Origin of the sequence: Burkholderia sp. MSMB1498, assembly GCF_001526245.1 — a bacterium.
In the GTDB taxonomy this organism is placed as follows: domain Bacteria; phylum Pseudomonadota; class Gammaproteobacteria; order Burkholderiales; family Burkholderiaceae; genus Burkholderia; species Burkholderia savannae.
This window is the reverse complement of the sequence record NZ_LOYJ01000056.1, coordinates 1-115,343: the sequence shown is the minus strand read 5'-3', so window position 1 is coordinate 115,343 and position 115,343 is coordinate 1. Positions and strand designations below refer to the sequence as shown.

General features: G+C 70.0%; 77 protein-coding genes and 2 pseudogenes (1 of these 79 running past the window's edge). 42 read left to right on the top strand and 37 right to left on the bottom strand.

From position 1 onward, the window contains the following. The 3 genes in view from phnU to phnS are tightly spaced (at most 56 nt apart) and all read right to left on the bottom strand, a layout consistent with a single transcriptional unit that may run on beyond the window. A protein-coding gene (gene phnU, locus WS91_RS10825) for a 2-aminoethylphosphonate ABC transporter permease subunit (protein WP_038754955.1) crosses the window boundary here: on the bottom strand, positions 1 to 323 show its start. The gene continues 625 nt to the left of window position 1, outside the view; 323 of the gene's 948 nt are visible here — the first part of the coding sequence; its start codon is at positions 321 to 323; the stop codon falls past the left edge of the window. Then, positions 301 to 1,398 carry a 2-aminoethylphosphonate ABC transport system ATP-binding subunit PhnT gene (gene phnT / locus WS91_RS10820; RefSeq protein ID WP_038754952.1) on the bottom strand — a complete coding sequence of 366 codons (1,098 nt, stop codon included), beginning with the start codon at positions 1,396 to 1,398 and terminating at the stop codon, positions 301 to 303. Before phnT ends, phnU begins: the two co-directional genes overlap by 23 nt. A gap of 56 nt (positions 1,399 to 1,454) precedes the next feature. Continuing rightward, positions 1,455 to 2,537, bottom strand: a complete 1,083-nt coding sequence (gene phnS / locus WS91_RS10815; RefSeq protein ID WP_038754949.1) for a 2-aminoethylphosphonate ABC transporter substrate-binding protein — start codon at positions 2,535 to 2,537, stop codon at positions 1,455 to 1,457. Between the two features lie 238 nt (positions 2,538 to 2,775). Between phnS and WS91_RS10810 the strand changes: the two genes are divergently transcribed. Then, on the top strand, positions 2,776 to 3,885 hold the full coding sequence (locus WS91_RS10810) for a 2-aminoethylphosphonate--pyruvate transaminase (protein ID WP_059670258.1): 1,110 nt from the start codon (positions 2,776 to 2,778) through the stop codon (positions 3,883 to 3,885). Positions 3,886 to 4,207: 322 nt separating this feature from the next. On the opposite strand, the gene WS91_RS10805 is transcribed toward WS91_RS10810, so the two are convergent. From WS91_RS10805 to aroQ, 3 genes are read right to left on the bottom strand one after another with little or no spacing between them, the layout of a single operon-like run. After that, positions 4,208 to 5,551: an MFS transporter gene (locus WS91_RS10805; RefSeq protein WP_059579933.1), complete on the bottom strand. Its 1,344-nt coding sequence runs from the start codon at positions 5,549 to 5,551 to the stop codon at positions 4,208 to 4,210. A 43-nt stretch (positions 5,552 to 5,594) separates the two neighbouring features. Next, positions 5,595 to 6,449, bottom strand: a complete 855-nt coding sequence (locus tag WS91_RS10800; RefSeq protein ID WP_038754941.1) for a shikimate dehydrogenase — start codon at positions 6,447 to 6,449, stop codon at positions 5,595 to 5,597. Then, a complete protein-coding gene (gene aroQ / locus WS91_RS10795; protein ID WP_038754938.1) occupies positions 6,446 to 6,901 on the bottom strand; it encodes a type II 3-dehydroquinate dehydratase in 456 nt (151 codons plus the stop codon). Before aroQ ends, WS91_RS10800 begins: the two co-directional genes overlap by 4 nt. Before the next feature lie 254 nt (positions 6,902 to 7,155). On the opposite strand from aroQ, the pseudogene WS91_RS38155 reads away from it, so the two are divergent. Then, positions 7,156 to 7,992 (top strand): annotated as a pseudogene (locus WS91_RS38155) (sugar phosphate isomerase/epimerase family protein); the annotation flags it as partial. Between the two features lie 87 nt (positions 7,993 to 8,079). Next, positions 8,080 to 9,150: pseudogene (locus tag WS91_RS38150) on the top strand (4-hydroxyphenylpyruvate dioxygenase family protein); the annotation flags it as partial. Between the two features lie 665 nt (positions 9,151 to 9,815). Here WS91_RS38150 and WS91_RS10785 read toward each other — a convergent pair. Continuing rightward, a complete protein-coding gene (locus tag WS91_RS10785) occupies positions 9,816 to 11,465 on the bottom strand; it encodes an L-lactate permease (protein WP_038754932.1) in 1,650 nt (549 codons plus the stop codon). Between WS91_RS10785 and WS91_RS35750 the strand changes: the two genes are divergently transcribed. Beyond that, positions 11,464 to 11,979, top strand: a complete 516-nt coding sequence (locus WS91_RS35750; RefSeq protein ID WP_156432351.1) for a hypothetical protein — start codon at positions 11,464 to 11,466, stop codon at positions 11,977 to 11,979. The two genes, WS91_RS10785 and WS91_RS35750, sit on opposite strands and share 2 nt — an antisense overlap. Here WS91_RS35750 and WS91_RS10775 read toward each other — a convergent pair. Together WS91_RS10775 and WS91_RS37920 are read right to left on the bottom strand one after the other, a co-directional pair. Next, positions 11,954 to 14,128, bottom strand: a complete 2,175-nt coding sequence (locus WS91_RS10775; RefSeq protein ID WP_059579941.1) for a malate synthase G — start codon at positions 14,126 to 14,128, stop codon at positions 11,954 to 11,956. The genes WS91_RS35750 and WS91_RS10775 overlap by 26 nt on opposite strands. Positions 14,129 to 15,091: 963 nt before the next feature. Next, entirely contained in the window at positions 15,092 to 15,184 is a 93-nt protein-coding gene (locus WS91_RS37920) for a malate synthase (protein WP_317135477.1), read from the bottom strand. Here WS91_RS37920 and WS91_RS10770 point away from each other — a divergent pair. After that, positions 15,183 to 15,389 (top strand): hypothetical protein, encoded by a 207-nt coding sequence (locus tag WS91_RS10770; RefSeq protein WP_317135476.1) that lies wholly within the window; start codon positions 15,183 to 15,185, stop codon positions 15,387 to 15,389. The two genes, WS91_RS37920 and WS91_RS10770, sit on opposite strands and share 2 nt — an antisense overlap. Before the next feature lie 203 nt (positions 15,390 to 15,592). On the opposite strand, the gene WS91_RS36770 is transcribed toward WS91_RS10770, so the two are convergent. From WS91_RS36770 to WS91_RS10740, 6 genes are all read right to left on the bottom strand, one after another. Then, positions 15,593 to 15,889 (bottom strand): hypothetical protein, encoded by a 297-nt coding sequence (locus WS91_RS36770; protein ID WP_059670256.1) that lies wholly within the window; start codon positions 15,887 to 15,889, stop codon positions 15,593 to 15,595. Between the two features lie 125 nt (positions 15,890 to 16,014). Further along, a complete protein-coding gene (locus WS91_RS10760) occupies positions 16,015 to 16,908 on the bottom strand; it encodes an AraC family transcriptional regulator (RefSeq protein ID WP_059579946.1) in 894 nt (297 codons plus the stop codon). A gap of 35 nt (positions 16,909 to 16,943) precedes the next feature. Further along, positions 16,944 to 18,236: an NAD(P)/FAD-dependent oxidoreductase gene (locus WS91_RS10755; protein ID WP_059670255.1), complete on the bottom strand. Its 1,293-nt coding sequence runs from the start codon at positions 18,234 to 18,236 to the stop codon at positions 16,944 to 16,946. Continuing rightward, a complete protein-coding gene (locus WS91_RS10750) occupies positions 18,233 to 18,466 on the bottom strand; it encodes a (2Fe-2S)-binding protein (protein ID WP_038750928.1) in 234 nt (77 codons plus the stop codon). The genes WS91_RS10755 and WS91_RS10750 overlap by 4 nt, the downstream gene beginning before the upstream one ends. Beyond that, a complete protein-coding gene (locus WS91_RS10745) occupies positions 18,463 to 19,596 on the bottom strand; it encodes an NAD(P)/FAD-dependent oxidoreductase (RefSeq protein ID WP_038750927.1) in 1,134 nt (377 codons plus the stop codon). Before WS91_RS10745 ends, WS91_RS10750 begins: the two co-directional genes overlap by 4 nt. Further along, positions 19,593 to 20,525 (bottom strand): 4-hydroxyproline epimerase, encoded by a 933-nt coding sequence (locus WS91_RS10740; RefSeq protein WP_038750926.1) that lies wholly within the window; start codon positions 20,523 to 20,525, stop codon positions 19,593 to 19,595. Before WS91_RS10740 ends, WS91_RS10745 begins: the two co-directional genes overlap by 4 nt. Positions 20,526 to 20,774: 249 nt before the next feature. On the opposite strand from WS91_RS10740, the gene WS91_RS10735 reads away from it, so the two are divergent. The 10 genes from WS91_RS10735 (at position 20,775) to WS91_RS35745 (ending at position 34,829) form a co-directional block, all read left to right on the top strand. Then, the gene (locus WS91_RS10735; RefSeq protein WP_038750925.1) at positions 20,775 to 21,695 is read left to right on the top strand and encodes a dihydrodipicolinate synthase family protein; all 921 of its coding nucleotides are present in this window, start codon (positions 20,775 to 20,777) and stop codon (positions 21,693 to 21,695) included. A gap of 539 nt (positions 21,696 to 22,234) precedes the next feature. Then, the gene (locus WS91_RS10730; protein WP_059670254.1) at positions 22,235 to 23,860 is read left to right on the top strand and encodes an APC family permease; all 1,626 of its coding nucleotides are present in this window, start codon (positions 22,235 to 22,237) and stop codon (positions 23,858 to 23,860) included. A 76-nt stretch (positions 23,861 to 23,936) separates the two neighbouring features. Beyond that, the gene (locus WS91_RS10725) at positions 23,937 to 25,529 is read left to right on the top strand and encodes an aldehyde dehydrogenase (NADP(+)) (protein ID WP_059642538.1); all 1,593 of its coding nucleotides are present in this window, start codon (positions 23,937 to 23,939) and stop codon (positions 25,527 to 25,529) included. After that, complete coding sequence (locus WS91_RS10720) at positions 25,522 to 26,553, top strand: Ldh family oxidoreductase (protein WP_059670253.1); 1,032 nt, start codon at positions 25,522 to 25,524, stop codon at positions 26,551 to 26,553. The genes WS91_RS10725 and WS91_RS10720 overlap by 8 nt, the downstream gene beginning before the upstream one ends. Before the next feature lie 314 nt (positions 26,554 to 26,867). Next, positions 26,868 to 28,160 carry an MFS transporter gene (locus tag WS91_RS10715; protein WP_038750921.1) on the top strand — a complete coding sequence of 431 codons (1,293 nt, stop codon included), beginning with the start codon at positions 26,868 to 26,870 and terminating at the stop codon, positions 28,158 to 28,160. A gap of 392 nt (positions 28,161 to 28,552) precedes the next feature. Then, positions 28,553 to 30,070 carry an MFS transporter gene (locus WS91_RS10710; protein WP_059670252.1) on the top strand — a complete coding sequence of 506 codons (1,518 nt, stop codon included), beginning with the start codon at positions 28,553 to 28,555 and terminating at the stop codon, positions 30,068 to 30,070. A gap of 578 nt (positions 30,071 to 30,648) precedes the next feature. Further along, on the top strand, positions 30,649 to 32,112 hold the full coding sequence (locus WS91_RS10705) for a carbohydrate porin (RefSeq protein ID WP_059646984.1): 1,464 nt from the start codon (positions 30,649 to 30,651) through the stop codon (positions 32,110 to 32,112). Between the two features lie 76 nt (positions 32,113 to 32,188). Further along, positions 32,189 to 33,334 carry a hypothetical protein gene (locus WS91_RS10700; RefSeq protein WP_059670251.1) on the top strand — a complete coding sequence of 382 codons (1,146 nt, stop codon included), beginning with the start codon at positions 32,189 to 32,191 and terminating at the stop codon, positions 33,332 to 33,334. A gap of 11 nt (positions 33,335 to 33,345) precedes the next feature. Beyond that, positions 33,346 to 34,638, top strand: coding sequence for an iron uptake transporter deferrochelatase/peroxidase subunit (gene efeB, locus WS91_RS10695; protein ID WP_059580312.1), 1,293 nt, complete (start codon positions 33,346 to 33,348; stop codon positions 34,636 to 34,638). Positions 34,639 to 34,676: 38 nt separating this feature from the next. Beyond that, positions 34,677 to 34,829, top strand: a complete 153-nt coding sequence (locus tag WS91_RS35745; protein ID WP_226377247.1) for a hypothetical protein — start codon at positions 34,677 to 34,679, stop codon at positions 34,827 to 34,829. A 146-nt stretch (positions 34,830 to 34,975) separates the two neighbouring features. On the opposite strand, the gene WS91_RS10690 is transcribed toward WS91_RS35745, so the two are convergent. The 5 genes from WS91_RS10690 to WS91_RS10670 form a co-directional block, all read right to left on the bottom strand. Next, entirely contained in the window at positions 34,976 to 35,413 is a 438-nt protein-coding gene (locus WS91_RS10690; RefSeq protein WP_038750916.1) for a DoxX family protein, read from the bottom strand. A gap of 264 nt (positions 35,414 to 35,677) precedes the next feature. After that, entirely contained in the window at positions 35,678 to 37,396 is a 1,719-nt protein-coding gene (locus tag WS91_RS10685; RefSeq protein WP_059580182.1) for a lactate permease LctP family transporter, read from the bottom strand. Positions 37,397 to 37,892: 496 nt separating this feature from the next. Beyond that, positions 37,893 to 38,621 (bottom strand): LutC/YkgG family protein, encoded by a 729-nt coding sequence (locus WS91_RS10680; protein WP_059646986.1) that lies wholly within the window; start codon positions 38,619 to 38,621, stop codon positions 37,893 to 37,895. Further along, complete coding sequence (locus tag WS91_RS10675; RefSeq protein ID WP_038750911.1) at positions 38,618 to 40,066, bottom strand: LutB/LldF family L-lactate oxidation iron-sulfur protein; 1,449 nt, start codon at positions 40,064 to 40,066, stop codon at positions 38,618 to 38,620. The genes WS91_RS10680 and WS91_RS10675 overlap by 4 nt, the downstream gene beginning before the upstream one ends. Continuing rightward, entirely contained in the window at positions 40,063 to 40,869 is an 807-nt protein-coding gene (locus WS91_RS10670) for a (Fe-S)-binding protein (RefSeq protein ID WP_038750909.1), read from the bottom strand. Before WS91_RS10670 ends, WS91_RS10675 begins: the two co-directional genes overlap by 4 nt. A gap of 367 nt (positions 40,870 to 41,236) precedes the next feature. On the opposite strand from WS91_RS10670, the gene WS91_RS10665 reads away from it, so the two are divergent. The 3 genes from WS91_RS10665 to WS91_RS10655 all read left to right on the top strand — a co-directional run bounded on the left by WS91_RS10665 (position 41,237) and on the right by WS91_RS10655 (position 43,639). Next, complete coding sequence (locus WS91_RS10665) at positions 41,237 to 41,956, top strand: FadR/GntR family transcriptional regulator (RefSeq protein ID WP_038750906.1); 720 nt, start codon at positions 41,237 to 41,239, stop codon at positions 41,954 to 41,956. Positions 41,957 to 42,029: 73 nt separating this feature from the next. Then, positions 42,030 to 42,599: a hypothetical protein gene (locus WS91_RS10660; protein WP_059646988.1), complete on the top strand. Its 570-nt coding sequence runs from the start codon at positions 42,030 to 42,032 to the stop codon at positions 42,597 to 42,599. A gap of 296 nt (positions 42,600 to 42,895) precedes the next feature. Next, positions 42,896 to 43,639 carry a hypothetical protein gene (locus WS91_RS10655; protein ID WP_038750934.1) on the top strand — a complete coding sequence of 248 codons (744 nt, stop codon included), beginning with the start codon at positions 42,896 to 42,898 and terminating at the stop codon, positions 43,637 to 43,639. Positions 43,640 to 43,691: 52 nt separating this feature from the next. Here the strand turns inward: WS91_RS10655 and WS91_RS10650 are convergent, their stop codons facing one another. From WS91_RS10650 to WS91_RS10620, 6 genes are all read right to left on the bottom strand, one after another. Continuing rightward, positions 43,692 to 44,894, bottom strand: coding sequence for an acyl-CoA dehydrogenase family protein (locus tag WS91_RS10650; protein ID WP_052145122.1), 1,203 nt, complete (start codon positions 44,892 to 44,894; stop codon positions 43,692 to 43,694). 832 nt (positions 44,895 to 45,726) lie between these two features. Continuing rightward, positions 45,727 to 46,383 carry a methionine ABC transporter permease gene (locus WS91_RS10645; RefSeq protein WP_038750903.1) on the bottom strand — a complete coding sequence of 219 codons (657 nt, stop codon included), beginning with the start codon at positions 46,381 to 46,383 and terminating at the stop codon, positions 45,727 to 45,729. Then, entirely contained in the window at positions 46,376 to 47,563 is a 1,188-nt protein-coding gene (locus WS91_RS10640; protein WP_059670250.1) for a methionine ABC transporter ATP-binding protein, read from the bottom strand. Before WS91_RS10640 ends, WS91_RS10645 begins: the two co-directional genes overlap by 8 nt. Continuing rightward, positions 47,560 to 48,954 carry an LLM class flavin-dependent oxidoreductase gene (locus WS91_RS10635; protein ID WP_059670249.1) on the bottom strand — a complete coding sequence of 465 codons (1,395 nt, stop codon included), beginning with the start codon at positions 48,952 to 48,954 and terminating at the stop codon, positions 47,560 to 47,562. Before WS91_RS10635 ends, WS91_RS10640 begins: the two co-directional genes overlap by 4 nt. Positions 48,955 to 48,970: 16 nt before the next feature. Further along, positions 48,971 to 49,801 (bottom strand): MetQ/NlpA family ABC transporter substrate-binding protein, encoded by an 831-nt coding sequence (locus WS91_RS10630; protein WP_059646994.1) that lies wholly within the window; start codon positions 49,799 to 49,801, stop codon positions 48,971 to 48,973. Positions 49,802 to 50,164: 363 nt separating this feature from the next. Then, the gene (locus WS91_RS10620; RefSeq protein WP_197419400.1) at positions 50,165 to 50,869 is read right to left on the bottom strand and encodes a LuxR family transcriptional regulator; all 705 of its coding nucleotides are present in this window, start codon (positions 50,867 to 50,869) and stop codon (positions 50,165 to 50,167) included. Positions 50,870 to 52,093: 1,224 nt separating this feature from the next. Here WS91_RS10620 and WS91_RS10615 point away from each other — a divergent pair. From WS91_RS10615 to WS91_RS10550, 15 genes are all read left to right on the top strand, one after another. Beyond that, positions 52,094 to 60,655, top strand: a complete 8,562-nt coding sequence (locus WS91_RS10615) for a type I polyketide synthase (protein ID WP_059670247.1) — start codon at positions 52,094 to 52,096, stop codon at positions 60,653 to 60,655. Positions 60,656 to 60,754: 99 nt separating this feature from the next. Then, complete coding sequence (locus WS91_RS10610; protein WP_059580223.1) at positions 60,755 to 61,273, top strand: SET domain-containing protein-lysine N-methyltransferase; 519 nt, start codon at positions 60,755 to 60,757, stop codon at positions 61,271 to 61,273. A gap of 273 nt (positions 61,274 to 61,546) precedes the next feature. After that, positions 61,547 to 62,047: a hypothetical protein gene (locus WS91_RS35740; protein ID WP_156432349.1), complete on the top strand. Its 501-nt coding sequence runs from the start codon at positions 61,547 to 61,549 to the stop codon at positions 62,045 to 62,047. Positions 62,048 to 62,065: 18 nt separating this feature from the next. Continuing rightward, positions 62,066 to 63,091 (top strand): TauD/TfdA family dioxygenase, encoded by a 1,026-nt coding sequence (locus WS91_RS10605; RefSeq protein ID WP_059646999.1) that lies wholly within the window; start codon positions 62,066 to 62,068, stop codon positions 63,089 to 63,091. An 8-nt stretch (positions 63,092 to 63,099) separates the two neighbouring features. Next, positions 63,100 to 64,521: an aminotransferase gene (locus WS91_RS10600; RefSeq protein WP_059670246.1), complete on the top strand. Its 1,422-nt coding sequence runs from the start codon at positions 63,100 to 63,102 to the stop codon at positions 64,519 to 64,521. Next, positions 64,515 to 65,927, top strand: coding sequence for a gamma-aminobutyraldehyde dehydrogenase (locus tag WS91_RS10595; protein WP_059670245.1), 1,413 nt, complete (start codon positions 64,515 to 64,517; stop codon positions 65,925 to 65,927). The genes WS91_RS10600 and WS91_RS10595 overlap by 7 nt, the downstream gene beginning before the upstream one ends. A gap of 69 nt (positions 65,928 to 65,996) precedes the next feature. Then, positions 65,997 to 78,479: a thioester reductase domain-containing protein gene (locus WS91_RS10590; protein ID WP_059670244.1), complete on the top strand. Its 12,483-nt coding sequence runs from the start codon at positions 65,997 to 65,999 to the stop codon at positions 78,477 to 78,479. A gap of 10 nt (positions 78,480 to 78,489) precedes the next feature. Further along, positions 78,490 to 79,554, top strand: coding sequence for an NAD(P)-binding domain-containing protein (locus WS91_RS10585; RefSeq protein WP_059670262.1), 1,065 nt, complete (start codon positions 78,490 to 78,492; stop codon positions 79,552 to 79,554). Beyond that, positions 79,551 to 81,032, top strand: coding sequence for a hypothetical protein (locus WS91_RS10580; protein WP_059670243.1), 1,482 nt, complete (start codon positions 79,551 to 79,553; stop codon positions 81,030 to 81,032). The genes WS91_RS10585 and WS91_RS10580 overlap by 4 nt, the downstream gene beginning before the upstream one ends. Then, positions 81,029 to 82,285 (top strand): diaminopimelate decarboxylase, encoded by a 1,257-nt coding sequence (locus WS91_RS10575; RefSeq protein WP_059670242.1) that lies wholly within the window; start codon positions 81,029 to 81,031, stop codon positions 82,283 to 82,285. Before WS91_RS10580 ends, WS91_RS10575 begins: the two co-directional genes overlap by 4 nt. A 29-nt stretch (positions 82,286 to 82,314) precedes the next feature. After that, positions 82,315 to 84,174: an AMP-binding protein gene (locus WS91_RS10570; RefSeq protein WP_059670241.1), complete on the top strand. Its 1,860-nt coding sequence runs from the start codon at positions 82,315 to 82,317 to the stop codon at positions 84,172 to 84,174. Between the two features lie 64 nt (positions 84,175 to 84,238). Beyond that, positions 84,239 to 84,670, top strand: a complete 432-nt coding sequence (locus WS91_RS10565) for a hypothetical protein (protein ID WP_059580258.1) — start codon at positions 84,239 to 84,241, stop codon at positions 84,668 to 84,670. Beyond that, on the top strand, positions 84,671 to 85,573 hold the full coding sequence (fabD, locus tag WS91_RS10560) for an ACP S-malonyltransferase (protein WP_059670240.1): 903 nt from the start codon (positions 84,671 to 84,673) through the stop codon (positions 85,571 to 85,573). A gap of 16 nt (positions 85,574 to 85,589) precedes the next feature. Then, a complete protein-coding gene (locus WS91_RS10555) occupies positions 85,590 to 87,458 on the top strand; it encodes a fatty acyl-AMP ligase (protein WP_059670239.1) in 1,869 nt (622 codons plus the stop codon). A gap of 477 nt (positions 87,459 to 87,935) precedes the next feature. Further along, positions 87,936 to 88,835 (top strand): AEC family transporter, encoded by a 900-nt coding sequence (locus WS91_RS10550; protein WP_059670238.1) that lies wholly within the window; start codon positions 87,936 to 87,938, stop codon positions 88,833 to 88,835. 185 nt (positions 88,836 to 89,020) lie between these two features. On the opposite strand, the gene WS91_RS10545 is transcribed toward WS91_RS10550, so the two are convergent. Beyond that, the gene (locus WS91_RS10545; RefSeq protein ID WP_059670237.1) at positions 89,021 to 89,491 is read right to left on the bottom strand and encodes a GNAT family N-acetyltransferase; all 471 of its coding nucleotides are present in this window, start codon (positions 89,489 to 89,491) and stop codon (positions 89,021 to 89,023) included. Between the two features lie 155 nt (positions 89,492 to 89,646). On the opposite strand from WS91_RS10545, the gene WS91_RS10540 reads away from it, so the two are divergent. Both WS91_RS10540 and WS91_RS10535 read left to right on the top strand, forming a co-directional pair. After that, the gene (locus WS91_RS10540) at positions 89,647 to 90,306 is read left to right on the top strand and encodes a GntR family transcriptional regulator (protein WP_038749588.1); all 660 of its coding nucleotides are present in this window, start codon (positions 89,647 to 89,649) and stop codon (positions 90,304 to 90,306) included. Next, complete coding sequence (locus WS91_RS10535) at positions 90,290 to 91,528, top strand: dicarboxylate/amino acid:cation symporter (RefSeq protein ID WP_038749590.1); 1,239 nt, start codon at positions 90,290 to 90,292, stop codon at positions 91,526 to 91,528. Before WS91_RS10540 ends, WS91_RS10535 begins: the two co-directional genes overlap by 17 nt. A gap of 908 nt (positions 91,529 to 92,436) precedes the next feature. Here WS91_RS10535 and WS91_RS10525 read toward each other — a convergent pair. The 4 genes from WS91_RS10525 to WS91_RS10510 all read right to left on the bottom strand — a co-directional run bounded on the left by WS91_RS10525 (position 92,437) and on the right by WS91_RS10510 (position 99,360). Next, complete coding sequence (locus tag WS91_RS10525) at positions 92,437 to 93,969, bottom strand: efflux transporter outer membrane subunit (RefSeq protein WP_059647014.1); 1,533 nt, start codon at positions 93,967 to 93,969, stop codon at positions 92,437 to 92,439. A gap of 10 nt (positions 93,970 to 93,979) precedes the next feature. Further along, a complete protein-coding gene (gene ceoB, locus WS91_RS10520; RefSeq protein ID WP_059580280.1) occupies positions 93,980 to 97,165 on the bottom strand; it encodes a multidrug efflux RND transporter permease subunit CeoB in 3,186 nt (1,061 codons plus the stop codon). 61 nt (positions 97,166 to 97,226) lie between these two features. After that, positions 97,227 to 98,456, bottom strand: coding sequence for an efflux RND transporter periplasmic adaptor subunit (locus tag WS91_RS10515; protein WP_038749598.1), 1,230 nt, complete (start codon positions 98,454 to 98,456; stop codon positions 97,227 to 97,229). A gap of 49 nt (positions 98,457 to 98,505) precedes the next feature. Then, positions 98,506 to 99,360, bottom strand: a complete 855-nt coding sequence (locus tag WS91_RS10510) for an alpha/beta hydrolase (RefSeq protein WP_038749623.1) — start codon at positions 99,358 to 99,360, stop codon at positions 98,506 to 98,508. Between the two features lie 188 nt (positions 99,361 to 99,548). Between WS91_RS10510 and ceoR the strand changes: the two genes are divergently transcribed. Both ceoR and WS91_RS10500 read left to right on the top strand, forming a co-directional pair. Next, a complete protein-coding gene (gene ceoR / locus WS91_RS10505) occupies positions 99,549 to 100,553 on the top strand; it encodes a putative multidrug efflux transcriptional regulator CeoR (protein WP_038749600.1) in 1,005 nt (334 codons plus the stop codon). Between the two features lie 1,134 nt (positions 100,554 to 101,687). After that, on the top strand, positions 101,688 to 101,981 hold the full coding sequence (locus WS91_RS10500) for a DUF4148 domain-containing protein (protein WP_038749602.1): 294 nt from the start codon (positions 101,688 to 101,690) through the stop codon (positions 101,979 to 101,981). A 193-nt stretch (positions 101,982 to 102,174) separates the two neighbouring features. On the opposite strand, the gene WS91_RS10495 is transcribed toward WS91_RS10500, so the two are convergent. The 3 genes from WS91_RS10495 to WS91_RS10485 form a co-directional block, all read right to left on the bottom strand. Then, complete coding sequence (locus WS91_RS10495; RefSeq protein ID WP_038749603.1) at positions 102,175 to 103,236, bottom strand: purine-nucleoside phosphorylase; 1,062 nt, start codon at positions 103,234 to 103,236, stop codon at positions 102,175 to 102,177. A 77-nt stretch (positions 103,237 to 103,313) separates the two neighbouring features. Continuing rightward, positions 103,314 to 103,814, bottom strand: coding sequence for a hypothetical protein (locus tag WS91_RS10490; RefSeq protein ID WP_059670236.1), 501 nt, complete (start codon positions 103,812 to 103,814; stop codon positions 103,314 to 103,316). A gap of 2 nt (positions 103,815 to 103,816) precedes the next feature. Beyond that, positions 103,817 to 104,002, bottom strand: coding sequence for a 4-oxalocrotonate tautomerase (locus WS91_RS10485; RefSeq protein ID WP_038749606.1), 186 nt, complete (start codon positions 104,000 to 104,002; stop codon positions 103,817 to 103,819). A gap of 46 nt (positions 104,003 to 104,048) precedes the next feature. On the opposite strand from WS91_RS10485, the gene WS91_RS37280 reads away from it, so the two are divergent. Both WS91_RS37280 and WS91_RS10480 read left to right on the top strand, forming a co-directional pair. Continuing rightward, positions 104,049 to 104,492 (top strand): LysR family transcriptional regulator, encoded by a 444-nt coding sequence (locus tag WS91_RS37280; RefSeq protein WP_226377249.1) that lies wholly within the window; start codon positions 104,049 to 104,051, stop codon positions 104,490 to 104,492. Continuing rightward, positions 104,393 to 105,016, top strand: a complete 624-nt coding sequence (locus tag WS91_RS10480; RefSeq protein ID WP_226377250.1) for a LysR substrate-binding domain-containing protein — start codon at positions 104,393 to 104,395, stop codon at positions 105,014 to 105,016. The genes WS91_RS37280 and WS91_RS10480 overlap by 100 nt, the downstream gene beginning before the upstream one ends. A 214-nt stretch (positions 105,017 to 105,230) precedes the next feature. Here the strand turns inward: WS91_RS10480 and selD are convergent, their stop codons facing one another. Continuing rightward, positions 105,231 to 106,295: a selenide, water dikinase SelD gene (gene selD / locus WS91_RS10475; protein WP_059580291.1), complete on the bottom strand. Its 1,065-nt coding sequence runs from the start codon at positions 106,293 to 106,295 to the stop codon at positions 105,231 to 105,233. A gap of 236 nt (positions 106,296 to 106,531) precedes the next feature. Between selD and WS91_RS10470 the strand changes: the two genes are divergently transcribed. Beyond that, positions 106,532 to 107,365, top strand: a complete 834-nt coding sequence (locus WS91_RS10470) for a DMT family transporter (protein WP_059670235.1) — start codon at positions 106,532 to 106,534, stop codon at positions 107,363 to 107,365. A gap of 278 nt (positions 107,366 to 107,643) precedes the next feature. Here WS91_RS10470 and pdxR read toward each other — a convergent pair whose 3' ends face one another. Beyond that, positions 107,644 to 109,395, bottom strand: coding sequence for a MocR-like pyridoxine biosynthesis transcription factor PdxR (pdxR, locus tag WS91_RS10465; protein WP_059670234.1), 1,752 nt, complete (start codon positions 109,393 to 109,395; stop codon positions 107,644 to 107,646). Between the two features lie 142 nt (positions 109,396 to 109,537). Here pdxR and WS91_RS10460 point away from each other — a divergent pair, with 142 nt between their 5' ends. Further along, positions 109,538 to 110,821 carry a 4-aminobutyrate--2-oxoglutarate transaminase gene (locus WS91_RS10460; protein WP_059670233.1) on the top strand — a complete coding sequence of 428 codons (1,284 nt, stop codon included), beginning with the start codon at positions 109,538 to 109,540 and terminating at the stop codon, positions 110,819 to 110,821. An 86-nt stretch (positions 110,822 to 110,907) separates the two neighbouring features. Continuing rightward, entirely contained in the window at positions 110,908 to 112,377 is a 1,470-nt protein-coding gene (gabD, locus tag WS91_RS10455) for an NADP-dependent succinate-semialdehyde dehydrogenase (protein ID WP_038749616.1), read from the top strand. 656 nt (positions 112,378 to 113,033) lie between these two features. Here the strand turns inward: gabD and WS91_RS10445 are convergent. Then, the gene (locus WS91_RS10445; RefSeq protein WP_038749620.1) at positions 113,034 to 114,578 is read right to left on the bottom strand and encodes a methyl-accepting chemotaxis protein; all 1,545 of its coding nucleotides are present in this window, start codon (positions 114,576 to 114,578) and stop codon (positions 113,034 to 113,036) included. Positions 114,579 to 115,343 lie beyond the last annotated feature (765 nt).

Here is a 115,343-nt window from a genome sequence, read left to right as displayed (position 1 = left end):
GACGCGGTGCCCGCGCTCGCGACGAGCACCCAGAGCGTCGTGCCGAGCACGTCGCGCACGTCGTGACTCGCGAAGAAGGCCCGGTACGCGGCGAGCGTCGGGCCGTGGTCGCCGAGCACGCTCAGCAGCACGAGCCGCGCGAGCGGATACAGCACGAGCGGGCCGAGCACGATGGCCGCGAGCGCGACGACGCGCGCGTTCGCGCCGCGCTCGCGCCGGCGCGCGGCGGCGTCGTGCGCGTCGGCCGATGCGCGGATGCGGGCGTGCGCAGCCGGATCGTCGGCGAGCGCCGCGCGCGGCTCAAGGCGAGATAAGAGCGACATCGTCCGCCTCGCAATCGAGCGACACGCGCGCGCCGCGCTCGGGCGCCGGGCCCCGGCCGCGCTGCATCGAGACGAGCACCGGCTCGTCGCACGCCGCATCGAGCGTCACGGTCAGCGACAGCGCCGCGCCGTGCCATTCGACCGACGCGATCGTGCCGTGCAGCCGCCCGACGCCGAGCGGGCACACCGTCAGGCGCTCCGGCCGCACGCATGCGACCTTGTCGCGCACGTCGTGGCGCGGATCGCCGAACGGGAACACGACGTTCGGCGGCAGCAGGTTCGCCGCGCCCAGATAGCGCGCGACGAAGCCGTCGGCGGGCGCGTCGTACAGTTGCTGCGGCGTGCCGAGCTGCGCGACGCGGCCGTCGCGCATCAGCAGCGCGCGGTCGGCGAGCACGAGCGCATCGTCGCGATCGTGCGTCACGCAGACGACGGTCAGGTTCGGCAGCCGCTCGTGCAGCGCCTTCAGCTCGCTGCGCACCGACGCGCGCAGGTTCGCGTCGAGCGCGGACAGCGGCTCGTCGAGCAGCAGCACGTCCGGCTCGATCACGAGCGCGCGCGCGAGCGCGACGCGCTGCTGCATGCCGCCCGACAACTGCGCGGGCAGATGATGTCCGGCGTCGCCGAGCTGCACGAGCTTGAGCGCATCGGCCACGCGCCGCGCGATTTCCGACGACGACATGCGCCGCGCGCGCAGCCCGAACGCGACGTTCTCGAACACCGTCAAATGCGGGAACAGCGCGTAGTTCTGAAACAGCAATCCGAGATTGCGCTTGTGCGGCGGCGCATGCGTCAGGTCGCGGCCGGCGACGGCGAGCGTGCCCGTCAGGCCGTCCGCCTTCACGAAGCCGGCGATGAAGCGCAGCAACGTCGTCTTGCCGCAGCCGCTCTTGCCGAGCACGGCGAGCAGCTCGCCCGCGCCGATGTCGAGCGACAGGTCGTCGAGCACCGTGCGCGCGCCGTAACGCACGCTCAAGTGCTCGATGCGCACGCCGCCCGGCGAGCCCGCGTGCGGGCTCGCGTGCGGGCGCGCCGCATCGAACGCGCCGTGGTGGGTGAGACTAGCGGTATCCAACAGGTTTCGTCCTTCGACGCGTCATCGCGTCGGCTTGTCGCGGCCGCGGCGTCCGCTCATTTCGGCTTGACGACTTCGGTCTGCTTGCCCGAATCGCCGATCACTTCCTTCTTCCAGCGCTCGGTCCAGACGGGCTTCTTCGCCATCACCGCGTTCCAGTCGACCGGAATCAGCTTCACGCCGGCGATCGCGCGCTTCACCGCCTCGCCGTTCTTGCCCGCGAGCGGCACGTCGGTGCGGCCCGGGATGCCGAACATGTCGGGCACCTTCGCCTGCACGTCGGTCGACATCAGGTAGTCGATCAGCTTCTTGCCCGCGTCCTGGTTCGGGCCGCTCTTGACGAGGCCGATCGCGTACGGCAGCTGGAACGTCGTCGGCGGCTCGCCGTCCTTCGCGGAAACGAAGATCGGCTTGATCGACAGGCCGCCGTGCTCGGCGTCGTCGAGATCCATCTGCAGATCGCCGTTCGCGACCGCGATCTCGTTGCGCGACAGCAGCACGTTCAGGTAGCCCGTGCCCTTCGTGTGGAACTTCACGCCGCGCTCGAGCTTCGCGAGATAGTCGAACGCCTTGTCCTCGCCCATCAGCGCGCTCGTCAGGATGATCACGGCCATCCCGTCGCCCGCCGTCGCCGGGTTCGAGTACGCGAGCTTGCCGCTGTAATCCGGATGCAGCAGATCGGCGAACGTCTTCGGCTGGCTCTTCACGACCGACGGGTTGATCGCGAACGAGAAGTAGTTGTTGACGAAGGTGGCCCACGAGCCGTCGTCCGCCTTCGCGATCGCCGGCACGTTCTTGTAGTTGACGCTGCGGTACGGCTGCAGGAGGCCGAGCTGGCCCGCCTGCTGGATGAACGGCGGCAGCGTGACGATCACGTCGGCCTTCGGAGAGCCCTTCTCGACGTTCGCGCGGTTCACCACTTCGCCGCTGCCCGCCGTCACGATGTTGACCTTCACGCCTTCCTGCTTCTCGAACGCGGGCAGCACGTCGCGGTACAGGTTCTCGAGGCCGTCCGCCGTGTACAGCACGACCGCCGCCGCTTGCGCGTGCGTCGCAACGCCTTGCAACAGCGCGGCCGCGCCGGCGGCGAGCGCGAAGCGGCGCCAGGCGCCGCCGCGCGGGAACTTCGAATCCGTCATGTCGCTTCTCCGTAGGGTGGAACCACGAACGGCCGAACGGCGCAAATCGCCGTCCGCGCGGGCCGCGCCGCCGTCCCGCCGCGGCCGGACGCTCCGGTCTTTCGCGGCACCCGAAGCATCACAGCGTTCGATGACAGCGCCGTGACGATTGACTCGATTTCCAAAAAACGACACATTTCGCCAATATCCTCCACATCATCGAACCACCCGATTCGACCTTTCCTGGAGTGACGACGCCATGCACGCACGTGATCCGATCCTGTTGACGCCGGGCCCGCTGACGACGTCGCGCAAGACGCGCGACGCGATGCTGCGCGACTGGGGCTCGTGGGACGCCGCTTTCAACCAGCTGACGCTGAGCGTCTGCGCGGACCTCGTGCGGATCGCGGGCGGCGGCGACGCCTTCGTCTGCGTGCCGCTGCAGGGAAGCGGCACGTTCGCGGTCGAGGCGGCGCTCGGCTCGCTCGTGCCGCGCGACGGCCGCGTGCTCGTGCCGAACAACGGCGCGTACTGCGCGCGGATCGCGACGATCCTGAGCCGGCTCGGCATCGCGCACGTCGAGCTGCCGTTCGCCGAAGACGAACCGGCGAGCGCGCAGGCGATCGACGATGCGCTCGCGTGCGATCCGCGCATCACGCACGTCGCGCTCGTGCATCTGGAAACCAGCGCCGGGCTGCTCAATCCGCTCGACGGCATCGCGGCCGTCTGCCGCGCGCGCCGAAAGGCGCTGATCGTCGATGCGATGAGCTCGTTCGGCGCGCTGCCGATCGCGCTCGCCGACAGCGGCGTCGACGCGTTGATCTCGGCGAGCGGCAAGTGTCTCGAAGGCGTGCCCGGCATGGGCTTCGTGATCGTTCGGCGCGCGCTGCTCGAAGCGTCCGAAGGGCGCTCCGCGTCGGTCGCGCTCGATCTTCACGACCAATACGCATACATGCAGCGCACGTCGCAATGGCGCTTCACGCCGCCGACGCACGTGCTCGCCGCGCTGCGCGCCGCGCTCGACCAGTTCTTCGACGAAGGCGGGCAGCCGGCGCGCGGCGCGCGCTATGCGAACAACTGCGCGACGCTGATCGACGGAATGCGCGCGCTCGGCTTCGAGCCGTTTCTCGATGCGCGCGCGCAGGCGAGCGTGATCGTCACGTTCCACGCGCCCGCCGATCCCGCGTATGCGTTCCCGGCGTTCTACGCGGCCGTGCGCGACGCCGGCTACGTGCTGTATCCGGGCAAGCTGACGACGGCCGACACGTTTCGCGTCGGCTGCATCGGCGCGATCGGCGCGGACGAGATGCGGGGGGCGGTGGCGGCGATCGGCGGCGCGCTGAAGTCGCTCGGGATTGCGATGCGGTGATGTGGAAGCGGTGATGCAGAGGTGGTAATTCGGAGGTGGTAATTCGGAGGTGGTAATTCGGAGGTGGTGATGCAGAGGTGGTAATCGGAGGTGGTGATGCGGACGCGGCAATACAGAGGCGGCGAAGTCGCCCCGGACGCGGCGGGGCAACGGACGGCACGTGTCGAGCGCGCCGGCGCATCGCGCAAACGCGACGGCGGCCGAGCGCGCGCGCCGTCGTCGATCCGGCCGCGAGCTGCCCACCGCGATCCGCCCCGACGCGGAAAAAACGGCGCGCGCGATCCAATCGGGCCGCGCGCGCGGTTCATTCGGCGCGCGCCGCTTACAGTTCGATCCGCTTGATGTCGCCGACGATGAAGATGTACGACAGCGCGCCGATCAGCGCGACGACGCCGATGAACGCGAGCGCGCCGACGAACGACCCGGTCGCCGCGACGATGAAGCCGACGACGAGCGGCGTGACGATGCCCGCGAGGTTCGCGGCGAGATTGAAGATGCCGCCCGTCGCGCCGAGAAGCCCTTCGGGCGCGATGTCGGACACGAGCGTCCAGCCGAGCGCGGCCATCCCCTGCGCGAAGAACGCGACCGACATGATCGCGATCACCGCCTCGTTGCTCTGCACGTAGTTCGCGAGCACGATCGTCGATGCGAGCAGCAGGCCCGCGATGATCGGCAGCTTGCGCGCGACGTTCGCCGACTTTCCGCGGCGCAGCAGCCAGTCGGAGAAGATCCCGCCGAACATCACGCCGACGGACGCGGCGATGAACGGCATCACCGCGAAGAAGCCGATCTTGAGCCAGCCCATGTGGCGCTCGGTCGCGAGATAGGTCGGGAACCACGTGAGAAAGAACACGAGCGTCGAGTTGCCGGCGAACTGGCCGAGGCAGATGCCCGCGAGCTGGCGCTTCTTCAGCAACCGGCCGGCGATGCGCCAGCTGAACTTCGCGCGCCGGCCGTCGCGCGACGATTGCACGAGGCCGCCGCCGCCCTCGATGTACGCGAGTTCGGCCGCGTTCGCGCGCGGATGGTCCTGCGGCTCGTGATAGAACTTCCACCAGACGAAGCCGAACACGATGCCGACGCCGCCCACGACCCAGAAGAGCGAGCGCCAGCCGAACGCGCCCATCAGAGCGAACAGCACGGGGCTCAGGAACGCGAGGCCGATGTATTCGCCGACGGTGTAGGTGCCCGTCGCCATCGCGCGCTCCTTCTGCGGGAACCAGGTCGCGACGACGCGGCTGTTGGTCGGAAAGCACGGCGCTTCGGAGAAGCCGAGCCCGAGCCGGCACGCGAGGAGCGGCGCGACGCCGTGAACGAAGCCTTGCAGCAGCGTGAACGCGGACCACAGCGTCATCGACCAGTAATAGGTGATCTTGCTGCCGAAGCGGTCGAGCAGCAGGCCGCCCGGCACCTGCGCGAGCACGTAGGTCCACGAGAACGCGGAGAACATCACGCCCATCGCCGCCGCGCCGATGCCGAGCTCTTTCGTCAGGCCGGGCGCCGCGACGCCGAGCACCGTGCGATCGAGATAATTGATCATCGTCCCGATCGCGAGCAGCGCGAGAATCCGGTAGCGCGCATTCGAGCGCGGCTGCGCGGCGCCCGGCGCGCGGGCGGTCGCGACGGCCGCGCTCGCCGCGGCGTCGGTGTTGATCGGCTGGGGCATCGATGTCTCCTGTTGTATCCGTCGTTCTGTCTGGTTGGGAAATTCAGCGCGCGACGAGCGCCTGGAAGTGCTCGAACATGCGCTCGGCGTCCGGCGCGCGGCCGGTGAAGATCTCGAACGCGTCGACCGCCTGGTACACCGCCATGCCGCCCCCCGGCAGCGTGCGGCAGCCGAGCGCGCGCGCCGTGCGGATCAGCTCGGTTTCGAGCGGGAAATAGACGATGTCCGCGACCCACAGGTCGGGGCGCAGCAACTCGGCCGGCAGCGGCAGGCCCGGATGCTTGAGCATGCCGGTCGGCGTCGCGTGAATGAGGCCGTTCGCGCTCGCGAGCGCTTCGGCGAGCGAGCCGCCCGCGCTCAGGCGCGCTTGCGGGAAGCGCGCCTGCAACTGATCGGCGAGCGCGCGTGCGCGCGCCGGATCGACGTCGAAGAGCGCGAGCTCCGCCGCGCCCATCGTCAGCGCCGCATGCGCGACGGCCGCGCCCGCGCCGCCCGCGCCCAGCTGCGCGACGCGCGTGAGCGGCGCGCCCGGCAGCCCGCGCGCGAACGCCTTCGCGAAGCCCGACCAGTCGGTGTTGTGGCCGATCCGCCGGCCGCCGAGAAAGCGCACCGTGTTGACCGCGCCGAGCGCGGCCGCGTCCGGCGACAACTCGTCGAGCAGCTCGATCACGCGCTGCTTGCACGGATGCGTGATGTTCAGCCCGTCGAAGCCCATCCGCTCGGCCGCCGCGAGCAGCTCGGGCAGCGCGTCGGCCGTCAGCCGCAGCGCGTCCAGATCGATGCGCCGGTACACGTAGTTCAAGCCTTGGCGGCGGCCTTCCTCCTCGTGCATCGCGGGAGACAGCGAACCGCCGATCCCGGAGCCGATCAGGCCGATCAGAAACGAACGTCCACTCATCGCGCGCCCTCCCGCCCGATCAGCGTCGCGATCCGCTGCAGCGCGAGCACGTAGCCTTCGGTGCCGCAGCCGCAGATCACGCCGTCGGCGACCGCCGACACGAACGAATGGTGGCGAAACGCCTCGCGCCGGTGGATGTTCGAGATGTGCACTTCGATGATCGGCTTGCCGAGCGCGGCGAGCGCGTCGGCGATCGCGACCGACGTGTGCGTGTACGCGGCCGGATTGATCACCACGCCCGCAACGCGCTCGCGCGCTTCGTGCAGCCAGTCGATCAGCTGATGCTCGGCGTTCGACTGGCGAAACTCGAGCGCGAGGCCGAGCGCGTGCGCGGCGTCCGCGCAGCGGCGCTCGACGTCCTGCAACGTTTCCGAGCCGTAGATGTGCGGCTCGCGCTTGCCCAGCAGGTTCAGGTTCGGCCCGTTCAGGACCAGCACCTTCGGCTTGCTCATGTATGACACTCCGGTAAAAAACGGGTACGCATCCGTAGACGAACGCGCCTGCGTCGTCAAGATCCGGCGTCAGTGTGCGCTTGCGCTTGCGCAAAGTCTTTCCGGGTTTTCTATAATTTGTACCATCTAGTTAGTTCGTATACTCTGCGACTCGCGCCTTTCCGACCTTCGACGGCGCGCGGCCGGCAACGTGCCTCCTCCAGCGGCGCGGCGCAACCGGCCGCGCGCCGTCCCTCACCAGCAGGAAACTCACCATGCAGCGTTCGATCGCCACCGTGTCGCTGTCCGGCACGCTCGTCGAGAAGCTCAACGCGATCCGCGCGGCCGGCTTCGACGGCGTCGAGATCTTCGAGAACGACTTGCTGTACTTCGACGGCTCGCCCGCCGACGTGCGCCGCATCGCCGCCGATCTCGGCCTCGACATCGTGCTGTTCCAGCCGTTTCGCGACTTCGAGGGCGTGCCGCCCGAGCGCCTCGCGCGCAATCTCGAACGCGCGAAGCGAAAGTTCGAGCTGATGCACGAACTGGGCGCGGAGCGCATTCTCGTGTGCAGCAACGTGTCGCCGGACGCGCTCGGCGACGACGCGCTGCTCGTCGACCAGTTGGGCGCGCTCGCGCGCGCCGCGCAAGAGGCGGGCGTCGTCGTCGCGTACGAGGCGCTTGCATGGGGTCGGAACGTGAAGACCTACGGCCACGCGTGGCGGCTCGTCGACGCGGTCGGCCATCCGAACCTCGGGCTCGCGCTCGACAGCTTCCACACGCTGTCGCTCGACGATTCGCCCGACGGCATCGCGCGCATTCCGGGCAGCCGGATCGCGTTCGTGCAGATCGCCGACGCGCCGAAGCTCGCGATGGACGTGCTCGAATGGAGCCGTCATTACCGGTCGTTTCCGGGCCAGGGCGACTTCGACCTCGCGGAATTCACCGCGCGCGTGATCGAATCGGGCTACGAAGGGCCGCTGTCGCTCGAAATCTTCAACGACGGCCTGCGCGCCGCGCCGACCGCGCTGACGGCGGCCGACGGCTACCGGTCGCTGCTCTATCTCGAAGAAACGACGCGCGCGCGGCTCGCCCGCGAAGCAAGGCGGGCGCCGGCGGGGCAAGTGGGGCAGGCGGGACAAGCGGAACAAACGGGACACGCCGCACAAGCCGGGCAGGAAGCCGCGCGCGGCGCGGGCTCGCGCATCGCCCCGAGGCCGTCGCAGCCGCTCTTCGCGCCGCCGCCCGCGCCCACGCACGTCGGCTTCCAGTTCATCGAATTCGCGGTGGACGCGGCCGCCGCCGAGAACGTCGCCGGCTGGCTCGGCAAGCTGCGCTTCAGGCGCGCGGGCCGCCACCGGTCGAAGGACGTGACGCTCTATCAGCACGGCGCGGCGTCGATCGTGCTGAACGCCGAGCGCGACTCGTTCGCCGACGCGTTCTTTCAGGAGCACGGCCTGTCGCTGTGCGCGTCGGCGTTTCGCGTCGACGACGCGCGGCTCGCGTTCGAGCGCGCGGCGGGCTACGGCTACGCGCCGTTCTCGGGCCGCGTCGGCCCGAACGAGCGCGTGCTGCCAAGCGTGCGCGCGCCGGACGGCAGCCTCGAATATTTCGTCGACGAGGCGCCCGGCGCGCCGACGCTGTACGAATCGGACTTCGTGCTCACCGACATCGACGGGCCGAGCGAGGTCGGCCCGCTCGCCGGCATCGATCACGTGTGCCTCGCGCTGCCCGCAGACGCGCTCGACACGTGGGTGCTGTTCTTCAAGACCGCGTTCGGCTTCGAGGCCGAGCGCAACTGGCTCGTGCCCGATCCGTACGGGCTCGTGCGCAGCCGCGCGGTGCGCAGCCCGGACGGCTCGGTGCGGATCGCGCTGAACGCGTCGGTGGACCGGCATACGGCCGTCGTCCAGTCGCTCGAGCGCTATCGCGGCACGGGGCTCAATCACGTCGCGTTCCGCACCGACGACATCGTCGCGGCGATCGCCGAATTCGCGGCGGACGGCGTGCCGTTCCTGCGGATTCCACGCAATTACTACGACGATCTCGCCGCGCGCTACGCGCTGCCCGACGAGACGATCGATACGCTCAGCCGCCATCATCTGCTCTACGACCGCGACGAAGCGGGCGGCGAGTTCCTGCACGCGTACACCGAGCTCGTCGACAACCGCTTTTCGTTCGAGCTCGTCGAGCGGCGCGGTGGCTACGACGGGTACGGCGCGGCGAACGCGGCCGTGCGGCTCGCCGCGCAGGCGCAGCGGCGCAAGTGAGCGCGGCGCGGCAGCCGGCGCGGGCGGCGTTCAGGCCGGCGCGCGCATGGCCGGCGGGCGACGCGCACGGCTGTCGCGCGCCGAAAAGACGTGACGATTGGCCCGGCGGCGGCTCGCGACGTCACGCCATGCCGTGCGTCGCGGCCCGCGCGTCGCGCATCGCACATCGCACGCCGCACATCGCACGCCGCACGCCGCACGTAGCACGTAGCACGTAGCACGTAGCACGTAGCACGTAGCACGTAGCACGTAGCACATAGCACATAGCACATAGCACTTGGCACTTGGCACTTGGCACTTGGCACTTGGCACTTGGCACTCGACAATTAGCACGTCCCGCATCGCATTCGATCGCGGCGCGAAATGCCACTTCGCCCGCGTTCCGGCATGCGCCGAAGCGCGCCACACCGCCTTGTCGTACCGCCACGGCGAACGCGAGCCGGATCGCCCCGCCGTTCGCGTCCGGCGACGCCGTCGAGTGAATTCGAACGCACCATTGCGCCCGACCGGCCGCGTTTCGTGATCGCCTGGCGCGCACCGCGCGCGGAAAATCGCGGGAAAAAAGCGCGCCGTCCCGCGCTGTCCCGCGCCGTCCCGCGACGCGCCGCGACGCGCCGCGCGCCGCCGCGATCCGCCCGCCGACGCGCGCGCCGCCCCCTGCGCCGTCAATGCGGCAGCGCCGGAATCATCCAGCTCAGCACGTGCTGCTGGAGAAACACGAGCACGCCGAGCAGCAGCGTGAGGATCACGCTGTGCCAGAAGGTCCGCGCGAACACGACGCCTTCCTGCCCTTTCAGATCGGTCGTCGACACGCCGGTCGCGATGTTCTGCGGCGAGATCATCTTGCCCATCACGCCGCCCGACGAGTTCGTCGCGGCCATCAGCACCGGATCGAAGCCGAGCTGCTTCGCGGCGACGACCTGCAGGTTGCCGAAGAGTGCGTTGCCCGACGTGTCGCTGCCCGACAGGAACACCGCGATCCAGCCGAGCGTGGCCGACACGAGCGGGAACAGCGCGCCCGTCGACGCGACGCCCATCCCGAGCGTGTAGCTCATCCCCGAATAGTTGAGCAGGTACGCAAGCCCGACGATCATCATCACGGTGACGATCGCGATGCGCGTCTGCCGCCACGTCTGCGCGACGCAGCCGAAGAAGCTCGCGACGCCGGTGCGCGTCCACACGGCCGTGACGATCGCCGACAGCAGGATCGCGGTGCCGGTGCCGAGCGGCTGGAAATCCCAGATCGCCACGTACGGCTTGTGATAGAGCGTCATGTAGACCGCGTCGTGCAAGCCGGGCCACTTGATCTTCATGTCGCCGATCGCGGCGACGCCCGCGTGCACCCAGAAGATCACGATCACCGACACGACGAGCCACGGCAGCCAGCCGCCGTAACCGACGCGCCCGTGCGCGGCGCCCGCGCCGACGGCCGCGTCGCCGCGCGGGATCGCGAACTGCGGATCGGGCCGCGGCTTCCAGATTTTCAGGAATCCGATCGTCACGATCAGCGACGTGAGCGACGACAGCACGTCGGTCAGCTGATAGCTGATGAAGTTCGACGTGACGAACTGCGCGAGCGCGAAGCTGCCGCCGGACACGAAAAGCGCCGGCCACAGCCGGCCGATCGAGCGCAGGCCGCCGTAGATCCCGACAACGTAGAACGGCAGCAGCAGCGCGAAGAACGGCAGCTGGCGGCCGACCATCGCGCCGAGCGTGTCCGGATGCAGCGACGTCACCGCGCCGAGCACGGTGATCGGCACGCCGAGCGCGCCGAACGCGACGGGCGCAGTGTTGAAGATCAGCGCGAAGGTGAGCGCCTCGATCGCCGGAAAGCCGAGCGCGATCAGGAGCGCGCTCGTGATCGCGACGGGCGTGCCGAAGCCGGAAATGCCTTCGAGCAGGCAGCCGAACGAGAACGCGACGACGAGCAGCACGAGGCGGCGATCGTCGGGCAGATGATCGAGCATCCATTGGCGGAACTGGTCGAAGCGGCCCGATTTCACCGCGATGTTGTACAGCAGCAGCGCGTTGAACACGATCCACATCACGGGGATCAGCGCGAGCGCCATGCCCGCGCCGACCGCGTCCAGCGCGAGCCCGACCGGCATCCCCCAGACGGCGACCGCGACGACGATGCCGGTCGCGAGGCCCGCGAGCGACGCCTGCCACGCCGGACGGCGGAACAGCCCGAGCATCGCGAGCGCGACCGCGATCGGCAGCACGGCGACGAGAAACGACAGCGCGAGCGAATGGGCGACGGGGGTCAGCGGCTGGGCGAACGCGATCCCCGCCGGCAGTGCGATTGAAGGGTTCATGTTGTCTCCTGTCTCCCCTCGGAACGGTTCCTGTCTCGGTCTTGTCGTCGATCTTGTTGTCGATCTTGTTGTCGATCTTGTTGTCGATCTTGTTGTCGATCTTGTTGTCGATCTTGTTGTCGATCTTGTTGTCGGTCTTGTTGTCGGTCTTGTCGTCGGTCTTGTTGTCGGTCTTGTCGTCGGTCTTGTCGTCGATCTTGTCGTCGGTCTTGTCGTCGGCCTTGTCGTCGGCCTTGTCGTCGGCCTTGTCGTCGGCCTTGTCGTCGGCCTTGTCGTCGGCCTTGTCGTCGGCCTTGTCGTCGGCCTTGTCGTCGGCCTTGTCGTCGGCCTTGTCGTCGGCCTTGTCGTCGGCCTTGTCGTCGGCCTTGTCGTCGGCCTTGTCGTCGGCGGCGCTTCGCGCGCCGCCCGCGTGCGCTCGCATCCTTGCACGCGCGTCTTCGCCGGACGCGCGGCGATGGCGGCGGGCGGCGGAGCGCCCCGCCGCCGCGTCAGCCCGCCTGCAGGTGCCGCTTGAACGCGAGCCGGTAACGGTGCAGCAGCGGCTCGGTATAGCCGCTCGGCTGGTCGCGCCCCTCCAGCACGAGCGCGCGTGCGGCGCGCAACGCGTACGAATTCGCGCCGTCGGGCGCCATCGGGCGATAGTGCGCGTCGCCCGCGTTCTGCGCATCGACGACGCGCGCCATCCGCTCGAACACCGCATCGACGAACGCGCGCGTCACGACGCCGTGATGCAGCCAATTCGCGATGTGCTGGCTTGAGATGCGCAGCGTCGCGCGGTCTTCCATCAGGCCGACGTCGTGGATGTCGGGCACCTTCGAGCAGCCGACGCCCTGCTCGACCCAGCGCACGACGTAGCCGAGAATCCCCTGCGCGTTGTTCTCGACTTCGGCGCGGATCTCGTCCTCGCTCCACGCGGCGCGCTCGACGACGGGAATCGTCAACAGGCCGTCGAGCAGCGCGTCGCGCTCGCGCGCGTAGTCGATCGTTTCGAGTTCCTGCTGGACCGCCTGCACGTCGACCTCGTGATAATGCAGCGCGTGCAGCGTCGCCGCGGTCGGCGAGGGCACCCACGCGGTGTTCGCGCCCGCGCGCGGATGCGCGATCTTCTGCTCGAGCATCGCGCGCATCAGGTCCGGCATCGCCCACATGCCCTTGCCGATCTGCGCGCGGCCGCGCAGCCCGGCCGCGAGCCCGGCGAGCACGTTGTTGCGCTCGTACGCGGCGATCCACGCGGACGACTTCATGTCGCCCTTGCGGCACATCGGCCCGGCTTCCATCGCGCTGTGCATCTCGTCGCCCGTGCGGTCGAGAAAGCCCGTGTTGATGAACGCGACGCGCGCCGGCGCCGCCGCGATGCACGCGGACAGGTTCACGCTCGTGCGGCGCTCCTCGTCCATGATCCCCATCTTGATCGTGTCGCGCGGCAAGCCGAGCAGATCCTCGACGCGCGCGAACAGCGCGTCCGCGAACGCGACTTCCGCCGGCCCGTGCATCTTCGGCTTCACGATGTAGATCGAGCCCGTGCGCGAGTTGCGCTTCGACTGCAGATCGTGCATCGCGCAAAGCGTCGTCACGACGCCGTCGAGGACACCTTCCGGAATCTCGTTGCCGTCGCGCCCGAGCACCGCGTTCGTCGTCATCAGATGGCCGACGTTACGCACGAAGAGGAGCGAGCGGCCGTGCAGCGTCAGCGTCGAGCCGTCGGGCGCGCGGTACTCGCGGTCCGCGTTCAGGCGGCGCGTGAACGTGCGCCCGCCCTTGTCGACCGCCTCGGTCAGCGTGCCCTGAATCAGCCCGAGCCAGTTGCGGTAGAGCTGAACTTTGTCGTCCGCGTCGACGGCCGCGACCGAATCCTCGCAATCGATGATCGTGCTCACCGCCGCCTCGAGCACCACGTCGTTCACGTGCGCCGGATCGTTCCGGCCGATCGGCGCCGACGCGTCGATCCGGATCTCGATGTGCAGCCCGTGGTGCGTGAGCAGCACGACGCCCGGCGCGTCGGCCTCGCCCTGGTGGCCGGCGAACTGCCCGGGGCGCGCGAGCGTTTTCGTGCCGTCGCGGGTGTCGACGGCGAGCCTGCCGCCCTCGACGCGATAGCGGAGCGCGTCGCGATGCGAGCCGTGCAGGAGCGGCGCCGCGCGATCGAGGAAATCGCGCGCGTAGTCGATCACGCGCTGGCCGCGCACCGGGTTGTAGGGGCCCGCGCGCGTCGCGCCGCCGTCCTCGGGCAGCGCATCGGTGCCGTACAGCGCGTCGTACAGGCTGCCCCAGCGCGCGTTCGCCGCGTTCAGCGCGTAGCGCGCGTTCGACAGCGGCACGACGAGCTGCGGCCCCGCCTGCGACGCGATTTCGGCGTCGACGTTCGCCGTCGTCACCGCGACACGCTCGGGCGGCGGCACCAGATAGCCGATCCGCTCGAGGAACGCGCGGTAGGCGCGCGGATCGCGCACCGGTCCAGGGTGCGCGCGGTGCCAGCCGTCGAGCTCGCGCTGCAGCCGGTCGCGCTCGGCGAGCAGCGCGCGGTTGCGCGGCGCGAGGTCGTGCACGAGCGCGGCGAAGCCCCGCCAGAACGCGCTCGCGTCGACGCCCGTGCCGGGCAGCGCCTCCTGCTCGATGAACCGGGCAAGACCTTCGTCGACCTGGAGTCCGTGTAGCTCGATCATGCTGCTTTCTCCGTCGGTTACGTCGCTCGCCGCCGTGCTCGTGCGGCGATACTGCTTGCGTTTGCGCTCGCGCCTGCGTTCGCGATCCGCACGTTTCGATCGGGCCTTACGCCCGATACAGAGGCGAGCGCGGCCACGACTTGCCCGCGGCCTGCCCGTGGCCTGCCCGCGAATTGCCCGCGGCCTGCCCGCCAACGATCGCCGGCGCACCGCCTTCGGGCGTCGCCGCGAGCGGCGTGGCCGGGAACGCGGCGCGTCCGGCGGCGGGCGCTGGCCGCGCGGCTGGAATCGCCGCGCGGCAGGCTGCGCCGAAGATGTGCGCAATCGCTGCACGCAGCGGGAGCAGCGCGGGCGGCGTGAGCGGAACCGGTAGCGGCCGGCGTCGATCACGCCTGCATAGAGCTTAGTCCCCCGGTGGCCATACGGAAGTCAGTGCTTCTTCGAGTACGACGGATGCCGAGTGCGACGGATGCGCCGCCCGCGACGCGGCGTCGACGCGCGCGAGCCCGGGCGCACGGCCGCCGTCGCCTGCGACCGCAATCGTCGCGGGCCGGGCGCTGCGTTTCGCTTCGGCCCGTGTCACATCGCCGCGGGCCGCTTCGGCACGAGCGGCTTCGAGGCTTCGACATGAGGGCCAATGCCGGCGATGCCGAGTCCGGATTGGGTCGGTACGTCGGGCATGCGTCGGGCATGCTTTTGATCGGAGGCAAGCACGAAATCGACTTGCCCGGCCTTGTCGCGTACGCGCACGGCCAATGCGCCGGAACGCGTGCGCTACGCGACTTCCGGGCAACCCGAAGGTGCGGCGACGCAACATCGCAAAAACGCCCGCGCGCGTTGCATTCAGACTGTTCCGACCACACTGCCACCCTTGTCCAGCAAGGCTGTTACATGCGGTAAATCTTCCGTTCGGCCGAACGCGGCCGCTTTAAGAATCGTTTAAGACTCGGACGGCACCATCCGTCACCAGTATCGTTTCAGGAGGTTCCCGATGAGCGCCGTCGACACGTCCGCCGCGGTTCGCCCGGCCGCCCCCTCGGCCAAACCGAAAACCATGCTGCGCCGCCTGCTCAGCCATCACGAGATCGCGACGCTGCTGATCCTGCTGCACGCGCCGATCGGCGCGAACGCGAAGCCGGAACTGCCAGCATTGCAGGAAGCCGGCCTCGTCGAAATGGTCCGCACCGACATGGATGCGGCGCCGTCCTTTCGTCTGACGGAAAACGGCAGCGCCGTGCTGAAGGGCCTCGGCTACCGATAATCGTCCGATCGATTCGGCGACGGCCGGCCGATGCCGGTCGCGCCCGCCGACGCTTCGTCTTCGTCATGGCCGGCCCGATGGGCCGGTTCGTTTTTTTGGCGAACGCAATTGAGGCGTGCGGTTGGGCTGTGGAGTCTTTTGTCCGACTTTTGGCTTCTTCGCTTCTTCGCTTCTTCGCTTCTTCGCTTCTTCGCTTCAAGCCTTCAAGCCTTCAAGCCTTCGAGGCTTTCCACTTCGGCTCCGGCTCCGGCTCCGGCGTTGGCGTTGGCGTTGGCGTTGGCGTTGGCTTCGGCTTCGGCTTCGGCTTCGGCTTCGGCTTCGGCTTCGGCTTCGGCTTCGGCTTCGGCTTCGGCTTCGGCTTCGGCTTCGGCTTCGGCTTCGGCTTCGGCTTCGGCTTCGGCTTCCAGGATTATCGGTTTCGCGAGGCTTCGAACGCTCGGCATCCGGGCCGGCTTGCCGTCGATCTCGCGATACGCCCGGCCGACCGGCGCTTCGATCAAGCCGCGCGCGTTCTCCGAACCCCGCCGCCCGCTCGCCCGCCCAGCCGCGACGCGCGATCGCCCGCGCGCCGCCGCCCGAGCAAGTCCCGAGCAAGTCCCGAGCGAACCCCGAGCAAGCCCCGATCTCAGCCCCCCCGCCCCTCCTGCAACATCAGCCGATATTCGGTCGGCGTCACGCCGACCGTCGCCTTGAACTGCCGCGTGAATGCGCTGTGATCGGTATAGCCGCACAGCGCGGCGACGTCCGTCACCTTGTCGTGCGTGACGAGGAGCGCGGTCGCCGCGTCGAGCCGCGCCTTCAGCAGCATCTGCCGCGGCGTCAGATGAAACACCTTGTGGAAATAGCGCTCGAGCTGCGCGACCGACATCCCCGCCATCCCGGCGAGATGCTTCAGGTTCAGCGGCTGCACATAGTGCGCGTGGATGTAGCGGACGACGTCCGCGATGCGGCTGTACGCCGGGTGCGAGCTCTCGTGCGCGCGCAGGTCGCGCGACAGCCCCGCGATCCCGACGATCCTCCCCTGCGCGTTGCGCAGCGGCTCCTTGCACGTCAGGCACCAGCCGGGCTGGCGGCCCGAGTACAGATGCAGCTCGAGCTGATCGGTCAGTTGCCGGCCGCCCGCGATGATCGCCAGATCCTGCTCGACATAGCTGCGGCCGAAGCGGCGCGGAAAGACTTCGTCCGCGGCCTTGCCGTACAGGCCGCGCTTGTCCTTGTAGCCGCAGCGCTGCGCGAGCGTGCGGTTCACGAGCGCGTAGCGCGCATGCACGTCCTTCACGAAGAACGCGACGTCGGGCAGCGCGTCGAACACCGGCTCCAGCTGCGCGAAATGCGCGAGCATCGCGGCGAAGCCGTCGTCGTCCGGGGGGGCGGGCTGAGCGGCGGAAGCGGAGACGGAAGCAGAAGCGGAAGCGGCCGACATCGCCCCGGCCGAGGCGGACGCGGCCGTCGTGGGCGCGGCCGATGCGGCGGACGCGGCGGACAGCTTCTCGGGCGGTACGGCAAGCAAAGTCATCATACGGATCTCGCGCGTCGAAACACGGGTGGCGTCGATTATAGGAGCGCGTCGTCGGGCGCGACGAGCAGCGTGTCGATTCGCGCGGGCGAAAACGGCGGGCGCGGCGGCGCGTCGTCCCAGCCGAAATACGCGTGCGCGGCCGCGCCGCAGACGCGCCCCTGGCACGCGCCCATCCCGCAGCGCGTTTGCAGCTTCGCGTCGCGCGCCGACGCGTGCGCGCGCACCGCGCCGATCGTCACGTCCTCGCAGCGGCACAGCAGCGTGTCGTCGGGCGGCAGCGCGCGCGCCGCGTCGCGCAGCGCGAACGTCTCGGCCACCCGCGACGCGAAGCGCCGCCACGTCGCACGCGCGCGCAGCAATGCGGCAACGCGCGCGCGGCCGTCCGGCGCCGCGTCCGCGCCAGCCGCCGCGAGCCCGGCCAGCTCGCCTTCGATCCGCGCGAGCTCGACGCCGCCGACGCCCGTGCATTCGCCCGCCGCGTACACGTGTTCGACCGACGTGCGCTGCGCATCGTCGATCGCGATCGCGCGGTCGCGCACCGCGCAGCCGAGCGCCAGCGCGAGCGTCACGTTCGGCACGAGGCCGAAGCCGCACGCGAGGCGATCGCATTCGAGCATCGCGCGCGCGCCGCCCCGCTCGATCGTGACCGCACGCACGCGCGCGTCGCCGTGCGCTTCGCGCACGACCGCGCCCGTCAGATAACGCGTGCCGGCAAAGCCGCGCGTGAGCCGCGCCGCCTGCGCGAGCTTCGACGGCGTCGCCGCGAGCGACAGCGCGAAACGCGCGAGCGCGTCGAGCGGCGCCTGCTCGACGACCGCGACGACGCGCGCGCCCGCCGCGCGCGCGGTCGCGAGCGACGCGATCAGAAGCGGCCCACTGCCCGCGATCACGACGCGCTCGCCGCGCACCGGCAGGCCGCCCTTGATCAGCGCCTGCAGCCCGCCCGCGCCCGTCACGCCGGGCAGCGTCCAGCCGGCAAACGGCAGCAGCAGCTCGCGCGCGCCGCAGCACAGGATCAGCTTCCGGTAACCGAGCGAAAGCGCCCGCTCCGCGTCCTCGACGAGCAGCGCGCCGGGCCGCGGCGCGGCGACGACGCGCGTCGCCGCCAGGTGGCGCACGCCCGGCTGCCGCAGCACGTCGAAGCTCGCGCGCGCCGGCGCGCTCGGCGCGGCGCCCGGCCCCTGCCGCCAGACCTGTCCGCCCGCGCGCGGGTTGTCGTCGACGATCGCGACCGTGCGGCCGCTCCGCGCGGCCGCGCGCGCGGCCGCGAGGCCCGCCGGCCCCGCGCCGACGATCGCGACGTCGACCATCAGATGCTCGTTCGTCATCGCGTGCGCTCCACCTGCATGCCTTCGCGGCAGAGCGTCTGGCATGCGAGCCTGCGCCGTCCGTCGATCGTCACCCTGCACTCCTGGCAAATGCCCATCCCGCAAAACGGCGCGCGCGCGGCGCCCGTGCACGACGTGCGCGCCGTGTCGTCGCCGCTGCGCGCGAGCGCGGCCGCGACGGTCGTGCCGTCGGCCACGTCGAGCGGACGGCGATCCAGATAAATGATCATTGAAGCTCTCCGGCCACGGCCGATTTCGACGTCGACAAGAAACGCCCCGGCAGATACGGCTCGACGTCGATCGCCGCGCGCTCGCCGAACATCCGCGCGGCGAGCACGCGCGCGCTGCCGGGCGCGGTCGTCACGCCGAGCCCCTCGTGCCCGACCGCGAGCCACAGCCCGCGCTGCGACGGATGCTCGCCGACAAGCGGCAGGCCATCCGGGCTCGCGCAGCGAAAGCCCGTCCACGCGCGAATGCCGTTCAGGCCGGCGAGCGCGGGCAGATAGCCGACCGCGCGACGCAGCATCCGCGCGAGCACGGGCGCCTCGACGCGCGGGTCCTCGGTGTCGAACTGCCGCGACGAGCCGATCAGCAACTGCCCGGTCGGCCGCGGCTGCACGTTGAACGCGACCGACGTGCCGTCGCTCGCATGCGCGCTCGCCGCGTAGCCGAGCTCGACGAGCTGGTGCGACACCTGCGCCGGATAGCGGTCGGTGATCAGCAGATGGCCCTTCTTCGGCCGCAGCGGCAGCTCCGGCAGGAGCGCGCGCGCCGCGACGCCGTTCGCGACGACGACGGCCTCCGCGCGCAGCGTGTCGCCGCCGTCGAGCGCGACGCTCGCGCCCTCGACGGCGACGGCCTTCGCGCGCCGCTGCGTGACGCCCGGCAGCCGGCCGAGCAGCCAGCTCGCGGCGACGGGCGCGTACAGGATGCCGTCGCCCGGAATCCTCAGCGCGCCGCCCAGGCCTGCGCGCAGCATCGGCTCGAGCGCGGCGAGCGCCGCGCGATCGATCAGCTCGCCCGCGACGCCGCGCTCGGCGAGCGCCGCTTGCTTCGCGCGCGCGAGGTCCATCTCGTGCGCGTCGGCGGCGAGCCACAGCGTGCCGCAGTTGCGATACGCGCAGCCGTCGGGCATCGCGTCGCGCAGCGCGTTCCACAGCTCGATCGAATAGTGGGTGAGCGCAAGCTCGGCCGCGTTGTCGTCCATCGCGACCAAGTGGCCCATGCCCGCGCCCGTCGCGCCGCCGCTGCCGTCGTCGACGACCACGACGCGCAGCCCGCGCCGCGCGAACTCGTGCGCGCACGCGGCGCCGACGATGCCCGCGCCGATCACGACGACGTCGGTCCGCGATTCGCTCACGACACGATGCCCCAGCCGAACGGATCGTCGTCCTCGATCATGAGCGTCGCCTCGGCGCTCAAGTGCGCGCTGCCGCGAATCGTCGGCACGATGCCGCCTTCGGCGGGTTCGTAACTCGCCGAGAACACGCTGCCGATCACGCTCGCCTGGCGCCACGTCGCGCCGGGCGCGAGCTTGCCGTCCGCAGCAAGGCACGCGAGCTTCGCGCTCGTGCCGGTGCCGCACGGCGAGCGGTCGTACGCGTGGCCCGGGCACAGCACGAAGCTGCGGCTGTCGTGCTCGGGATCGTCGGCGAACAGCTCGATGTGATCGATCGGCGCGCCGTCGCGGCCCGTCACGCCCGCGCGCTCCAGCCCCTCGCGCACCGCCGACGCGTACGCGCTCAGCGCCGCGACGTTCTCGCCCGCGACGCGCTGGCCGTGATCGCTCGCGAGAAAGAACCAGTTGCCGCCCCACGCGACGTCGCCCGTCACCGCGCCGTGCCCCGGCACGTCGACGACGACACCCTTCGCGTGCCGGTACGCGAGCACGTTGCGCACGCTGACGGACAGATCGCCGTGCAGCGTCGCCTCGACGTCGCCCACCGGCGTCTCGATCCGGTGCACGCCGGGCGCGATGCGGCCCATGTGATGCAACGTGCGCACGAGCCCGATCGTGCCGTGCCCGCACATGCCGAGGTAGCCCGCGTTGTTGAAGAAGATCACGCCCGCGGCCGCGTCGGCCGAGACGGGCTCGCACAGCAGCGCGCCGACGAGCACGTCGCTGCCGCGCGGCTCGAGGATGCACGCTGTGCGGAAACGGTCGTGCTCGCGCGCGAGCACCGCGAGGCGCTCGGCCATCGACGCGCCGCCGAGCGCCGGAAAGCCGGACACGACGACGCGCGTGGGTTCGCCGCCCGTATGCGAATCGATGATGTGGATGTGCTTCATGTCGCGTCGATCGAAGGTGGAAATGCGCACAGCTTCCCTTGTCGCGCATCGCGCCGCTTGTGCGTTTTCGATGATGCGCGCGACGAAATCGGCACAGCCCGGCGGGCGCGCCGGCGATCGCGCCCCGATTGTGCCGATTTCATCTTTTCACGGTTGGAAAAGGCTCAAGCCTCGCGGCTTTTCGGCGGCGATACTGGTTCACGCACCGACGACGCCCGTCGGCCCCCATTCGAACGTAGGAGATATTCAGTGAGCCGTAACGCCATTCAATGGAGCGGGGTCTTCCCCGCCGTCAGCACCCAGTTCAAGCCGGACTTCTCTCTCGACGTCGACGCGACGCACCGCGTCGTGAAGAACCTGGTGAACGACGGCGTGTCGGGCCTCGTCGTCTGCGGCACGGTCGGCGAGAACACGTCGTTGTCCACGTCGGAAAAGCTCCAGGTGATCGAGGCCGCGCGCGATGCGGCGGGCGGCAAGGTGCCGGTGATCGCCGGCATCGCCGAGTTCACGACCGAGTTCGCGCGCAACACGGTGCGCGAGGCGCAGCGCGTCGGCGTCGACGGCGTGATGGTGATGCCCGCGCTCGTCTATTCGGCCAAGCCGCACGAGACGGCTGCGCACTTTCGCGCGGTCGCGAAGGGCACCGACCTGCCGGTGATGGTCTACAACAATCCGCCGATCTACAAGAACGACGTGACGCCCGACGTGCTGATCGCGCTGCAGGACTGCGAGAACATCGTCTGCTTCAAGGATTCGTCGGGCGACACGCGCCGCTTCATCGACCTGCGCAACGCCGTCGGCGAGCGCTTCGTGCTGTTCGCGGGGCTCGACGACGTGGTGGTCGAGAGCATCGCCGTGGGCGCCGAAGGCTGGGTGTCGGGCATGTCGAACGCGTTCCCGAAGGAAGGCGAGACGCTGTTCCGCCTCGCGAAGCAGAAGCGCTTCGACGAAGCGCTCGCGCTGTACCGCTGGTTCATGCCGCTGTTGCACCTCGACGCGCGGCCGGACCTCGTGCAGTGCATCAAGCTGTGCGAAGAGCTGGTCGGCCGAGGCAGCGCGCTCACGCGTGCGCCGCGCCTCCCGCTGCAAGGCGACGCGCTCGCGCAGGTGAAGGCGATCGTCGCGAAGGCGCTCGAAACGCGTCCGACGCTGCCGGACGTCGGCCTCTGATCGACGCGCGCGTCGCACGCCCGCGGCGGCCGGAGCGGGACGCGTCGGTGCGCGGTCGCGGTCGCGGTCGCGCCGCCGCGCGCCCTCCGCCGTTCGCGCGGCGCGGCGCGCGGCCCGCGCGCCGGCTTTCCGTTACGCGCGGCGGCCGCACCGCGCGCGAAACCGCGACGGTACGGCGCCCGCGCGATCCGGCACGCCGCAGCCGTGCCGGACGACCGAACCGGCACAAACGACGCAAACGACCCGGTCGACGCGAACGGCATCGCCGCGCGGGCCGCCCCGCTCACCGCAACGGCACCCTCAGTCGCAGTCGTAGTCGTAGTCGCAACCGCAACCGCAACCGCAGTCGCAGTCGCAGTCGTAGTCGTAGTCGTAGTCGTAGTCGCAACCGCAACCGCAACCGCAGCCGCAGCCGCAGCCGCAGCTGCAACTGCAAGTAACTGCAACCGCAGCAACGACCGCGGCCGCCGCCGCACACGAGCCGCCACGCCCCGGCCGCCGCTCGAAGCAAGCCCATCAAAAATCAAGGAGACAAGCCCATGCCCGCTCAAGGCAACGCCCAACGATCCGTGCCGCTCGCACGGCCCGCCGCTCCCGATGCCGGCCACGGCAAGTTCAAGAAACAGTTGTCGCTCACCGACCTGACGTTCATCGGCCTCGGCGCGATCTTCGGCTCGGGGTGGCTGTTCGCCGCGAGCCACGTGTCGACGATCGCGGGCCCGGCCGGCATCCTCTCGTGGCTGCTCGGCGGCTTCGCGGTGCTGCTGCTCGGCATCGTCTACTGCGAGCTCGGCGCCGCGCTGCCGCGCGCGGGCGGCGTCGTCCGCTATCCGGTGTTCTCGCACGGCCCGCTGCTCGGCTATCTGATGGGCGCGATCACGCTGATCGCGTTCTCGAGCCTGATCGCGATCGAAGTCGTGGCCGCGCGGCAGTATGCGGCCGCGTGGTTTCCGGGCCTGACGGCCGCGGGCTCGGGCGAGCCGACGACGCTCGGCTGGCTCGTGCAGGCGGGCCTCCTCTGTTTCTTCTTCTACCTGAACTATTCGAGCGTGAAGACGTTCGCGAAGGCGAACAACGTGATCAGCGTGTTCAAGTTCGTCGTGCCGCTGTCGGTGATCGGCGTGCTGTTCGCGTTCTTCAAGCCCGCGAACCTGACGATCCACGGTTTCGCGCCGTTCGGCATGCCCGGCATCGAGATGGCCGTGTCGGCGGGCGGCATCATCTTCGCGTATCTCGGCCTCACGCCGATCGTGTCGGTCGCGAGCGAGGTGCGCAATCCGCAGCGCACGATCCCGATCGCGCTGATCCTGTCGATCGTGCTGTCGACGCTGATCTACGTGCTGCTGCAGCTCGCGTTTCTGGGCAGCATCCCGACCGCGATGCTCGCGCTCGGCTGGCACGACGTGAGCCGCGCGTTCTCGCTGCCGTATCGCGACATCGCGCTCGCGCTGGGCGTCGGCTGGCTCGCGTACATGGTCGTGGCCGACGCGATGATCTCGCCCTCCGGCTGCGGCAACATCTACATGAACGCGACGCCGCGCGTCGTCTACGGCTGGGCGAAGACGGGCACCTTCTTCAAGGTGTTCACGCGCGTCGACGAGGCCTCCGGCATTCCGCGCGCCGGGCTGTGGCTCACGTTCGCGCTCGCGATCTTCTGGACGCTGCCGTTCCCGTCGTGGGAGGCGCTCATCAACACCGTGTCGGCCGCGCTCGTGCTGAGCTACGCGGTCGCGCCCGTGTCGGTCGCCGCGCTGCGCCGCACCGCGCCCGAGCTGCCGCGGCCGTTCCGCGCGAGCGCGTTCGCGATCACCGGGCCCGCGTCGTTCGTGATCGCCGCGCTGATCGTCTACTGGTCGGGCTGGAGCACCGTGTCCTGGCTGCTCGGGCTGCAGATCGCGATGTTCGTCATCTATCTCGCGTGCCGCCGCTGGGTGCCGACCGCGCACCTGAGCCTCGCCGAGCAGGTTCGCTCGTCGCTGTGGCTGATCGCGTTCTACGCGCTGATGATCGTCGCGTCGTATTTCGGCGGCTTCGGCGGCACCGGGCAGCTCGCGCATCCGTACGACACCGTCGTCGTCGCCGCCGCCGCGCTCGTCATCTATTACTGGGGCGCGCATACCGGCGTGCCGGCCGCGAAGCTGCAGCTCGACGACGACGAGAACTGACGCGCGGCCCCGGCCGCATCCGCTTTTTCATCGGCCGGGCAGGCAACGCCCGGCCTGCACTTTTTCGAGGAGAACCATGCGACTCACAGGCCAGCTTTTGATCGGTCAATCCGAGGCGTTCGGGCAGAACGGCTCGTTTCTCGCGATCGACGCCGCGAGCGGCGCGCCGCTCGAACCCGCGTTCGGCGGCGCGAGCCTGCGCGATCTGGAAACCGCGTGCGCGCTCGCGGACGATGCGTTCGACGCGTATCGCGAGACCCCGCTCGACGCGCGCGCCGCGTTTCTCGACGCGATCGGCCGCCACATCGGCGCGCTCGGCGACGCGCTGATCGAGCGCTGCGTCGCCGAATCGGGATTGCCGCGCGCGCGCATCGAGGGCGAGCGCGCGCGCACCATCGGCCAGCTCGGGCTGTTCGCCGCGCTCGTGCGCGACGGCGGTTTTCTCGATGCGCGCATCGACCCCGCGCGCCCGGACCGCTTGCCGCTGCCGCGCGTCGACCTGCGGCTGCGCAACGTCGCAATCGGGCCCGTCGCCGTGTTCGGCGCGTCGAACTTTCCGCTCGCGTTCTCGGTCGCGGGCGGCGACACCGCATCCGCGCTCGCGGCCGGGTGCCCGGTGATCGTCAAGGCGCATTCCGCGCATCCGGGCACGTCCGAGCTCGTCGGCCGCGCGATCCAGGCGGCCGCGCGCGAGTGCGCGCTGCCGGCCGGCGTGTTCTCGCTGCTGTTCGACGCGTCGCGCGAGATCGGCCAGGCGCTCGTCGCCGATCCGCGCGTCAAGGCGGTCGGCTTCACCGGCTCGCGGCGCGGCGGCGTCGCGCTGATGCACATCGCGGCCGCGCGGCACGAGCCGATTCCGGTCTACGCGGAGATGAGCTCGATCAATCCGGTGCTGCTGCTGCCCGATGCGCTCGCCGCGCGGCATGACGCGATCGCGCGGCAGTTCGTCGCGTCGCTCACGCTCGGCGCGGGGCAGTTCTGCACGAATCCGGGGCTGATCCTCGCGCTCGACGGCCCGGCGCTGCGCGCGTTCGAGGCCGCGGCCGCGGCCGCCGTCGACGCGGCCGCGGCCGCGACGATGCTCACGCCGCACATCCATGCGAGCTATGGCGAAGGCGTCGCGCGGCTCGCGTCGCACGACGCGGTCGAGCGGCTCGGCGAAGGCCCCGCGGGCGATCGCCATCAGGCGCGCGCCGCGCTGTTCGCGACGACGGCGCACGCGTTCATGACGCACGCCGAGCTGCGCGACGAAGTGTTCGGCCCCGCGTCGCTGATCGTGCGTTGCGCGGACGTCGACACGCTGCATCGGGTGCTGAAGTCGCTCGAAGGCCAGTTGACGATCGCCGCGCATCTCGCCGACGGCGACGCGCCGCTGTTCGCGAAGCTGCTGCCGACGCTCGAGCGCCGCGCCGGCCGCATCCTCGTGAACGGCTTCGGCACGGGCGTCGAGGTCGGCCATGCGATGGTGCACGGCGGGCCGTTCCCGGCGACGTCGGACACGCGCACGACGTCGGTCGGCGCGCGCGCGATCGAGCGCTTTCTGCGGCCGGTGTCGTACCAGGACGTGCCCGCCGCGCTGCTGCCCGACGCGCTGCGCGACGACAATCCGCTGCGCATCGCGCGGCGCATCGACGGCGTGATCGCGCAGCGGGAGCCGCGCGATGACTGATCCTCGGCGCCTCGCGCAAGACGTCGTGCTGTCGCTCGACGAAGTGCACGCGCTCGCGCGGCGCGTGCTCGCGCGCCACGGGCTGTCCGACGCGCACGCCCGCGCGATCGCGAACGTCGTCACGCAGGGCCAGCGCGACGTATGCCATTCGCACGGCGTCTACCGGCTGCTCGTCTGCGTGCGCTCGCTGCGCCACGGCAAGGTCGATCCGCAGGCGGTGCCGACGCTGCGCCGGCTTTCGTCGTCGATCGTGTCCGTCGACGCGCATCGCGGCTTCTCGCTGCTCGCGTTCGAGACCGGCCTGCCCGTGCTCGTCGAGATGGCGCGGCGGCGCGGCATCGCCGCGATGGCGATCAACCGCTGCTACCACTTCTCCGCGCTGTGGCCCGAAGTGGAGGCGATCGCCGCGCACGGCCTCGCCGGCATCGCGATGAACCCGAGCCACAGCTGGGTCGCGCCGGAAGGCGGCGCGAAGCCGGTGTTCGGCACGAACCCGCTCGCGTTCGCGTGGCCGCGCCCGGGCGGCCTGCCGTTCGTGTTCGATTTCGCGACGAGCGCGATCGCGCGCGGCGACATCGAGCTGCACGCGAAAGAAGACAAGCCGATTCCGCCGCACTGGGCGATCGACGCGAACGGCGCGCCGACCACCGATCCGCGAGCCGCGCTGCAAGGCGCGATGCGCACGTTCGGCGGGCACAAGGGCTCGGCGCTCGCGGCGATGATCGAGCTGCTCGGCGGCGCGCTGATCGGCGACATGACGAGCGCCGAATCGATGGCGTTCGACGAGGGCGTCGGCGCGACGCCGTGCCATGGCGAGCTCGTGATCGCGCTCGATCCGAAGGTGTTTCTCGGCGACGATCTCGAAGCCGGCCTCGCGCGCGGCGAGCGGATGCTCGACGCGATCGTCGCGCAGGGCGCGCGGCTGCCGTCGCAGCGGCGCTTCGACGCCCGCGCGCGCAGCGTCGCGAACGGCGTGCGGATTTCCGCCCGGCTCCACGACGAGATCCTCGCGCTGCTCGATTGACCTATCGGCGGCGAAGCCGAACGCCGCCCGCATGCGCGGCCGCGCAAGCGGGCGGCGCGCCCCCACGCATCGTTGCCCGCCCGTCGGCAATTGACGATTTCCACGATGCCGGCCGCGCCGTCGGGCATTCGTCAGTCCTGTAGAATCGCCGGCACTGCGTCACGTTCGTCTCCGCGCGGCCCCTACCGGCCGCCGCGCGGTTCGTGTCCCGTGCGCCAACCCGCGCGTTGCACCGTCAGTCCGACGACGAGGCCCGCCGCCCGGCTCGGTTTGCCGCGCGGTACACAACCATTCGAACCAAGATCGCCCCGACCATGCCCGCATCCGAACTGAGCGCCGCGCCGAGCGCCGCGCCGCGCGCCCTCACGCGCCGCGACTACAAGACCCTGAGCCTCGCCGCGTTGGGCGGCGCGCTGGAGTTCTACGATTTCATCATCTTCGTGTTCTTCGCGCCCGCGATCGGCCAGTTGTTCTTTCCGCACGACATCCCCGACTGGCTGCGCCAGTTGCAGACGTTCGGCATCTTCGCGGCCGGCTATCTCGCGCGGCCGCTCGGCGGCATCGTGATGGCGCACTTCGGCGACCTCGTCGGCCGCAAGCGGATGTTCACGCTGAGCGTGCTGCTGATGTCGGTGCCGACGCTGCTGATGGGCCTGCTGCCGACTTACGACAGCGTCGGCCTGCTCGCGCCGATCGCGCTGCTGCTGTTCCGTGTGCTGCAAGGCGCGGCGGTCGGCGGCGAAGTGCCGGGCGCATGGGTGTTCGTGTCCGAGCACGTGCCGCCGCAGCGCATCGGCTACGCGTGCGGCACGCTCACGTCGGGCCTCACGGTCGGCATCCTGCTCGGCTCGCTCGTCGCGACGGCGGTCAACAGCCGCTTCTCGGCGGCCGAAGTCGGCGCGTTCGCGTGGCGCATTCCGTTCCTGCTCGGCGGCGTGTTCGGCCTTTTCTCCGTCTATCTGCGCCGCTGGCTGCACGAGACGCCCGTGTTCGCCGAGATGAAGGCGCGCAAGACGCTCGCGGCCGAGATCCCGCTGAAGGCGGTGATCCGCGACCACGGCCGCGCGGTGATCGTGTCGATGCTGCTCACGTGGATGCTGTCGGCCGCGATCGTCGTCGTGATCCTGATGACGCCGACGCTGTTGCAAAAGCAGTTCCACGTCGCGCCCGCGACCGCGCTGTTCGCGACCAGCGTCGCGACGCTGTGCCTGACGGCCGGCTGCATCACCGCCGGCACGCTCGCGGACCGCTTCGGCGCGAAGGCGGTGCTGTCGATCGGCGGCATCGCGATCGCGGCGTGCTTCTACGCGATGTTCTCGCAGCTCGCCGTCGACGCGACGCGCCTCGTGCCGCTCTACGCGCTCGCGGGCTTCGCCGTCGGCACGATCGGCGCGGTGCCGACCGTGATGGTCAAGAGCTTTCCGGCCGTCGTGCGCTTCTCGGGCATCTCGTTCTCGTACAACGTCGCGTACGCGGTGTTCGGCGGGCTTACGCCGGTGATCGTGTCGCTGATGATGAAATCGAATCCGCTCGCGCCGGCGCTTTATGTCGCGGCGGTCTGCGCGCTCGGCGCGGTCGCGGTGATGTTCGCGAAGGACGCCGAGTAACGCATGAACGCGTGCGGGCGGCGAAGGGCCGCACGCACGCTTGCCGGACTGCGCGATTCGCTGTCGCGCCGGCGGGCGGACCGGCCGGCGTCGTCGAATCCGGCGAATCCGTCGCATCGATGGTGCCGCGACGCCCCGCGCCTCGCACCTTCCGACCCTGCTTCTTCGGTTCTGCTTCTTCGGTTCCCGCCTTTCAGTTTCCGCGTCGCCCGGCCTGCGCTCCGCCGCCGCTCGACGTTCGCCGCTCGCGCCGCCGCGCGCAGCGAATCGCCGCAATCCTCCGCGCGTGCGCGCGAACGCCGCCGCACGCGCCCGGCTCGCCGCCCGCACCGCATTCGACATTTCAGAAGAGCCCGCAACGTCGCCCCATCGCACGGCACTACGATGCACGCATGGACACGCACATTCCCCACCCCGCCCTTTCCCGCGCCGCGCTCGTGCGCATCGTCTCTACCGTGAGCGCGGGCTTCGTCATCACGCAGCTCGACGTCACGATCGTCAACGTCGCGCTCGCGCGCATCGGCGCCGATCTGCGCACGAGCGTCGCGGGCCTGCAATGGATCGTCGACGCGTACACGCTCGCGGTCGCCGGGCTGATGTTGTCCGCCGGCGCGCTCGGCGACCGCTTCGGCGCGCGCCGGCTGTTCGCGGCCGGGCTCGCGCTCTTCGCGCTCGCGTCGTTCGTCTGCGGCGTCGCCGCGAACGCGGGCACGCTGATCGCCGCACGCGCGCTGCAAGGGCTCGCGGCGGCCGCGATGCTGCCGAACTCGCTTGCGCTCCTCAACCATGCGTGCGCGCACGATCCGCGGCTGCGGGCGCGCGCGGTCGGCTGGTGGACCGCGTCGGGCGCGATCTCGATCGCGGCGGGCCCCGTGATCGGCGGCCTGCTGATCGCGCAGTTCGGCTGGCGCAGCATCTTTTTCGTCAATCTGCCGCTGTGCGCCGCGGGGCTCGTTGCAACGCTCCTGTGGATCGGCGAGGACGGCGCGCGGGCGGCGGCAGCCGGCCGCGACGATTCAGGCGCGGGCCGTCCGGCCGAGGCGACGACGACCGACGCGACGGCAAGCGCGAACGCGTCCCGCGCGAATGCCGCAGTGCGCGCCGCCGCCGCCCGCCCGCGCGGCGTCGATCTTCCCGGCCAATGTCTCGCCGTCTTCGCGCTGACGCTCTTCACCGGCGCGGTGATCGACTGGCGTCCGGCGCTCGTCGCCGTCGCGCTCGCGGCCGCCGCCGCGTTCGTGTTCGTCGAGTCGCGCAGCGCGCATCCGATGATGCCGCTCGCGCTGTTCAAGCAGCGCACGTTCAGCGTCGCCGTGCTGTTCGGCGTCTGCATGAATCTGTCGTACTACGGCATCATCTTCGTGCTGAGCCTGTATCTGCAGCGCGTGCGGCACGACTCGCCGCTCGAGGCGGGGCTCGCGTTCCTGCCGCTCACGGGCGGCTTCCTGCTGTCGAACGTCGCGAGCGGCTGGGCGACCGCGCATTACGGCGCGCGCCGGCCGATGATCGTCGGCGCGCTGATCGGCGCGACCGGGTTCGCGCTGCTGAGCCTCGTGCGCGCCGACACGCCGACCGTGGCGCTCGTCGTGCCGTTCCTGCTGATTCCGGGCGGCATGGGGCTCGCGGTGCCCGCGATGACGACGACGGTGCTCGCGTCGGTCGAGCGCTCGCGCGCCGCGACCGCGTCGGCGGTGCTCAACGCCGCGCGGCAGGCGGGCGGCGCGATCGGCGTCGCCGCGTTCGGCGCGCTCGCGAGCGGCGCGCTGCCGGCGCAGATCGTGCCGGGACTGCACGCGTCGGCGTGCGTGTCGGCCGCCCTCTTCGTCGCCGCCGCGGCGATGGCGAGCGCCGTGCGCGGCGCGCCGCATCCGGCGGCGTCGGCGAAGCCCGCGAGCGCGAACGCGCGTTGACGACGTTCGGGCGGCAAGGGGTTCGGGGTTCGGGGTTCGGGGTTCGGGGTTCGGGGTTCGAGGTTCGAGGTTCGAGGTTCGAGGTTCGAGGTTCGAGGTTCGAGGTTCGAGGTTCGAGGTTCGAGGCCGGGGCCGGGGCCGGGGCTCGGTCGCCGTTAGCCGTTAGCCACTAGTCCTTAGTCCTTAGCCGGTCGCGTTCCGACCGCGCCCGCCGCGCCGTCGTTCGCGCGCCCCGGCCAGCCGCCCGCCGGTTTCCATTCGTTCGCGACCGATCAGACCGTTTCCGCCCGCGCCGCGCGATCCCGCGGCCAACCCTCGCAGCATCGCTCGCCCCGGCTCGCGCCGACGATTTCATTACGCCAATCATTGCGTTTTCCCTTCTCACGCGACGCGAAATCCAATCGTTCGTAATCCTCGAGATTACGAACGGTAATATATATGCGAATCATTCTCATTTGTATTGACAGCCTATTCCGGCCTGCATACGATGCGCCCGCATCGCGCCGTTTGCGCGTTTCGCCAACGATCAACGCGCGCATCCGGACACCGCGATCGCGCGACAAGAGGAAGAGACTTCAATGCAATTCGCGCCGCTCCCCGAACGATCGCCCCGTGATCGTCACCTTGCCTTCGGCCGCGCGGCGCTCGCCTGCGCATGGCTGTTCAGTTCGGCCGCTTTCGCCGCCGCGTCGCCCGACGCGCAGCCGGAAGCGCCCGAAGCAGACCTCGCGATCCACGCGCAACCGGCAACGCAATGGACGGGCGTCTGGACGCGCCAGAACCTGCTCGGCGACATCGGCGGCCTGCGGCCGTGGCTCGGCAAGTACGGCGTCACGTTCAGCCTGCAGGAGACGAGCGAATATCTGGCGAACCTGCGCGGCGGCCTGAAGCGCGGCGGCACCTACGACGGCCTCACGACCGCGGCCGTCACCGTCGACACGCAAAAGGCGTTCGGCCTGCCGGGCGGCACGTTCAACGCGAGCGCGCTGCAGATTCACGGCCGCAACCTGAGCCAGTACAACCTCGGCACGCTGAACACCGCGAGCGGCATCGAGGCGCAGGACACGACGCGGCTCTGGGAGCTGTGGTACCAGCAATCGTTCCTCGATCAGCGCGTCGACGTGAAAATCGGCCAGCAGAGCCTCGATCAGGAATTCATCGTCAGCCAGTACGCCGCGACGTTCGTCAACACGATGTTCGGCTGGCCCGCGTTGCCGTCGTACGATCTGCCCAACGGCGGCCCCGCGTATCCGCTCTCGTCGCTCGGCGTGCGCGTGCGCGGGCGCATCACGCCTTCGCTGACGGCGCTCGCCGGCGTGTTCGACGGCGATCCGCTCGGCAACAATCCGAGCAACCTGAGCGGCACCAATTTCAACCTGCACAACGGCACGCTCTTCATCGGCGAGCTGCAGTACGCACTCAACCAGCCGGCCGACGGCCAGATGGACACGGGGCCGTCGAACGCGCTGCCCGGCACCTACAAGATCGGCCTCTGGTATCACAACGGCCGCTTCGCCGATCAGCAGACCGACAACACCGGCCTGTCGCTCGCGAATCCGGCGACAAGCGGCGTCGCGCGCGCGCATCACGGCGACTACAGCTTCTACGCGGTCGCCGACCAGATGGTCTGGCGGCCCGACCCGACGGGCGCGAAGAGCCTCGGCGTGTTCGCGCGCGTGATGGCCGCGCCCGGCGACCGCAATCTCGTCAGCGTCGCGGCCAACGCGGGCGTCGTGCTGAAGGCGCCGTTCGAGGGCCGCGACAACGACAGCGTCGGGCTCGCGCTCACCTACGTCAAGGTCGGCTCGCACGCGCGCGCGCTCGACGAAAACTTCGCGAACTTCACGGGCGGGCCGTACGGCGTGCGCACGAGCGAGACGACGCTCGAGGCGACGTACCAGTACCAGGTCACGCCGTGGTGGCAACTGCAAGCGGACGCGCAATACACGTTCAACGCCGGCGCGGGCCAAAACCCGAGCGATCCGACGCAGCCGCTGCACAACACGTTCGTCGTCGGGCTGCGCACCAACGTCACGTTCTGAGCACGCCGAAAGATTCCGGTTTCGTTCGTATCCGCGACGGCCACGCCGCCGCCTCATCAGCAAGGAGAATCGCCCCATGCCCACCGCCCTGTCCTCGCCGCGCGCGCGCCGCGCCGCGCAGGCGTTCGCCGCGGCGCTCGTCGCGCTCACGGCGGCCGCGGCCGCGCACGCGCAGCCGCAAGGCTTCCTCGAGACGCTGCATCGCCACACGACGCTCGTCAACACCGTGCCCGAGAACGGCGACCAGAACCCGTACGCGATCGCCGTCGCGCCGGTGTCGGCCGGCGCGATCCAGCAAGGCGACGTGCTCGTCGACAACTTCAACAACGCGGCGAACCTGCAGGGCACGGGCTCGACGATCGTCGACTATCGCCCGTCGACGAAGCAGATGAGCGTGTTCGCCGCGATTGCGCGCGACCTGAAGGAATGCCCCGGCGGCGTCGGCCTGTCGGCCGCGATGACGATGCTGAAATCCGGCTGGGTGATCGTCGGCAGCACGCCGAGCAACGACGGCACCTCCAACACGAAAGGCGCCGGCTGCCTGATCGTGCTCGATCCGCACGGCAAGGTCGCGTCGGCGTGGTCGAGCCCGAACATCAACGACCCGTGGGGCAACATGGCCGTCGTCGACCGCGGCGACAGCGCGACGCTGTTTGTCAGCATGGCGGGCTTCGGCGTCGGCGGCGCCGACGGCAGCCCGCCCGTCTACAAGCAGGCGACCGTGCTGCGCCTCGATCTCGCGATCGCCGACGGCAAGCCGCCCGTGATCAAGCAGGAAACGGTGGTCGCGAGCGGCCTCGGCGCGCAGGCCGACAAGGGCGTGTTCCTCGTCGGCCCGACCGGGCTCGCGCTGTCCGGCGACCAAACGAAGCTGTACGTATCCGACGCGATCGGCAACCGGATCGTCGAGATCGACGATCCATTGACGCGCGACACGAGCGCGGGCGTCGGCCGCCAGGTGACGGCGGACGGCTTCCTGCGCCGCCCGCTCGCGCTCGCGACCGCGCCGAACGGCCACCTGCTCGCGACCAACGCGCTGAACGGCCAAGTCGTCGAGATCGATCCGGCGGCGGGCAAGCAGCTTTACGCGCGCTGGATCGACACCGACAAGGCGCAATCGCCGCCCGGCAACGGCGACCTGTTCGGGATCGCGATGACCCCGGCGGGCGACGGCTTCTATTACGTCGAGGACGACGTGAACACCCTGATGCTCGCAAAGTGACGAAGGCGATCATGGCAGACGATCTCAAAGCGCCGCCGCGCCCCGCGCGACGCGGCTTCCTCAAGGCCGGCGGCGCGGCGGTGGCCGCGGGTCTCGCCGCGTCGACGATGCCCGCGGCGAAGGCGGCGGATGCGCCCGCGGCGGCGGCCGCGCAAGACGGCGTCGAGCCGTTCTACGGCACGCACCAGGCCGGCATCGCGACGCCGCAGCAGCGCCATGCGTATTTCGCGGCGCTCGACCTGAGCGCGACCACGCGCGCGGACGTGATCGCGCTCCTGAAGGCCTGGACCGACGCCGCCGCGCGCCTGACGCGCGGCGACACCGCGCAGCCGCTCGTGACGTCGGGCGGGGAAGACGCGGCGCCCGTCGACGGCGGCGACGCGCTCGGCCTGGGCCCCGCGCGGCTGACGATCACGTTCGGCTTCGGGCCCGGCATGTTCACGCTCGCCGGCAAGGATCGCTACGGGCTCGCGAAGCACCGCCCCGCCGCGCTCGTCGACCTGCCGCGCTTCAACGGCGACCAGTTGCTGCCGGAGAAAACGGGCGGCGACCTGTTCATCCAGGCGTGCGCGGACGACGCGCAGGTGGCGTTCCACGCGGTGCGCCAGCTCGCGCGCATCGGCGCGAGGGCCGCGCAAATGCGCTGGGGGCAGGCCGGCTTCACGTCCGGCAAGCCCGGCGAGACGCCGCGCAACCTGATGGGCTTCAAGGACGGCACGATGAACCCGCCGATGTCCGATCCGGCCGCGATGAACGAATTCGTTTGGGCCGGCGGCGAAGGCCCCGCGTGGATGAACGGCGGCACCTACACGGTCGTGCGCCGCATCCGCATCACGCTCGAGCACTGGGACAACACCGAGCTCGGCTTCCAGGAACAGGTGGTGGGCCGCCACAAGTACAGCGGCGCGCCGCTCGGCCGGAAGAGCGAGTTCGAGCCGCTCGATCTCGACGCGGTCGACAAGGACGGCAATTCGGTCATTCCCGACAACTCGCACGCGCGCCTCGCGTCGCCGCAGTTGAACGACGGCGCGCAGATCCTGCGCCGCGCGTACTCGTACAACGACAGCACGAACTTCTACATCGAGCGTTGGCCGCCGTGGCGCCAGCAGACCGAATACGACGCGGGGCTGATGTTCGTCGCGCACCAGCGCGACCCGCGCCGCGGCTTCATCCCGATCAACGAGAAGCTCGCGAAGCTGGACATCATGAACCAGTTCACGACGCACGTCGGCAGCGCGATCTTCGCTTGCCCGCCGGGCGCACGACCCGGCTCGTACATCGGCGCCGCGCTGTTCGAAGCGTAAGCGCCGACGATCAAGATTCCGAACCATTGCAGGAGGCATTGCGCCATGAACAGGATGCCTATCTGGACGCGCGGCTCGTCGACGCCCCCGATGCGCGCGTGCGCGCTCGCGTGCCGGGCTATCGATGCGCGCCGGCGGGCGAGCGCATCGCGATCGCGGTCGACGACGACGTGATCGCGTATCCGCGCTGAGCGTGAGCGCGCGCCGCGCGCCGGCGAAGCGCACGCGGCGCCGCATCATTCATCGGGCAGGAAAATAAGCGCGTCGCGGGTTCGCTCGTCGAATCGGATTCGAACGCGCCACGATGATCGCGAGCGTTGCACGGCACGCAACGCGCTCAGCGCAGCGAGCCATACGACGACGACGGCCGCCGCGCGCCGTCGATGCTCGCACCGCCCGCGCCCGTCACGTACAGCAGCAGGAAGCCGCCCGCGATCGCGACGTTCTTCCAGAAGTGCACGGCCATGTCGCGCTGCAAGGCCGAATTGGTTGCGTCCCAGAAGTTGTGTCCGATCAGCGCGGTCGCAATCGTGTAGAGCGCGAGCACGAGCGCAAGCGGCTTCACCTTGTAGCCGACGACGAGCAGCAGGCCGCCCAGCGCTTCGAGCGCGACGATCGCGGGCGCCGCGACCTGCGTGAACGGCACGCCGAGCCCCTTCAGATAACCGACGAATTCGCCGTAGCCCAGAAGCTTCATCGCGCCGCCCCAGAGGAACAGCACGGCGAGCAGGAGCCGTGCGAAGAATATGACGCCGGAATCGACGGAACGCGCCATGCATGACCTCCTGATGATCGATCGACGAGGGCCGCGCCGCGCGCGGCGTATCTCGTAAATCCGCCAGAATAGGAGGTCTCGTCCGTCGTTCCAAGCAAAAGGTTGTAGCAAATCTTTACACGGCTGTCCGCGCGAATCGGTGCAAACAGGGACACAGCGGATGAACGCGAGCCCGCTTGCGCGACGTATCGACCGATGCCGACGAGACAGTCCGCACTGTCACGATCGGCGGCGAACGCGCACGCACGTTCGCCCCCGCCACGCTCAATGCACGACCATTCCCGTGAGCCAGTATGCCTGCACGCAGGTCATCACGCCGACGATCAGCACGAAGAACAGGCTATGCCGCAGCGTGAAGCGAAACAGATCCGCCTCGTGCCCGACGAGGCCGACCGCCGCGCACGCAACCGCGATCGACTGCGGCGAAATCATCTTGCCCGCGACGCCGCCCGTCGTGTTCGCCGCGACGAGCAGCGTGCTCGACACGCCGATCTGCTGTGCGGTCGTCGCCTGCAGCGAGCAGAACAACGCGTTCGACGACGTGTCGGAGCCCGTCAGGAACACGCCGATCCAGCCGAGCAGCGGCGAGAAGAACGGGAACGCCGCGCCCGTGCCCGCGAGCAGCAATGCGAGCGTCGTCGACATTCCCGAAAAGTTCTCGACGAACGCGAATGCGAGCACGAGGCCGATCGACAGCACCGGGCGCTTCAGGTCCTTCAACGTCTCGAAGAACGTGCGCATGCCTGTGCGCGCGGAAACGTTCAGGATTGCCATCGATACGATCGCCGACAGCAGGATCGCGGTGCCCGTGGCCGCGAGCAGATCCCAGTTGAACACGGCGGGCACGGGCGTCGGGTGCGCGACGACAGGCGCCATCTTCTGCGTGAGCTTGTCGAGATGCGGGATGTGGAATTGCAGCGTCGTGAACGCGAGCGCGCCGCCCTTCGCGAACAGCGCCTTGAACGGCTTCATGCTCCAGATCGTCACCATCACGGTCAGCACGACGAACGGCGACCACGCGCGCGCGATCTGCGCGAACGAATACGGCGAAGGCTGCCGGCCGCCCGTCGCGCGCGCGCCGCCCATGCCGCCCGGCATCGCGCCCAGCGCGAGCGCGCCGCCGCCCGCCGACACGATCGAGGCCGCGCGTGCGGCCTCACGCGCGCGCTTCGGCTGCCACACCTTCAGGAACGACGCGAGCGCGACGAGGCTCGCGAGCGCCGACGTCACGTCGGGCAGCTCGGGCCCGATGTAGTTCGACGTGAAGAACTGCACGACCGCGAAGCTGCCGCCCGCGACGAGCGCGGCGGGCCACGTCTCGCGCACGCCCTTCACGCCGTCCATCACGAACACGAGCCAAAACGGCAGGAAAAACGACATGAGCGGCAACTGGCGTCCCGCCATCGCGCCGACCGCCATCGGATCGAGGCCCGACACCTGGCCCGCGACGATCACCGGAATCCCGAGCGCGCCGAACGCGACGGGCGCGGTGTCCGCGATCAGGCAAAGTCCCGCCGCATAGAGCGGATTGAAGCCGAGGCCGACGAGCAGCGCGGCCGTGATCGCCACCGGCGCGCCGAAGCCCGCCGCGCCTTCGAGAAACGCGCCGAACGAGAAGCCGATCAACAGCATCTGCAGGCGCTGATCGTCGGTGAGCGACACGATCGAGCTGCGGATGATGTCGAACTGGCCGCTCGTCACGACGATCTTGTAGAGGAACACCGCGGTGACGATGATCCATGCGATCGGCCACAAGCCGTACGCGAAGCCATAGGCCGCCGATGCGAACGCGCGCTCGGCGGGCATGCCGTAGACGGCGATCGCGATGGCGAGCGAAAGCGCGAGGGTAAGCGCGCCCGCGACGTGTCCCTTGAGCCGCAACACCGCGAGCGACACGAAGAACAGAATGATCGGCGCGCCGGCTGCGAGCGCCGACCAGCCGACGCCGCCGAGCGGCAGATAGACCTGGTTCCAAACCTGCACGTGTGTCTCCTTCCATGAGTGAATCTGAATCGGGCGACGGCCTCGCGGCCGTCCGAATCGGCGCGCCGGTCCGTGCCGGCGCTTTGGTCTGTGCGCGACGTGAGCGACGTGCGTGGAGAACGCGCGTCGCATGGCGTCTGACTGATGCTGCTTGTCGGGGAATGTCTACGTCTTCGAATCGCCGGCGTGCCGCGTCCGGTTTTCGCTTCGGTGCGCTCGGCATCGCCGCGCGCCGTCTTGCGCCGTCTTGCGTCGTTTGTTGTCGCCTCTTACTTCTTGCGTCGCATGTCTTGCTGCCGCGCCTCGCGTGTTGAATGGTGCGTTCGCGGCATCGCGGCGCCGCCGCGAAATGATCTGCATACCGTAATTTCTCGTCCGGCCGTCTCGCGCGCCGTCGCGGGTTTCGACTAGCCGCGCGCGATGCCGCGCCGCGCGATTCGCCGGGCGCGCCACGCCGAAACGCAGCGCGCCGCCGCCGTCATTTCCGCGCGGGCTTTCACGCGTCGTCGCAAATCAGCAAGAGCACGCGCTTCGGGCCGTGCACGCCGACCTGCACCGTCTGCTCGACGTCGGCGGTGCGCGACGGCCCGGTGATCACGTTGACCGCGCGCGGCAGCGTCGCGATCGTCGCGCGCACGCGCGCCAATGCGTCCTCCATCGTCGCGACGATCGCGCTGCGATCGACGAGCACGACGTGCGTGGCGGCGACGAAGTTGAGCGACGTCGGCGTCGCGCTCGACGACAGGCACACGACGCTGCCCGTCTCCGCGATCGCCGCGAACGACGGCGTCACGCTGACGAGCCCGTCGCGCCGCAGGTCGGCGCCCGGCAGCGCGCCGTGCGCGCGCCACGGCAGCGCCTCGAGCGCCGCCGCGACGACGAGCGGCGCATCGGCGAGGCCCACTTCGCGCAAATACGCGTCGACGGCCGCGGGCGCATCGGCGGCGGTCGCGATGTGCGCGCACGTCGCCGACACCTGCTGCGCCTTCGCGACGAAGCGCGCGACGAGGTCGACGCCGCCGAGCGAGATCGCCGGCCCGCACGCGGCGGCCGAGGCGGCCGGGCCGGCGAAAGACGCCGCGCCCGCACCGGATGCGGCATGCGCATTCGGCGCGGCGGACGCGCCCGCGCCCATCGTCTGCGCCGGAAACTGCGCGGCAAGCCGCGCGCGGTCGCTGCCGAGCGCCGCGCGGATACGGCCGAGAATGTCGTCGCGCCCGCTCATCGCTGCCCCCTCTGTTCGTTCGCGCGCGTCGCGTCCCACGTCTCGAAGAACGTGCGCGGCGGCGGCTTCGGCAATTCGCGCGAATCGGTCCAGCCGGACGCGAACGGCACGCGCGCGATGCTGCCGCGCGTGCCGCCGAGTGCGCGCAGCACGCGCGCACCGACGCGCGTCAGCCAGTGATAGAGCGCCGGCCGCCGCGCGATCGCGCCGAACGCGCGCAGCAGGAAGCGCGTGCCGGGCGCGGTGAGCCGCGCGTCGAACTGCATCCCGCGCAGCTTCTTGAGCAGCGTCGGCAGCGGAATCTTCACCGGACACACCTCCGCGCAGCGCCCGTTCAGCGTGCACGCGTTCGGCAGATCGGTGTCGTGCTCGATGCCTTGCAGAAGCGGCGTGAGAACGGCGCCCATCGGCCCCGGATAGACCCAACCGTACGCATGCCCGCCGACCGCGCCGTACACCGGGCAGTGGTTCATGCACGCGCCGCAGCGAATGCAGCGGAGCATGTCGCGGAACTCGCCCGCGAGCATCCGCGTGCGGCCGTTGTCGACGAGCACGACGTGATACTCGCGCGGCCCGTCCAGATCGTCGTCGCGCTTCGGGCCCGTGCTGAACGTGGTGTACGACGTGATCTCCTGCCCCGTCGCGCTGCGGCCGAGCAGCCGCACGAACAGCGCGACGTCGTCGAGCGTCGGCACGACGCGCTCGATGCCCGCCGTCACGATGTGCACGCGCGCGAGCGTCGACGTGAGATCGCCGTTGCCCTCGTTCGTGCAGATCACGTTCGAGCCCGTCTCGGCGACGAGATAGTTCGCGCCGGTAATGCCGACGTCCGCGACGAAGAATTTGTCGCGCAGCACCTGGCGCGCTTCGCCGACGACGTCCGCGACGGTCTCGCGCGGCCCGTCGTACTGCGCGGCCGAATGATGCCCGGCGAACAGTTCGGTAACCTGACCGATCGTCTTGTGCAGCGCCGGGAACACGATGTGGCTCGGCCCTTCGTGCGCGAGCTGCACGATGTATTCGCCGAGATCGGTTTCGACGACTTCCATCCCCGCGCCCTCGAGCGCGGCGGGCAAGCCGATCTCCTCGCCGACCATCGATTTGCCGCGCGTCACGGTTTTCGCGTTCGCGTCGCGGCAGATCTTCAGCACGATCTCGCGCGCTTCGGCCGCGTCGCTCGCCCAGTGAACGACGCCGCCCGCGCACGTGACGGCCGCTTCGTAGCGTTCGAGATACGTGTCGAGATTCGCTAGCACGTGATCCTTCACCACCTTCGCGCGCTCGCGCAGCATTTCGAACTCGGGCAGCAGCGACACGACGCGCCGCCGCTTCTCGATCCAGCCCTCGCCGAGCATCCCGAGCGCTTCCTGAAGCTGTGCGTCGTGCAGCGCGGCGCTCGCGCGCGCCTTGAAGTTCGTCGTCGCGGCCGATGGTTGCGCGCTCATTCGCCCTCCCCGCAGATCGGCTCGACGTTCATCCCGGTCAGCACCTCGGCGACGTGATAGACGCGCACCGGGCTGCCTTCGCGCTTCAGTCGCCCGCCGATGTTCATCAGGCAGCCGAGATCGCCGCCCGCGAGCACGGTCGCGCCGCTCGCGGCGACGTTCGCGGTCTTGTCGGACACGATCTTCGTCGAGATTTCCGGGTACTTCACGCAAAACGTGCCGCCGAAGCCGCAGCATACTTCGGCATCCTTCATTTCCTTCAATTCGACGCCGCCGACGCGCGACAGCAGCGCGCGCGGCTGCGCCTTGATGCCGAGGCCGCGCAGGCCCGAGCAGGTGTCGTGGTAGGCGAGCGTGCAGTCGGGCACCGCGGCGCGCTCCGGGCCCGCCCAGCCGAGCACGTCGACGAGAAAGCTCGTCAGCTCGTGCGCGCGCGCGGCGAGCCGCTCGGCGCGCGGCTTCCACGCGGGATCGTTCGCGAGCAGGTCCGGGTAGTCGTGACGCAGCGTGCGGATGCACGAGCCGGAGGGTGCCACGACGTAGTCGTAGCCTTCGAACACGTCGATCGTGCGGCGCGCGATGCCGCGCACGCCGTCGAAGTCGCCGCTGTTCAGCGCCGGCTGGCCGCAGCAGGTCTGCGCGCGCGGCGCGTCGACCGTGCAGCCGGCCGCTTCGAGCAACTGCACGGCGGCGAGCGCGGCGCTCGGCCGAAAGAGATTCGCGAGGCACGTGACGAACAGGCCGACGCGCGGCGTCTCGCGGGCGCCGCCGGACGAGCCGGCGGCCTGCGGGGATTGGTCCATGTGTTTCATCCCGGCCGCTCGTCGCGGCCGTTTCTTCGCTTCAACGGTTTGCTTCAACGAATCGCCGCGCGTTCGCGCGCGGCCGGTTTCGATGACCTATACTTGGTCATGTTGGTCTGACCACGCTGGCCAAGATAGTGAGATGGCGACCGGCTGTCAATGTCGCGGCCATCAGGGAAAACGCCGATCCGAACCCGGCCGATCGCGCCGAAACCCGCTCCGGCATTGGCTCGAACGGCCGCCTGCGCCCCGCCGGGTATAATTCCGCGCGGCCGCCGCACGCTCCGGCGCGAGCCGGCCGACGCGCGCGAACGCTCGGCCGCGAAAGCCGGTGCCCGCGCCACCCAACCGTCCAGAAGGCCCGTGCATGACGTTTCAGCCAGTCGAGTCCTACACCCGCGTGCGCCTGTCCGACGTGGTGTCCGACCAGATCAAGTCGCTCATCTCGGCGGGCAAGCTGCTGCCCGGCCAGAAGCTGCCGACCGAGCGCGAGCTCGCCGCGCAGCTGAGCGTGTCGCGCCCCTCGCTGCGCGAGGCGCTCGTGCGGCTCGAGGCAGACGGCTTCATCGGCTCGGTCGGGCGCGGCGGCTTCGTCGTCTCGGACATCACGGCGCCCGTCGTGTCGAATCCGCTCGCCGATCTGCTGCTGCAGAACCCCGAGACGAGCCACGACGTGCTCGAGCTGCGCCACGGCCTCGAAACGATCTCGACCGCATACGCGGCCGAACGCGCGACGCCAGCCGATCTCGTGAGGATCAAGGACGCATTCGACGCGCTCGCGGGCCTGTCGCTCAAGCACGAGCCCGGCCGGCTCGCCGAAGTCGACGCGAACTTTCACCTCGCGATCGCCGACGCGACGCACAACGTCGCGCTGATCCACGTGATGCACGGCATCCACGGATTGCTGCAGGAATCGATGCACAAGTCGCACCGGCTCGTGAACCATGCGGACGCGTTGGAGCGCGCGCTCCTCGAGCAGCACACCGAAATCTACGAAGCGATCGCCGCGAAAGACCCGGAACGCGCGCGCGCGGCGGCCGAGCGACATCTGCAATACGTGCGCACGCTGTACGAGCAGGCCGCGTAGCGCGCCGGCGCGCCGCGGCCGCCTCGAGCGCCGCGGCCGATGCTAAATTGGGGCTTTTCGACGAGGAGCCCGCATGCCGACGCCGGACCATCCATGGAATTCGCTGGAGATCGTCAAGCTCGTCGCGGACGTCCTCACGCCGCTTTCCGTCGCTGCGTTCGGCTGGCTCGTCAGCCACCGGCTCAAGCAGCTCGAGCTCGTCCAGTGGACGAACCAGAAGCTGATCGAAAAGCGGCTCGCCGTCTACGACACGGTCGCGCCGCTCCTCAACCGCCTGCTGTGCTTCTACACGTGGGTCGGCCCGTGGAAGGACATCTCGCCCGACGACGTGATCCGCACGAAGCGCGAGCTCGACCAGACGATCCACATCTACCGCCACCTGTTCGACGACGACGTGTACCGCGCGTACCAGTCGTACCTCGACGCGCTGTTCGACACGCATTCCGGCGCGGGCCACGACGCGCGCATCAAGTCAACGATCGCGAGCCCCGACGGCGACCGCATCGGTCACGGCACGTATCGCTGGAATCCCGCGTGGTCGGAGCGCTTCTCGAGCGCGAACGTCGTGCCGCGCGACGACGTGACGGCGCGCTATCAACGGATCATGGACGGGCTGCGCGTGTCGCTGGGCGCTGCGCGATGAGCGCTCGGTCGTCGCGTAATCAATCGCGCAATCAATCGCGCGGGCGATGCGCATCGGCGAGCGGCGGTGAGCCGCCGCCCGATCGCACGCCGCGCCGTCCGTCGACAACGAGACAGCGAGACAACGAATCGTCACGGACTTCACATCAACGTGTCACATGTCGCGTGTCTGATTTGGGATACCGATTCTTGGCTGATCCTGGTTGACTTCGTTGATCTCACGGCCCGCATGCGGCGCCGGCGCGCAAGCGCCGCGTCGCCCGGGACCGGACCGGCACCGACATGAAAGCACGGCCGATGCTCGAATACGCGTTGCACCCGGTCGACGATCGACTGGTCCACGTCGACGAACTCTTTCGCGCGGACCCCGTCCCGCGCGGGTGGGCGCGCTGTCCGCTCTGTCTGGAGGCGCTGTACGTCGTGCAGTTGCGCGACCGCTCGCACGCGCGCCGATTCGTTCATCTCGCGGGCGAGTTCGCGCGCTGCCCGCTCGTGAACGACGCGCTGCCAAACCCGCTCGCCGTCCACGTCGGCCCGCCGCTCGACGAGCGTGGCCACCGGCAGCGCGCGACCTTTTTCCAGCACTGGCAGCGGCATCTGCACACGATCCGGCAGACGGTGTCCGCGTTCGGGATCGCGCGTTTCATACGCGTGATCGAGCTCGCGGACGTGCTGAAGCTGTGGGCATGGCCAACACTCGCGCAACACGACATCCCGTACATCCTGCTCGTGCTGACGGAATTCATCGCCGCGCCGCGCGGCGAAAAAAAGCAGGCCGCGTGGTCGCGCTTCTGGTTCGACGCGTCGGTGCAGCAAATAGACGATCTGCACAAGCCGCGCGGCGTGCTGCCGCGCCTCTTCCGGCTGCGCTACCGATTGCCTAGGATGTCGAAATTTCCGAGCGCGCGGCATCTGATCGACTGCCAGCCGGTGCAGATGAACGACGACGCCCCGGCCGACGCGCCCATCGGCATGCCGCGCGCCGACGTCGCCGCATTCGAGGCTTTCGCCGCGCGCTTCGCGAGCCGGCCGGTCGAATGAAGATGAGAAAGACGATCGCGCGCGCCGTGAACGGGCGACGCGCGCGGCCGCGTCACGTGTAGAGCGACGCGTCGGGCAGCGCGCCCGTCAGCGCATGGCGGCCGACGTCGCGCAGCCGGTAGTCCAGCGGATCGTGCAGCGTGTGCGTGCGCGCGTTGCGCCAGAAGCGGTCGAGCGCGAGCGGCGCGGCCGTCGCGCGCGCGCCGCACGCATCGAACAGCGCCTCGCTGACGTCGAGCGCCGCGCGCTGCGCGACGATCTTCGCCTCCGAAATCGCGAGCGCGACTTCCGCGCGCGCATCGGCGGTGAGCGCCTCCTTCCTCTCCCACGCGCCCTGCAGCGCGCGCGCCGCGCGATCCGCAAGCGCCTCGGCGCTCACCGTCTGCACGCGCATGTCGCCGAAGCGCTGCAGCGTGTACGGATCGTCCGCCGCGCGTTCGACGCCCGAATGCACCCACGGCCGCCCCGCCCGCTGCACGTAGTCGCGCGCCTCGGCGAGCGCGCCTTCCGCGATACCGACGAACAGGTTCGTCAGCACGAGTTGCGACACGAGCGTGCGCAGCGTCGCGCGCGGCGTCGGCGGCGTTTCCGAGCGATGCAGCACCTCGTCGGGTTCGACGCGCACGCCGTCGAACGACACGCTGCCGCTATCGGTCTGCCGCTGGCCGATCGGGTCCCAGTCGTCGCGCACGGCAATGCCGGCGCGCTCGGTCGGCACGACCGCGAACACCGGCTTGCCCGTGTCCGGATCGTGCGCGGAGACCGTCATCCGCTGCGAGCCGCGCGTGCCCGAGCAGAAGCCCTTGACGCCTTCGAGCCGATAGCCGCCGTCGCCCGTCGCATGCGCGACGAGCCGCGCATCGAGCGGGTTCACCGCATTGCCCCACCACCAATTGTGCTCGACCGTGCCGCGCAGATAACGCTCGCGCTGCTCGGCGCTGCCCCACACGTCGACGCTGACGATCTGCAGGCACTGAAAGCCGAGCAGATGCGCGAGCGCGCTGTCGACGCGCGCGAGCGCGCGGATCGTGTGATAGATCACCGGCCAGCCGGCTTCCTGACCGCCGAACTCACGCGGCACCGCAAGCGTCAGCAGGCCGGCGTCGGCGATCCACCGCTTCTCGTGCGCGGCGTGGCCGCCCGCTCGGTCGCGCTCCGGCGCGCTCGCGCGCAGCGCCGCGATCAGCTCGGCGAGCGTGTACGGCGCCCGGTTCGCTTCGGCAATCAGTTCAACCAGGACTCGTGGATCGTTCATGCGAAAGCTTCCCAGATGGTGGGCTTGTCGGTCGATGCGGCGGCGGGCCGCGATGACACGCGCCCGCGCACGCCGCGCCGCCGGTTATCGTCGATCGCCCGATTAGCGGTGTGGTGTGCGTCGAATACTAGCGCTGCGCAACTGTAATCAATGTACAGATATGTGTCTGAACATGATCGCGTCACATGGCCCGGCCGACGCGAATCGAAACGCGCGGCAGGCGGCCGGACGTCACATCGGCGTCGATCGGCGGCGCGCGCGCCGGCCGATTGACAAGGATTGCTTACATTACTTACGAGAACGCGGCCATCCGGATGCGCGCGAATCGACACGCCAGGCTGGTGCGCCCGGCTTGCGCGCGTCGCACACCGTGCCGCGTTCGGCCGGTTCCGGCCGGGTCGGAACGCGCGGTGTCGACAGCCGAAGGCGATCGTGACGGCCGTCGGCGCGCGATCGTCACGATGCGGCAGCGGCGTGCGGGTTGGCGTCGGCGCCGCATGTGGGAAGCCGCCATCGTCACGCACGAGCATGTCAGTTCGATGTGCGAGCGTTTCCGCAGTCAATGTCGCGGCGCTCGCGATTCGCGGCGCGCCTGCCGCGCTCGTCGTCCGCCCTCCTTCGCCGCGCACCGGGAACGGCGCGAGCGCGCCACATCGACGCGGCCGCTCGAAGGTGAGACTCTTCGGGAGCCGACGTGAAGCCCGCCGCCGCGCATGCGCGGCCTTCCGCACGCGCTCGCGCAATGCGCGCCGCCGATTCCCGCACGCCACCGCGTGCCTTCGTTCGCGCGATCCGCTCGACATCAGACGAGCCCTCTGTTGCGCCGCCACGCTCACACGCGCTTCGCGAGCCGCCGCACGATGCGATCGCCGGTGAATTGCACGACGGTGACGAGCGCGATCAGGATCACGATCACCGTCGCCATCACGGCCGTGTCGAAGCGCTGATAGCCGTAGCGGATCGCAAGATCGCCGAGCCCGCCCGCGCCGACCGCGCCCGCCATCGCGGTCGAGCCGATCAGCGCGACGATCGTGATCGTGAAGCCGCCGACGATTCCCGGCAACGCCTCCGGCAGCAGCACGTGCCAGACGATGTGGCGCCGCTCGGCGCCCATCGCCTGCGCGGCTTCGACAAGCCCCTTGTCGACCTCGCGCAGGCTCACTTCGGCGATGCGCGCGAAGAACGGAATCGCCGCGATCGACAGCGGCACGATCGCGGCCCACACGCCGATCGTCGTGCCGATCACCAAGCGCGTGAACGGCAGCAGCGCGACGAGCAGAATGATGAACGGCGTCGAGCGAAACGCGTTGACGGCCGCGCCGAGCGCCGCGTTCAGGCCGCGCCGCTCGTAGATGCCGCCTCGCGCGGACGTGACGAGCACGAGCGCGAGCGGCACGCCGGCAAGCGCCGCGACGAACGCCGATGCGCCGACCATCCACAGCGTGTCGCGGATCGCATCCGCGAGCTCGGGAAACCACAGTTCAGACATAGCCCAGCACCTCCACGCGATTCGCATGCCGGCGCGCGGCGGCGAGCGCGGCCGCGATCCTTTCCGGACCGGCCGCGCCGCGCGCGGCAAGCGACGCGGCGATCACGAGCCGCCCTTGCGCGCGCCCCTGAATCCGATCGAGCCCGCCATGCACGAAACGCACCGTGTCGCCCACGTTGCGCGCAAGCGCGCTCGCGAGCGCGCCGAGATCCGGCTCGCCGCTGTCCGCGCCCGTGTAGCGAACGTCGAGCAGCAGTTGCGCGCCGCACGGCAGCGGTGCGCGGCCGTCGAGCGGCCGCACGCGCGTCGCGAGATCGGCCGGCAGATCGTGGACGAGCGTGCGCAGCAGCGCGCGCGTCGCGCCGTGCTGCGGATCGCCGAATACGCGCCACACGGGCCCCGTCTCGACCACCTCGCCATGCTCGACGACGGCCACGGTGTCGCACACCGCGCGAATCACTTCCATCTCGTGCGTGATCAGCACGATCGTGAGCCCGAGCCGCCGATTGACATCGGCGAGCAGCGCGAGAATCGACTGCGACGTTTGCGGATCGAGCGCCGAGGTCGCTTCGTCGCACAGCAGCAGATCAGGATCGTGGACGAGCGCGCGCGCGATGCCCACACGCTGCTTCTGGCCGCCCGACAGGCTCGCCGGATACGCATCGCGTTTCGCGGCGAGCCCGACGAGATCGAGCAGCGCATCGACTTTACGCGCACGCTCGGCCTTCCGCACGCCGGCGATCTTCAGCGGCAGTCCTATGTTTTCGGCGACGGTCTTCGCCGATAGCAGGTTGAAATGCTGGAACACCATGCCGATCCGGCGTCGCAGCGCGACGAGCCCGCGCTCGTCGAGCGCGCCGACGTCGACGCCGTTCACGCGCACCGCGCCCGAGGTCGGCCGTTCGAGCCCGTTGATCAGCCGCAGAAGCGTCGATTTGCCCGCGCCACTGCGCCCGATCACGCCGAACACGCCGCCGCGCGCGACGTCGAGCGTCACTTCGCGCAACGCCGCCGACGGGCCTCGCGGACCGTCGAACACCTTGCTCGTGAGCTCGAACGACACCGCCGCGCCGGCTGCGGATGCGGCAGCCGCGGCCCCGCGCCGCGCGGCGGCCGAGCTTTCGATGAAACCCAGGGAGTCGAGCAGTTGCACCATCGGATCGCCTCGTCGCGTCGTCATGCTTTCTCGGTTTCGCGCGCGCGGCCGAACCGGTGTTGCGCGCCCGCATGCCAGCCGGGCAGCCGAGCGCTTCCGCCGAACAGCTTCGCGCGCAGCGTCGGCTCCGAATCGTAGTCCTCCTTATAAAGGCCGCGATTCTGCAGCTCGGGCACGACCCGGTCGACGAAATCCTCGAACGACTCGGGCATCACCGTGCGCGTGACGTTGAAACCGTCGACACCCGTTTCGTCGACCCACGCCGCGAGCTCGTCCGCGACCTGCGACGGCGAGCCGACGACCGGGTGATAGCGCCCGCCGATCGGCATCTGATCGAGGATGCGTCGTACGGTCCACGCGCCGGTCGTGCTCTTCTTCGAGATCGCGTCGACCGCCGACTGGATCGAATCGGTCTTCACGTGCGCGATCGGCTCGTCGAGGCCGAAGCGCGAGAAATCGATGCCGGTCGAGCTCGCGAAATGCGCGAGCCCCGCTTCCGGATTCGCGTGGCGCCGATATTCGTCGAACTTCTCGCGCGCGGCCCGCTCGTTCTCGTCCGTCACGACCGTGATGCCCGCGAAGATCTTGATCGACTCCGGATCGCGCCCGATCCGCGCGGCGGCCGCGCGAATGTCCGCCACCGCCGAGCGCGCGGCCGCCTTGCTCTGGCCGTTCACGAACACGCATTCGGCGTGCTTGGCGGCGAACTCGACGCCGCGCGCCGACGATCCCGCTTGATACAGCACCGGCGTACGCTGCGGCGACGGCTCGCTCAGATGAATCGCGTCGACCGAGTAATACGGCCCGTCGTGGCGCACGCGACGCACCTTGTCCGGGCGCGCGAACACGCGGGCATCGCGATCGCGAATCACCGCGTCGTCGTCCCAGCTGCGCTCCCACAGCTGATAGACGACGTCCATGTAATCGTCGGCGCGCGCATAGCGGTCGTCGTGCTCGATCTGCTTCGCGAGCCCCATTCCGCGCGCGGCGCTGTCGAGGTAGCCCGTGACGATGTTCCAGCCGATGCGGCCCTTCGTCAGATGATCGAGCGTCGACATCCGCCGCGCGAACAGATAAGGCGGCTCGTACGTGAGGTTCGCGGTCACGCCGAAGCCGAGATGCTTCGTCACCTGCGCCATCGCCGGCACGAGCAGCAGCGGATCGTTGACGGGCACCTGCACCGATTCGCGCAGCGCGACATCGGCGCTGCCGCCGTACACGTCGTAGACGCCAACGATATCGGCCAGAAAGATCCCGTCGAACTTGCCGCGCTCGAGCGTGCGCGCGAGATCGGCCCAGTAGTCGAGATCGATGTAATGCGCGGAGCGGTCGCGCGGATGCGTCCACAGGCCGTGATTGATATGGCCGACGCAATTCATGTTGAACGCGTTCAGCAGGATCTTCTTCTTCGCCATCGCATGGGCTCCGGCGTCACCAAGCGACCGCGTACAGCGAGCCGAACGCGTTGTCGAGCGCCTTCCTGACCGCCGGCGAATGCTGGTAGATCGCAATGAACTTGCGGATGCGCGGATCGCCGACGCTCTCCGGCCGCACGACCCATTGCAGCGCGAACAGCTTGTTCTCGAGCCCGTCGAACAGCAGCGCGCTGTTCGGATCGGCCGTGCCCGCGAGCTTGATGAAGCTCGGATAACCTTGTGCGAGATCGACGTCGTCGAGCGATCGCGCGAGCTGCGACGCCTCGAGCTGCACGATCTTCAGATGCTTCGGATTCGCGACGATGTCGCGCGTCGTCGCACGGTAATCGGTGCCCGGCTTCAGCTTGATCAACCCCGCGCGCTGCAGCAGCAACAGGCCGCGCCCGCCGTTGACGGGATCGTTCGCGATCGCGACCGTCGCGCCGTCCTTCAGTTGGTCGAAGCGTTTGATCTTTTTCGAATAGAGGCCGATCTTCATGATCGTGCCCGGCGCGATCGTGACGAAATCGTAGCCGCCCTGCTTCTTCGCGTTCTCGAGGAATGGAATGTGCTGGAAGTAGTTGACGTCGATATCCTTGTTCGCGAGCGCGGCGTTCGGCGTGTTCCAGTCGGTGAATTCGACGATCTTCACGTCGAGCCCCTGCGCCTTCGCCTCCTTCGCGGCGATCTTCAGCGCGTCGATCTGCGGGCTCGTCGCGATGCCGACCTTCAGCGGCGCGGATTCGGCATGCACGAGCGGCGCGGCGAGCGCCGCGCTCGCGAGCGCGGCGGCAACGACGCGCGAAGCGCGCCGGGCAATGCGCGCAAGAACGAGGCGAGACTGCATAGGAGATTCTCTCTTCAGAATGCTGGACCGGGCGAAGTCGGCGGGCGTGCGAGGCCGCCCGCGCTCATGCGACGGTGCGGCTGCCTCATTTGGGAAATGAACTGCGATCGATGATAGGGCCGCGCGGCGGGACGGGTCTACGAAGCGATTTCGCAAAGTAAATCGCGACGGGCGATATAGCGCGGCGTGCGCCGGGACGGGATCGCGCGTTCGCGCGATGTCGTGGCGTCGCACGCGTCGGCGGGCATGCGCGCCGCGATGCCCATTGTGTGCGCCCGATCGGCCGAGCGCACGCACGATGCGCGCCGCCGTCGCTCGGTCCGCTCGGCCCGCTCGTCCGGGAACGGCCGCATGCGCGCGCCGTCAGATCATTCCGCGCGCCGATGCGATGACGACCGCCTGCGCGCGATTGTTCGCGCCGATCTTGCGTGCGGCGTTCGACAAATGAAACACGACTGTCCGCTCCGAAATGCCGAGGATCTTCGAGATTTCCCAAGCCGTCTTGCCGCGCCCCGCCCATTGCAGCGATTCGCGCTCGCGCGCCGTCAGATCGCACGAGCCCTGCCGCCTCAGCCGGCAGTCGAGCAGCTCCTGCATCGCCGCATGCACGAAGCTCGCGAGCAGTTGCGACAGGCTCAGCAGCCGCAGTACGTCGATCGTGTCGCGCTCGAACGGATCGTCGGTCGCCATGCTGAGCATGCTGATCGCACCGCTTCGATCGTGAACGGGGCAACTGAGCCCATAGACAAGGCCGTACGACTTCGCTTCGTCGCGCATCGTCTTCGCACGGCCCGTCGTGTAAAGCTCGTCGTTCCAGATCAGCGGCACGGTCCGGCACCGGCAGTGCTGAACGACGGGATCGATCGAGAGATAGTCGGCGGCGTCGTATCGCAGGCGCCATTCGGCGGGAAATCCGTCGAGCATGCAGCGGCTCGACGACATCCCGGCGATCTGATGCCGATACGCAAAGTTCTTGAAGCCCAGTTGACGCACGTGGTACGCCGTCTGCTCAAAGAGGCTCTTCTTGCAAGTCGCGCTCAGAATTTCGTTAAACGAACAAATTGACAAGCCTTCGAACATAGAACCGCCCAGCTCAAGTAAGAATATTAGATTAGCGAAGCAATGAAGAAAGCGTGCTCGAAATGGCAAGGTGGCAAGGGCCGCGCTTTGGCGGCGGCTTCGCCGCGCGTGTCGCGCGAGCGTGTCTCCCGAAGCGTGCGCGGCCGTTGCGCGGACGCGCGGCGCGCAACCGCGCCGCCCGATCCATCGGGCGGGGCACGGCGATTCGTTCCCGGCACCGGATAACCGATCGATCATGCATCGTTCGAATTCCTATGTTTTCCGACAGCGTTCGCCCCAGGACAGGCTGCTCCACACGCTGCCGCTCGACGACGCGCGCCCCCGCCCGCCGCGGCCCGGCTGCGGCATGCGCCCTCGTACGCACGGTGATCGAGCGCCGCGAGCTGAAGATCGATTTTCAGCAGGCTCGATGCACGCAAGACAAACGTCGATCGACTATCGAACTAGACATCCCCGGAATGCCGCCGGCGAACGCGACGATCGCATGCCGCGCCTGCGACAAAGACGTCCGGGGCGAGCGATAAGAGCGTCGACGACAAGCGCGCTGCGCGCCCCCTCGACGATGGCCCTTCGTCACGGCGGCTCGGCAACGGCATTTCCGACCATTTCAGGAAGAACGAAGTTCAGTTTATTTTTAAACTGCCTCCAACTATTTCGTATCTCGGATCAAAATCTCGCTTCATGCGTCCATTCATTGACGATGAAAAAATAATGACAGCGGATTTCCTGATTTATTTTTCGGTAGCTACATAATTAATTGCGCGATGCTATCGGAAGTCACCGCATCGATGATATCCACAACGAACAATGCCGATGTTCCGTTTTGCGGATGTCATGACCTGGATTCGGAATCGTTGCCTCGTATTGAATATACCAACCCGGCATTTCGAAAGATAAAAATTTCCCGAGCGTGCAGGTCCAGTATGCTGGCGATCAAACGCGCCGCGACGGCGTTGAACGTGCATTTCATTCGCACTTTTATAGATGATTTCGTCGAATTCCCGATGTTTTGCTCGCCGCTTTTTCTCACACTTTAGGATCAGTCCGAGTCAGGGTTTATCACAATTCGAATTTTTCACGATACGGACATTTCCGGTGTTCGATTTACGCGAAATACACTGCAACCCGATTACATAGCGACTGTAAGAAGTTGCAGTATCGACCGTTTCGTAGCCTCTGATAATTTACCGCCGGACATTCGGAGTGGTTCTCATGAGGCAAATAGTTTCAACGAGCAACGGATCTCTCGTCAGCCGGGCCCGGATCGCCGCGTTCCCGTTCGCGGGCGGCAGCGATGCCAGTTACGCGGACATCGTGCGCGAACTCGGCGACGCGTTCGCGTTCACGACGCTCAGCCTGCCCGGCCGCGGCGCCGCCCAGCACATCCCGTTCTACGACGACTGGCCGTCTCTCGTCGACGATCTCGCGACCGAAGTCGCGCAGCTCGACGACGGGACGCCGCTCTTTCTGTTCGGTCACAGCCTGGGCGCGCTGCTCGCCTACGAAGTGGCGCGCGCGCTCGAGCAGCGCGGCGGCGTGCAGCCCGCCGGCCTGTTCCTGTCGGGCCATCCCGCCCCGTCGCGCGAACGCGCGGCTGACGCATGGCGTCAGCAGACACACGCGCTGCCCGACGCACGCTTCATCGAAGCCGTGCGGCGCTGGGGCTTCTTCCCCGACGGTACGCTCGACGATCCGGACATCGCCCGCTACGTGCTTCCGCCGCTGCGCGCGGACCTTCGGCTCGCGCAGACCTACCGGCACGCGTCCGGCGACGCGCTGCGCGCGCCTTGCGTGATCTACGGCGGCGCCGCCGATCCGAGCACGACCATCGACGATCTGCACGCGTGGCGCGCGCATGTTTCGCCGCGACACGCGTGCCCGGTCGAAACGTTCGACGGCAATCACTTCTATTTTCTCGGCGCGCCGTCGCGCGCGGCGCTGTGCGCGAGCATCGCCGGCCACGTCGAGCGGCTGCTCGCGCAGCGTCCCGCATCGATCGTCGCGGCGACGCCCGATGCGAACTCGCGCGTCGCGGCCTGCCTGCGCGCCGCCGACGATTGGGGCGACGCGCATTCGGTGCTCGCCGCGATTCGCGAGCACGTCGCGCGCACGCCCGATGCGCTCGCGCTGAAGGACGGCGAGCGCACGTGGACCTACCGCGAGCTCGCGTCGCACGCGGCCGAGCTCGCCGACGCGCTGCGCGAGGCGGGCGTCGCGCGGCAGGACGTCGTCGGCGTCTTTTTGCCGCACGGCGCCGAGTACGTGCTGACGATCGTCGCCGCGTGGTCGATCGGCGCGTCAGTGTGCCTGCTCGAAAAGAGCTGGCCCGATGCGCTCGTCGGCGAATTCGTCGCGAGCTGCCGCGTCGCGCAGATCGCGACGATTCCGGCGCTGCTCGCGCGCGCGGCCAAGCATCTGCGCGACGCGCGCTGCACGCTCGTCGGCGCGCGGCCGACGCGCGCGGATCGCGCATGGACGCCCGTCGCGCCACGCCGCGACGACATCGCGTTCGTGTCGCTGACGAGCGGCTCGACCGGCAAGCCGAAGGCCGTTCTCACCACGCACGTCGGCACGAGCTACTGCTTCCATGCGCGCGACGCGCTGTATCCGTACGCCGAAGGCGAGCGCGAGGGCCTCAACGTCTTTCTCGCGTGGGAATGCCTGCGTGCGCTGATGTTCGGCCGCCCGGCCGTCGCGATCGGCGACGACGCGATCTTCGATCCTCCAAGGCTCGTCGCGCTGCTGCGGCAGGAACGGATCACGCGGCTCGTCGTCACGCCGTCGCTGCTCGAAAGCGTGCTCGATTTCCCCGGCATCGCCGCGCAGCTGCGCGACGCGCTCGCGCACATGTCCGCGTGGTTCCTGATGGGCGAAGTCGTGCCGCGGCGCGTCGTCGACAAGGCGCGCGCGGCGTTTCCGCCGTCGGTGCGGCTCGTCAACGCGTACAGCACGTGGGAAAGCCTCGACGTCTGCTACGCCGATCTGCTGCCGTCGCACGGCGGCGCGAACGGCCGACGCGTGCCGATCGGCCGGCCGTTGCCGGGCTGCGCGCTCGCGGTGCTCGACGAAGCGGGACGCGCGGTGCCGGCGGGTGAAACGGGCGAACTGTACATCGCGTCGCCCGGCCTCGGCCCCGGCTATCTCGACGACGCGGCCCGCACCGCCGAGAAATTCCTGCCGTCCGTGCGCGCGCTCGCCGAGCGCGGCCACGACGCGCCCGTCTACCGCACGGGCGACAGTGCGCGGCTGCTGCCGGACGGCCAGATCGCGATCCTCGGCCGCATCGACAACACGGTGAAGATTCGCGGCTTCAAAGTGCTGCTGCATGCGATCGAGAACGTGCTCGACGCGGTCGACGGCGTCAGCAAATCGCTCGTCGTGCCGATCGACGATCCGCAGACGAAGCAGCCGTCCGCGCTCGCCGCGTACGTGGTCGGCAACGACGGCGCGCCGTCCGCGACCACGCTCGCGCGGCTGCGCCAGCAGGCGCGCGCGAAGCTGCCCGAATACGCGGTGCCCGCGCACTTCATCGGCCTCGATGCGTTTGCGCTGCGCGCGGGCACGTCGCGCAAGCTCGACAAAAGCGCGCTGCCGCCGCCGCCTGCGCCGACGGCCGCGCCGCCCGCCGCGCGCGACGCGTCGGCGAACGTCGCGGGCGACGGCCTCGAGGCGCGGCTCGCGGACGTGTGGCGCGACGTGCTCGGCGTCGCGTCGGTCGCGCGCGACGATCATTTCTTCGAGCTCGGCGGCAATTCGCTGAGCGCGGCGAAGGCGGTCGGCCTGCTCGGCGAGCGGCTCGGGCTTTCGCTCGCCGTCGTCGATCTGTATCAGCACAGCCGGCTGCAGGATCTCGCCGACTACTGCCGCCGCTCGCGCGACGATGCGGCGCGAGCGCGCGCGGACAACGCCCGCGAGCCGCGCGCCGCGCGCGTGGCGCCCGCCGCCGATGCGCCGAAGGTCGCGATCGTCGGCATGGCCGGGCGCTTCCCCGGCGCCGATTCGGTCGACGCGTTCTGGCGCAACCTGACCGAAGGCGTCGACAGCCTGTCGCGCTTCTCGCGCGAGCAACTGCTCGCGAAGGGCGTCGACGCCGCGCAGCTCGATCATCCGGACTGGGTGTCGGCCGCGCAGGTCGTCGGCGACGCGGACAAGTTCGACGCGCTCTTCTTCGGCATCGGCCCGCGCGAAGCGGCGCTGATGGACCCGCAGCACCGGCTCTTCATGGAAATCGCGTGGAGCGCGCTCGAGCAGGCCGGCTACGCGCGCGCCGACAACCGCTACCGCACGCGCACCGGTGTGTTCGCGAGCTGCGGGATCGACGGCTATCTCGTCCATCATCTGCAAGGCGGCGGGCTGCTCACGCCGCTCGATCCGGGCCGGCTGATGCTCACCGAGATCGGCAACGAGAAGGATTACATCGCGACGCGCGTGGCGTACCAGCTCGATCTCGGCGGCCCCGCGGTGTCGATCGGCGCCGCGTGCAGCAGCGCGCTCGTCGCGCTCGTGCAGGCGGTGCAGGCGATCCGCGCCGGCCAGTGCGAGATGGCGATCGCGGGCGCGTCCGCGCTGTCGTTTCCGAACTTCGGCTTCTGCTACGAGGACGGCCTCGTCGGCAGCGCCGACGGCCACGTGCGGCCGTTCGACGCGCGCGCGAGCGGCACGCTGTTCGGCGACGCGGTCGGCGCGGTCGTACTCAAGCGCCTCGATCTCGCGCAAGCGGACGGCGATCCGATCCTCGCCGTGATCTCGGGCGTCGGGCTGTCGAACGACGGCCGGATGAAGGCGGGCTACACCGCGCCGAACGCGGACGCGCAGCGGCGCTGCATCGTCGACGCGCTCGACATGGCGGGCGTGCGCTCCGAGCAGATCTCGTATGTCGAATGCCATGCAACCGCGACGCTGATCGGCGACGCGATCGAGCTGAAAGGGCTGTCCGACGCATTCGCGCAGACGCGCGGGGCCGATGCGCCCGTCGCGGGCAGCTGCGCGATCGGCTGCGTGAAGGGCAACATCGGCCATGCGAACTGCGCGGCCGGCATCACCGGGCTCATCAAGACCGTGCTGCAGCTTCAGCATCGGCAGCGCGTGCCGACCGTGCATTTCGACACGCTCAATCCGAAGCTCGTGCCGTTCGTCGAGCACGACGCGTCGCCGTTCGTCGTGCAGCGGCGCGGCGACGACTGGACGGTCGCCGATCCGTCGGCGCAATTGCCGCGGCGCGCGGGCGTGTCGAGCTTCGGGATCGGCGGCACGAACGCGCACGTGATCGTCGAGGAAGCGCCCGCGCGCGCCGCCGCCGCCGCTGCCGCCTCTGCCGCCTCTGGCGTCGCCGCCGACGGCTTGCCGCGCACGCATCACCTGATGACCGCGTCCGCGCGCACGCCGGGCGCGCTCGCGCGCCATCTGCGCGCGCTCGCCGAACGCGTCGCGACGATGGACGCCGACCAACTCGCATGCGCGGCGTACACGCTGCACGTCGCGCGCGAAGCGCATCCGCTGCGGGTCGCGCTCGCCGTGCCCGCGCAGCCGGCGCGCGCGGCCGGCGCGCTGCGCGAGCGCGCCGACGTGCTTGCCGAAGCGCTCGACGCACCCGACGCATCGGATGCATCCGATCCGTTCGGCGCGCCCGTTCGCGCGAAGCCGGGCGCGAGCGTCGCGTTCTGCTTCTCGGGCCAGGGCTCGCAGCATCCGGGCATGGCGCGCGAGCTGTATCGATCGAACGCGGAGGCCGGCCGCTTCCGTCATCACTTCGACGCCGCGTGCGCGGCGCTCGAACGCGCGCTCGGCGCGCCGATCGCCGACGCGATCCTGAACGCCGACGACGCCGGCATGCGCCGCCCGCTCGTCACGCAATGCGGGCTGTTCGCGGTCGAGCACGCGCTCGCGTCGGTGCTCGGCGAATACGGCGTGCGGCCCGTCGCGGTCGCGGGGCACAGCATCGGCCAGTATGCGGCGGCCGTCGCCGCCGAGGCGCTCACGCTCGATCAGGCGGCCGCGCTCGTCGCCGCGCGCGCGAGCGCGACCGAGGCGCTGGCCTCGTTCGCCGCCGCAGACGGCGCGCTCGCGCGCGGCGGCATGCTCGCCGTGACGGGCGACGAAGCACGCATCGAACAATGGATCGCCGGGCGCGCCGATCTCTGGATCGCGGTGCGCAATGCGCCGAACACGCTCGTGCTCGCGGGCACGGAGCCCGCGCTCGCGGATGCCGGGCGCGCGCTCGCCGCGCTCGATTGCCGATGCCGGCCGGTGCCGGTGTCGCATCCGTTCCATACGCCGCTGATGCGGCCCGTCGCCGACGCGATCGCCGCGCGGCGCATCGAAGGCGCGGCGCCGCGGATTCCGATGACGTGCAACGTGTCGGGCGGCTGGCTCGGCGCCGACGCCGCTTCGGCCGACTACTGGGCGCGCCATCTGCTCGAGCCGGTGCGCTGGTCGGACAACGTCGCCGCGCTGCTGCGCTGGCGGCCCGACGTCGTGCTCGAGATCGGCCCCGGCACAGTGCTGTGCAGCCTGCTCGGCAAGCATTTCGCGGCCGGCGCGCGCGCGGATGCCGACGAGTCGGCAGGCGCGCGCGGAGCGGCCGATGGGACGGCCAATGCGGCGGCCAATGCGACGACTAACAGGATGACTGACGGAGCGACGGACGAAGGCGCCAGCGGGATGATCGACGCGCCGCGCGTGTTGCCGTCGCTGCCCGCCGCACGCAGCGGAGCGAACGACGCCGATCACTTCGCCGGCATGCTCGGCGAACTGTGGTGCGCGGGCGTGTCGATCGACTGGCGCGCGTATCACGCGCACGAAGCGGCATCACCCGGCCGCGCGCTCGCGCGCACGCCGCTGCCCGGCTATGCGTTCGAGCGCGACAGCTTCTGGACGCGGCCGGAAGCGTCGATTTACGTCGACGCGACGCCGAAGCCGAAGCCGAACGAGTTCGGGACGCCGACGAGCCGCACGACCAACATCGCGAACGCGATGGGCGCGAAACGTCCGGCGAACGCCGCGAATGCGGCGTCGACAGGCGCTTGCGCCGCCGAATCGCGACCGTGCGGCGCGGCCGGCCACGACGATGCCTCCGGTTCGTGCATCGCGCAGCCGCAAGCCTCCGCGCCGCGCTGGCTCGTGCGGCTCAGGCCGCGCCGCCGGCCGCGCATGAAGCTGTACTGCTTCCCGTACGCGGGCGGCAGCAGCCGCAGCTTCGACGGCTGGGCGCGCGGCGCGCCCGCGTGGCTCGACATCGTCGCGATCGAATGGCCGGGCCGCAACGCGCGCGCCGAGGAAGCGCTCCCGCGCGACGACGCCGACGACCGCGCCGCGCGCGACGCGATCGCCGCCGCGATCGTCGCGGACGCGGGCGAACTGCCCGTCGCGTTCTGCGGCCTGAGCTACGGCGGCGCAGCCGCAACCGAGTTGCTGTGCGGGCCGCTGCGCGCATGGGCCGCGAGCGGCCGGGTGAAGGGGCTCGTCGTCGTCGGGCGCGCACCGCTCCTCGAGCAGCCGGCGATCGCCGCGCCCGCGGACAGCTTCCTGCTCGTCCCCGACGCGCTGCGCGACGATCCGCTGTGGCAGGAAGTGTTCCGCCCCGTGCTCGAAGCCGACCTCGACGCCGACACGCGCACCGCGCACCGGATCGCGCGGCGCTGGCGCGACGAAGGCCGGCATCCGCTCCTGACGGTTCCGCTGCAGATTCACGGCGGCGACGCCGATCCCGCGTTCGACTGGCGGCTCGCGGACGACTGGGCGCGGATCTCGTCCGCGCCGCTCGCGGGCCGGCACGCGTATCCGGGCGGCCACGACTTCATGATGCGATGCGAAGCCGAGATCGTGTCGCGCGCGGCCGCATGGCTGCGGCCGCGGCGCGACGCGCGGGCGATCGCGCCCGCGCCGACGTTCGCGCTGCATTGGCAGCCGCGTGCGGGTGCTTCGGGTGCTTCGAGTGCTTCCGATGCTTCGGGTACTTCGGCCTCATCAAGCACGACGATCGCCTCGGACGCGTCGAGCGTCTCGAACCAGTCGGCAACCTCGGCCGCTTCGAATCCTATGCACGCGACGTCTCTGCCTGAATGCGCCGTCTACGCAGCCGGGCGCGAAGCGAACGCGCTCGAATGGCTCACGCCGCGCCTGCGCGCGAGCGGCGGCCACGCGGCGCTGCTGTGCGTCGGGTCGATCGACGATCCGCTCGGCGTCGCGCAATGCGCGGGCTTCGTCGCGCTGTGGCGGGCGCTCGCCGCCCGCGAATGCGCCGGCACGCTGACGCTCCTGCTGCCCGCCGACGCGCGCAGCGGCCCGCTCGTCGGCGCGGCGCGCGTCGCGAGCGCCGAGCATGCGGCGCTGCGCGTGCGGCTCGCGCTCGCCGACGATCATCCGGATCTCGCGCCGTGCGTGGCCGGCGATCATCCGGATCTCGCGCCGTGCGCGGCCGGCGAGCGCTGGGCCGCCGAGCTCGCGCGCGCCGCCGCCGACTTCGCGAACGAGCCGTGGCTGCTGCGCCGCGACGGCCGGATGTTCGTGCCGCGCCTGATGCCGCACGCGGCGCCCGCGCTGCCCGAAGGCGCGCTCGGCGCGGCGGGCGGCCCGTATCTCGTCACCGGCGCGACGGGCGGCGTCGGGCGCGCGCTCGTCGACTGGCTGATCGACGAGCAGCAGGTGCCGCCGCAACGCATCGTCGCGCTGTGCCGCGACGCCGCCGCCGCGCCGCGCGGCGTACGCGCCGTCGCCGCCGATCTCGGCGACGCGCGCGCGCTCGACGCCGCGCTCGCCTCGATCGGCGAGATCGAAGGCATCTTCCATCTGGCGGGCGCGCTCGACGACGGCGTCATCGCGAATCTCGACGACGCGCGGCTGCGCCGCGTGCTCGCGCCGAAGCAGAGTCTCGCCGCGCTGCTCGCGCACGCGCCGCGCTGGCGCACGCGCTGGGCGGTCGCGTTCTCGTCGACGAGCGCGCTGCTCGGCGTGCCGGGTCAGGCGAACTACGCGGCCGCGAACGCATGGCTCGATCAGCTCGCGTGCTGGCCCGCTCAGCCGGGACAGCCGCCCGTGCTGAGCATCCAGTGGGGCAGTTGGGCCGAGGTCGGAATGAGCGCGCGCAGCGACCGCGCGCTGCGCCGCGCGATTCAGGACGGCGAGCGCCCGCTCGCGCCCGACGCCGCGTTCGCCGCGCTCGGCGCGCTGCTCGCGGGCGCGCTCGGCGGCGCTACGGCCGGACGTCAGTTCGTGGTCTGCGACGTCGATTGGCCACGCTCGCCGTGGCGCGATGCGCCGCTCGTCGCCGAGATCGCGCGTGACGATGCGGCCGCTGCCGCGACCGCGCGCGACGCAACGAACGAGATGAACGCCGCGCACGCCGAGAGCGCGACAAGCGCAGCGAACACGGCGGGCACGCCGACGAGCGCGTCGTCCGCCGCGCACTCGCTCGGGCAGACGGCCGCCCCGCCCGCCGAAGTCGACTCGGGCTCCGCGCGTTCGTCGCTCCCGACACACGAGCATGCGCGCTGCGCCGCCGCCGCGTGCGCTTCGCCGCCGGCCGCCCGGGCGACGCGATCCGCAAGCACACGCGACCCCGTCCGCGCGTTCCTCGAAGACTACGTGAGCCGCTGGGACGAACGGCTCGATCTCGCGACGCTCGGCCTCGATTCGCTCGATCTCGCGCAGATGCGCAACGGCTTTTTCAAGAAATTCGGTGTGCAGATACCGCTTTCGACGCTCGCGTCGCCGACCATGAAGATCGGCGAGCTGGCCCGCCGGATGCGGAACGTCGCCGGCATCGCGGACGAGTAGATCCGCCCTTCCCGTCACCCGCGCATTCCGACGCGGCCGCAAAGAAGAGGTCCGCCGGGCGTTCCCGCCCGGCGCACGAATCCAGTCAAGGAGAGCAGCATGACGATCACCCTCATCGATCCCGTCCAGCAACGCACGGGGATCTATCCGTCGTCCGATCTGAAGATCGACGACGGCTACCCGTCGACCGACACGTTCCAGATCATCCAGACGCAGGACGGTCGCGGCGCGGGCGTCCGCGTCCTGAAGGCGTTCGCGCGCGGCCGGCGGATGGCGCGCGTGTCCGGGCAGATCACCGCGTTCTGCCGGCTGCACACGCTGCAGATCAACACGCACACGCACCTGTACGACCCGCACTTCAGCGGGCTGCTGCTGCACTCGTGCGATCCGAACGTGCGCCTCGACATGGCGGGCTTCGAGCTCTGGTCGCTGCGCGACATCGCGGCGGGCGAGATGCTGACGATGGACTACGCGTCGACCGAGGACGAGCTGATGCGCCAGTTCGAGTGCCACTGCGGCGCGCCGAATTGCCGGCGCTGGATCACGGGCGCGAAGGAGCTGCCGAACGAAAAGGGGCAGGCGCTCCTCGCGGAATTGCGGACCGCCGCGCTCGCGTGATGGGGCGCTGGGCGGGGCGGACGGCGTGCGTCGCAGATTGCACTGCATGCGGTTTGCGGTTTGCGGTTTGCGGTTTGCGGTTTGCGGTTTGCGGTTTGCGGTTTGCGGTTTGCGGTTTGCGTTGGTGACATAGGCGCGGCGTGCCTCGCGCGGCTGGCCGTGCGCCGCGGTTGTGCATGGTAGCGATCCGACGGGTGACTGAACGTTCGTGATCGCCGGCTGCGGTTCTGCGGTTCTGCGGTTCTGCGGTTCTGCGGTTCTGCGGTTGCGGCCGTGGCCGAGGCCCAGACGTTCAATGTCGAACGTTCGTCGAGCGTTACGCGACGTTTCGATGCCCGGCGATCGCACGCATCGCGCGTTCATGCCGGTGCGCAAGCCGGTTGCGCACGGCGATGTCGCAATCGCATCGGGCATCGGGCATCGAGCGTCGGACATCGGACGTCGGACGTCGGCGTCGGCGGCGACGGCCACGACATGCGCAGCAACGTCGGCAGCCACCGTTGTTGCACTCGCGCCGACTCGGGCTACGGCATCGGCCGGCGCGTGCATACATGCAGGCTCCGACGATGCGTTTGCAGCGCCGGTGTCGACGGCGTCGCCATCGGCGTGGCCATCGTCATGGGCGCCGGCCTCGAATTCGACCGCCTGGCCGCCGTCACACGCCTCGCCGTCGCCAACGCCGCGCGCGACGCAACGCCTCGCCGCCCCGATCACGCGCTGCTCGACACGGGCCGCACGCATGCGCCTCGGCGCCGCGCCACGCCCACTACATGAACGAAAGGAGAACGCGTTATGGATTCCTTCATCGAACTGCAAGAAAACGACCGGCGTCAGGTGCCCGTGCGCGGCCGCGCCTATCTGGCGGGGGCCGACAGCCCGCTCGTGCCGGTAACGATTCCGATCGCGAACGATCTCGCGCTCGGGCTCGCGCGTGCCGCCGACACGCCCGCCGAAGCCGCCGCGCTCTGCCGCGACGCGATCGACGCGCGCCTGCCCGACACGGGCGCGCTGCTGTTGCGCAACCTGCCGATCGCCGATCGCGCCGGCTTCGATGCGTTCATGCGCTCGCTCGGCTACGCGCCGCACAGCTACGACGGCGGCATCGCGGTGCGCTCGCGCGACGCGGGTTACGCGCTCGTCGCCAGCCAGGAAGACCCGCGCATCACGATGGCGCCGCACAACGAGATGGCGTATCTGCCGAATCCGCCGCGCAAGGTGTTCTTCTTCTGCGCGGCCGCCGCGAACGAAGGCGGCGAAGTGCCGATCAACGACATCCGGCTCGCCGCCGAGCAGATCCCCGACGAGGTCCTCGCGAAGTTCGAGCGCAAGCGGATCGGCTACCACCGCTATTTGCCGCGCGAATCGACGCCGACGCAGATCGGCTGGATGGACACGTTCGGCGCGCGCGAGCGCGACGCCGTCGACGCGCTGATGCGCGAAAAGGGCTACGAACACCGCTGGCTCGACGGCGACGGCCTCGGCTACGGCTACGTGCACGACGCATTCCTCGACGATCCCGCAGGCGGCCCGCCGCTGTGGTTCAACCAGGTGACGGAGCTGCACGCATCGTACTGGCGCAGCCATCCGCTCTTCCCGTCAGACTGGGACGACGCGCGCTATCCGGCGACGACGACGTACGGCGACGGCGAGCCGATCGACCCCGAGCTCGTCACGAAACTGCGCGCGGCGCTGTGGCGCACGTCGCGCGCGGTCGCGATGCGGCCGGGCGACGTGCTCGTGCTCGACAACGTCTATGTGCAGCACGGCCGCTTCGCGTTCTCCGGGCCGCGCCTGCATCTCGTCAGCCTGAGCGACTGAGGTTTTCAATGGCATACCGAAACGATTCTCCTCTCACGAGCGCGCAGCAGGACGCGCGGCATCTGCTGCACCCATGGGCCGACCTGTCCGCGCTCGGCCGCGAGACGCCGACCGTCGTCGTCGACGCGCAAGGCACGCGCGTGACCGACGCCGAGGGCCGCACGTATCTCGACGCGATCGGCGGCATGTGGTGCGTGACGGTCGGCTACGGCCGGCGCGAGATCGCGGACGCGATCCGCGACCAGGCGCTGCGCATGCCGTTCTACACGCCGTTCGGCGCGATGACGAACGAGCCGGCCGCCGCGCTCGGCGCGCGGCTCGCCGAGCTCGCGCCCGGCGACCTGAAGCGCGTGCACCTGACCACCTGCGGCTCGACCGCGGTCGAATCGGCGCTGCGCTTCGCGCATTACTACTTCGGCGCGACAGGCCGCCCGCGCAAGCGCCACATCGTCACGCGCGGCGACGCTTACCACGGCAGCACATATCTCGCCGCGTCGGTGTCCGGCAAGGCGTGGGACCGCACGTGCTTCCATTACGACGACACGATCGTCCATCACCTGTCGTCGCCGAATCCGTACCGGCGGCCGGCCGGCATGAGCGTCGACGCGTTCTGCGCGATGCTCGTCGACGAGTTCGACGCGCTGATCGCGAAACTCGGCGCCGATCGCATCGCGTGCTTCATCGCCGAGCCGATCCTCGCGTCCGGCGGCGTGATCGTGCCGCCGCCCGGCTACCTCGCCGCGATGCGCGAGCGCTGCCGCCGGCACGACATCCTGTACATCTCCGACGAAGTCGTCACGGGCTTCGGCCGCGTCGGCCACTTCTTTGCGTCGCACGCGCACTTCGGCATCGAGCCCGACATGATCGTCGCCGCGAAGGGGCTCACGTCCGGCTACCAGCCGCTCGGCGCGGTGCTGATCTCGGATCGGCTCGTCGACGCGGTGTCCGGCGAGCACGCATACGGCAACGGCGTGTTCACGAACGGCTTCACGTATTCCGGCCATCCGGTCGCGTGCGCGGCCGCGCTCGCGAACATCGAGCTGATGGAGCGCGAGCGGATCTGCGAACACGTGCGCGACGTCGGCCCGTATTTCATCCGCCGGCTCGACGCGCTGCGGCGCTTCCCCATAGTCGGCGACGTGCGCGGCGATCACCTGATGGCGTGCATCGAATGCACGAGCGGCGCGAGCGCGACAGGCGCGCTGCCGACGCCAGCGGACATCGCGATCGCGCAGCGCGTCGACCGCCATTGCGAGGAGATGGGCCTGCTCGTGCGGCCGTACGAGAGCATGTGCATCCTGTCGCCGCCGCTCACCGTGACGCGCGCCGACATCGACGAAATCTGCGCGATTCTCGCCGCCGCGCTCGAGCGCACGCAGCACGAGCTCGCGAAACGCGCGCCCCTTCACGAGGAGAACGCGACATGCTGATCAACGGCGAATGCATCGAAGGAAGCGGCGAGCCGCTTTCGATCGTCGATCCGGCGACGGGCGAGCCGCTCGCCGCGCCCGCGTCCGCGAGCGCGGCCGACGTCGAGCGCGCAGTCGCCGCGGCCGAAGCCGCGTTCCCCGCGTGGCGCGCGACGACGCCGCAAACGCGCGCGCGCCTGCTGCTCGCGCTCGCCGACGAAATCGAGCGGCAAGCGGACACGCTCGCGCGCATCGAGAGCCGCAACACCGGCAAACCGCTGCATCTCGTCATGGAGGACGAGATGCCCGCCGTCGCCGATTGCTTGCGCTTCTACGCCGGCGCGTCGCGCACCGCGAGCGGGCCGAGCGCGGGCGAATACGTCGAGGGGCACACGAGCATGGTGCGGCGCGATCCCGTCGGCGTCGTCGCGCAGATCGCGCCATGGAACTACCCGTTGATGATGGCGGCGTGGAAGCTCGCGCCGGCGCTCGCGGCCGGCAATACGGTCGTGTTCAAGCCGTCGGAGTGGACGCCGCTGTCGATCGTCGCGCTCGAGGCGGCGCTCGCGCGCCTCTTTCCGGCGGGCGTCGTCAACGTCGTGCTCGGCAGCGGCGCGACGGTCGGCCGCGCGCTCGCCGCGCATCCGCGCGTGCGGATGATCTCGCTGACGGGCTCGGTCGAAGCCGGCAAGTCCGTGCTCGCCGAGGCGGCCGGCAACCTGAAGCGCACGCATCTCGAGCTCGGCGGCAAAGCGCCCGTCCTAGTGTTCGACGACGCCGATCTCGACGCGGTCGTCGCCGGCATCCGCTACGCGGGCTTCTACAACGCCGGGCAAGACTGCACGGCGGCGACGCGGATCTACGCGCAGCGCGGCGTCTACGACGCGCTCGCGCGGCGGCTCGCGGACGCGGCGGGCGCGCTGCGCGTCGGCTCGCCCGATCGCGCCGGCGTCGAGATGGGGCCGCTCGTCAGCGCCGCGCATCGCGCGCGCGTCGATCGCTTCGTGCAGGACGCGGCCTCGCTGCCGCACGCGACGGTGCTCACGGGCGGCGCGCCGCTCGCCGGCCCCGGCTGCTATTACGCGCCGACGGTGATCGCCGGCGTGCGGCACGACGATGCGCCGATGCGCCGCGAGGCGTTCGGCCCGGTCGTCACGCTGACGCCGTTCGACACCGAATCGCAGGCGCTCAGGTGGGCGAACGATTCGGAATACGGACTGGCGTCGTCGGTGTGGACGCGCGACGCGGCGCGCGGCATGCGGCTCGCCGCCTGCATCGAGGCGGGCGTCACGTGGGTGAACGCGCATTTCACCTACACGGCCGACATGCCGCACGGCGGCACCAAGCAGTCCGGCTACGGCTGCGATCTGTCGACGCTCGGCCTCGCCGACTACACGCAGCCGCGCCACGTGATGTGGCGGCATTGACGCGCACGGCGCAGCGCGCGGCGCGTGAGCGCAGCGCGCGACTTTTCGAACCCGACACAGACGATTCCCATGACCGCATCTTCTCCTTCCCGCGAACTCGCCACGGCCGTCGAAGCGGCTGTCCTGTCGCTCGCCGCCGACATCGCCGGCCGCACGTTCGACGCGTCGGCCGCGGAGCGCCCGCTGCACGCACTGGGCTTCGACTCGTTGCAGTACGTCGAATTGTCCGGATGCCTGAACGATTACTACGGTCTCGATCTCGCGCCGACGCTGTTCTTCGAGGTGCACGCGCCGCGCGCGATCGCCGAGCATCTGCTCGCGCGGCACGCGGCCGAGGTCGCGCGCAAGCACGGCTTCGCGCTCGGGAACGAAACGCACGCGGCGACCGGCGCATCCGCCGCCGCGCCCGGCGGCCGGTTGGAGGCCGGCGCGCGCCAGCAGCAGCCCGCGAAATTGGCGCAATCCGCGCCAATCGAGAACCCGCCGCACGAGAGCGAGCCGCTTCGGGATGCCCATGCGCCGGACGACGCGCCGCACCGCGACGCCAACGGCGAATCCCTAAACGAAGCATCCGACGATACGGATGACGAAACAGCAAGCGACGTCGCGATCGTCGGCATGGCCGGCATCTTCCCGCAATCGGCCGACCTCGCCGAATTCTGGCGGCACCTCGCCGCGGGCGACGACCTGATCGCCGAAGCGCCGCCGTCGCGCTGGGACTGGCGCGCGGCCGACGGCGAGCCCGCGTCGCGTTGGGGCGGCTTCATTCCGCGCGTCGAATATTTCGACGCCGCGTTCTTCGGCATCTCGCCGCGCGAAGCCGAGCAGATGGACCCGCAGCAGCGCCTGCTGATGCAGACCGCATGGGCCGCGCTCGAAGACGCGGCGATCCGGCCGTCCGACCTGATGGGCAGCGACGCCGCCGTGTTCGTCGGCGTCAGCACGTCCGACTACATGGATCTGCTGCCCGGCGCGGACGGCCATCTCGCCGTCGGCAACGCGCACGCGATGCTGCCGAACCGGCTGTCGCATCTGCTCGGCACGCACGGGCCGAGCGAGGCCGTCGACACCGCGTGCTCGAGCTCGCTCGTCGCGCTGCATCGCGCGGTGCGCGCGCTGCGGCGCGGCGAGAGCGGCGTCGCGATCGTCGGCGGCGTGAACGTGATGCTGACGACGCGGCTGCACCGCGCGCTCGCCGCCGCCGGCATGCTGAGCCCCGACGGGCGCTGCAAGACGTTCGACGCGTCGGCGAACGGCTACGTGCGCGGCGAAGGCGTCGCGGCGCTGGTGCTGATGCCGCTCGAACGCGCGCGCGCGGGCGGGCATCCGGTGCTCGCGGTGATCAAGGGCAGCGCGATCAACCACGGCGGCCGCGCAGCGTTCCTGACCGCGCCCGACGTGAACGCGCAGGCCGCGCTGATCGAGGCCGCGTATCGCGACGCGCGCGTCGATCCCGCCACCGTTTCGTACGTCGAAGCGCACGGCACCGGCACGTCGCTCGGCGATCCGATCGAAGTGCAGGCGCTGCGCCAGGGCTTCGACGCGTGCGCGCGCGAGCGCGCCGGCGCACATGCGCCCGCGCGCTGCGGCCTCGGCTCGGTCAAGACCAACATCGGGCACCTCGAGGCGGCGGCGGGCCTCGCGGGCGTCGTCAAGGTCGTGCTCGCGATGAACCGGCGGACGCTGCCGCCGAGCCTGCATTGCCGCGAGCCGAATCCGTTTCTGAAGCTCGACGACAGCCGCTACTACGTCGTCACCGAGCCGGCGCCGTGGCCGGGCGCGGCAACGCCGACGCCGCTGCGCGCGGGTGTCAGCTCATTCGGGTTCGGCGGATCGAACGCGCACGTCGTGCTGCAATCGGCCGGCGCACGGCCGATCGATCGCGCAAGCGCCGCCCGATCGCCTTCGTCGAACGCGCAGCGCGCCTCGAATGCGCAAGACCCAAGCGGCTCGCCCGCATCGTTCGTCCCGCTATCGGCCCGCACCGACACCGCGTTGCGCGAACGCGTCGCGCAGCTCGCGCGCTGGCTCGACGCCGAACGCATCGACGACGCATCGCTGCCGGCGCTCGCGAAAACGCTGTCGATCGGCCGCGAGACGATGGCGCGCCGCTTCGGCATCACGTGCTCGTCGCTCGCCGAGCTTCGCGCGCAGCTCGCGATCGCGCTCGACGGCTCCGCCGAATCGCTCACGCGCGACGACGCACGGCTGCGGCCGCCCGCCCCCGCGCACGCCGCGTGGCTCTCGGGTGATGCCGCGCCGCTGCCCGTCGCGTGGGATGAAGAGACGCCGCGCCTGCGGCTGCCCGTTTATCCGTTCGAAGGCGAGCGGCACTGGCCGACCGACGAAGCGCCGCCGTCGCGCTTCGCGCTCGCGCCCGAAGGCGATGGCGCGTACCGGATGTCTATCGCGCCGGACGCGCCGCTCGTCGCCGACCATCGCCTCGCCGGCGAGCCCGTGCTCGCCGCGGCCGCGCAGATCGTGATCGCGTGGCGCGCGCTCGAAGCGAACGCGAACGCAATTGATGCAATTGACGCGAGCGGCGCAGGCGAATCGAATGAACCGACCGGATCAAACGATTCGAGCGGTTCGAGCGGTTCGAACGGTTCGAGCAACTCGAGCGCGCCGAATCCTTCGAGCGTTTCGACCGATTCGGACGCCACCGGCTGCCCGCACGACTCGCGTAGCACGATCGGCGCGGCCGTCGCGACGCACATCGCGCTGCACGACATCGAATGGCTCGCGCCGATCGCGATCGCCGAGCCGACCGACTTGCACGTCGCGCTCGCGCACGCGGGAGCCGACAACGGCGGCAACGACTACGCCAACGTCAATCCGGAGCGCGGCGAAAACCGGAACGCAAACGAAACCGGCGGCGCGCTCCAATTCTCGATCGCCGTCTCCCCCGCCGTCGACGCGCCGCTCGGCCGCGGCCACGCAAGCCGCGTCGCAAACGCCCGGGCGAACGCGCCCGCGCTCGACATCGACGCGATCCGCGCACGCTGCACGCAGCCGATCTCGGCCGACGCCTGCTACGACGCGTTCGCCGCGATCGGCATCGATTACGGCCCGACGTTCCGCCCGCTGCGCGCGCTCGCGATCGGCCGCGACGAAGTGCTCGCCGAATTCGACGCGTCGGCGCTCGCGCGCACGACGGGCGATGCGCGCCTCGTCGCGCTGATCGACGGCGCGTTCCAGGCGATCGCGGGCTTGCAGCTCGCGGGCGCCGGGCGCATCGACGGCGCGCTCCTGCCCGCGTCGCTCACGCGCATCGAATTGACGGGGCCGCTCGCGGACAGCGCCCACGCGTGGATTCGCGAAGTGTCGAGCGACGCGGGCCGCCGCACGTTCGACCTCGATCTCGTGACGGTGCGCGGCGAGCCGTGCGCGGCGCTGCGCGGCCTCGCGCTCGCGTCCGGGCGGCGCGCGGCGGCGCGCGAAGCGCCGCGCCTCGCGACGCCGGGCGACCATCTGCTCGCGCCGCAGTGGCTGCCGTGCGCGAACGGCGCGGCGAGCACGGCAGCGCCCGCGCCGCGCGCCGGCGCGCTGACCGTATTGGGCGGCACGCCGGCGCAGCACGCGGTGCTCGCGGCGACGCACCCGACGAAGTTGCACACGATCGACGACCTCGCCGAACTCGACGCGCACGTCTCGCATCTCGTCTGGCTGCCGCCCGCGGCGGAGGATGCGGGCACGGATGCGCACGCGCCGCTCGCCCGATGCGCGGGCCTCGACGGCTTCCGCCTCGTCAAGCGGCTGCTCGCGCTCGGCGTCGGCGACCGCGCGTTCGAGCTGACGGTGCTGACCGTCCGCTCGTGGACGATGCCGGGCGACGCGCCCGCGTTCCCCGCGCATGCGGATCTCGCCGGGCTGTGCGGATCGCTCGCGAACGAATATCCGCATTGGCGCGTGCGGCTTGTCGACTTGTCCGACGACGACGCGCTGCCCGCCGACTGGCGCGCGCGGGAAGCGGAAAGCGGCCCCCCGCTGCTACTGCACCGGCACGGCCAATGGTTCGCGCGCCGCCTCGTGCCGCTCGCGGCGCTGCCCGCGCGCGCGGAACCGCCGTACCGGCCGGGCGGCGTCTACGTCGCGATCGGCGGCGCGGGCGGCATCGGCCGCGTGTGGACCGAGCACGTGATCCGCGCGTGCGGCGCGCAAGTCGTGTGGATCGGGCGGCGGCCGCTCGACGCGCAGATCGATGCGCACTGCAGCGCACTCGCCGCGCTCGGGCCGCGCCCATCGTATCTGAGCGCCGACGCGAGCGACGCCGACGCCCTGCGCGCCGCGCGCGACACGGTGCTCGCGCGCTTCGGTCGGATCGACGGCGTCGTGCACACGGCGATCGTGCTGCAAGACGGCGGCCTCGCGCAGCAGCACGAAGCGCAATTCAGCGCGGCGCTGAGCGCTCAGGTCGCGACGAGCGCGAACCTCGCGCGCGTGTTCGGCGGCGACGCGCTCGACTTCATCCTGTTCTTCTCGTCGCTGCAAAGCGCGTTCGTCGCGGCGGGCCAAGGCAACTACGCGGCGGGCTGCACGTTCCGCGACGCCTTCGCCGACTGGCTGCGCACGCAGGTCCGCTGCGCGGTCAAGGTCGTGAACTGGGGCTTCTGGGGGCAAACGGGCGTCGTCGCGTCCGAGCCGTATCGCCAGCGAATGGCCGCGCTCGGCATCGGCTCGATCGAGCCCGCGGCGGCGATGGCGGTCGTCGACGCGCTGCTCGGCGCGTCCGTCGATCAGGTCGGCTACCTGAAGACGACCGCGAGCGCCGCGCTGCCGACGCTCGCACCGGCGCTCGCCGCGCGCATCGCGCCGCGCACGAACGCGCTCGCCGATGCGCCGCCGCATGCCGACGCGACCGGCGACAGCGCGCAGTGGCGGCACGCGCTCGCCGCGCTCGACCGCGCGATCGCGCGCCGGCTGTTCGCGGCGCTCGCCGCGCTGCGCGTGTTCGGCGGCGACGACGCGTCGAACGCCGGCAAGTTCGACATCGACACCGCGCTGCGCTCCGGCCGCATCGCGCCCGCATACGGCCGCTGGCTCGCGCACGCGCTGGCACTGATCGCGAAGCACGGCTGCATCGCGTGGAACGGCCGAACGGGCCGCCTCGTCGAAGTGCCGGCGTCCGTCGACAATGCACGTGCCGAATGGACGCAAGCGCGCGCCGACCTCGCACGCACCGGGCTCGTCGACGCGCACCTCGCGCTCGTCGACGCGACGCTCGACGCGCTGCCCGCGATCCTGGAAGGCCGCGTGAGCGCGACGTCGATCCTGTTCCCCGACGGCGACCTGAGCCGCGTCGAGGCCGTCTATCAGCGCAACGAGCAGGCGGACCGCTGCAATCGCGCGCTCGCCGACGCGGTGCTGCATCTCGTCGGCGGCACATCGGCCGCGCCGCCGGCGGCGCTCGCCGAGATCGGCGCGGGCACCGGCGGCACGACCGCGCCGCTGCTCGCCGCACTCGACGCGAGCGGCGCGCGGCTCGGCCGCTACGACTTCACCGACATCTCGAAGGCGTTCCTGCTGAACGCCGAGCAATCGTTCGGCCGCGGCCGCGAAGACCTGCGCTACCGGCTGTTCGACGTCGAGCGGCCAATCGCCGAGCAGGCACTCGACGCGGGCGGCTGCGACATCGTGATCGCGACCAACGTGCTGCACGCGACGCAGGACATCGGCGTCACGCTGCGCAACGCGAAGGCGCTGCTGAAGACGGGCGGCCACCTAATCGTCAACGAACTGCTCGACACGCACGCGTTCGCGCACGCGACGTTCGGTCTGCTGCCCGGCTGGTGGCGGCATCGCGACAGCGCGCGGCGGCTGCCCGGCAGCCCGCTGCTGTCGCGCGACGGCTGGGCGCGCGCGCTGCGCGAGGCAGGCTTCGCGGTGCTCGACGGAGATCCCGCCGATCGCGCGCCGGCTGGCCAGGGCGTGATCGTCGCGGTCAGCGACGGCGTGATCGTGCAGCCCGCGATCGTCGGCGCGCACGACGCGGCGCGCGGCGACGTGCGCGCGCACGCAGGCGCCGCCGCATCGGCCGCATCGGCCGCTTCCGGCGCTTCTGCCGCAAGCGCCATCGCCGCCCCGCCGCCCGCCGCCGCATCCGCCGGCGCGGACCTGCGCGCACGCTGCGTGCAATGGCTCACGCAACTCGTCGCGCGGACGCTGAAGATGCCCACCGGCAAGCTCGCGCCGGATCAGCCGCTCGGCGGCTACGGCGTCGACTCGATTCTCGTGATCGGCCTCACGAAGACGCTGCGCGAGACGCTCGGCGTCGCGCTGTCGAACGCGACGCTGTTCGAGCACGCGACGCTGAACGCGCTCGCCGATTTCTTCGTCGCCGAGCATCGCGCCGCGTGCGGGCGCGTGCTCGGCGGCGACGCCGCGGCCCCGGCAAACGCCGCGAGCGACGCAAACGCGTCGACGTTCGCGCGCGCGGCCGCTCAGCCTCACGCGGCCATCGGCGTATCGATCGATGCGCCCGCACCTGCTTACGCATCGACGATGCCCGACCCGGCCGCGCGGAACGCATCCGCATCGCGCACGACGATGCCGGCCACGCCGACAACACACGCGGCGTTCCCGCGCACGCTCCCCGCGCTCCCCGCGTTCGCCGACGACGCGGCCGTCGCCGTGATCGGCATGTCCGGCCGCTACGCGCAGGCCGACAACCTGCGCGAGTTCTGGGCGAACCTCCGTGCGGGCCGCCACTGCATCACCGAGGTGCCGGCCGAGCGCTGGGACTGGCGCACGCATTTCGACCCGGAAAAAGGCGCGCCCGGCCGCACGTACAGCCGCTGGGGCGGCTTCCTGAAACAGATCGACCGCTTCGACGCGGCGTTCTTCCGGATTGCGCCGCGCGACGCGGAAAACATCGATCCGCAAGGCCGCCTGTTCCTGGAAGAGTCGTGGGCCGCGATCGAGGATGCGGGCTACACGAGCGCGACGCTCAGCGCGAACCGCCAGGTCGGCGTGTTCGTCGGCGTGATGAACGGCGATTATCCGACGGGCGCGCAGTTCTGGAGCATCGCAAACCGCGTGTCACACGCGCTCGACCTGCATGGGCCGAGCCTCGCCGTCGACACCGCGTGCTCGTCGTCGCTCACCGCGATCCACCTCGCGCTCGACAGCCTGCGCAGCGGCACCTGCGATTGCGCGCTCGCGGGCGGCGTCAACCTGATTCAGAGTCCGAAGCATCTGGTCGGCCTGTCGTCGCTGACGATGCTGTCGGCGGGCGACGCGTGCCGCGCGTTCGGCGCGGGCGCGGACGGCTTCGTCGACGGCGAGGGCGTCGGCGTGCTCGTGCTGAAACCGCTGTCGCGCGCGCTTGCCGACGGCGACGCGATCCACGGCGTCATCCGCGGCAGCATGATCAACGCGGGCGGCAAGACGCACGGCCTCACGGTGCCGAACCCGCGCGCGCAGCAGGCAGTGGTGGCCGCGGCGCTCGCGCGAAGCGGCGTGCCCCCGCGCGCGGTAGGCTACGTCGAGGCGCACGGCACCGGCACCGCGCTAGGCGATCCGATCGAGCTCGCGGGCCTCACGCGCGCGTTCGCCGACACCACCGGCGATCGCGGCTTCTGCGCGCTCGGCTCGGTGAAATCGAACATCGGCCATTGCGAAAGCGCGGCGGGCGTCGCGGGCGTGACGAAGGTGCTGCTGCAGATGAAGCATCGCGAACTCGTGCCGACGCTGCACGCGGACGAAGCGAACCCCGACATCGATTTCGCGCAGTCGCCGTTCGCGCTGCAACGCCGGCTCGCGCCGTGGTCGAAGCCGGATCTCGACGGCTGGCCGCGGATCGCGGGCGTGTCGTCGTTCGGCGCGGGCGGCGCGAACGCGCACGTCGTGCTCGAGGAGTTCGTCGACGCGCGCGCCGCGTCCGCCGACGACGCGCGCGGCCCCGCGATCGTCGTGCTGTCCGCCGCGACCGACGACGCGCTGCGCCGCCGCGCGCAACAGCTTCACGCGCTGCTCGCCGAAGGCGAAATCGGCGACGACCGCCTGCACGATCTCGCCTATACGCTGCAGGTCGGCCGCGAACCGATGGCCGCGCGCTTTGGCTGCGTCGCCGGCTGCGCCGCCGCGCTTAAGGCGATGCTCGCCGCGTTCGTCGAAGGCGACGCGCCGCACGGCTGGCATGCGCATCGGCTCGCCGCCGGCCACCACGGCCTTGCCGAGCTCGACGCCGATCCCGAGCTGCGCGCGTCGCTCATCGGCCAATGCATCGCGACCGGCAAGCTCGACAGGCTCGCGGCGCTCTGGTGCCAGGGCCTCGGCGTCGACTGGTCCGAGCTGCATCGCGGCCGCGCGCGCCGGCGCATGCATCTGCCCGCCTATCCGTTCGACGGCCCGAGCTACCGGCTGCGCGACGAAGCGGCGCTCGCCGCCGAGCCCGTGCGCCGGCAAGCGATCGACGCCGCGCGCGTCGGCACGCCTGCGATGCGCGACGCGATTGCCGACGCGCCCGGCGCGCCGGACGCGTCGACGCGCGCCGCATCGACGCCCGACGTCGCAACGCTCGTGCGCCGCACGGTCGCGCAGGCGCTCGGCTATCCGGACGTCGATCTGAACGAGTCGTTCCTGTCGCTCGGCGGCGATTCGATTCGCGCGGCGCGCGTGCACCGGACGCTGCAACAGGCGCTCGGCGTGAAGATTCCGCTCAGCCTGATGCTGGAAGCGAAGACGCTCGCCGAATGCGCGCGCGCGATCGGCACGCTGACTCCGGCGGGCGACGCATCGGCGGCGTGCAGCTCCACGGCGGATTCGATCGACATCGGCGAGCCCGCGTTGCGCGCGTTCGCGTCCGAACCGGGCGCCTCGCCCGCGGACGAATCGTCGTTGCAGGCCGCGTCGCCACGCCGCGGCGCCCCCGCGCCGCGCGTTGCGATCCCGCGCGTGCACAAGTTGTCGCCGAACCAGCAGCAGTTCTTCTTCCTCGATCGCCTGAACCCGGCGAACCCGGCGTTCAACCTGCCGGGCGCGCTGCGCGTGCGCGGCGAGTGGCACGCCGACGCGCTCGAAGCCGCGTATCAGGCGCTCATCGATTCGCACGACGTGCTGCGCACCCGCTTCGTCGTGCGCGGCGGCGAGCCGTGCGCCGAAGTCGCGCCCCACCGCGCGGCGACGATCCGCCGTCACGATCTGTCGGCGCTCCTGCCGAAGCATCAGGCCGCACGCATCGCCGAATGCCTGACCGAATCGAGCCGGGAGGGCTTCGCGCTCGAACAGGGCGAGCCGAGCCGGCTGACGGTGCTCGAATTGCGCGACGACGATCATGTGATCCTGCTGAACCTGCATCACATCGTCGGCGACGCGGTGTCCGTCGTCGCGCTGCTCGACGCGCTCGCGCGCGCCGCGCTGACGGGCCGCGCGAGCGCGCCGTGCGATGCGCATCCGCAATATGCGGAGTGGGCCGCGCGCGAGGACGAGCCGCTCGCCGCGCTCGTCGAGCGCGAGCTGCCTTACTGGCTCGAGCGCCTGCGCGACGTGCCGCCGCCGTTGCCGCTGCCGTGCGACCGTGCGCGGCCGCCCGTGCCGAGCTATCGCGGGCAGAGCGTGCCGCTCGCGTTCCCGCCGGAGCTGACCGCGCAGCTCGACGCATACTGCAAGGCGCACGGGCTGTCGCGCTTCGTCGTGATGCTCGCCGCGTTCAAGGTCGCGCTGCGCGTGCTGTCGGGCCGCGACGATGTGGTCGTCGGCAGTCCTTACGCGAACCGCGCCGACGACGACACGGCCGACATGATCGGCTGCCTCGCGTACGCGCTCGTGCTGCGCACGCGCGTCGGCGAAGCCGAGACCTTCGCGGATGCGGTCTCGCTCGTGCGACGCACCGTGCACGGCGCGTTCGATCACCTCGGCGTGCCGTATCCGCGGCTCGTCGAGGCGCTGAATCCGGCGCGGCACGGCGGCGCGAATCCGCTCTACCAGATCATGTTCAACGTGATCCCGATGCCCGCGCTGCCGGACGGCGTCGAACCCGTCGAAGTGGATTCCGGCTGGCTCGACTACGACCTGTTCGTGCGGCTGCGCGCATCGGACCGCGCGATCGAAGGCGTGCTGCAATTCAGCGCGGATCTCTTCGATCGTTCGACCGCCGAAGCGATCGCGACGTACTACGTCGAGCTGCTGCATACGCTGCTCGCGCTTCCGTCGCTGCCGCTCGCGGGCCTCGCGCCGCCCGCCGGGCTCGCGCTCGCGCGAACGATCGCCGACGCGATGCCGCCGCTGCGCATCGAGATCGCGTCGACGTTCACGGATCGCCCGCTCGCCGGCACGCTGCGCTACTGGGGCGCCGCGACGGGCCAGCCGATCGAGCCGAATTTCGCGCCGTACGGGCAACTGCTCCAGACGCTCTACGATCCGTCGACGCCGTTCCATGCGAACCGGCGCGGCATGAACGTCGTGCTCGTCCGGCCGCGCGACTGGCTGCGCTTCGGCGAGGCGAGCGCGAGCGCGAGCGCCGAAGCCGCAGACGCGGACGCAGACGACAACGCGGACGCCGACGCGAGCGCCGCGGCTGAGCAAATCGCGCTCTACGTCGACGAGCTTGCCGACGCGCTCGCCGACGCCGCGCCGTCGCTCGCTGTGCCGCTGCTCGTGCTGGTGCTGCCCGACGACGCCTCGTCGCTCGCGGCGTGCGACACGCTCAGCGGCGGCGAATGCATCGGCGCTTGCAGCGGCGAATGCAACAGCAAATGCAGCGGCGATTGCGGCGAGGAACGCGCGCGCGATTCGACGTTCGCGCCGTACCGCACGCTCGCCGCGGCGCTCGCGGACCTGCCGGCCGTGACGGTCGCGCACTGGCGCGACGTCGCGGCGATCTATCCGGTCGCCGACGTGTTCGATCCGCACGCGGACGCGGCGGGCCACGTGCCGTTCACGAGCGAGTACTACGCGGCGCTCGCGAGCTACATCGCGCGCACCGCGTTCCAGCACGCGTCGGTGCCGCTCGACGACGCATGGAACCGGCTCGCCGCGCAGATCCGCGACGACGCCGAGCACCTGCTCGCCGCGCCGGCCGGCGACGCGCGCGCGCGCCGCGCGCCGTACGCGCCGCCGACGAACGACGCCGAGGCAACGCTCGCGCCGATCTTCGCGGCCGCGCTGAAGCTCGACGATCTCGGCGTCGACGACAACTTCTTCGACTGCGGCGGCCATTCGATCCTCGCGATCGGCGTCGTCTATCAGATCAACGAAGCATTCGGCACGTCGCTGTCGGTCGCGGACATCTTCATGGCGCCGACCGTGCGCCGGCTCGCCGAGCGGATGCGCGACGCGCCGGACGGCCCGGAATACGTCGACCTCGCGAGCGCGGCGGTGCTGCCCGACGACGTCGCGCCGCTGCCCGAGCCCGTCGCCGGCACGCCGCGCGCGCTGCTCCTGACGGGCGCGACGGGCTTCGTCGGCCGCCATCTGCTGCGCGAGCTGATCGACCGCACCGGCGCGACGATCTACTGCCTCGTGCGCTCGCCCGACGCCGCGCAGGGCCTCGCGCGGCTGCGCGCGACGCTCGAGCGCTGGTCGTTGTGGCGCGACGGCGACGAGGCGCGCGTGATCGCCGTGCCGGGCGACCTCGGCCGCCCGCGAATCGGCCTGTCGAGCGCCGACCGCGCGCGGCTCGTCGCCGAAGTCGACGCGATCTATCACAACGGCACCAGCATGAACCATCTCGAATCGTTCGAGATGGCGCGCGCGGCCAACGTCGACGGCGTGATCGAGCTGCTGCGGATCGCGACCGAAGGCCGGCCGAAGACGTTCAACTACGTGTCGACGCTCGCGGTGTTCAGCATGCGCGAGCGCACCGGCACGCACGTATTCGACGAATCCGCGCCGATCGACGCCGAACAGCATCCGTCGGACCAGGGCTACACGACGAGCAAGTGGGTCGGCGAGCAGCTCGCGCATCTCGCGGCCGCGCGCGGCGTGCCGTGCAACGTGTTCCGTCTCGGCCTCGTGACGGGCGACGTGCGCCACGGCCGTTACGACGCGCTGCAGGCGTACTACCGGCTGCTGAAGAGCTGCGTGCTGATGGGCGCGGCGTTCGACGATTTCCGCTACGACCTCGTGATCACGCCCGTCGACTACGTCGCGCGCACGCTCGCGCATCTCGGCGCGAAGCATCCGGGCGGCGGCCGCGTGTTTCATCTGTCGACGATGCAGGTCACGCCGATGCGCACGGTGTTCGAAATGATGAACGCGCACCTGCCGGCGCCGATGCGCATGCTCACGCACCGCGCATGGATCGACGAGCTGCGCGTGCGCTACCGGCGCGGCGACGTGCAGCCGATCGTGCCCGTCGTGCAATGGATGATGAACATGAGCGACGCGGAGCTCGTGAAGCTCGCCCGCGAGCGCGAGGAAACCACGTTCATCTATGACTGCACGGCGACGCATCGCGAGCTCGAGGCGGCCGGCATCGTCGTGCCCGTGTTCGACGACGCGCTGCTGCAGCGATACCTGCGCGGCATGTTCGACGACGACGCGGACCTGCGCGCGCTCGCGCCCGAGCCGGACGACGGCGAGCGCGCTTCCTCCCTTCACTCCCACACGTGAAATGAAATTCATGGACGATCTCATCTATCAAGACGAACATGCGTCGCTGCAACCGCTCGAAGGCCTGACCGTGAGCGTGATCGGATACGGCATTCAGGGCCGCGCGTTCGCGGCGAATCTGCGCGACAGCGGCGTGTCGGTGCGCGTCGGCAACATCGACGACCGCTACTTCGAGCTCGCGCGCGCGGAAGGCCATCGCGTGACGGGCATCGCCGAGGCGGTCGCGCACGCGGACATCGTGCTGCTGCTGATTCCGGACGAGGCGCACGGCGCGGTGTTCGATGCCGGCATCGCGCCCAACCTGCGCGAAGGCGCGCTGCTGTGCGTCGCGCACGGGCACTCGCTCGTGCAGGGCGACGTGCGCCCGCTCGCCGGGCGCGATCTCGCGATGCTCGCGCCGCGCATGTACGGCGATCCGATCCGCCGCTACTATCTCGCCGGGCAGGGCGCGCCCGCTTACTTCGACATCGTCGCGGACCACACCGGCCGCGCGCGCGAGAAGGTGCTCGCCGTCGCGCGCGCGGTCGGCTTCACGCGCGCGGGCGTGATGGCGCTCGGCTACCGGCAGGAGACGTTCCTCGATCTGTTTCAGGAGCAGTTCCTCGCGCCCGCGCTCGTCGATCTCGTCGAGGCAGGGTTTCAGGCGCTCGTCGAGCGCGGCTTCAATCCGAAGGCCGCGCTGCTCGAAGTCTACGGCTCGGGCGAGATGGGCAAGATGATGCTCGACGGCGCGGATATCGGGCTCGACGAAGTCGTCGCGCTGCAAGGCTCGCCGACCTGCCAGGTCGGCTATCACCGCTGGCGCGGCCGCACGCTGCCCGCCGCCGTGCGCGAGCTCGCCGCGCGCGTGCTCGATCAGATCGACAGCGGCGACTTCGCCGCCTATCTGAAGGAACATGCGTCGAACGACTACGCGTCGCTCGACGCGGCGCGCCGCGCGGTGCTGAAGCGGCCGCTCAACGTGACGCACGCGCAAGTGCGCGCGGCGTTCCGCTTCCCGACCGAGAGCGCGGGCGGGCTCTATCAATCGACGGCGGCGGCCGCCGCCGACGCCGAGCCGGAGATCGCACGATGAGCGCCCGGCGTCTTCTCGTCGGCGCGACGTTCACGGCGTCGCCGCTCGATCCGCTGCTGCGCGCGCAAGGTTTCGACGACGTCGCGTTCACGCGCTACAACCAGCTTTTGCAAACGCTCGTCGCCCCCGATCCGCGGCACGCGGGCGACGCGACGCTGCTGCTCGTGCGGCTCGCGGACTTTGTGCGTCACGAAGCGGGCGAGCGCGCGCAAACGCCGGACGCGCTCGCCGCGCTGCTCGCGCAGCGTGCGCACGCATGGCTCGACGCGCTCGCATCGTTCGGCGCGAACCGTGCGGCGCCGTCGTGGATCGTCGTGCTGCCGTCGCCCGCGCTCGACGCGCGCGGCGCGAATCTCGCCGATGCGTGCCGACGGCTCGAACACGCGCTGCTCGGCGTGCCCGGCTTGCGCGCGCTCGACTGGGCCGACTTCGCCGCGTCGAGCGCGATCGCGCAGCCGTTCGATCCGGTCGCGGACAAGCTCGGCCACGTGCCGCTGACGATCGAGGGATTCGCCGCGTTCGCGCGGTGGCTCGCCGAGCGCGTGCGCGGCGAAGCAAGCGAAACGACGCGTGCCGCGGCGAACGCGAACGATACCGCACGCGCCGAATTGGCCGCTGTTGCGAGCGCGCACGCGCCCGCCGCCGCCGCCGAAGCCAGCGCCGTCGAAACCCGCGCCGCCGACACGCCGGCCTGCGTGCGCGCAAGCGCCCATTCGCGAGCCGCCGCGACGAGTGCGCACGCCCCCGCGCTCGGCGGGGCCACCGGGGCCGCCATTCAAACGAACACCGCCGCCACGCACGACGCCGCGCCGCCGCACACAGGCTCGCCAGCCGGCGGCACGACGGCCGCGGCGCCCGCGCCGTCGCTCGCCCGCTTCTTCGAGCGCCTGCAACTGCGCGTCGCGAGCGTGGCGCTCGACGACGAAACGGCGCTCGCGAAAAGCGCGCGCCTGAGCCACACGGCCGCGACGTTCCACCTGAGCGGCCGCCCGTATCTCGAAGCCGACCTGCTCGACGCGATCGCGCGCGACGCATGCGGCCTCGCGCTGACCATCGCCGACCGCTTCGGCCAATACGGCTGCAGCGGCTTCGCGCTCGTGCGCGCGGAGGCCGGGCTGCCCGTTCTCGCCGAATTCGTGCTGAGCTGCACGGTGCTCGGCAAGCAGGCCGAGCACGGCGTGCTGCTCGCGCTCGCGCTCGCGGCGCAACGCGCCGCGCTGCCGGCCGTCGCGCTCGACTACGTGCGCACCGACGGCAATCAGCCGGCCGTCGAGTTCGTCGACGCGATTGCCGCACAAGCAGGCGTCGCCGTCGAGCGAAGCGGCCCGCGCGCGCGGCTGCGCATCGCGCCCGCCGCGCTCGCCGACGCGGTGCTCGCCTGCGCGAAAGCGCCTCACGCGCTCGCGTCGAGCGCGCAGGCGCTCGACCTCGCCCCGCTCTTCTTCCGTTCAACCGCTTACCCGACCGCCCACCGATGAACGCGAACCCCGACGCCTTCAACCCATCCCGCGCCGCACCGCCCGACGACTGGTGGGCGCGCGACAGGCTGCACTACCGCGACGGCGCGCTGCACTTCTGCGGCCGCAACGTCGCCGAGCTCGCGGCCGCCTTCGCCGAACCGCTCTTCCTGTACGACCCGCAGCGCGCAGTCGACAACGTCGAACGCCTGCAACGCGCGCTCGGCGGCCTGCAAGGCGGCGACTTCCGCGTCTATTACGCGATGAAGGCGAATCGCTTTCGCCCGCTGCTGTCCGAGCTGCGGCGCTCGCCGGTCTTCGGCATCGACGCGTGCTCGCCCGAGGAATTGCGCGAAGCGCTCGCGTGCGGCTTCGCGCCCGAGCGCATCTCGTACACGGCGCACGGGATGATGCCGGACGAAGCGGCCCTCCTCGCCGCGTTGCCCGGCGTGCACGTGAACTGCGACACGCTCAGCGCGATCGCGCTGCTCGGCAGCCGCTCGCCCGGCCGCGAGATCGGCATCCGCGTGAATCCCGGCGTCGGCATCGGCTACGGCGACAGCGAACGCCTGAGCTACGCGGGCGCGAACGTGACGAAGTTCGGCATCTATGCGGAGCAGTTCGGCGCGGCGCTCGAGCTCGCCGCGCGGCACGGGCTCGCCGTGACGTGGCTGCACTGCCACGCGGGCTGCGGCTACCTCGATGCGCAACTCGCGTCGTTCGAGCGCGTGCTCGACGCGCTGGACGCGTTCGTCGCGCGCGTGCCCGGCCTGCGCGGCGTCAACCTCGGCGGCGGGCTCGGCCTGCCGCATCGCGCGACCGACGGGCCGCTCGACCTCGAGCGCTGGCGCGCGGCCGTGCACGCGCGCTTCGGCCGCCGCCCGCTCGCGCTCGCGATCGAGCCCGGCGATTTCATCGCGAAGGACGGCGGCATGCTCGTGCTGCGCGTCGCGTACGTCGAGCTCAAGCGCAACCGCCGCTTCGTCGGCCTGAACGGCGGCTTCAACCTCGCGATCGAGCCCGCGTTCTACGACCTGCCGTGCGAGCCCGTGCCGTGCGTGCGGCGGCCGGGCGCCGTGCAATCGGTGTGTCTCGCCGGCAACATCAACGAGGCGCTCGATGTGTGGGGCGACCACGTGAGCCTGCCGCCCGTCGAGCCGGGCGACTTCGTCGCGCTGCTGAACGCGGGCGGCTACGCGTCGTCGATGAGCTCGAACCACTGCCTGCGCGGACAGTTCCGCGAGCTCGCGCTGTTCGACGCCGCGCCGCATTGACCTCAACTTCAACGATAAGGAGCCCCAGCGTGTCCTCGCTTTCACGACAATTGAGCGATCTCGGCAGCCGGATCTTCACGAGCGCGCCGTTCGGCCCCGGCGTGTCGATGCAGAATCTCGCCGAATGGTCGTCGCTCGCGCATGTGCAACTGCTCGGCAAGGTCGCCGCCGAATTCGGCATCGACATCGGCCTCGAAGACGCCTACCGGCTCGACAGCTTCGAGCGGCTGCTGCATTACATCGAGCGGCAGCGCGGGCCGGCCGGCGACGCGCCGCCAGCGGGCGCAACGCCCATATCGGCCGCGGATACGGCCGGCGCCGCCCCCGCCACGATCGGTGCGCTGCTGCACGCGCGCGCCGACGCACTGCCCGACGAGCCGTTCCTGTTCTTCCCCGCCGACGATCGCGGCTACACGTATCGCGCGTTCCACGATCTCTCGCGCGCCGCCGCCGAAACACTGCACGCGCACGGGTTGCGGCGCGGCGACCGGCTGTCGGTCGTGCTGCCGAACGGCCCCGAGTTCCTCGCGTACTACTTCGGCGCGCATCTGCTCGGCGTCGTGTCGGTGCCGATCAATCCGGCGTTGAGCGCGGCCGAGTGTGCGTACATCGTCCGCAACAGCGGCGCGAAGCTCGTCGTGTTCGACCGGCGAATGACGAACCTGCGCGACGCGGTGCGCGCCGAGCTCGGCGACGATGACAGCGCGCGCCTCGCGAGCGCCGACGCCGCGTCCGGCTTCGGCCTCGAAGCGCTCGCGGCGGCGGCCGAGCACGCGACGATCGCCGCCGATCCCGATCTCGCCGCCGACGACGACGCGAGCATCCTCTACACGTCCGGCACCACGGGCCACCCGAAAGGCGTGGTGCTGTCGCACCGGAACCTGCTGGCCGACGCGCGCGCGCTCGCCGACTGGTTCGCGTTCGAGCCCGGCACGCGCACGATGTGCATCCTGCCGCTGTTCCACAACAACGGCCAGGTGATCACGCTGCTGTCGCCGCTGATCGCGGGCGGCAGCTCGGTGATCCTCGAAGGCAAATCGGCGCTGCCGTCGTTCTGGAAGCTGATCGACGCGTATCGCGTGAACTGGACGAGCGTGATGCCCGCGTTCCTGTCCGCGTTCCTCGAATACGGGCTCAAGCGCACCGACGGCACGCTGCGCGGCATCGTCTGCGGCGGCCAGGTGCTGCTCGACGAGGTGCGCAACCGCTTCGAGAGCGAATACCGCGTGCCGGTGTTCGAGGGCTTCGGCCTCACCGAGACGACATCGTTCGCGACGATGAACCGCCATCCCGCCGAGCGCCGCCGCTTCGGCTCGATCGGCGTCGCGCTGCCGTGCAACGCGCTGCGGATCGTCGACGCGCACGGCCGCGACGTCGCCGCGGGCGAGACGGGCGAGATGCTGATCCGCGGCGACAACGTCGCTGCGCGCTATCACGCGCGCGCCGAGCTCACCGCCGGGCGCTTTCGCGACGGCTGGCTGCACACGGGCGATTACGGCTACTGTGACGACGAAGGTCATTTCTTCTTCGCGACGCGCGCGGACGACCTGATCATCAAGGGCGGCGAGAACATCTATCCGGCCGAGATCGAGAACGTGCTGCACGGCTGCGCCGACATCGTCGAATGCGCGGCGCTCGGCGTGCCCGATCCGATTCTCGGCCAGGACGTGTGCGTGTACGTGAAGCTGCGGCCGTCGTCGACGCTCGGCAAGGACGACGTCCGCCGCCTGTGCGAAGGCCGCATCGCGCATTACAAGTGCCCGCGCCACGTCGTGCTGCTCAACGAGCTCGACGATCTGCCCGAGCTGCCGAAGGGCCCGACGCGCAAGATTCTCCGGCGCAAGCTGCTCGAGCACTTCGCGGCGCGGCGCGAACGGGAATCCGCATGACGCGCCGGGCCGCCGGCCTCGCGCATTTCACCGAACCGCATCGACCGACCATGAAGGAGACGCCATGAAGCTCGTACTGTTCCTGCATCTGATTTTCGTCGCCGCGTGGATGAGCTGCGTGATCGTCGAAGGCATCTTCGAGCACGCGATCGATCGGAGTCCGGAGCAGCGCGCGTTCATCTCGAAGCTGCACTGGGCCACCGACAAATACGTCGAGATTCCGGCCTTCACGATCGTATTGATCACGGGCGCGATCCTGCTCGCGCATCGCGCGCCGACGCCGCTGCTGCTCACGAAGGTCGCGTTCGGCACGCTCGCGATCGCATTGAACGCCGTGTGCGTGTGGATCGTCGTGCGCCGCAGGCATTACGCGGCGCGCGACGACTACGCGGCGTGGGAACGCATCGACCGCGTGCAGCACAAGCTCGGCGGGATCGTCGCGATCGCGATGCTCGTCGCGCTCGGCATCGGCGGCTACATGTTCGCAGGAGCATAAATGAAGGCATTGATTTTCCCTGGCCAGGGCTCGCAGGCGGCCGGCATGGGCAGCGATCTGTTCGAACGGCATCCGCGGATCGTCGAGCAGGCGGACGACGTGATGGGCCTGTCGGTCGCGCGCCTTTGCATCGACGATCCGGACGGCCTGCTCGCCGACACCCGCTATGCACAGCCGGCCATCTTCGTCGTCAACGCGCTCTGCCTCGCCGCCTGGCGCGACACGCACGACGACGCGCACGACGACGCGCACGTCTGGCTCGCCGGGCACAGCCTCGGCGAATACAGCGCGCTGCTCGCGGCGGGCGTGTTCGATTTCCGCACCGGGCTCGAGATCGTCAAGCGGCGCGGCGAGCTGTTCGCGTCCGTCGAAGGCGGCGCGATGGCGGCGGTCGTCGGCGTGAGCGCGGCCGAGCTCGGCCGCCGCCTGCGCGCGCGCGGCTTCGACGACGTCGACCTCGCGAACTACAACAGCGCCGGGCAAACCGTGATCGCGGGCCCGGCCGCATCGGTCGACGGCGCGGCGCGCATGCTCGACGCGTGCGGCGACGTCACCGTTCATCCGCTGAAGGTGAGCGGCGCGTTCCACTCGCGCTGCATGACGCCGCTCAAGCCCGAGTTCGACGCATTCCTCGCGCGCTTCACGCTCGCCGAGCCCGCGCGGCCCGTCGTGTCGAACGTGACCGCGCGCCCCTATCAGCCGCCCGGCACGCCCGCCGACTATCTCGTCGAGCAACTCGACCAACCGGTGCGCTGGCGCGACAGCGTCCGTCACATGCTGCGCTCGGGCGTCGACGAATGGGTCGAGCTCGGCCCCGGCCGCCGGGTCCTGACGCGCCTCGTCGACGCAATCCGGCGCGAACAGCCCGAACAGCCCGCCGCGCTGTCACCCGCATCTCTTTGAAGAGGACCGATCCGACATGTCACCCCTCCAATCCGCCCTCGCCGCCTGCCGGACGCTGACCGCGCCGCCGCCGCTCGCGCCCGCGTCCAACTTCGCCGACGTGCTGCGCTTTCGCGCCGAAACGACGCCCGACGAGTTCGCATACGGCTACCTCGGCTACGGCCGCATGCCGGACCGCGTGATGCGCTATGGCGACATTCACCGCCGCGCGCTCGCGATCGCGCGCGAAATCGTCGCGCACGGCCGCCCGGGCGACCCCGTGCTGCTGATCTTCCCGTCCGCCGCCGACTTCATCGAAGCGTTCTTCGGCTGCCTGTACGCGGGCCGGATGGCCGTGCCGGCGCTGCCGCCGCGCACCGAGAAAGAGCGCCGCCGGCTGATTTCGATTGCGCGCGATTGCGCGCCGTCGTTCGCGATCTGCGGCGCGGGCGAGCGGGACACCGTGCTCGCCGAGCTGTGCGCGGCGGGCGTCGTCGCGCCGCCGTGCCGCGAAGTCGACGCGTTCGACGCGATCGACGCGATCGCCGACGATGCCGCGCCCGCGCTGCCCGCCGTCGCGCCCGACAGCATCGCGTTCCTCCAGTACACGTCCGGCTCGACGTCCGATCCGAAGGGCGTGATGGTCGGCCACGACAACCTGCTCGCGAACGAGCGGCTGCTGCGCCGGCACTGGGGCAGCGATCGCGAGCGCTGGCTGATGGTGTCGTGGCTGCCGCACTATCACGACATGGGGCTGATCGGCGCAATCCTGCATCCGATCTACGCGGGGCGGCCCGCCGTGTTCATGTCGCCGCAGGACTTCCTCCAGCATCCGGCGCGCTGGCTCCACGCGGTGTCCGACTACGGCGCGACCTGCAGCGGCGCGCCGAACTTCGGCTACGAGCTGTGCCGCCGGCGCGCGAGCCGGATGGATCTCACGCGGCTCGATCTGTCGACATGGGAGCAGGCGTTCAACGGCGCGGAGCCGGTGCGGCCGCGCACGATGCGCGAGTTCGCCGACGCGTTCGCGTCCACCGGCTTTCGCTACGACGCTTTCGCGCCCTGCTACGGGCTCGCGGAGCTGACGCTCGCGGCAACGTCGAAGCAGCTCGGCGCGCCCGTCGTCATCCGGCGCGCCGACTACGGCGCGCTCGCCGACGGGCGCTTCGAACCGCACGAGGGGGACGGCAGGTCGATCGACGTCGTGTCGGTCGGCACGCTCGCGCATGCGGATCAGACGTTTCGCATCGTCGATCCTTCGACGGGCGAGCCGCAGCCGGTGGGCGCGATCGGCGAGATCTGCGTCGCGAGCGACAGCGTCTGCCACGGCTATTTCGGCCGCCCGGACGCAACCGACGCAACGTTCCGCGCATACCGTTGCGACGCCTTTCCGAACGGCATGCTGCGCACGGGCGACCTCGGCTTCGTCGACGATCGCGGCCATCTGTTCGTCTCGGGGCGGATCAAGGATCTGATCATCCTGAACGGCGTCAACTACTATCCGCAGGATATCGAAGGCGCGGTGCTCAACGTATCCGACCAGATCCGCGCGAACCGGCTCGCCGCGATCATGGTCGAGCGCGACGAGCAGGCGGGGGTCGTCGTCGTGCTGGAGGCGATCGGCCGGTTCGATCTCGCGACGCTCGCGCCGGAGATCGGCCGCGAGGTGTGGGACGCGTGCCAGCTGACGCTGAGCGGCGTGATCCGCGTGAAGAAGGGCGAGATCCATACGACGTCGAGCGGCAAGATCCAGCGCGCGACCTGCGCGAAGATGCTCGCGGACGGCGCGTTCACGATCGAGGATGCGCATTTGCACGACGCCGCGCAAGCGTGGCTCGCGCCGCTGATCGAGCGGTGCGCGGGCGGTGGCCGCGAGGCTTCAGGCGACGCGCGGGCCGTCGCCTGACCGCGCGCGGCGCGGCGCTCGCGCTCGATTCCTCGGACGGTCGCGTGGCGGCGTTCGGTGTTTTGCGTTTTGCGTTTTGCGTTTTGCGTTTTGCGTTTTGCGTTTTGCGTTTTGCGCCGGGTGTCGCGTGTCGCGTGTCGTGAGTCGTAAGTCGTGAGTCGTGCGTGTCGCGCGTGTCGTGCGTCGTACGTTCTACGCTCCACTTTCTACCTGCGCGGCGATCGTCGGTCCCGCGAACGCCGTGCATGGATCGAGCGGAATTCGCGGACACGCATCGCCGGAATCCTCGCATCGCGCCGCACACCGGGTTATAGTCCGGCGTGCGCGCGCCGCACGCACGCATGCATGCGGCGCGACGTGACATGCGCCACGCGCACGCCCGTCGCCTCCGTCCCGGCATCGCGCCGTTCTTCGACACCAACCCGCACGGGCGGCCCGCCGGGCCGTCCGGCATCCGATTCGTTCAAACGCCGATCGATGGCTTCGTTGATTCTCGTTCTCGCCTGCCTCGTCGCGGGCGCCGCGCTCGCACGGAGCAAGCGCCTGCCGGACAACTTCCCGGCCAGCCTCAATTATTTCGTCATCCAGATTTCGCTGCCCGCGCTCGTGCTGCAGCATCTGCACCGAATCGCCTTCGGCGCGGACGTGCTGTGGCTCTTCGCGACGCCCGTCATCGTGTTCGCGGCCACCGCGGCGCTCGCGCTCGCGGCGGGCGCGCTGCTCGGCCTCGACAAGGCGACGGTCGGCTGCCTCACGCTCGTCTGCGGCACGAGCAACACGTCGATCGTCGGCGTGCCGGTCGTGCAGGCGCTGATCGGCGGCGCGGCGGTCGGCCACGCGCTCGTCGTCGACCAGGCGAACTTCATCGTGATGTGCACGGCGGGCCTCGTCGCCGCCGATCTGTATGCCGGCAGCGCGACGAGCTGGCGCGGCGTCGCGCGGCAGCTCGCCGGCTACCGTCCGATTCAGGCGATGGCGCTTGCGCTGCTGTTGCGGCCGGTGCCGTTCCCGCCCGCCGTCGAGGACGTGCTGAGCGCGCTCGGCGCAACCCTCACGCCGATCGCGATGATCTCGGTGGGCGCAAGCTTCAGCCTGCGCAGCGCCCGCGACGCCGCGCGAAACTTCGTCGTGGGCATCGGCCTCAAGCTGCTCGTCGTGCCGGCGATCGTGCTCGCGTGCGGGCTCTACCTGTTCGCGCAGCGGGGCGTGCCGCTCGCCGTCGCGCTCGTGCAGGCGACGATGCCGCCGATGATCATCGCGGGGCTCATCGCGATCGACAGGAAGCTCGACCCGCCGCTCGCGGGCGCGCTGATGACGCTGGGCGTGCCGGCGTCGATCGCGGCCGCGTGGCTATGGCGCGGCGCGCTGCCCTATTGAGACGGCCGAAACGGCCGCGAGATTTGATTCGGAACACGAACCGTCCGGCCCGCGGCGCACGGTCTTCGTCGAGTGCCCGGCCCGGCGCGGATATCGCGTGCACGCGGCGGTTCTCGCCGCAACCGTGGCGAAAAGCGCGCCGCGCCCCGTCGGTCGAACGCGGCGCAACGGCGCTCGCGCGGCCGTCACGCACCGTCGGACAACAACCGGTGCATTTCGTGGAACACCATGTCGGGCCGCGCGGCAATCTTCAGCGGCACGCCCGACGCGACGAAGCCGAGCGATTCGTAAAAGCCGCGCGCCGAATCGCGTGCAGTGCACCAGACGACCTTTCCGTCCCGCCGCTGCGCGTACTCGATGCACGCGCGCATCAGCCGCGTGCCGACGCCGTGCCCCTGCATGAACGGCTCGACGGCCACGCCGCGCAGCCGCCACGCGCTGTCCGGCGGGAAATCGCGGAACGCCTGCCGGCAGATCGTCGCGACGGCGACGATCCCGTCCGGCGTTCGGGCCGCCAGATGAAGCGTCGCCTCGTGGTCGTCGCACGGAAAGCGGCTCGCGTTCTCGTCCCCGTCCAGCAGAATTCTGGCCCTGAGCGGCAACACGGACGCAACCGGCACGGTCACGATTGAGTACGACTGTTGATCGACGAGCATCGGCTGTTTACGAAAAAATTGATTGACCCATTCTAAATGCGCGAATGTTTTCGTTCGCAAAAAAATATTTGTTGTTCACCCCGGCCGATGCGGTTAATCTGAATAAATGTTGCTCGCTTCATTAATTTCAAGCAAACAAACTGCGATCACAGATAATGGAGAAAATCTCGTCCGATACGGGCAGCGCCTATGACGAGATCCGTTCGCGGATCTTCGACGGCCGATTGTCGCCCGGGCAGAAAATCTCTCACCGGGGCCTCGCACACGAGCTGGGCGTCGGGCAGATGCCGGTGCGCAGCGCACTGCAACTGCTCGCGTCGGAAGGGCTCGTCAACATCGTCGACAAGAGCGGCACCTTCGTCAACGAGCCGACACGCGACGATCTGCGCGAAATCTACGAGCTGCGCCTCGCGCTGGAAAGCACCGCGGCGTACCTCGCCGCGCGCGGCGGCGCGACGGACGGGCTGTCGCGCTCGCACGCGCAGATGCGCCGGCTCGTCGACGAAAACAGCGCCGACATCATGGTCGAACAGAAAATCGGCTGGGTCTTTCATGACGAAATATTCAAGGCCGCGCGCAACGACCGGCTATTTACGACATACAAGCTACTGCGCGCGCAAACTCACGCGCTGAACGAATTGCCGCGAAGCGATTTCGCGACGGTCAGGCGCGGCACGCTCGAACATTTGGAGATTTGCGCGGCCATCGATATGCGGGACGCGGAAACGGCGCGGCGCCTGATGTGGAATCACGTGATCGACGGCACTCCGGACAGAATCCGATTAATTCGAGCTCAATATGACACTGGCCAATAAAAAAATTCCTTTATCGCTGCTGATGATTCTCGGCCTCGCGTTCGGCGTGGCCTTCGGCCTGATCGCGCCCGCCGCGAGCCGCGATCTGGCGTTCATTTCGACGCTGTTCGGCCACGCGATCAAGATGGTCGTGCTGCCGCTGATCCTGCTGTCGGTGACGCTCGGCGCGTTCCGCGCCGGCACGCAGCGCGGCCGGCTCGGCAAGACGGCCGCGTTCAGCCTCGTGTTCTTCGTGTTGATGACGGTGCTCGCCGCGTCGCTCGGCCTCGCGCTCAACTGGCTGTTCCGGCCGGGCATCGGCGCGAGCCATGCGCAGACGGCGTCGATGCCTGCGAATCTCGCGAGCGGCATCGACTGGCTGAAGTTCCTGACCGACATGATCCCGTCGAACATCGTCGGCGCGCTCGCGGCCGGCAATTCGCTGCCGGTGCTCGTGTTCGGCGTGCTGCTCGGCTGCGCGCTCGCCGCCGTCGAGGATCGCGCGGCGCCGTTCGTCGCCGTCTGCGAATCGATGCTCGCCGCATTCTTCAAGATGACGGAGTGGGTTGTGTCGCTGTCCCCGATTGCGATCTTCGCTGCGATCGCAGTGCTGCTGTCGTCGAAGGGGCTCGCCGCGATGGCGCCGCTCGCGAAGCTGCTCGGCATCGCATACCTCGGCATGGCGGTTCTCGCGCTGTGGCTCACGCTGATCGTCAAGCTCGCCGGCCATTCGCCGCGCGCGGTCGTACGCAAGGTCAGCGAGCCGCTGATTCTCGGCTTCACGACGCGCTCGTCCGAAATCACGTTCCCCGTGCATCTGAAGAAGCTGACGGAGATGGGCGTGCCGGCGTCGGTCGCGTCGACGGTGCTGCCGCTGTCGTACATCTTCAATCGCGAAGGCGCGGTGCTCTATACGGTGCTCGCGGTGTGCTATCTCGCGGACGCGTATCAGCTCGCATGGAGCTGGCCGCTGATGATCACGATCGCCGTGCTGACGATCATCACGATCGACGGCGCCGCGAACGTGCCGTCCGGCGCGGTCGTCGCGATCACGGTGATCCTCGCCGCGATCGGGCTGCCCGCCGAAGCGGTGCTGCTGATTCTCGGCGTCGACGCGTTCTTCGACATGGGCCGCACCGCGCTCAACGTGTACGCGAGCACGGTCGCGACGACGCTCGCGAGCCGCGTGTCGGGCGTCACGCCGGAGATCGCGGACGCCGCGGCGCACGCGTCGCGCGTCTGAAGCATGTCGTGCGCGCCGTCGACACCGGCGCGCGAAGCGGAAACGGCGCGGCGAAGGCTGCCGGAAACCGAAGATTCGACGACCGGCGCGGCGCGCCGGCCGATGCGGGAAAGTTTTTGCGAGCGCGATGCTCGGCGGTTCGGTGGATGCGGCACGCCGCGCGTGCGGCGGCGCACGACACGGCAACCGCCTCGCATGACATCGCCCGCGCGATTGTAGTTCCGTCTGCGAGTATTTCTGGCCCTCGGATGCAGGCGGTTACGCAGTCCCTGTCGCCCCACGCTGGGACTGCGCTTTTTATTGTCGGACCCAGCGGCGCAACGAAACGATGAGTTCGCGTTTCATGCGCCGCTGCCAAGTGTAGGCCGAGACACGGCGCGCGAAACAGGCGTCGCGCCGCCGCAGGCCGGTTGGATCGATTCGATACGAATCGTCGTTCTTGCGCCGCCGATGCGAAGCGACGGCTGCGCCTCCCGCTCTTCATCGCGCATGCCGGCCGTCACGCGACGGGCGTCGGATTCGTGCGCCCGTCGCGTTCGCGCGGTCCTCAGGCTCTTGGGCTCTTGGGCTCTTGGGCTCTTGGGCTCTTGGGCTCTTGGGCTCTTGGGCCGTCAGGCAGGCAGTTGGACACTCAGGCAGCAGGGCTCTTCAGCTCTTCAGCTCTTCAGCTCTTCAGCTCTTCAGCTCTTCAGCTCTTCAGCTCTTCAGCTCTTCAGCTCTTCAGCATTCGAGCGCTTCGATCATCGAGCGTTCGAACATTCGGCCCATCAGATTCCGACTCTCAGGCTCGTGAGCGCCATCGGACTTCCTGACGCCGTGCCCCCGGCTATCGTGTTTTCCGACCAAGCAAGTCAGACGCGCATCGGCGCATGCGGCGGCTCACGATCCGCAGCCGCCGCACGCACCGCTCAACGCGCCGCGACGTCCTGCTGCCGAGGCTCGCGCGCACCGACGGCCACGTCGCCCGCCCAGCCGCCGCCGAGCGCGCGAATCAGGTTGACCGTCGACACCGCCTGCGTGCCCGTCAGCTGATTCGACTGCAATTGCGATTCGAGCACCGAGCGCTCGCTGTCGATCACGTCGAGATAGCTGACCGCGCCTTCCTGATACTGCGTGCGCGAGAGCGTCGCCGCGCGCCGCGACGCGTTGACCGCATCGCTCTGCGCGCGAATCTGATCGTCGAGCAGACGCAGATCGGCGAGGTTGTCCTCGACCTCGCGGAACGCGACAAGCACCTGCTGCCGGTAGTTCGCGACTTCCTCGTCGTACTTCGCGCGCGCCTGCGCGACGCCCGCGCTGCGCCGTCCGCCGTCGAAGATCGGCAGCGTGAGCGCCGTGCCCGCGAACGGCCCGAGCAGGAACGTGCGGCTCGACCACAGGAACAGATTGCCGAGCGTCGCCGCTTCATAGCCGAACGAGCCGGTGATGTCGAGCTTCGGGAAGTACGCGGACTTCGCGAGGCCGATGCGCGCGTTCGCGGCCATCATCGCGCGCTCGGCGGCCGCGATGTCGGGCCGCCGCTCGAGCAGCGCCGACGGCAGCCCCGCCGGCACCCGCACCGCCACCGGCACGATCGGCGTTTCCTTGAACGAGAAATCCGCGGGCGCCTTGCCGAGCAGGATCGCGAGCGCATGCTCGGATGCGGCGCGCCGCCGCTCGACGCCGACCGCGTCCGCCTGCGCGGTCGCGAGCTCGTTCTTCGCGCGCGACACGTCGAGCTCGCCGATGTCGCCCTCGCTGAAGCGCCGCTGCACGAGCTTCAGCGCCTGCTCGCGCAGTTCGACCGTGCGCCGGTACAGATCCTGGTCGGAATCGAGCCGGCGCAGCTCGAAATAATTTTGCGCGACGTCCGCCTGCAACGCGAGCTGCACCGAGCGGAACAGCGCCTGGCTCTGCGCTTCATCCGCGCGCGACGCTTCGACGTTGCGGCCGACCCGGCCGAACAAATCCGCTTCGTACGACACCGTGCCCTGCGCGCGCCAGAGCGTCGCGTTCGTCGGGCCCGCGCCTTGCGGCTGGAATTGCGACGCCGACGACAGCCCCTCGCGCGTCGGCCCGAAGCCGGCGCCCACTTGCGGGAACCACTGCGAGCGCGCGGCGCGCGTCGCCGCGCGCGCCTGCTCGACGCGCGCCGCCGCGGCCTTCAGGTTCTGGTTCGCCGCGAGCGCCTGCTCCTCGAGCGCGTCGAGCACGGGGTCTCCGAATACCCGCCACCATTCGCCGCGATGCGCGTCGTCGGCGGGCTCGGCGGCCTTCCACGTGCCGGCCTGCTCGCCCTGCGCGAGCGTCGGCGCTTCCTTGAACGCGGCGGGCGTCGCGACGTCCGGCCGCTTGTAGTCGGGCCCGACCGCGCACGCGGCGAGCAGCGCGACGAGCAGGCCGCTCGCCGCCGCGATCTTCGCGACGCGCGCGATGCGTTCGTTGATGTTGGTCTTGTTCATCTTCCTATCCTCAAGCGTCCGGAGCCGGCAGCCCGTAGCCCGCCGAATCCTTCTGCGCGACGTGAATCTTGCCGCCCGCGAGCGTGCGCAGCACCACGTAGAACACCGGCGTCAGCATCAGGCCGAACAGCGTCACGCCGAGCATCCCGAAGAACACCGCGATGCCCATCGCGTGCCGCATCTCCGCGCCTGCGCCCGTCGACAGCACGAGCGGCACGACGCCCATGATGAACGCGATCGACGTCATCAGGATCGGGCGCAGCCGCAGCCGGCTCGCCTCGACGGCGGCCTCGAACGGCGTCTTGCCGTCGTGCTCGAGCTCGCGCGCGAATTCGACGATCAGGATCGCGTTCTTCGCGGACAGCCCCACGAGCACCATCAGCCCGATCTGCGTGAAGATGTTGTTGTCGCCCTGCGTGAGCCACACGCCGGTGAGCGCCGACAGAATGCTCATCGGCACGATCAGGATCACCGCGAGCGGCAGCGTCAGGCTTTCATACAGCGCGGCGAGCACGAGGAACACGAGCAGCACGCTGATCGGGAACACCCAGAACGCCGAGTCGCCGGCCAGAATCTGCTGATACGTGAGATCGGTCCATTCGAACTTCACGCCGCGCGGCAGCGTCTGCGCGGCGATCCGCTCGACGGCCGCCTGCGCCTGCCCCGACGAGTAGCCGGGCGCGGGCCCGCCGTTCACGTCGGCCGCCGTGTACGCGTTGTAGCGCACGACCATCTCCGGCCCGAACGTCGGCGACACCGTGACGAGCGACGACAACGGCACCATCTCGCCCGCCGCGTTGCGCGTCTTCAGCTGCAGGATGTCGTCCGCGCGCTGGCGGAACGGCGCGTCCGCCTGCACGCGCACCTGATAGACGCGGCCGAAGCGGTTGAAGTCGTTCACGTACAGCGAGCCGAGATAGATCTGCATCGTGTCGAACACGTCGGTCACGTTCACGCCGAGCTGCTTCGCCTTCACGCGGTCGAGGTCGACGTTCAGCTGCGGCACGTTGATCTGGTAGCTCGTGAAGAGCGGCCCGAGCTCGGGCGCCTGTTGCGCACGCTTGATGAAGTCGTTCGTCGCATCCGCGAGCCGCGCGTAGCCTACCGCGCCGCGATCCTCGATCTGCATCTTGAAGCCGCCGAGCGTGCCTAGGCCGAGTACGGGCGGCGGCGGGAACACCGCGACGAATGAATCCTTGATCGCCGCGTACTGCTGATTCAGCGCGCCCGCGATCGCTCCCGCCGACAACGCCTTGCCGTGACGCTGATTGAACGGCTTCAGCGTGACGAACACGATGCCCGCGCTCGAGCTGTTCGTGAAGCCGTTCACCGACAGCCCCGGGAACGCGACCGCGCTCTCGACGCCCGGCTGCTTGAGCGCGATCGCGCCCATGTCGCGGATCACCTTCTCGGTGCGGTCGAGCGACGCGCCGTTCGGCAATTGCGCGAACGCGATCAGATACTCCTTGTCCTGCGCGGGCACGAAGCCGCCCGGCACGATCTTCGAGATCATCACGGTCGCGCCGACGAGCGCGAGATACACGCCGAGCATCACCGCCTTTCTCGACAGCACGCCGCGCACGCCGCGCCCGTAGTTCTCCGCGCCGCGATGGAACACCTTGTTGAAGCCGCGGAAGAAGCCGCCGAGCACGCGGTTCATCACGCGCGTGAGCCAGTCTTCCTTGTCGCCGTGGCCCTTGAGCAGGATCGCCGACAGCGCGGGCGACAGCGTCAGCGAGTTGAACGCCGAGATCACCGTCGAGATCGCGATCGTCATCGCGAACTGCTTGTAGAACTGGCCCGTCAGGCCCGACATGAACGCGAGCGGCACGAACACGGCGACGAGCGTCAACGCGATCGCGATGATCGGCCCGCTCACTTCCTGCATCGCTTTGTAGGTCGCCTGCCGCGCGGTGAGCCCGTTCTCGATGTTCCGCTCGACGTTCTCGACGACGACGATCGCATCGTCGACGACGATCCCGATCGCGAGCACCATCCCGAACAGCGACAGCGCGTTGATCGAATAGCCGAACAGCAGCAGCAGCGAGAACGTACCGACGATCGACACCGGCACCGCGATCAGCGGAATGATCGACGCGCGCCACGTCTGCAGGAACACGATCACGACGATCACGACGAGCGCGATCGCTTCGAGCAGCGTGTGGACGACCGCCTTGATCGACGAGCGCACGAACTGCGTCGGGTCGTAGACGATCTTGTAGTCGACGCCCGCCGGGAAGTCCTGCTTCAACTCGGCCATCGTCTTGCGCACTTCGTCGGAGATCGCGAGCGAGTTCGCGCCCGGCGACTGGTTGATCGCCATCGCGACGGCCGGCTTGTTGTCGAGCAGCGAGCGCAGCCCGTACTCGGACGCGTCGAGCTCGATGCGCGCGATGTCGCGCAAGTGCGTGACGCCGCCGTCCGGCGCGGTCTTCACGACGATGTCGCCGAATTCGTCCTCGTTCTGCAGGCGGCCGCGCGCGTTCACCGACAGTTGCAGCGGCGTGCCGGGCAGCGTCGGCGACGCGCCGATCACGCCCGCGGCGACCTGCACGTTCTGCTCGCGGATCGCGCGCACGACGTCGTCGGCCGTGAGATTGCGCTGCGCGACCTTCTGCGGATCGAGCCACACGCGCATCGCGTAATCGCCCGCGCCCCAGAGCTGCACCTGGCCGACGCCCTGGATGCGCGACAGACGATCCTTCACGTTGATGAGCGCGTAGTTGCGCAGATACGTCATGTCGTAGCTGTCGTTCGGCGAGATCAGGTGCACGACCATCGTCAGCGTCGGCGAGCTCTTGACCGTCGTGATGCCGAGCCGCTGCACGTCTTCCGGCAGGCGCGGCAGCGCCTGGTTCACGCGGTTCTGCACGAGCTGCGTGGCCTTGTCCGGATCGGTGCCGAGCTTGAACGTGACGGTGATCGTCATGTTGCCGTCGCTGTTCGCCTGCGACTGCATGTACAGCATGTCCTCGACGCCGTTGATCTGCTCCTCGAGCGGCGACGCGACCGTCTCGGCGATCACCTTCGGGTTCGCGCCCGGGTACTGCGCCTTGACGATCACGGACGGCGGCACGACTTCCGGATACTCGGAAATCGGCAGCAGGAACATCGCGATCATCCCGGCGAGCAGGATGACGACCGACAGCACCCCTGCGAAGATCGGTCGATCGATGAAGAATTTCGATATGTTCATGGAAGGCTCTATCTGATTAGGCGCGCCGGCGCGGCGGGCGCTCCGGGAATACGGCCGCCCGTCACGCGCGCGCGTTGCCCGGCGCGCCCTGCGGACGCTGCACGCCGCCCGCCACGGGCGTCGCGGCTGCGGCGTCGTCGCCGCCCGTCATCGGCACGAGATGCGGCTTCACCTGCTCGCCCGGACGCACGCGCTGCGTGCCGTTCACGACGATCCGGTCGCCCGCCGCGAGCCCGCCCGCGATCACGCGCTGATTGCCGTGCTGCGAGCCGAGCTGCACTTCGCGGTACGACACGCGGCCCTGCTGGTCGACGACGAACACGAACTTCTTGTCCTGGTCGGTGTTGATCGCCGCATCGTCGATCAGCAGCGCCGGATGCGGCGCGCTGCCGCCCACCTTCACGCGCGCATAGAGGCCCGGGACGAGCGCGCCGTCCGCGTTGTCGAAGCGCGCGCGCACGCGGATCGTGCCGGACGAGGTGTCGAGCCGGTTGTCGACCGAATCGATCACGCCCTGCCGCGAGTAGCCGCGCTCGTTCGCGAGGCCGAGCTCGACGGGCACCTTGCGGCCGTCCTTCGCGCCGCCGATGTATTGCAGGTACGTTTGCTCGTCCGCGTCGAACGACGCGTAGATCGGCGACACCGACACGAGCGTCGTGAGCGGCGCGGCCGACGCGCCCGCCGACACGACGTTGCCGAGCGTGATCTCCGCGCGCGACACGCGGCCCGACACGGGCGCGCTGATCCTCGTGTAGCCGAGGTTGATCCGCGCCGTTTCGAGCGCGGCTTCGGCCGCCTTCAGGTTCGCCGTCGCCTCGCGCGCGGCGTTCTGCTTTTCGTCGTAGTCGCGCTTGGCGATCGCGTTGTCGCCGATCAGGCGCTGCGCGCGCTGCCAGTCGCTCTGCGCGTAGCCGTTGCGGGCCTGCGCGCCGGCGAGCTGCGCGGCCGCGCGATCGACTTCCGCCTGGTAAGGACGCGGATCGATCACGAACAGCACGTCGCCCTTCTTCACGAGCGCGCCGTCCTTGAAGTTCACCGACACGATCGTGCCCGACACGAGCGGACGCACGTCGACCTTCTCGACCGCCTCGAGCCGGCCCGAATAGGACTGCCAGTCGGTGATCGTCTTCGACAGCACGGTCGCGACGTCGACCTCCGGCAGCGGCGCCGCCGCCTTGTCCGGCGCGCCCGCGTTCACGCGGATCGCGCCGAACGCGCCGAGGCCCGCGATGACAACGGCCGCAAGCGTCGCGGCCGCGATCCGCGAACGGGAAGTACGCAAGATAGCCATGAATAAACCCCCAAGTTGTCGGTTGTTCTGGATTCGGATGAAAGCAGCGTCAGCCCGGCGAACCCGTGCTGAAGCGGCTTTGAAAGAATCGCGCCGCCTCTTCGAGCGCGGGCGCGTGATCGGCGAGCGCCGCGTGCGACACGTCCCGGTAGCGGACCACCTGCGTCGGCACGCCCGCGTCGATCAGGCAGCTCGCGTATTTCTCGGCCTCGACGTGCAGCACGTCGTTCTGCGCGGTCGCGACGAGCGTCGGCGGCAGCCCCGCGAGGCGCACCGATTCGAGCGGCGCCGCATACGGATGCATGCGCTGCGACGGCTGCGGCAAGTAAGCGCGATAGCACGCGGCGCACTCCTGCGCGGTGATGTCGGACGACGCGACGCGCGCCGCGTCGGCGAGCCGCGTGAGGCTCGGATCGAGCATCGGGCCGATCAGCGCCTGCGCGGCGATGCGGATCTCGCCGCGGTCGCGCGCGATGAACGCGAGGCAGTTCGCGAGCTGGCCGCCCGCGTCGTGCCCCGCGACGCCGATCTTGCGCGGATTGCCGCCGAACGCGCGCGCGCGGGCCTCGGCCCAGCGCGCCGCGCAGTACGCGTCTTCCGGCGCGGCCGGGAACGGATGCCGCGGCGCGAGCGAATAATCGACCGACACGACGAGCGCCGGCACGTGCTCGGCGAGATGGCGCGCGGCGCGGTCGGCATCGTCGAGCGAGCCGCGCACGAAGCCGCCGCCGTGGAAATAAAGCACTACCGGCAACGAGGACTTTTCGGGGCGCCGGTAGAGGCGCAGCACGATGTCCTGCGCGTAGCCGCCGATCACGACGTCCGACACCGCGAGCGCCGGCCGCGCGCGCGCGCCTTCTGCGCTCGTGCGGGGGATTGGGCGGCGGAAATCGAATGCGTCCATGACGTGTCGTGCGCGGCGTCGCGCGTCCATTACGAGATGGATCGAATTCTGGGTCCGGCAGACATCGGGATAAATGCCTATAATCCGGCAACACAATTCACGTCCCCTGAACAATCGTCGGCTGCGCCGCCTTCATCGGTGTCGCGGCCTGCGTCTGTTCAGGGCGTCAATATCGCGGAGGTAAAGTAATGGACCGGCTGCAGGCCATGCAGGTGTTTACGCGCGTCGTCGATACGAACAGCTTTACCAAAGCGGCCGAGACGCTCGGCCTGCCGCGCGCGTCGGTGACGACGATCATCCAGAATCTGGAAGCCTTCCTCGGCGTGCGGCTGATGCACCGGACGACGCGCCGTCTGTCCCTCACGCCCGACGGCGCCGCGTACTACGAGCGCTGCGTGCGGATTCTCGCGGACGTCGAGGAAACCGAGGCGAGCTTCCAGACGAACAATCGAAAACCGCACGGCAAGCTGCGGGTCGACATGCCGGGTTCGATCGGACGCCTGATCGTGATTCCCGCGCTGTGCGAATTCCATTCGCGCTTTCCGGACATCGACCTGCAGCTCGGCCTGTCGGACCGGCCGGTCGATCTGCTGCAGGAAGGCATCGACTGCGTGATCCGCGTCGGCGCGCTGCAGGATTCGTCGCTCGTCGCGCGGCGCGTCGGGCTGTTCGAGGGCACGACGGTCGCCTCGCCCGCGTATCTCGAGAAGTACGGCGAGCCGCAGACGATCGAGGAGCTCGCGCAGCACAAGGCCGTCAACTACTTCTCGAGCCGCACCGGGCGCACGATCGATTGGGCGTTCCTGATCGACGGCAAGGAAGTCGAGGTGAAGATGAACGGCCTCGTGTCGGTCAACGACGCGGACGCGTACGTGACCTGCGGGATCGAAGGCTTCGGGCTGATCCAGCCGCCGCTCTTCATGGTGCTGCCGCAACTGCGCAACGGCGCGCTGAAGGAGGTGCTGCCGGGCTACAAGCCGCTGCCGATGCCGATTTCGGTCGTCTATCCGCACAGCCGGCATCTGTCGCCGAAAGTGCGCGTGTTCGTCGACTGGATCGCCGAGATCTTCGAGCGCTGCCCGCTGCTGAGCGGCCGCAAGGGGCTCGATGCGACCTGCAGCAAGCGCACGTTCGAGGAAGCCGAGCGCGCGCCGTCGCTCGACACGCCGGTGTTGAACGAGTGGGTCGCTTGAGCGGTCGGGGTCGGTCGCGCGCGCGTGCAAAAGCGCGCGCGGGCCGGTCGTCCAATTTTTTCGCCGTCGACGAACGGGCGCGCCGCAGCGGCCGCGCGCGGGAATGCCGCGTTGCGCCGGCGAGCGCCGCGATAGACGATCGTACGCGCAACTCATTCTTTCGTTTGTCCGCTTTTAATTGAACGCCTTCTTAAGAGCGGATCGGCCGGTTGACGCAATCGGCGCTTCGCGGCGTTCGCCAGACCTCGAGAACGCTCCCGGCGCAATGCGCGCCGCGATTCGGTCTGCCGGCCCCGCACCGTCTTCCCAGTGCATTCGGAACGTCGACGGCGCGGCGTTCGCAGCGCCTTCGCCGACAGCGTTCCTGCGAGCCGCAGCAGCGAATGCGCGCCGGCTCCCTCGCCTGCGAAGCGCTCGGGCATATCGCAGCGCGCGCGTGAACGATGAACGGACTGGCGACGCGCACAATCTTCGCAGGTCCTCTTTCTCTGCATGTCATCCGGCACTGCGCGAATCTCTTTGCCGCACCGGCTTGCATCATTTCAACGGTTGATTGCGACGTGCAATGTGTAATGTGCGATGTGCAACGCGCGGCGCACGACGGCCGGCGCGGCCCGCACGCGAGATCGCGGCAGCGCCTGTCGATCGAAACCCGCGCACGACGCGCGACGATCGGGGGCAAACGTGGACGCGAGCCCATCGCGTCCCGTTCGGACGACGAGCCAGTTTGTTGCTCGCGTTCGACGTCGCCGCTACTCGCTGGGCTCTCCGTTCGCGTAGCGCATATCGCGTAATGCGCAGATCCGCCCTCGCCCGGAAAATTCGGCGCGATGATTCGCGCAACGCGCCGCCGCGCTTGTTGCGGCGCGCAGCGAAAGTGCGCAGCGCATTCGCACGCGGCGCAGCGTTCCGCCCGGGCGCGCACGTCGCCGCTCGCACGCCGCCCCGCTTATCCACGACACGCGTCGCGCGCCCTCGTCGCAAGCCCCTGCCGACGTCACGGACTCCGATTGTTCCATCCTCGCAACAATTCAATTCGCGACATCGCCATTTATCGCCGCCGCGCGCGCGCCTAAAGTACAGCCTGTCGCGCACCGCTTTCGGCGTGCGCATCGAATCGACAGGAGTCACATCATGAAACGCAGCAGTCTTCTCGCCGTCGCCGCCTTCGCGCTCGCCGTTGCCGCGCCGGCATTCGCGGACGGCGGGATCAGCCCTGCGGGCAGCGACGGCGACGCGTCGTGGCACGGCCACAGCCCCCGCACGCGCGCCGAAGTCCGCGCGGATCTCGAACAGGCGCAACGCGACGGCACGCTCGCCGCGTTGCGCAAGTCGATGTCGTACGCACCGCCCGGCGCCGAGCTCGTCGCGCAGCGTGCGTATCGTCCGGACCCCGACGCGAATCAGCTCGCGGGCGCAGGCCGGTAAACGCGACGCGCCGCGCATCGAAGCCGATGCGCGGCGCGTCATGCAGCATGCAGCCACGTCATTCTTCAGTGCGAGATCACGATCATGAACAGTCCGATTCCATCGCAGCTCGATCACTGGGACGACAGCACGCCCGTGTGGAAACCGTTCCGCTCGACCGCGCCGTCACGCTGACCGACGCGCGCCGCATGCGTCAGCGGCGCGGCACGCCGTCCTTCCATTCGCCCCAGTGCGTGACGATGTCCTGCACGAGCGGGTTGCCCGCGCGATACAGGTTCTCGGTCGCGAGCGGGAAGCCGCCCTGATCCGCGTAGTTCAGCAGATTGTCGACGCTCGTCTGGCCTTGATACGGGCGATCGAAATCCGAGCCGGTGCGCAGCACCGCGACGCGATTCAGATCGACGCGGTTCACGCTCGCCGCGCGCTTGAGCGCTTCGAACGTCGAATTGTCTTCCTGCGCGGTCATGCAATACGTGCCCTTGTTGTCGGTGAGGATCTTCGTCCATTGACGCGCGCGCTCGCCGAGCAGCGTGCCGGAGAACCACGTGTTGCCCGACGACGTGTCGCAACGCGTGACCACGGGCGGCTGGTTCGCCGGCGCGTAGTTGAACTTCGCGCGCGCCGCCTGCGCTTGCGCGCTGTCGGCGAGCTGGACGTTGCGCGACAGCGCGTACGCGGCGTCCGCGAGCGTGCCGTTCAACTGGAACACCTCGGTGCGATAGTCGAGCGGCGGCTTGTCGCTCGGGCTCTTCGTGTTGATGCCGAGATAGCCGCCGCTCCAGCCGGCCGGAATCTCGCGCGCGTCGAGCTCCCATTGCAGGCCGAAGTCGACGAGGTATTTCGCCCACGCGGCGGTGCCGAGCGTGCCGCGCGCCGGATCGACGCCCGCGATGCCCGAGATCAGGAAGTACGTCTGCCGCAGATCGAAGCGGCGCGAGAACGTGAGCGCCATGATCGTCGACGCCGCGTTCGCGTAGCCCATGCCCGTCGTAACGACGCACACGTCCTGCTTGTTGCAATGCACGTCCGGATAATCGGGCGACAGGCCAGGCACCGCGATGTTCTTCCACGGGCCGAGACGGTCGAGCCACGCCTGGCCTTCGGGGCCGAACATCGTGACGATCATCACCTTCACCGGGCGGCCCTGTGCACCGGCTTCGGCGAACGCGTCACCGTTGTTCTGCGCGACGGATTGCGCCGTCGCGCAAGCGGCGAGCGAAAACACGGCTGCGGAAAGTATCGAGCGAGTCAGCATTAGCGTTCCTTATTAAAAGTAGGTTCGATGAGAACGGCGTTCGGAGACTGCGCGAGCAGTATAAAGGACGTCAATATTCAAACGGGTGCAAAGGCTGCGGCGCCGCATGCGAGCACGACGACGGCGGTTGCGGCCCGCGTCGCCGCGAGCCGGCTCGAAGACCGGGCGAAACGCGCGTTCGCGCCGCGGCCGCGCGCGAACATGCGCTGCCCGGCGAGGCTGGCGGCAAAAGCCGCGTGCGTGCGCGGCGGGCAATGCGCGCGAACGGACGCGGCCGGTGGCGGCGCATCGGCGTGGAAGAAGAGGACGATCGTCGCGGGCTCGCGAGCGCGGCGAAGCGCGCCGGCGCACGCGCAATGCGGGCAGTGCTTCTTCCGGCGCACGGCACGGATGGGGCGCTCGCCCGCGACAGCATGCGAGCGCCCATCGCATTCAGCGCATTCATCGCGAATGCGCGAGCAAGCGATCAGTCCGCTCCCACGCGCCCCGATCTCCGCGGCGAACGTACGTTCGTCGTGCGTCGTCCCGGAACGCCGAGCACGCGAACGCGCGCGCATGGCCGATGCGCGCGCGCTCATGCTCAGCGATCCGAAATCAGCTTCCCCGCTTTCGCCCATGCGTCGCGCGGCACTTCGGTGATGACGATGTCGACGCTCTCGACGGGACAGTTCAACGTCTGCGCCGTGACGCGCGTCACTTCGTTCACGAACGCGCGCTTCTGCTCCAGCGTGCGGCCCGGGTGCATTTCCAGATGAATCGTAGGCATCGCATGTCCTCGTCCAAGACCCCGGGAATCGGGGCGAAGCGACAGGATGAGCGCAAAGACGCGACGAATAAACATGCGACAATTCACGGCACTCCAAACCCATGGGTTGTCAATCGTGAATGTCCTCGCCGATATGGAGATGTTCGTGCGGGTCGTCGAATGCGGCAGCTTCGCCGCCGCGGCCGAAGCGAGCCAGGTGTCCGCCCAGATGGTGGCCAAACGCGTGCAGGCCATCGAAGCGCGCCTCGGCGCGCGGCTGCTTCATCGCACGACGCGCCGGCAGCAGTTGTCCGACGTCGGCCAGCTCTATTACGAGCGCTGCAAGCGCGCGCTGGCGGAAGTCGAGCGGCCGAACACAGCGCGGCCGAACTGCACGCGACGCCGAGCGGCGTGCTGCGCGTCGTCGCGCCGGTGGGTTTCGGAAGCTACAGCCTCGTGCCCGCGCTCGCCGAATACATGGCGCAACATCCTCAGGTTCGCGTCGACCTGACGCTCGACAACGACGCGCCGCGCTTCTGGCACGACGATTTCGAACTGCGCGTCCATATCGGCGACATCGACGCGCCGGGGCTGGTTGCGCGGCCGCTGAAGCCCTACCGCAGGCGGCTCGCCGCCGCGCCGTCCTATCTCGCGCGGCATGGCGCCCCGAAGCGTCCCGAGCACTTGGCCGAGCACGCGTGTCTCGGCCTGTCGTATTGGCGGCGCCGCGACCGTTGGCGGCTCGTCGGGCCGCGCGGCGAGATCCGCGAGGTCGCCGTACGCGGCAGCTTCACCGCCAACCACGGCGATGCGTTGCGCGTCGCCGCACTGCAAGGCCTCGGCATCGTGCTGCAGCCTGAAGCCGTGCTGACCAACGATCTCGCCGCCGGCCGCCTGGTGCCCGTCCTGCCCGCGTGGTCGCTCGCGCCGTCGCCGATGTATCTCGTCTACGCGCAGGACCGCCGCCCGACGGCCAAGCTGCGCAGCGCCATCGATTTCCTGCTGGCGAAGTTCGGCGAGCAGGAAAAGCGTTGACCGGCCGGCGCGCTCGCGCAGGAGACGAGCGCGGGCCGGCGAGGCAGGTGCGATGAGGATCGCGCCGAGCGATTCGCGGCGCATGGCGACGCGACAGGCGCGTTCGCCGCGGCGCATGGCCGCGGGCCGCGGGCCGCGCCGCGAGCGCGCATCGCGCCGCCTCGTGGGCGCTCGCGGGCTCTCATGAGCTCGCGTGAACTTCCGCGAGCGCTCGTCAGCTCACATCGACCCGCGCCGGCCCGTCGACCATTTCGCCGATCACCGCCGCGCGATCGAAGCCGTCGTCGCCAAAGCATGCGAGCACGTCGTCGACCGCTTCCGGCGCGCAGGCGACGAGCAATCCGCCCGACGTCTGCGGATCGGTCAGCAGCGCCTGCGCGACGGCGGGCAGGCCGTCGCGCAGGCGCACATCGTGACCGTACGCGGCCCAGTTGCGGCCAGATGCGCCGGTGAACACGCCGTCGGCGGCGAGCGCCTCGACGCCCGCGAGCCACGGCAGCGCGCCGTAGCGCACGCGCGCGGTCAGCCCGGCGCCGCGCGCGAGCTCGAGCGTGTGGCCGAGCAGGCCAAAGCCCGTCACGTCGGTCAGCGCATGCACGCCCGGCAGCGCGGCGAGTGCCGTGCCCGGCCGGTTCAGCTTCGTCGTCGTCGCGATCATCTGCGCGTAGCCGTCGGCGTCGAGGCGGTCCTTCTTCAGCGCGGCGGACAGCACGCCGACGCCGAGCGGCTTGCCGAGCACGAGCACGTCGCCCGCGCGCGCGGCCGCGTTGCGCTTCACGCGCGCCGGATGGACGACGCCGAGCGCCGCGAGCCCGTAGATCGGCTCGACCGAATCGATCGAATGCCCGCCCGCGACGGGGATGCCCGCGTCCGCGCACACCGCCTCGCCGCCGCGCAGCACCGCGGCGATCGTCTCGTGCGGCAGCACGTTGATCGGCATGCCGACGAGCGCGAGCGCGAGAATCGGCTTGCCGCCCATCGCGTAGACGTCGGACAGCGCGTTCGTCGCCGCGATGCGGCCGAAGTCGAACGGATCGTCGACGATCGGCATGAAGAAATCGGTCGTCGCGACGATCGCCTGCTCGTCGTTCAGACGATAGACGGCCGCGTCGTCGGACGTCTCGGTGCCGACGAGCAGATCGGGAAAGAGCGCGGGCGGCGCATTGCGCCTGAGCAGCTCCGACAACACGCCGGGCGCGATCTTGCAGCCGCAGCCGCCGCCGTGCGACAGGCTCGTGAGGCGCGGCGCCGCCGCGTCGGTTGGCTTGGTCTCGGTCATCGCTGAATCCGATAAAGGACAGAACGCTCTATTATCGACAATCCGGCGCGCAATTGCGCGCGAGCCGACCGCGCCGCCGCCGCGCGCGTTCGCTGTGCTCCTTTTTCCGGGCGGCACATGCGCACGGCGCGCGGCGCGCCGCCGCCGCGCAAGCCGACGCGAGATCGCAAACGCGGCGATAATCGTGCGCTCCGCCATTCCGGCAAGCCGCTCGCCGGCCGCTGGCTCCCGCGCCGATGGATCAACTATTCGTCCTGCTCGTGCTGTTCTCCGCGCTGCTGCACGCGGCGTGGAACGCGTTCCTGCACGTCAGCGAAGACCGCGTCGCGCAGCTCGGCACGATGTCGGTGCCGTATTTGCTGTTCGGCGCGGCGCTCGCGCTCGCGCTGCCGCTGCCGCCCGCCGCCGCGTGGCCGTACATCGCGGGCTCGGCGCTCCTCGAGCTCGGCTATTGCGTCGCGCTGCTGCGCGCGTACCGCAGCGGCGAATTCAGCCAGATCTATCCGATCGCGCGCGGCTTGTCGCCGCTCGTCGTCTGCGCGCTCGCGCTCGGCGCGCTCGGCGAAAAACCGACGCCGTTCGCGCTCGCCGGCATCGCGCTCGTGTCGCTCGGCATCGTGTCGCTCGCGTTCAAGCGCGGCTTGCGCTTTTCCGGCGAAAGCGTGCCGTACGCGATCCTGACGGGCCTTTTCATCGCCGCGTACTCCGTCGTCGACGCCCGCGGCGTGCGGCTCGCCGGCAACCCGCTCGCGTACGTCGCATGGGTGTACCTGCTATGGAACGCGCCGCAGTTCACGCTGATCTGCCGGCTGCGCGGCTTGCGCGCGGTCGTCGGCACGCGCGCCGCCGCCTCGCGCGGGCTCGTCGCCGGCACGCTGTCGCTCGCCGCGTATGCGATCGCGATCGTCGCGTACCGGCACCTGCCGGTGGCGACCGTGTCCGCGCTGCGCGAGACGAGCTCGATCTTCGCGGTCGCGATCGGCTGGTTCGCGCTGCACGAGCGGCCCAACGCGCGACGGCTCGCCGCATGCGCGCTCGTCGTCGCGGGCGCGATGCTGATCCGGCTGTGACGCGGCGCGGCCGCGCGCGAGCGGCGCGTCGGAACTGGTGCCGGATGCCCGCCGCGGCGGCGCTCCGCAGCGCGTGCCCGACGGTGCCGCGCCTGCTCGATCGCAGCCGCGGCCCCCCCGGGCGACGTGCGCTGACGAAACCCGCTCGGATCGACGTCCGTGCGCTTCGACAGGAAACCGGAAAACGCCGCCCCCGCGTTCGCGTGCGGATGATGCGCATCGCGCGGCGCGCTCGCGAGCGCCGCGCGGGATCGGCCGCCGGCAAACGCGAGCGCCGCTCAGCGTGCGGCGGCGGCCCGCTCGGCCCGATCCGCCGCCGATGCCGCCGCCTCGCGCCCGAACACCATGCCGTCGATCGCGTACGACAGCGTGTCGAACGCGCGCCCGATCTCGTCCTCCGGCACGCACGCGTAGCCGAGCAGCAGGCCCGAGCCCGCACGCTTCGCATCCGCGTAATAGCCGGACAGCGCGCGCACGACGATGTCGCGCTCGAGCGCCGCGCGCGCGACCGCGCGATCGTCGGCGCCGTCCGGCAGCCGCATCACGAGATGCAGCCCCGCATCGCCGCCGACCGCGGGCAGCGCATCGCCGTAGCGGCGCGCGAGCGCGTCGAGCAGCGTCTGCCGGCGCTGCCCGTACAGCGTGCGCATCTTGCGGATGTGCGACACGAAGTGCCCTTCCGCGATGAACTCGGCGAGCACCGCCTGCTGCAGCAATTGCCCTTCGCGGTACAGCTCGGCGCTCGCGGTCGCGAAGCTCTCGGCGAGCGGCTCCGGCGCGACCAGATAGCCGACCCGCAGGCCCGGAAACAGCGTCTTGCTGAAGCTGCCGACGTAAATCACCTGCCCCGCCGTGTCGAGCCCCTGCAGCGACGCGAGCGGCCGGCTGCCGTAGCGGAACTCGCTGTCGTAATCGTCCTCGATGATCCACGCGCCGTGCTGGCGCGCGTATTCGAGCAACGTACGCCGCCGCGCGAGGCTCATCACCATGCCGAGCGGATACTGATGCGACGGCGTGACGAGCATCAGCTTCGGCGGCGCCGCGAAATCGGCGGGCGTCGGCGCGATCCCTTCCTCGTCGACGGAAATCGGCCGCGTCGTCAGGCCCGACACGTGCATCACGCTGCGCACGCCCCAGTAGCACGGGTCTTCGGTCCAGATCACGTCGCCCGGATCGGTCAGGAGGCGCACCGCGAGATCGATCGACTGATGAATGCCCGTCGTCACGATGATCTGCTCGGGCGCGCAGCGCACCGAGCGCGACGTGCGCAGATAATCGGCGAGCGCCTCGCGCAGCGACGCGAGGCCGCCGCCCGGCGCGTAGGTCAGCAGCTCCGGGCGCAGACGCCGCCAGTACTTGTTGTGCAGCCGCGTCCACACGCGCGCCGGGAAACGCGACACATCCGGCACGCCCGGCATGAACGCGCCGCCTTGCCGCTTCGACACGCCCGCGCCGCCGACGAGGCACGCGCCGCGCGCGGACAGCGAGCGGCGCGCGAAACCGGGCGCGAAACCGGACGCGGATGCGGGGTCGGACGCCGAGCCGGATGCCGAGCCGGATGCCGAGCCGGATGCCGAGCCGGACGCCGTGCCGGACGCCGAGCCGGATGCCGAGCCGGACGCCGTGTCGAATGCCAAGCCGGATGCCAAGCCGGATGCCGTGCCGGACGCCGAGCCGCCGATCGACGCTCCAGCGCCCGACGCCGCCGCGCCGCGCGCGCCCCGCGGCGATTCGGCCGGCGCGCCGACGATCTCGTCCGGCGCACTGTCCGCGACGAACGTGCCGCGCCCGGTCGCCGAGCTCACGTAGCCTTCGAGCGCGAGCTGCTCGTAGACCTGCGTGACGGTGTTGCGCGCGATCCCGAGCTCCGCCGCGAGAAGCCGCGACGACGGCACGCGCGCGCCAGCCGGCAACTCGCGGGTCAGGATCGCCTGCTGCAGCAGCCGGTGCAGTTGCCGGTAGATCGGCTGCGCGCCGCCGCCGCGCACGATCCGCTGCGCCAGCCAGTCCGACAGCACGCTCACCCGCATAATTGGCTCCTACATATTTATCAAAATGGCTCTGATTTTCAGAGCCAAGTTTGATTATAGTGGTTCCAACGCGCACGCCGGGACAACGTGCCCGCGGGCGGCCGCCGCCCCCCGCGCATTCGAACCGCCAGGAGAGACGATTGTGAAAAATGCCGATCTGCACGCCCGCAAGAACGCTGCGACGCCCCGTGGCGTCGGCGTGATGTGCGACTTCTACGCCGCGCGCGCGGAGAACGCCGAGCTGTGGGACGTCGAGGGGCGCCGCTTCATCGACTTCGCGGCCGGCATCGCGGTGCTGAACACGGGCCACCGCCATCCGAAGATCGTGAAGGCGATCGCCGACCAGCTCGAGCACTTCACGCACACCGCGTACCAGATCGTGCCGTACGCGTCGTACGTCGAGCTCGCCGAGAAGATCAACGCGCGCGCGCCGATCGCGCTGCCGAAGAAGACCGCGTTCTTCACGACGGGCGCGGAGGCGGTCGAGAACGCGGTGAAGATCGCGCGCGCATACACCGGCCGGCCGGGCGTGATCGCGTTCGCGGGCGGCTTCCACGGCCGCACGATGATGGGCATGGCGCTCACGGGCAAGGTCGCGCCGTACAAGATCGGCTTCGGCCCGTTCCCGGGCGACGTGTTCCACGCGCCGTACCCGAACGCGCTGCGCGGCGTGACGACCGCCGATTCGATCGCCGCCGTCGAGACGCTGTTCAAGGCCGACATCGATCCGAAGCGCGTCGCCGCGATCATCTTCGAGCCGGTGCAGGGCGAAGGCGGCTTCAACCCCGCGCCCGCCGATTTCGTGCGCGCGCTGCGCAAGCTGTGCGACGCGCACGGCATCCTGCTCATCGCCGACGAAGTGCAGACGGGCTTCGCGCGCACGGGCAAGCTGTTCGCGATGGAGCACTACGACGTATCCGCCGATCTGATGACGATCGCGAAGAGCCTCGCGGGCGGGATGCCGCTGTCCGGCGTCGTCGGCCGCGCGGACGTGATGGACGCCGCCGCGCCGGGCGGCCTGGGCGGCACGTACGCGGGCAACCCGCTCGCCGTCGCGGCCGCGCACGCGGTGCTCGACGTGATCGACGAAGAGAAGCTCGCCGAACGCGCGACCGTGCTCGGCGACAAGCTGAAGGCGAAGCTCGCCGCATGGCGCGCGGACGTGCCGCAGATCGCCGACGTGCGCGGCCCGGGCGCGATGGTCGCGGCGGAATTCGTCGATCCGGACACGCGCGCGGCCGACGCCGTGTTCACGAAGCGCGTGCAGACGCTCGCGCTCGAGCGCGGCCTGCTGCTCCTCATCTGCGGCGTCGACGCGAACGTGATACGTTTCCTGTTTCCTCTCACCATTCAGGACGCCGTGTTCGACGAAGCGCTCGGCATTCTCGAGAGCGTGCTGAAGGAAGCGGTGGGCGTGCCCGCCTGAGTTTTTCGCCGCCCGCCCGCGCGCGTCGCGGCCCTCGCCGCGCCGCGCGGGCGGCGCCAATCGGTTCCGCATACGGTCGACACACGATGACTACAGCTCACGAAACCCTTGCACTGAAAGATCCCGCGCTGCTGCGCGAGCGCGCGTTCGTCGCGGGCGAATGGCAGGCCGCCGAAGGCGGCGCGACGTTCGAAGTCCGCAACCCGGCCACGGGCGCGCTGATCGGCACCGTGCCCGCGATGGGCGCGGCCGAGACGCGTCGCGCGATCGACGCGGCGAACGCCGCCTGGCCCGCGTGGCGCAAGAAGACCGCGAAGGAACGCGCGGCGATCCTGCGCAAGTGGCACGACCTGATGGTCGCGCATGCGGACGACCTCGCGCTCATCCTGACGACCGAGCAAGGCAAGCCGCTCGCCGAGGCGAAGGGCGAGATCGGCTACGCGGCGTCGTTCCTCGAATGGTTCGCGGAGGAAGGCAAGCGCGTGTACGGCGATACGATCCCGACGCCCGCCGCCGACAAGCGCATCGTCGTGACGAAGGAGCCCGTCGGCGTGTGCGCGGCGATCACGCCGTGGAACTTCCCGGCGGCGATGATCACGCGCAAGGTCGGCCCGGCGCTCGCGGCCGGCTGCCCGATCGTCGTGAAGCCGGCCGAGGCGACGCCGTTCTCCGCGCTCGCGATGGCGGTGCTCGCCGAGCGCGCGGGCGTGCCGGCCGGCGTGTTCAGCGTCGTCACGGGCGACCCGAAGGCGATCGGCGGCGAGCTCACGTCGAACCCCGTCGTGCGCAAGCTGTCGTTCACCGGCTCGACGCCCGTCGGGCGCCTGCTGATGGCGCAATGCGCGCCGACCGTGAAGAAGGTGTCGCTCGAGCTCGGCGGAAACGCGCCGTTCATCGTGTTCGACGATGCGGATCTCGATGCGGCGGTCGAGGGCGCGATCGCGTCGAAGTACCGCAACAGCGGGCAGACGTGCGTGTGCACGAACCGCTTCTACGTGCACGAGAAGGTCTACGACGCGTTCGCCGAGAAGCTCTCCACGGCCGTCGCGAAGCTGAAGGTCGGGCTCGGCACCGACGCGGGCGTCGTGCAGGGGCCGCTCATCAACGAGGCGGCCGTGCAGAAGATCGAATCGCACATCGCCGACGCGCTCGGCAAGGGCGCGCGCGTGACGACGGGCGGCAAGCGCCACGCGCTCGGCCACGGCTTCTTCGAGCCGACCGTGCTGACCGGCGTGACGACCGAGATGAAGGTCGCGAAGGAAGAGACGTTCGGGCCGCTCGCGCCGCTCTTCAGGTTCTCGACCGACGACGAAGCGATTCGCCATGCGAACGACACCGAGTTCGGCCTCGCCGCGTACTTCTACAGCCGCGACATCGGCCGCGTGTGGCGCGTCGCGGAAGCGCTCGAATACGGGATGGTCGGCATCAACACGGGAATCATCTCGAACGAGGTCGCGCCGTTCGGCGGCGTCAAGCAGTCGGGGCTCGGGCGCGAAGGCTCGCATTACGGGATCGACGATTACGTCGTGATCAAGTACATGTGCGTCGCCGTGTGATGTCCGACGCGCGCCGCGCGAGCGGCGCGGGCATGCGAAACGCCGCCGGCGCCTCGTGCTCCGGCGGCGTTTCTTGTTTTGCGCGCTGAAATCGCGGCGGATTCCGCCGCCGGAAATGTCGGTCATGCGCGACGCACGCGCCGCGCCGTGGCATCCCGACGATCGGGCGCTACGCGCCATGCGACGCATGCGCCACGCGCCGCGGCGGCGACGTCAAGGCGCAAAAGCCCGCCGATGCGATGGCGCGATCGCATGACGACGCGCGCAACGCCGAGATGAACGCGGACCTGGGCCAAGCCCGCGCGCCGACGCACCGCCGACGCACCGCGATCGGCGGCGCGCGGGCGATCGCATCCGATGCCGCCTCCAAGCAAGACGCCAAAACGACGAACGCCCGAGCCGCGTCGCCGAGCCCGCGCTCCGACGCGCGCACATGCGTCATGCGCGCCGCACCGGCCGCTCGAGACGCCGGCGCGCGTTCGGCCGCGCGCGGCGGCAGACATCGACATCGGCGGAACACGCGCATCGCCGGACACGAACACCGCGACGCGCCGGCCAGCCCGAACCTCGCGCGGCGACGAAACACGCATGCGTTTCGCGCCGCACCGCGCCCGGCCGAGGCCGGCACGCATGCGCGCGCATCGCCGCCCCCGTCTTCAGCGAAACACGCCCACCGCGTCGACGAGCATCGTCGCCTGCTGCCGCAGGCTTTCCGACGCCGCCGCGCTCTCTTCGACGAGCGCCGCGTTCTGCTGCGTGATGTTGTCGAGATGGACGACCGCGTCGTCGACCTGCGCGACGCCCGCGCGCTGCTCGCTCGTCGACGCGCTGATCTCGGCGATCAGATCGGACACCCGCTTCACCTGCGACACGATCTCGTCCATCGTCCTGCCCGCGCAGTCGACGGTCTGCGCGCCGGAGTCGACCCGCTCGACGCTCGCGCCGATCAGCGTCTTGATCTCCTTCGCCGCGTTCGCGCTGCGTTGCGCGAGCGCGCGCACCTCGCCCGCGACGACCGCGAAGCCGCGCCCCTGCTCGCCCGCGCGCGCGGCCTCGACGGCGGCATTCAGCGCGAGGATGTTGGTCTGGAACGCGATGCCGTCGATCACGCCGATGATTTCCGAGATCCGCCGCGAGCTCTCGGTGATCTCGCCCATCGTGCTGACGACCTCGCGCACCGCCTGCCCGCCGCGCTCCGCCGCGTGGCTCGCCGATTCGGACAGCCGGTTCGCCTGCGTCGCCGTCTCGGCGTTGCTCGACACGGTCGCCGTCATCTGCGCCATCGACGCGGCCGTCTGCTGGACGCTCGTCGCCGCCTGCTCGGTGCGCGCGCTCAGGTCGTTGTTGCCCTGCGCGATCTCGTTGATCGCGCGCTGCACGGTCAGCACCTGCTCGCTGACGTCGTCGATCAGCCAGCGGAACATCAGCCCGAGCTGGTTGATCGTGCGCAGCGTCATCCCGATCTCGTCGGTGCGATTCATGTTGACGCCCTGACGGCTCGATCCGGTCGCGACGTCGAGCGCCTGCCGGCGCAGCGTGCGCAGCGGCCGCGCGATCTGCGCGTCGAGCCACCACGCGGCGAGCGCCGCGCCGCCGAGCGTCGCGCCCGCGAGCTGCGCGAGCGGCGCGCCCGTCACGCCCGCCGCCCAGGCGACGCCGACGACCGCCGGCGTCAGCGCGACGATCGGCAGATGGACGCGCGCGCGCACCGACATCGTCTGCAGCAGCGAACCGACGCGCAGCAGCCCCGTGCGCACGATCAGGCCCTTGTGGAAGCGCCGGCTGCCCGCGCGGCCTTCGCGCAAGCCGCGATAGAGCGCTTCGGCGGCGGCGATCTCGCCGCGCGCGGGCTTCGTGCGCACCGACATGTAGCCTTGCGTCTGCCCGGCGCGAATCACCGGCACCGCATTCGCGCGCACCCAGTAATGGTCGCCGTTCTTGCGGCGGTTCTTGACGAGCGCGGTCCACGGCTCGCCGCGCTTCAACGTCGCCCACATGTCGGCGAACGCCTCGCGCGGCATGTCGGGATGGCGCACGACGTTGTGCGCCTCGCCGACGATCTCGTCGCTCGAATACCCGCTGACGTGCACGAACGTCGCGTTCGCATACGTGATTCGGCCGTGCGGATCGGTGGTCGACATCAAGGTCGCATCGTCGGGATAATCGAATTCGTGTTGGGTGACGGGTTGGTTGTTACGCATGAACGCTCCGATTGCTGGATCTGTGTCCTTTAATTGATTTCATCGGCCGAAAAAAATCGATCGAATTGTGTTCGATCGGCCTGCACCCCGTTTTCGTCAGCCATTCGGCAAATCCGGCGCGCCCGAAAACAAGAGATGATGAATTGCGCTTTGACGCATATCAAACCGGAGTTCCGCACGCGGGCTTCCGGCGTGGCTTTTCGTCGTCGTTGCCGGCCCTGCAGCACTAGAATGTTTGCTCGAACCCATTCGGCGCTTCTGATCGACATCAAATAATTCAAGATGAATTATTTCACGATTTTTATCACCGGAATATTCAGGAATTGGAAATAAGATGAATTGATATTCGGAGCTTGCCTCGAATGGCGAGATAAGCGGGCGGCGTGCGCCAATATGAGTGAGCGGGAATTCCGCGACGAATCGGATTTACCTTTTTCAAGCAAGGAGTTATCCGAATAATGAAGAGCTTGCCGGACGATGCGAAAGCGATCCTGCGGGAAGGGGCAATGGGCCCGACGCGATTCGCCACGATTGCGCGACACGGTGCGGTGCAGTGCGGCGTGGTGCGCCCGACGCCGCCGTCGCGATGCGCATGAAGCAAAACGGCCCGTGCGCTTGCGGGCACGGGCCATAGGGCCGTAAGGTCGGATTGGCCGATTCGATCAGCCGGATTGGCCGATCGCCGCGCGCTGCGCGGCGGCGCGGATCAGACGCGCTCGATCGCGATGGCGATCCCCTGACCGACGCCGATGCACATCGTGCAGA

What these genes read in the sequence shown, in the direction of transcription:
- WS91_RS10550 (WP_059670238.1), top strand. Translation starts at nt 87,936, where the DNA reads ATGGCTTCGTTGATTCTCGTTCTCGCCTGCCTCGTCGCGGGCGCCGCG.
- WS91_RS10490 (WP_059670236.1), bottom strand. Translation starts at nt 103,814, where the DNA reads ATGAGCGCGCGCGCATCGGCCATGCGCGCGCGTTCGCGTGCTCGGCGT.
- WS91_RS10675 (WP_038750911.1), bottom strand. Translation starts at nt 40,066, where the DNA reads ATGAGCGCGCAACCATCGGCCGCGACGACGAACTTCAAGGCGCGCGCG.
- WS91_RS10540 (WP_038749588.1), top strand. Translation starts at nt 89,647, where the DNA reads ATGGAGAAAATCTCGTCCGATACGGGCAGCGCCTATGACGAGATCCGT.
- WS91_RS10660 (WP_059646988.1), top strand. Translation starts at nt 42,030, where the DNA reads ATGCCGACGCCGGACCATCCATGGAATTCGCTGGAGATCGTCAAGCTC.
- WS91_RS10800 (WP_038754941.1), bottom strand. Translation starts at nt 6,449, where the DNA reads ATGAGTGGACGTTCGTTTCTGATCGGCCTGATCGGCTCCGGGATCGGC.
- WS91_RS10500 (WP_038749602.1), top strand. Translation starts at nt 101,688, where the DNA reads ATGAAACGCAGCAGTCTTCTCGCCGTCGCCGCCTTCGCGCTCGCCGTT.
- WS91_RS10810 (WP_059670258.1), top strand. Translation starts at nt 2,776, where the DNA reads ATGCACGCACGTGATCCGATCCTGTTGACGCCGGGCCCGCTGACGACG.
- WS91_RS10670 (WP_038750909.1), bottom strand. Translation starts at nt 40,869, where the DNA reads ATGGACCAATCCCCGCAGGCCGCCGGCTCGTCCGGCGGCGCCCGCGAG.
- WS91_RS10580 (WP_059670243.1), top strand. Translation starts at nt 79,551, where the DNA reads ATGAGCGCCCGGCGTCTTCTCGTCGGCGCGACGTTCACGGCGTCGCCG.
- WS91_RS10605 (WP_059646999.1), top strand. Translation starts at nt 62,066, where the DNA reads ATGGATTCCTTCATCGAACTGCAAGAAAACGACCGGCGTCAGGTGCCC.
- WS91_RS10555 (WP_059670239.1), top strand. Translation starts at nt 85,590, where the DNA reads ATGTCACCCCTCCAATCCGCCCTCGCCGCCTGCCGGACGCTGACCGCG.
- WS91_RS10740 (WP_038750926.1), bottom strand. Translation starts at nt 20,525, where the DNA reads ATGAAGCACATCCACATCATCGATTCGCATACGGGCGGCGAACCCACG.
- WS91_RS10760 (WP_059579946.1), bottom strand. Translation starts at nt 16,908, where the DNA reads ATGATGACTTTGCTTGCCGTACCGCCCGAGAAGCTGTCCGCCGCGTCC.
- aroQ (WP_038754938.1), bottom strand. Translation starts at nt 6,901, where the DNA reads ATGAGCAAGCCGAAGGTGCTGGTCCTGAACGGGCCGAACCTGAACCTG.
- fabD (WP_059670240.1), top strand. Translation starts at nt 84,671, where the DNA reads ATGAAGGCATTGATTTTCCCTGGCCAGGGCTCGCAGGCGGCCGGCATG.
- WS91_RS10495 (WP_038749603.1), bottom strand. Translation starts at nt 103,236, where the DNA reads ATGCTGACTCGCTCGATACTTTCCGCAGCCGTGTTTTCGCTCGCCGCT.
- WS91_RS10705 (WP_059646984.1), top strand. Translation starts at nt 30,649, where the DNA reads ATGCAATTCGCGCCGCTCCCCGAACGATCGCCCCGTGATCGTCACCTT.
- WS91_RS10710 (WP_059670252.1), top strand. Translation starts at nt 28,553, where the DNA reads ATGGACACGCACATTCCCCACCCCGCCCTTTCCCGCGCCGCGCTCGTG.
- ceoB (WP_059580280.1), bottom strand. Translation starts at nt 97,165, where the DNA reads ATGAACATATCGAAATTCTTCATCGATCGACCGATCTTCGCAGGGGTG.
- WS91_RS10775 (WP_059579941.1), bottom strand. Translation starts at nt 14,128, where the DNA reads ATGATCGAGCTACACGGACTCCAGGTCGACGAAGGTCTTGCCCGGTTC.
- WS91_RS10545 (WP_059670237.1), bottom strand. Translation starts at nt 89,491, where the DNA reads ATGCTCGTCGATCAACAGTCGTACTCAATCGTGACCGTGCCGGTTGCG.
- WS91_RS37280 (WP_226377249.1), top strand. Translation starts at nt 104,049, where the DNA reads ATGAGCGCAAAGACGCGACGAATAAACATGCGACAATTCACGGCACTC.
- ceoR (WP_038749600.1), top strand. Translation starts at nt 99,549, where the DNA reads ATGGACCGGCTGCAGGCCATGCAGGTGTTTACGCGCGTCGTCGATACG.
- WS91_RS10725 (WP_059642538.1), top strand. Translation starts at nt 23,937, where the DNA reads ATGCGACTCACAGGCCAGCTTTTGATCGGTCAATCCGAGGCGTTCGGG.
- WS91_RS10730 (WP_059670254.1), top strand. Translation starts at nt 22,235, where the DNA reads ATGCCCGCTCAAGGCAACGCCCAACGATCCGTGCCGCTCGCACGGCCC.
- WS91_RS10485 (WP_038749606.1), bottom strand. Translation starts at nt 104,002, where the DNA reads ATGCCTACGATTCATCTGGAAATGCACCCGGGCCGCACGCTGGAGCAG.
- WS91_RS10680 (WP_059646986.1), bottom strand. Translation starts at nt 38,621, where the DNA reads ATGAGCGGGCGCGACGACATTCTCGGCCGTATCCGCGCGGCGCTCGGC.
- WS91_RS10805 (WP_059579933.1), bottom strand. Translation starts at nt 5,551, where the DNA reads ATGCCCCAGCCGATCAACACCGACGCCGCGGCGAGCGCGGCCGTCGCG.
- WS91_RS10535 (WP_038749590.1), top strand. Translation starts at nt 90,290, where the DNA reads ATGACACTGGCCAATAAAAAAATTCCTTTATCGCTGCTGATGATTCTC.
- WS91_RS10585 (WP_059670262.1), top strand. Translation starts at nt 78,490, where the DNA reads ATGGACGATCTCATCTATCAAGACGAACATGCGTCGCTGCAACCGCTC.
- WS91_RS10470 (WP_059670235.1), top strand. Translation starts at nt 106,532, where the DNA reads ATGGATCAACTATTCGTCCTGCTCGTGCTGTTCTCCGCGCTGCTGCAC.
- WS91_RS10770 (WP_317135476.1), top strand. Translation starts at nt 15,183, where the DNA reads ATGCTGCGCCGCCTGCTCAGCCATCACGAGATCGCGACGCTGCTGATC.
- WS91_RS10785 (WP_038754932.1), bottom strand. Translation starts at nt 11,465, where the DNA reads ATGAACCCTTCAATCGCACTGCCGGCGGGGATCGCGTTCGCCCAGCCG.
- WS91_RS10635 (WP_059670249.1), bottom strand. Translation starts at nt 48,954, where the DNA reads ATGGCGAAGAAGAAGATCCTGCTGAACGCGTTCAACATGAATTGCGTC.
- WS91_RS10610 (WP_059580223.1), top strand. Translation starts at nt 60,755, where the DNA reads ATGACGATCACCCTCATCGATCCCGTCCAGCAACGCACGGGGATCTAT.
- WS91_RS35750 (WP_156432351.1), top strand. Translation starts at nt 11,464, where the DNA reads ATGTTGTCTCCTGTCTCCCCTCGGAACGGTTCCTGTCTCGGTCTTGTC.
- WS91_RS10665 (WP_038750906.1), top strand. Translation starts at nt 41,237, where the DNA reads ATGACGTTTCAGCCAGTCGAGTCCTACACCCGCGTGCGCCTGTCCGAC.
- WS91_RS10445 (WP_038749620.1), bottom strand. Translation starts at nt 114,578, where the DNA reads ATGCGTAACAACCAACCCGTCACCCAACACGAATTCGATTATCCCGAC.
- WS91_RS10690 (WP_038750916.1), bottom strand. Translation starts at nt 35,413, where the DNA reads ATGGCGCGTTCCGTCGATTCCGGCGTCATATTCTTCGCACGGCTCCTG.
- gabD (WP_038749616.1), top strand. Translation starts at nt 110,908, where the DNA reads ATGACTACAGCTCACGAAACCCTTGCACTGAAAGATCCCGCGCTGCTG.
- selD (WP_059580291.1), bottom strand. Translation starts at nt 106,295, where the DNA reads ATGACCGAGACCAAGCCAACCGACGCGGCGGCGCCGCGCCTCACGAGC.
- WS91_RS10615 (WP_059670247.1), top strand. Translation starts at nt 52,094, where the DNA reads ATGAGGCAAATAGTTTCAACGAGCAACGGATCTCTCGTCAGCCGGGCC.
- WS91_RS10720 (WP_059670253.1), top strand. Translation starts at nt 25,522, where the DNA reads ATGACTGATCCTCGGCGCCTCGCGCAAGACGTCGTGCTGTCGCTCGAC.
- WS91_RS10630 (WP_059646994.1), bottom strand. Translation starts at nt 49,801, where the DNA reads ATGCAGTCTCGCCTCGTTCTTGCGCGCATTGCCCGGCGCGCTTCGCGC.
- WS91_RS10715 (WP_038750921.1), top strand. Translation starts at nt 26,868, where the DNA reads ATGCCCGCATCCGAACTGAGCGCCGCGCCGAGCGCCGCGCCGCGCGCC.
- WS91_RS10755 (WP_059670255.1), bottom strand. Translation starts at nt 18,236, where the DNA reads ATGACGAACGAGCATCTGATGGTCGACGTCGCGATCGTCGGCGCGGGG.
- WS91_RS10565 (WP_059580258.1), top strand. Translation starts at nt 84,239, where the DNA reads ATGAAGCTCGTACTGTTCCTGCATCTGATTTTCGTCGCCGCGTGGATG.
- WS91_RS10515 (WP_038749598.1), bottom strand. Translation starts at nt 98,456, where the DNA reads ATGGCTATCTTGCGTACTTCCCGTTCGCGGATCGCGGCCGCGACGCTT.
- pdxR (WP_059670234.1), bottom strand. Translation starts at nt 109,395, where the DNA reads ATGCGGGTGAGCGTGCTGTCGGACTGGCTGGCGCAGCGGATCGTGCGC.
- phnS (WP_038754949.1), bottom strand. Translation starts at nt 2,537, where the DNA reads ATGACGGATTCGAAGTTCCCGCGCGGCGGCGCCTGGCGCCGCTTCGCG.
- WS91_RS10525 (WP_059647014.1), bottom strand. Translation starts at nt 93,969, where the DNA reads ATGAACAAGACCAACATCAACGAACGCATCGCGCGCGTCGCGAAGATC.
- WS91_RS10645 (WP_038750903.1), bottom strand. Translation starts at nt 46,383, where the DNA reads ATGTCTGAACTGTGGTTTCCCGAGCTCGCGGATGCGATCCGCGACACG.
- WS91_RS10510 (WP_038749623.1), bottom strand. Translation starts at nt 99,360, where the DNA reads ATGGACGCATTCGATTTCCGCCGCCCAATCCCCCGCACGAGCGCAGAA.
- WS91_RS10575 (WP_059670242.1), top strand. Translation starts at nt 81,029, where the DNA reads ATGAACGCGAACCCCGACGCCTTCAACCCATCCCGCGCCGCACCGCCC.
- WS91_RS10590 (WP_059670244.1), top strand. Translation starts at nt 65,997, where the DNA reads ATGACCGCATCTTCTCCTTCCCGCGAACTCGCCACGGCCGTCGAAGCG.
- WS91_RS10750 (WP_038750928.1), bottom strand. Translation starts at nt 18,466, where the DNA reads ATGATCATTTATCTGGATCGCCGTCCGCTCGACGTGGCCGACGGCACG.
- WS91_RS10640 (WP_059670250.1), bottom strand. Translation starts at nt 47,563, where the DNA reads ATGACGACGCGACGAGGCGATCCGATGGTGCAACTGCTCGACTCCCTG.
- WS91_RS37920 (WP_317135477.1), bottom strand. Translation starts at nt 15,184, where the DNA reads ATGGTTTTCGGTTTGGCCGAGGGGGCGGCCGGGCGAACCGCGGCGGAC.
- WS91_RS10655 (WP_038750934.1), top strand. Translation starts at nt 42,896, where the DNA reads ATGCTCGAATACGCGTTGCACCCGGTCGACGATCGACTGGTCCACGTC.
- WS91_RS10700 (WP_059670251.1), top strand. Translation starts at nt 32,189, where the DNA reads ATGCCCACCGCCCTGTCCTCGCCGCGCGCGCGCCGCGCCGCGCAGGCG.
- WS91_RS10595 (WP_059670245.1), top strand. Translation starts at nt 64,515, where the DNA reads ATGCTGATCAACGGCGAATGCATCGAAGGAAGCGGCGAGCCGCTTTCG.
- WS91_RS10600 (WP_059670246.1), top strand. Translation starts at nt 63,100, where the DNA reads ATGGCATACCGAAACGATTCTCCTCTCACGAGCGCGCAGCAGGACGCG.
- WS91_RS10650 (WP_052145122.1), bottom strand. Translation starts at nt 44,894, where the DNA reads ATGAACGATCCACGAGTCCTGGTTGAACTGATTGCCGAAGCGAACCGG.
- efeB (WP_059580312.1), top strand. Translation starts at nt 33,346, where the DNA reads ATGGCAGACGATCTCAAAGCGCCGCCGCGCCCCGCGCGACGCGGCTTC.